The organism is Yersinia sp. J1 (genome assembly GCF_050586585.1).
GTDB classification, from domain to species: domain Bacteria; phylum Pseudomonadota; class Gammaproteobacteria; order Enterobacterales; family Enterobacteriaceae; genus Yersinia; species Yersinia entomophaga.
In genome coordinates this window covers 230,687-320,888 of the sequence record NZ_JBOBDP010000004.1, presented here as the reverse complement: position 1 = coordinate 320,888, position 90,202 = coordinate 230,687, and the positions used below count along the sequence as shown (strand labels likewise).

Genomic DNA, 90,202 nt, shown 5'->3' with positions numbered 1-90,202 from the left:
TGAAACGAAATGTCTCGCAAACTCAGATGTCGTGCAAAACCTTTATTACATCTGGGTATCGTTTCACTGCTTATTCTCTTAACCACTTCCCCACGGCATAGTCTAATAAAAAGAATCGCAGATAAACCATCGCCGATGCTGTCTGACTCCAAAATGAACTGCACTCGATAAAAAGACTATCGGGCTAATGAACATATTGAGGGAGAGTAGTGGAATGACTCAAATAGGAAAAATTTATGCTGGCAGGTTAAATTTATTCGTTACTTAGATATTGATAATAACTCTCTTTCAAGATCTTTTACGTCAATAAAAAATCAATATAACTAATACAGGATGCTTATCATTTATTTCTCAATCAAATTTATAACCCAATGAAAAACAGTACTAATTACATTATAAAAGCAGAGATTGAATGTATAAAAAACATAAGCCTATACTTCACAATAAATACAATAAGGGTGACATGCGTTTATTATCATACAAAATAAAAAAGCACCAGCAATACAACAAATTGTCAGAAAAACCTCAGCCATAAAAATCTGTAGGAATTTTCCCACATAAATTGGTTCGCTTATCCTATGTCCAGCCAGATATGTTTTCTATATCATTCTCTCATCAAGTAATAGACGCAGATAAATAATGACTGCCAAATTACTTTTAATAAAAGGCACGTGGAAACCTGACGAGTATAACCGAATAACATTCGCGAACATAGTCACTAGCCCACTTCACATATATAAAGTTAAACACTCATTCCTATCTAAATACGAATGAATGCTAACCGCACATTTAATTATTGTATTGGAGTTTTAAATGAATAAGATTACTTTGGCTATCGCGTTATTCTCTGCATCCACAACCGTAGCAATGGCGGCGAGCAATAATACAATTACATTCCAAGGGGAAGTCACAGCGCAAACCTGTTCAGTGACAGTCAACGGGCTTGACGCAAACCCAATGGTTTTGCTGCCAACGGTATCAAGTACAGATTTAGATGCTTCTGGTAAAACAGCAGGTAAGACAACCTTTACTCTGGGTGTTGCCGGCTGTGCTCCAGGGGTTGATGATATTGACATCAAAACTGTGTTTGTAGGTAGCCAGGTTACTACCGCCGGTAACCTAAAAAATACAGGCACCGCAACCAACGTTGAACTTCAATTACTGAAAGACTCAACCACAACAACCGGTATCGATCTGAATAGCGGTGTAGCACAAGATGGTATCGTGTTAAAAGCGGGTGATACATCAGCAGAACATGATTTTGCCGTTCAATACTATGCAACTGGGAAAACCACCCCAGGTTCAGTCATTGCCTCTGTCCAATATGCGGTTTCTTACCTGTAAAAAAATAAGCGTGGCCGTATAGGATATACTTTAATTAACTGGTGCGGCAGGTACGCTGCAAGTAAGTAAAATCACCCGAGGAACTTAGTAATAAGTTGCTCGGGTGAATGTATGCAGCATATCTCTGACCACACTCGGCAACCAGGGATATAGTTATTTCGCCCGCATTTAGAGGATATCCTCATGGCAATTAATATACTTGGTTACCGTTACCTGTTTATCACTCTTTTACTTTTCATAGGCATGTCTTTCGCTCAGGCTAGTGTAGTCATGAACGGTAGCCGGATTATTTATTCCGCAGGGGAAAAAGAGCACAGCGTACAATTAACCAATAATGATAGCTTTCCTAATGCCATTCAGGTTTGGCTAGACAGCGGCGATGCCCAGTCAACACCAGACACAGGCAAGGCTCCTTTTATCGTTACCCCACCGTTCTTTCGCATTGAAGCTAATGCAGGACAAACATTGCGCTTGAAATATACCGGCAGTGGTCTGCCGACGGACAGAGAGTCAGTGTTCTACCTGAATTTTTTACAGGTGCCCCCCGTCAATAAAGCAGAAAAAAATAACAAAATGTTAGTGCTGATGCGTAATCGCATTAAAGTATTTTATCGGCCAGAAAATATTGCAGGCCGCGTAGATCAGGTACCCAGCGCACTCACTTTTAGCCTTCACCAACGAGGCAAGGATGTCGTTGTCACAGGAAAGAACCCCACTGGTTTCTATGCCACTATTGCCAGCGCGGAAGTCGTTGGAAGTGGTAAAAAACTTAATATGAAATCAGAAATGATTGCGCCTATGTCTCAAGCTGAGTGGGTTATTCCGAATTCATCGGCCCCCTCAAATGCTACCGTAAAGTTCCTACTCGTGAATGATTTCGGTGGGCAAGATACCGGCAGTTATAAAATTCAGTAGCATCTTTCCGGCGAAGGAATATTTATGGGGTTTGTACGTGTCAGTCTAAAAAAGAAGTTCTCCGGCCGTAAAAAAGCATTAACTTTGTGTATTACTTTAATCTTATATGTTGATGCGCCTTTAGCTCAGGAAGAACCGCAAGACCTCGAATTTGATGAATCTCTTTTTCTAGGAACAAAATTCGCCTCAGGTTTGAATCAACTGAATAAAGAGAATGCCGTAACCGCCGGAAATTACGATGCCGTAGATGTTCTGATTAATAACAGGCTATTTAAACGTACCACTGTTAAATTTATTAAAAATGCTGATTCGTCAGAGGCCTACCCTTGCCTGAATGATGAATTCTTAACAGCCGCTGGCGTTGAACTCACGGCTAAAGGCGATTCCCTATCCCGACAACCCAACACACCTGAAATAGAGTCACGCCCTTCAGATTCTGCGATTCCGCTGATAGAACAATGTGTTCCACTGGCCGAGCGGGTCAAAGGCGCGTCTTTTCACTTTGATCAGGCAAAACTGCGATTAGAGCTATCAATTCCACAAGCCTTATTAAAAAAACGGCCTCGGGGATATATAGAGCGGAGCGAATGGGAAGAAGGTGAAAATCTCTTATTCGTTAATTACAGCTCCAACTTTTATCGCAGTGAGACAAAATCCCAACAGCAAAATAGCACCTCTGATTATGCTTTTATGGGATTAAAAAGCGGGCTTAATTTAGGATTATGGCAAATACGCCAGCAATCCAACCTGCGCTATTCCAATAACAGCAACGGTAGCGATAGCCAATGGAATAATATTCGTACTTATTTACAACGCCCTATTCCCCAATTAGATAGCCAATTAACGCTGGGCGAAACTTTCACCGACAGTACGTTATTTGGCACCCTGTCATTTCGTGGAGCAAAAATAGCCACCGATCAACGTATGTGGCCGGAATCAATGCGCGGCTTTGCTCCAGAAGTCCGTGGAGTTGCCAGTACCAATGCGCGAGTCATTATTCGCCAGAATGGCCGTGAAATTTATGAAACCAACGTCGCCCCCGGCCCGTTTGTTATTAATGACTTATATAGCACCACCAGCCAGGGTGATCTCAACGTTGAGATCATAGAAGCGAACGGTAGCCGTTCAACATTTACTGTGCCATTCAGCGCCGTACCTGATTCAATGCGCCCTGGCGTGAGCCGTTATAGCGCCGTTGCCGGGGCATCACGCGACTTTACCAACATTGATAACTATTTCACTGATTTTACCTATGAACGCGGCCTGACCAATCAGCTAACGGGTAACTCCGGTTTACGATTAGCGAAAGACTACACCGCGCTGCTGGCCGGAGGAGTCATTGGCACTTCAGTCGGCGCTTTCGGCCTCAATACCACTTTCTCTCACGCTAAGGTCGAAAATGACCAAACCCAGAATGGCTGGCGTATGCAGGCAACGTATAGCCAAACATTCAGCGAAACCGGAACGACCTTTTCGTTGGCGGGATATCGCTATTCAACCAAAGGTTATCGCGATTTAAACGATGTATTTGGCGTTCGTTCCGTGCAAAAGAACGGCGGAATATGGGATTCATCAACCTATAAACAACGCAGCCAATTTACCACCACAATCAATCAGAATCTGGGGAGTTTCGGCCAGCTTTATGCCTCTGCCTCAACCAGCGATTATTATAATGATACGCAGAGGGATACACAGTTACAGCTGGGTTATTCAAATAACTATAGGGATATCAGTTATAACCTGGCGATTAGCCGGCAGCGTAGCGTTTATACCTCGACGCTGTATGGTTGGGAAACCGAAGATAGTAATAATACGACGACGACACGCTATGGTAATACCGAAAACATCGCGACATTAACGCTGTCAATTCCGCTAAATATCGGCAGCAAAAGCCAATATCTGTCGATGTCTGCCAACCGTAATCCGAAAAGCGGCAATAGCTACCAGACATCGTTATCAGGCACTGCCGGTGAGCGGAATTCCTTTAACTATTCGGTTAATGCTGGCTATGACGATAATAAAATCGGCAATAACTCAAATAGTTGGGGAGCCAATGTGCAACAACAATTCCCTAATGCGACCGTCAACGGTAGTTATTCGCGCGGCAATAATTACACCCAATATGGTGCCGGTGCGCGCGGTGCCGCAGTTATTCACGGCAAAGGCGTAACATTTGGGCCTTATTTGGGTGAAACATTCGGTTTAATTGAAGCGGATGGCGCCCAAGGGGCAAGCGTTCGCAACGCACAGGGGGCCCGGATCGATAATAACGGCTTCGCTCTGGTGCCAGCCTTAACGCCTTATAATTACAATACGATAGGTTTAGATACCAAAGGCATTAATCGTAATACCGAACTGAAAGAAAATCAGGGTCGCGTGGTTCCTTACGCCGGTGCTGCAGTGAAAGTTAAATTCGAGACACTGACCGGCTATGCGATGTTAATTCAGACTCAAACCGCCGACGGTGAAGGGTTACCGCTGGGTGCCGACGTGTATAACAGTCAAGATGACATTGTCGGTATGGTGGGTCAGGGAAACCAGATCTATGTCCGTGTGAAAGACAAAAAAGGTTCGCTGCATGTCCGCTGGGGCGAAAACAGCGGTGATCAATGTGAGCTACCTTATACTTTCAATGATCAGGATACCGAGCAAGATATTATTCATATAACAGGCAGTTGCCACCGTTAACAATTATGAGAAAAATAATGTTAAGACCAACAAAGCAGTTAATACCTTGCGAAGTCTCACGGCCAACGTCCACTGCCTGTTATCGCCGCCCGCGTATTCTGGCTGGTTTAATAATACTGATCGGGCTAAGCAGTGGTTCTGCCTGGTCAGCCTGCTCTAAAATTACCGCGCAAAGTCAGCTAGGTGCCGGTGATGGAACGGCGGGTTCCTGGGCGGGTTCTCTGGATAACAATAATGGCTCGCTGGGTTTACCAGGCATTATCGACCTCAGTACCAATGCAAATTTCCAGCCGGATGGCACATTATTAGCAGCGGCGACATCAAACTTTACCACTTTTGCCCTGAATACTGGCTATGATCCCGAACGAGTGCTGTTCCGCTGTGATGCAGCCGACGTAGATCAGATCTTCGAAATGTATGCCACAAACGGTGATAATAATTATGCGGGTAAAAATGAGGACGGCACCATTGCTGGCAACGTTCCCTCTGGCTTCGCCACCTATGTACGTAACGTTGTTATCCGTATTACTAATTTATCAACTGGTGAGTATTACTCTAGATTATGGAAAGGCCGTCGCCTGACCGATCTTGATAAGGACAGCACCGGCCGTATTCTGGTTAAAGCGAAGAACTTCAGCAATATCTATACCGAACTGTTTCGCATTGATTATGCCCGAAGTGGTACCAATAACGCGGCTTCTTATACCTATGCCTACACTCAGCCCAACGCCTATATTGCCTTTAAAGGGCCGGGTATCAATGGGCCGATTGAAGGCACTGATGCGGTATCAAACTGGCCCGGCTGGTATGCAACCTGGCCTGCGTCAATCGGCCTGTACAATTATGTTACCTTCCGCCGGACGACGATTTGCGCCGTGACCAATTTTACACCAACGGTGATATTACCCAGAATTTCTGTAGCAGAGCTGAATAGCGGCAACACCAGTTCGGCGGAATTTCACGTGGATTTTCAATGCCAAACTGGCATCACATCTGGAGTGACTTCTGGCGCAGTTGCGATGGGCTTTTTGGTTCCCGCAGCAAACGCAGCAAAAGCTCAATCATTGGGATTAATGAATGGCAGTGGCGGTATCAGCCATTTGATATCAGATAATTATGGTGCATCCGGAACGGCCAGCGGTGTCGGTATCCGTATTTATCGCAACAATAACCCAATTAATCTGCTATCAAAAAACGTGACATTAACCGGTAATAGCGGTGGCTGGTATGGCATCTTCGACGGCGCGCAGCAAACCACCGGCAGTGTAACCGGCGGAAATAGCTACACTGAAAACTTTCGGGCTGAGTTAGGCAAGATCAGCGGGCAAACTGTTACGCCAGGAGCGGTGAATGCACATGCGCAAGTGGTTATCCGTGTTCAATAATATGCCATTCAAACGCCTGACTAGCGGCATCACCCGCTTACTTTTGCTACTAATAGTGGCTCATAGCACACCCGCCGTGGCCAGCGTGATAGCGGAAAGAACGCGCGTGATCTTTAGTGAAGGCCATACCGAAGAGTCACTGCAATTGGTTAACAGCAATAGCTATCCAGTGGCGGTGCAGGTCTGGGTAGATGATGGCGATTTAATGGCAACGCCGGAGAAAGCAATTTCTCCTGTATTAGTGCTTCCGCCGCTGTTTCGTCTACAACCTCAGGCGCAGCGCAGCCTGCGACTCATTTTATCCGGCGTCAGTAAGTTGCCGACAGATAGAGAGTCCGCATTTTGGCTCAATGTCTACGAAATTCCGCCAAAGACCGTCACTCAAGTCGATAACGAGTCTTTCGTGACATTGGCACTACGTATGCAATACAAAGTATTTTATCGCCCTAAGAATATAGCTGCGCCGGGAGACACGCTGAGTAAAGCATTAACCTTCACGTTAGAGCGCAACGGCGATACCGCAGTGGTCAAAGTTGATAATCCGACGCCTTATTATGCGTCGGTCGCCTCCCTGACATTAGACTCAGCGGAAAGTCTGCCGGATATGGTTTCCCCGTATTCAACGCTCAACTTTCCTCTCAACCGCTCTCCGGCAGCTGGCAGCACTAGCCTTACTTTTGCTTTGATTGATGATTCAGGAAACAGTAAGGGTTTTAGCGCCAATCTAAAATAAAGCGTGTTTCTGTAGCAAGCGCGCGGTCGGATGCTTTCCCTCCGCGATTTGCATCACTCCCCTCGCCGTAATGCCACACGGACTCATTCCGTAAAAACCCTGTAGATCAGAGCGACCTAATTGTTCTATTTATAGAACGTAATGAGCTATTTTCGCGTCTACTCCGCTTGTTGTTGTGAATATATAGTAATTAAGTGAAACAGCTTTGCTGAAACCTAACCGATTCGGTCGCACCTAAGTACAACAAAGGAGAATACGATGTCTATCCCAGCTAATTTCAATGGTCAACGCCCAGTTATTGATGTCAACGATTCCGTGATGCTGCTGATTGATCACCAAAGCGGCCTCTTCCAAACCGTGGCCGATATGCCAATGCCGGAGCTACGCGCTCGGGCTGCTGCGCTGGCAAAAATGGCGACCCTGTGCAACATGCCGGTAATCACCACGGCTTCCGTTCCACAAGGTCCGAATGGCCCGTTGATTCCAGAAATTCATGCAAATGCTCCGCACGCCCAATACGTTGCACGTAAAGGAGAAATCAACGCCTGGGACAACGAGGATTTCGTTAAAGCGGTAAAAGCAACCGGACGCAAAACCCTGATTATCGCAGGCACTATTACCAGCGTTTGTATGGCTTTCCCGTCCATTAGCGCCGTCGCCGAGGGATATAAAGTGTTCGCGGTCATCGATGCATCAGGCACTTACAGCAAGATGGCGCAGGAAATTACGCTTGCCCGCATCGTTCAGGCAGGGGTAGTACCAATGGATACCGCCGCCGTGGCCGCAGAACTTCAGAGCACCTGGAATCGCGCGGACGCCGAAGCATGGGCGGAGGTTTACACTCAGATATTCCCAGCCTATCAATTGCTGATTGAAAGCTATAGCAAAGCTCAGGAAGTATTGAAAAGTAACGAAAAACTGGATTCTCAGCGTTAATCCGCAGGTAATCCATAGTTAGCAAGCCTCGGTTGAACCTGTTTCGTACCAACGGACAACCGAGGCTTGAATCGAATAGACCAGTGCCCTATCGCCCTTCTTTTATCGTTCCGAATCGTTCAGCCAGAAAATCAATCAAGGCGCGAATAGATGGAAGCTGCCCTCGCCGAGAAGGGAATACCGCATGAATAATTTCCCGACATGTCGCCCAGTCAGGTAGCAGACGAACCAAACGGCCATGTTCAAGCTGAGATCGCACCATCATCGCCGGAAGCTGAACCACACCAACTCCGGCAATTGCCGCCTTGCATAAGGTTTCCATATCGGTAGAGACAAATTTAGGCACATGGTGCTGGGTGGTTTGCATCCCATCGGCTCCCATCAGCGTCCAACAATGTTTTTCCATAGAAGACCCGTAACCAAGCGTTGGCCACGACGCCAAATCAACCGGCGTCAACGGCATACCATATTTTTCCAGTAAAATCGGGCTAGCGACAAGGTACTGAGCGGCATAGCCCAACCCTCGCATAACTAAATCAGCCCCATCCACAGGCAAAGGCTTTACCCTGATGGCCAGATCTACACCTTCAGTCAGAATATCTACGGGGCGATTCATACCTAAGAGCTGAATACTGACATCGGGGTATTGTAAGGAGAAATCTACCAACATATCTCCCACATAGGCATGCAATATAGTTATCGGGCAAGCCAGTCGGACGGTTCCGCAAGGCACGGACTGTGCTGATTCGATAATGGCCTGCGCGGCTTCAGCCTCAACTAGCATAGATCGACACTGGGTGTAGTAAGCCTGCCCCAATTCAGTGACGGTAAAAATACGGGTTGAACGTAGGATAAGCCGCACTCCCAAACGTTCCTCCAGCATACCAATGCGCCTGCTAAGTTTTGATTTGGGCATATCCAGCGCGCGAGCAGCCTGAGAAAATCCACCGTGCTCCACTACCTGGACGTAGTAATACAGGTCATTAAGATCTTGACGCATAGAAAATTTGTTTAAAATACAGTGTATTAGAGAAAAAATAACGTATAGCACACATACTGATATTTGATTTACCGATACTGCTAAAGAATGCTGCACACCTGTTTTTCTACACTCCGACTTCCTATACCTCTATTCCTTATTTATTAAGAAAAGAATATAGGTGGAGCACAGCATTCTACTTAGATCATCAGGAAGATTGGGATTCCGATTTATCCTCTACTTCACCCGTATGCTTGCCTTCATCGGTTCCTTTCCAACCATGACGCTGAATGAGGGAAAGATGAGCGCGTTCTTCGGCAAGGCTTTCCGTCAGCATTTCGCTGGTTCGCTTATATGCCGCAGCGCGAGACTGGGTATCGCTCTCCCCTTCCGCCATTTCCTGTACCATCTGGAGATTAAATCTGCGGAACAGATCGGCGCGCTCCCGCGCTTCATAGCGGCCCAGACCGAGTTTCTCCAACGCCAGACGCCCGATTTTCAACGCCCCTTCAAAGGTTTCACGCTCCGGTTGAGCAACGCCCGCGTGTTTAAGCTGAATGTAATGCTCGACATCCCGCGCTCTAGCAATGATTTGCAGGTTTGGGAAATGCTCTTTCGCCATTTCCGTAAGCTGCATACTGGTTGCCGGATCGTCTATGGCATTGATCAACACTTCCGCCTTGACTGCCCCTGCGGATTCCAGCAAATCCATACGTGTCGCATCACCATAAAACACTTTCATTCCGAATTTCCGCAGGGTTTCGATATGCTCAGGATCGTGATCGAGTACCACTACCTTCACGCCGCTGGAAAGCAGCAAGCGGCCTGCTATCTGCCCGAAACGACCAAATCCGGCAATAATGACTCGCGTCTGTTCTTCATCAATTTCATCGGCTTCGCGCTCCGGTCCGTGGTCGGATTTCTCCATTCGCGCCAACAACACCAGTAAAATCGGCGTCATCGCCATTGAAAGCGCCACGGCCAAAGTCAAGGATTTCACCCAGTCTGGCTCTAACACATTCGCCATTTGCGCCGCGCCAAAAACAACAAAGGCGAATTCACTCCCCTGTCCCAAAAATACGGCAAACCAATAGCGCTGCTTGCGAGGAACATTAAGCGGACGCGCAATTAACCACAGGACTGTCGTTTTGATGATCAGGAAGCCCGCCAGCAAAACGATAATACGCAGCGGATTATCGATCAGCGTGCCAAAGTCGATCGACATCCCGACACCGATAAAAAATAACCCCAATAACAAACCCTTAAAGGGTTCAATATCACTCTCAAGCGCGTGTCGGTACTCAGAGCTCGCCAGCAACACCCCGGCGAGAAAAGCCCCCATCGCCATAGATAATCCGACTTCTTCCAGTAATAGACCAAAGCCAAATACCAGAAATAGCGCTACGGCACTGAAAACCTCGCGTAAACCAGAGCGAGCAACAAAACGCAGAGCCGGACGGGTGACATAACGCCCCAACAAAATGACCAACGTAAGCGTTCCGGCAACTTTCAGAGCTGAAAACGCAAAAGCAGCCAGAGTGGTGGATGATTCGCTGGCAGCTAAAAGTGGAATCATCGCAACCAGAGGAATCGCCGCTATATCCTGAAATAACAATACGGAAAAAGCGCTGCGCCCCATCTGCGAAGCCATTAAATTTCGTTCATTCATCGCCTGTATAGCAATTGCCGTTGAGGAGAGCGCCAATGTTAGCCCAATTAAACAGGCAATTTGCCAGCGCAGACCCAGCAACATACAGAACAACCCGATAAGTGCGCCGCAGGCCACCATCTGTAATGCTCCACCGCCAAAGACGGAGACGCGCAAATTCCACAGTCGCTGCGGATCGAGCTCAAGACCAATAATAAACAGCATCAATACCACGCCGATTTCGGCAAAATGGAGAATACTGTCAACATCGGTAACCAGCCGTAATCCCCACGGCCCAATAATACATCCGGCGATCAGATAGCCTAATACCGAACCTAATCCCAAACGCACCGCAATTGGTACGATCAACGCCGCTGCACCAAGATAAATCAGTGCCTGTATGAGCATATGGCTATCCATAAAACGCCTCCTTCCATTCCATCAGACGGTGTTTGTAATGACGAGCCTGGGCCTGAAGCGTTTCATCATCACAAATAAAAGTATTGTGCATGGAAAAAGGCGGTAACCATTTCAGACCGCAATAAAGTGCCGTGGCCTGAAACGGCTGAGCAAGCACCTCAAAGCCGGGATGACTCCCCATGCCAAAATGATTTTCGCCACCGCCGGTGGTGACCGCCCACATCAGATTTTTTCCACGTAACGCCGTACCACCGTGACCATAAGCCCAACCATGAGCCAAAACTTTGTCCATCCACAGCTTAAGCAGCGGCGGCATGCTGTACCACTGCATCGGATGCTGCCAGATAACGAGATCGGCACGAGACAACGCTGCCTGCTCAGCGGCGACATCAATATTGAAATCGGGATAAAGTTGGTAAAGAGAGCGAATTTCTACACCTTCGAGAGTCTCCGCCTGCTCTATCATGCGTTTGTTCGCATGAGAATGCTGCGGATAAGGATGAGCATATATAATTAGAATCATGTCTTTTCCAAAAAGTATTAACGCACTTAATTATTACTATTAAGATAACCTGTTTTACCAAAACGCTTTATTCGATATTAATATCTATTTATATCAATCAATTACATTATTGAGTTTACCCTTTATCAACAATGGCATAACTGCGAGACGCTTAGATTAAAAGCGCTCACATAATCAATTATAGGTATGCCTCACCCTGATTCTCTTCTTCCTGGCAATTGAATCTCTGCAATATGGCATTCTTTAGCGATATATCCTTAGTCTGTTGCACTTTTCCGGCGTTTTCTCAGGAGGCCAAAACTCCTTTCGTTTAGCGAGGCTAATCAGTTAATCTCCGCTCAACAGACCCAGTGCATTAATATGAAGCAGGAATGTTAATCACCCTATTTATTAACAGATAAATTAAAACAATACTAAACAGTAAAGCTAATTCTTACTCATAACAATCACAATAAAATTGAAAAAATGAGAAAAATCCGAGAAAAACAAATAGGAATGTCCAACGAAAATGCAAAGATGGATTGGGTAACCAACTAATTTAATGATGAAAATCAATTTTGAAAAAAAGAAAAATATAATACCCAAGACTACAATAACAAAAGATCAAAAAGTACTACCAGTCACACGTTTTGTTACTTCGTTCAAAAAATAAAACTCAAGTATAATTTAGCGTGTTAATTAATCACCTCATGAATTATCATTCTTATCTAATAAATGACTCACTCATATGGAGAATGATAATGAAGGTCTTGTTTATCGATGGAGCACAAAAGTCATTGCATTATGATAATAAGAAGATCGTGCTGACAGAAAAGGAATTTTTGATGCTACAGTTCCTGCTCAATCGCAGGAAAAATAATAGTATTCCTATAAACGAAATCGTCACTCACGTTTGGAAAGGTAGAGAGAGCATTATCGGTAAAGGTAACGTTTCGCAGCTGGCTTATCGTTTAAGGAGTAAATTATCAACCATAGGTGATGTCATTCAGATATCCATCTCAATGAACAACGGCGGAAATTGCAAAGTCCAGCGGAACATCATAACAATTATTGCAAGCAATAATGGGATCATGTGTTTTCTGGTCAAGTTCTTACTGAACATTAAGGAAAATAATTCATTATAATCAGGATTAACCTCAATATAAGTAGATCTGAAACTCTGACAGTATAACCAACAGGTATATAACCAAAGATAATCCAGCGTCTCAAACTGGATAAACTAAAAGAATCGTAAATAACTTGAATAGAACAGAAGCAATAATTTATTATTTATAAATAATCAAACCATTGAGTATCGAACGACAATGAGAAATAGCATTTAACTTATCCAAACGAATCGGGCAAAAACGGAAATTAATTACCACACCTCTCTATTGACTTAATTCTCATTTAGTTCATACGAGAGATGAAATTAACTACCATAGTTGCGAGTTAAAATGATTGATTACACTGATTTTCATGATAACACAGAGCGGATAGGTATTATCAGTTAGCCATTAACAGTGGCAAATAAATGGAGATAACCGCATGTCACTAAAGTCCCCGGCAGAAACACAGATTATTACATGGATAATTATCGGCATTTTTTCTGCTTGGGGAGGTTTAGTACGATACCTGATGGACAGACAAGGCACTCGCAGTAAATGGAGTTGGATGGGTGTGCTCAGCCAAATAACGATATCAAGCTTCACCGGTTTATTAGGTGGATTATTAAGTTTTGAGAGCGGCGCCAGCCATTACATGACATTCCTATTTTCTGGATTATTCGGCACAATGGGCAGCACAGCGTTGAGCTACTTATGGCACCGTTTATCTAATTCGTCAGGGAAGTAACATGGCTTATTTTATACAAAACCATGCCAACAGACAGAACTAACCAATAGTTAGTCCCCAATGGGTCCAAGTTGTTCACTCAGTATTTTAACTTTCACAAAGAGCTACTCATGACATTTTTACTCCCAACTATCTACAGCACCGGAATATTATTGTTCGCCTTGCTTCTTATCGTACTTTTGGTTCGTCATCAGCAGCGAACGTCTAACCAAGCTCAACGGGATAATCAACGGCTAAAAGCGCAGAATGACTTATTGAATGCCCGGTTATTACAGCTGAAAAGACAGGCTGAAGATTTAGCCTCGGCTATAACCAAACAAGCGCAGCATACAAAACAGCTGGAGAAGAAAAATGCATTGTTACGGGAACAACCGCATGTCATCCAGGCCGAAAAGGCCTAAGCTGCTCGAATTACCCCAACACAGCTATCCGACAAAATGCACTCCCACAGAGTCCAAATAACTCTCCGATAAAACTTATCCCACATAATCTTTGAGAGTTAGTCCACCCGTATGAGATTGAACGCAGCAAGATTATCCAGACTAAAATAGGCCTAATATTTACCCCCCCTATACTCCCCATTAATGAATAAGAAAACCTTTCAGAAATACGCCTCTCTCACTAACTTTATTCAACGTCACTGACCGCTTCTCTCCCGTCCTCAAGTTTTCCCTACCACAGCCTGAAAAGAGGCGCAAAAGAATGCAATAAATTTAGCGCATCAGATCAAGCCATTATTATTTAATCAATTAAATACGTTATAACTTATAATTTAATAAAAAAAACAAAATAAGTTTTGCATTAAAATATAAATATCGCTGTCATCACTCAACAAATCAAACACGAATAGCTTAGTTAAGATAAAAATAGAGCATTAACGATATCATCAATTATAACCCGATATTGATTTCTTAATCAGTGATTTATTGAATAGTCTTTTCGTACCAACAAATTGGTTGGTATAAAAAAGGATAAAGATATGAACAAGGTAACCATCACGATTAATACAGAATCAAATACAGTTGAAGTGGAAAAACCAACTGAAATTTATAAAGCTCAAGCAGCGGCTTTAATCTCCGCCCCCCTCAGAGCAAGAGTCGCAGCCGAAGTAGCGCCAAACTCCAGCACCGAGGTCTTCTATCAAAGCACTCCCATTATTCCAGAAAGCCGCCGAAACATAATGATCACTAATGATGGCGCGGCAAACCTCATTACTGCCGAGTATTATTGGTCGCACAGTTTCACTAGCCAATGGTTCCTTTATACGTCCATTGAGGTGAGTGTCGGTGAATCTAAGTTACTGCAGTCACCATCGAACTCTCTATATTACAGCAAAGTGGTATTGGTAAATAAAACCAGCCGAAAAGCGTACGTAACAGCAGAGGAGAAATAAAAGTAGCGATTAATTAACGGATTGTAAATCTTCTATCAGAGGAAAATAGAAACAGCCTGAAAAATCTCATCTTCATGCCAGTGAAGAGCCAGGACTTTACATAAAATTCTGAATTTCGGCTCAAGCCGGATTGAGACTTTTTATGGCCAAAAAAAAGTTTTAAATATTCAATCTGATTTGAATAAATCATGAAAATAAAAGGTAAGTTAAATGAATAAAATTACAGAGTATGACAATATCGCCAGTCTGACTCCTTACCCTGTCTATGCTAGCTCGGCTTACGAGTTTGACTGGAATTCTTCCGCTATCCTTAAGCAAGCGATAATTAAAGGTATATCCTTTATTCCTTACGTTGGAGATTATCTGTCCTCAATTATCGATTTCTTCTGGAAAGATCAAGAACGCGATATTTGGCAGGAAATGATGGGACAGCTGCACCAGCTTATTGAGGAAAGTGTCCTTAAAGCGATTCAGGGTATCTTATTAGGCGATATCGCCGAACTTAAAGGCAAGATTGCATCCGTAGTTTCCGCGCTACAGGATCATCCCGGTACGCCAGAAGCCAAAAGCTTATATATGAGTATCTCCGTAAATTTAGACAGCGTACAGCGCAAGTTCACTACCTTTGATCACAAAACCAATTACCATATTCTTTCCATGTATTCGACGACTGCTCTGATGCAAATCATGTACTGGACTATGGGTATTGAGCGTAAAGATGAAATTGGATTAAACAACAATGAGGTTGGGCAACTTCAGCGGAACATTGATCAACTGGTAAAGCATGTCGAAGATTATACACAGGGTATTTACGATACAGAGCTAGATATTCAGTACAACGAATCTTCACCCAATACAGTGGCAAATAATGTCATGTACGCCCACGGTTATTGCCGGGTACATGGTATGGAATATACAGAGATCATTCAAAACGTTCAAAAAAATGGCAGTAACACGAAAGGTCTGTATTTAAAAACGTTGTGTTATTTCACCTTCTTTGGCTGGCCAACCAGCCAGGCTCGGATTTTAGCGTTAAAAGATGAAATTAATATGCCTGAGCCATTCAAACCCAGTCTGGTTAATGGTCGCATCAACCAGATTAAATCGATTAAAGGCTATATCCAGCGTATTGGCGGAGCTTTGCGAGTAGGCGGGTTCGAAATTATCTTTGCAAACGGCAACAGATACCAACAGGGTACGGTTACCGGTGAATCCCGCTCAATAGAACTTAATGGAAGCCTGATTAATACGCTCGAAACCTGGGGAAATGGAGCTATCGATGAGGTTAAATTTACCTTAAGCGATGGCCGAACCTTGAGTGTCGGTCAGCGCTATTCAACTAACTATCGGAAATTCGCTCTCGAGGGTCACTATATTTCTGGCATTTTTGTTTCCAGCGATCGAAAAGAGCTGGCCGGTCAGGCCGCGAATATTTGTGTTTCTTACCACCAAAAACAATAGCTTTATTAATATAGAGATTATTTTCAATTCTATTTAAAACCAAAAACAAACAGGAAATAAAAAATGAATAAGATGCCTATGGCTTTATTGTTATCTATTTTTTGCATTTCATCTTATGCAGCTAATGATGTGAGTTCAATTTCAGAGACTAGTGTTCCACCTGAAAAGAACATGCAAAAATCACTCAATAAGAGTGAAACCTATACCTATATAAAGTGTGCTTACCGGAAAAACAAAGATAAATCGTTTGACGCTACGTCATCCTGGGAATGGGGCCGCGCAGGCAATTCAGCCAATGATTATGCCACCGTTAATGGCCATTGGTATTCCAGCGCTATTTTAGCCAATATGTTTTATACGAAATCAACTCATCAGGAAATCAAAGACGTTTGTATTAATACATTAAATAAGAAAAATATTAGTTTTACCGACCTTATCCCTTATGCGTCAGATTACACGTTGTCTTACTACTATTCGTTCTGGAATGAAGGAGACAAAATACCGACAATTGATATTGGTAAAACTAAACTGGACCGAATGGTTGTCTTTGGTGACAGTCTATCAGATACGATCAATGTCTATAATGGTTCCTACGGAACTGTGCCTAACAGTAATACCTGGTATTTAGGGCACTTCTCAAATGGATTGGTTTGGCATGAGTATCTGAGCCAAAAACACATTAAAGTGCCTAGCTACACTTGGGCAACAGGTAACGCGGAGAGCGGCAGCGGCCTTATCTTCTCCGGCTTTGGGCAGCAGCTGGACTCCTTTGAGTCCTATATAAAAAAATCTGATGGGTATTCTATCGGTAAAACTCTTTTTCTGGCTTTATTTGGTGGCAATGATTTCATTACGGGCAGCAAGTCACCTGATGACATCATTAATAACTATAAAAATGATTTAGTCCGACTAAAGAATCTAGGCGCGAAGCAGATTGCGGTATTTAGTCTACCCAACTTTTCTACTGTTCCTGCTGTTAAAGGTTGGAGTCAATCTGATAAAGACAAGTTAAAAAATAAATCTATCGAGTTTAACACTAAGCTAATCTCATTAATCAATTCACTGAAATCGACATATCCTGATGTTAAATGGATTATGCCAAATCTAAATACGGCGTTTGAGGATATCATCAAAAACCCTGAGAAATTTGGCTATGTTAACTCCAAAGACACCTGTTTGAATTTGCGAGATTCAAGTCTCGATTATATTACCGGTGCGTCACCACGAGACGAATGTAAGAATAGTAATGGCGCTTTTGTTTTCTGGGATAATATGCATCCAACCACGAAAACACACGAAAATATCAGTGACATTTTGGCGAATGAAATCAAATTGGCACTGTAATACCTTACGTTGTATCCGATAATCGTCATGCAAAGTGCGCGTATATCTACGGCTGTGGATATACGCTTTTTACGGCCATTAGTTCTCACCGCCGTTCTTTATCAACGTTACGGTTTCTCACTGCTATTTTTTTCTCTACTATTTTTCTCTGCTACTTTTTAACCGTCATTTGTTTTTATTAGTCTTGTTAACAATTCGTTCTCTCAGAGCAAAGACGCAGCCTAATCCGCCTTGTATTTTACTCAATCAGCAATCTATTAGATGAAAAGCGGGGCGTCATTTCACAATGCACATCGGTCGGCCAGAAATCGGTTCGCGATGAATTTGCGCGTCAATCTGAAAAGTTTCCGCCAAGAGCTCCGGCGTCATCACCTCCTCCGGCGTACCCTGAACAATAACTTTGCCCTGCCTCATCATCACCAAATTGTCGCAATAACGGCTAGCCTGATTCAGGTCGTGCAATACTGCGACCAGAGTTTTTCCCTGTTGATTTTGCCGACGGAGCAACGCCATTAGTTCAACCTGATGATTAATATCGAGATAAGTTGTTGGTTCATCGAGCAATAACAGCGGCGTCTGCTGCGCCAATACCATCGCCAGAAATGCTCGCTGACGCTGCCCTCCGGAAAGCTCGCTGACCAATTTATCTGCCAGATCCGCGATCTGAGTATCGCGCATCGCCTGCTCAACTTTGCGTTTGTCATCGGCGCTTAACCGCCCCCACAGATTTAACCACGGGCTGCGGCCATAGCCGACCAGTTCGCATACCCGAATACCTTCTGGTGCAACGTGCTGTTGCGGTAACAATGCGAGTTGACGAGCCAGTTCGCGGCTAGATAATGCGGAAATAGGATAGTTATCAAGCCATATGCTGCCAGATGATGGCGTCAGCAAACGCGAAAAACACTTCAACAAAGTTGATTTCCCACATCCATTCGGGCCAAGCAATGCGGTAATTTTGCCCGCTGGCAGAGTCAGCGATAAGTCGCTAAGAATGGTATTTTTACCGTAGCCAGCGCGCAGGTTCTCAATTGAGAGTTGCATCAGCGGTTTCTCATCAAAAGCCAGAAAAAATAAGGAGCGCCAATCACCGCGGTTAATACGCCGGCTGGCAGTTCAAGGGGAGGATGTAGCGTTCTGGCCAGTAGATCGGCCCATAGGAGGATAAGCGCCCCCACCAACATTGCCGCGGGAATCAGCAGCAAATGACGCCCACCGACTAGTTTTCGGGTCAAATGAGGGGCGACCAACCCGATAAATCCAATCGGGCCGCATACAGCCACGCTGATAGCCGCCAGCGCTACTGCCAATATTAATACCAGCGATTGTACGCGCCGTACCGAAATGCCCAGCGTTGACGCACTATTCTCTCCCAGCGCCATCACGTCCAGATCGCGACAAAACCACAGGCTAAGCGGCAACAGGATGACCAGCCAGGGAGCAATAACCAGAACAAATGACCAGCCTCTCCCCCACAAACTGCCGGTCAGCCATAACAGCGCGTTATTGATTTCCAGCGGATGTGACAGCATCAGATAATCGGTCAGACTGGCGTAAAAAGCGGTCAGAGCCACGCCAGTTAGCGCCAGTTTTAACGCGGCGGATTGACCCGCGCAGACGCGAAGTAGCATAAACGCCAATACGCCGCCCATGAAAGCAATCGGCGGCAACCACAGTACCGATAGAGCGGGAAATAGCATCAAGGCGCTAACCGACGCCAGCCCTGCGGCATGATTCACCCCTAAAATATCCGGTGACGCCAATGGATTGCGAATCACCCCCTGAACTAATACACCGGACAATGCCAGCGCCGCGCCAACCATCATTGCCAGCAGCGCACGAGGCAAACGGTATTCGACGAGCGGAAAATAGTTGTCGTCTGCCGGAAGAAAAGCCATGCGCATCTGGCTGAAACTCAAAGTGTGGGTGCCATAACGCAGTGACAGCAACAATGTCAGCAATACCAACGCCGGCAGCAGTATCAACGTGATGAATGGGCGCTTCATGTTCGGCTCCTGACCAACCAGATAAAGACCGGCGCACCAATCAAAGCCAACACTGCACCGGCGGGGATTTCGCCCGGCCACGCCAGCACTCGCGCCAGTAAATCCGCCAGTAACATCAGCGTAGCCCCCATGATCATGCTGACAGGCAGCATACGGCGTAGGTCATAACCGATCCAACCTCGCGCCATATGGGGTATCAACAAGCCAATAAAGGCCAGCGGCCCAGCTACGCTCACGCAGGCGCCCACCAGCAGCAATACCATCAGATTAATTAATAATCGCAAACGAGGAAGGTTCACTCCAAGTGAGTGAGCGCTTTCATCGCTGACCTGCAATACATTCAAGCGGCTAGCAAGCAGCAACGCCAGTGGAGCCACGATCAGCGTGAAGGGGAATAAATGCCAAAACTCCGGCCAGCGCGCATGAGCAACGCCACCGGCTAGCCAGTTGAGTATGCTGTAGGCCTGATCTTCAGACAAAATCAGCGTTGCTTTGGCCAGAGCAGCACATAGTGCCGATACCGCAACGCCCGCCAGAACCAGCCGGCTACGGTCACCTGCCTGCTGCCAGCCGCCGCCAAGTAGCATAACAACGCCCCAGCTGATACCTCCACCTAAGGCGGCAGCCAAAGCAATGCTAAAGCCAGAAAACAGCTGCGGGCTAAGAGCGCTAACCACTACCATCGCCAGCGAGGCTCCGGCATTAATCCCCAATAATGAGGGGGAAGCCAGCGGGTTGCGGGTCAGCGTTTGCAGCAGACTACCCGCCAGAGCCAGACTGGCACCCAACAGCATGGCGACCAGACTGCGCGGCAAGCGGAGATTCAGCACCAAAGCCTGCGCCAAGGTTGCCGGCGCACCCGGAAACAAAGCGCGCAGCGCCTCTAACGGCGCAATCGGCACCGCCGAGCGGCAAAACAACGTGAGCCAGAAACCAAGCGCTAATACCAACAGTGGCAATGCCCAGCGCCACCCGATAAAAAGGCGTTTTATTAGCATAATAACATTGCGATCATGGCGTTTCGTTTCTTGACCGATGATGCAAAATGGCCACGGCGTCACTGGCGATATGCTCTGCGGCAAAAACCCCGCGCATACGCGCCCAGGTATTGCTATCTACCGCAGCAACATGATTTTGCTGTGCCGCTTTCATCACCTGCCACAGCGGATCTTTCTGCCACTGTCTTACAATACTTTCCTGACGATAATGCGCGACGATCAGCCATTCTGGATCGATCGCTAATAGCTGTTCGAGACTAATATTGGCGAGCGCCTGCTTATTCACGGGTTCAGGCACGATCAGGCCCAAAGCGGTCAAAACGCTGCCAGTGTAAGATTCACGGCTGTGCAGATTGAACTGCTGTTCGCGGGAAGTACCGAATACCACTTTTTCACCTTCCGGCAACTGGCCGGCAAAAGCCTGCATACGTTGATGATGTTCGGCCAAGCGCGGCTGCATTAAGGCATTTTTCCCCAACACTTCACCGATTATCGCCGCTGATTCCAGATTTTCACTGTAGGTTTCATTGCGAGACTTAAGCATCAGCGTCGGCGCAATGCCTTTTAACGCAGCATAAATACCACCGTGGCGGCTGCTGTCCGCGATGATTAAATCCGGTTTTAAAGCCGCAATAGCTTCCAGACTCGGCTGTGAACGTGTTCCAACCGACTGCCACGGCTGAATGCGCTGGCGTACCTCCGGCAATATTCTTTCGGGATCGTTATCGTCCGCTACGCCTACCGGGCTAACTTCAACTAAGGCTAAAGCGTCCACAAATGACAATTCCAAAACCACAACCCGGGAAGCCATGCCATTGAAAGTAAAAGCGCCCTGCTGATCCTGCACCGTCACAGCTCCGGCGTTGCCTAGACATAAACACATCAGACACACGGGAATGGCCAATCGTGAGATAAAAGACATAGAACCTCTGGCAGAAAAAGTAAAAATTACCGGGCATCCTATAGAGACACCCGGCATAGCAGCGATGCTGAAATATTAGAATTTCACCGAACCTTGCAGATAAAGGGTACGCGGCTGGCCGACATACATTCCTTTGTTGTTATCGTCATAGGCGCGGGTGAAGTAATGGTGATCGAAGATATTCTTCACGCCCACCGCCAGATTCAGGTTGGCCATTTGCGGGCCAAAGTTGTAATTGGCGCGAGCGCCCCACAACATGAATCCAGGAATTCGCCCGTTACTGCCGTCCACGCTTTCTTTCACAGTATTGGCATTGTCCGCAAACTGGCTGGACTGGAACTCGCTATTTAGGTTAAACGTCCAACTACCCGGTGAATAATCCAGCCCCAGCGTGCCTTTGTTTTTAGGTGAGAACGGCACCTGATTACCGCGGTTAGCACCTTCTTCACGGATTATCGCATTCACATAGGCATAGCTGGCGTAGGCCGAAAGGTTATCCAATGCGGGAGATAAATCCGCCAGATCGTAGCGCACCTGACTTTCCAAACCGCTGTGGCGGGTTTTACCGCGAGCGGTCACGCTATCAGTCACCTGATTGGAATCATACTGATTATCAAAGTTAATCAGGAACAGTCCGACTTCCGCTTTCACGATGTCGTTATCGAAGCGCGTCCCCAATTCCCATGTGCGCGCTTTTTCCGGCTCAATTTTGCCGCTATCCACGGCTTTTCCGATTTGGCTGTACTGCACCGTACCGAAGGAACCTTCGGTATTAGCATAGATATTCCAGGCATCATTCAGGTGATAAACCACATTCAGAGCGGGCAGCGGCGCGTTGTAGCTGATGTCCTGCTTAGTATTCTTAATGTAGTTATTCTGATAAGACTGAATACGCTCATAGCGTATCCCCGGCGTAATCGTCCAATCACCAATATCAATACGGTCATCGATATACCAGGCGTGAGCCTGAGTTCCGGACTGAGTATCCCGGTCAAACGGGCTGCTGGTAGTCGGTAATTTTCCACTGCTGGCTAAACTGGTGTAGCGCAATTCATGGGTTGATTCGCTAACGAAACGATAGCCGATACCCACTTCATGGGCGGACGAGCCCAATGTGAAGCTTTGGCTATAACGCGGTTCAATACCGCGAACCCAATATTCGCGCGGTGACAGGGTGATATTTTTGCCCTGATTGAGATAGCCACTGCGTAAGGTGTAGGTATAGAAGCTCTGGATATTAAACTTATGCTGTTGATCCGGTTGATATTGGTAACCCAGACTCGCGAGCTGGCGACGGCCCCAGAATTCGTCGTAAGGACGCGTTGACTGGAAAGGGTCGGCGTTATAAGCCGCACGTGACAAACCGCCCGGCATTTCAGCCCGACCTTCATAATATTGCAGTAAGCTATTGAAAGTATGTACATCGTTTGGCGCATAGCGCGTTTTCAACATCACATCGTCGATTTTGGTGGAACTGTGTTCTCGCCAGTCGCTACCGCGAGTGCCAGAATACAGCAGCGCCGCTCCCAGACCGTTATCCGCCGTGCCGCCAATCATCAGATTTCCGGTGCCTTTGGGATCATTCTGGCTCGATGTCGGGCTCAGTGCGCCTTCCATGCCCGCTGAGAGGCCAAAATCCTGCGGAATAGCGCGAGTCACGAAGTTAACCACGCCGCCAACGCTTTGCGGCCCGTAACGCACGGCACCGCCGCCGCGCACCACATCGACCGCATCCAGATTACCCAGCGAAACCGGTGCAAGGGAAAGCTGAGGCTGGCCGTAAGGGGCAAAAGGAACGGGAATACCGTCCATCAGCACGGTAGAACGACTGGCTAAACGCGGATTAAGGCCACGAATACCGAAGTTCATCGCCATATCATGGCTGCCAGTGCCATTGTTTTCCGGCGCATTCACGCCCGGCATACGGTTTAAAACCTCACGAACGGTAGTCGCACCCGTTTTAGCAAACTCTGCGCGGCGCACGACATCACGCGCCCCGGCGTGTTCAAAAATGTCATTTTCACGCGCATCCCCTAACCAATCACCGACTACGGTCAGAGTATCTGCGTTAGCTGAGACCTCAGGCTCCAGCGTGAAAGCATTGCCGCCCAGCGCTTTACTCCGTAAACCACTACCCGATAACAAAGCGTGTAAACCGCTATTCACCGAATAATTGCCGTTTAGGCCTTCGCTACGTTTGCCGCGAGTCAGTGAGGAATCCACTGACAAAGTGATCTCAGACTGACTGGCAAACAGATTCAATGCGGTATCGAGATCACCCGGTGCAATGTGATAGCTCGCGGTGGCAGAAGCCGCCGTCGCCATTACCGGTGCCAGCATCGCCGCTGGAATTAACGTGCAATGAATGGCGATTGCCAATGGTGTTGCCTTGCTAAAAATGCCAAAAACGCCTGCGCGTGAAGAAATGGACATACCCTCTCCAGAATTTATGTTTTTTTACTGTGCTATGTAGGAGTCGAATGAAATCGCAAAAGGTATAATCGCGAATGCGACTTTTTATCATTTTTATTTAGAAATAAGCATTCAGGCAGGCACCACTTTCACCCAATATCGGGTAAGTGATTGAACTTTAACAGGAAGAGTTTGAGTCAGTATTTTTAGCAAACGATCGGTATCCTTGAGAGGAAAAGTGCCGCTAATACGCAGCTCGGCAACCGTCGGATCGCAGCTTAGGCGGCCATGTCGATAACGCGCAATGTCTTCAATGACATCACCCAGCCGCCCGTCACTGACGCTTAATCGCCCCTGAGTCCAACTTCCGGCACCGGCGATTAACGGAGTCAAGGCAGAGAAATCCCGATCGCTGAAACTCACCGACTGACCTTCATTCACGGTGATAATTTGATTTGGAGCGGCGCGTAGCTTCACTTCGACGGCGTGTTTAAGCACCGATAACTGTGTGATATCTCCGGTTTGTCGCACGATAAATTGTGTACCCAACGCCCGCATCCAGCCCTGCGATGTTTCCACAATAAAAGGTCGAGCCTGCAGATCTTTTGCAGTGGTAATGCCGATCTCTCCCTGATGTAGCCAGATCAGCCGCCGATCCGTCGTATAACGAATGTCTGCCGCACTGGCGGTATTGAGGAAAAGTTGGGAACCATCGCTCAAAGGCAGAGATTTAATTTCACCGGTCGAGGTGCGCGCATCTGCCCACAGCCCTTGCCCGGTAGGCGACTGCCAGGCTTTCCAGGAACCACCGACTCCCAGAAAAACCACCAATCCTTTCAATACCCGACGCCGAGTGATTTCCGCCTGCTGTCGTGCCTGATTGAGGGTTTGATAGCTGAATGTACCGGGCATGCTGTGAAACTGCCCCTGTAATGCCTCGACCCGCTGCCACGCCCAGCGATGATCCTCATGCTGCTGATACCAAAGTTGCCACTTTTGCTTTTGCTGCGACGTGACGTTTTCGTCACAAAGGGCAGCAAACCACTGCGCAGCCATTTTCAAGGCCCGTTGCTGAGATTCAGATAATGAGGAACTCATGGCGTTTGAGGATGTTCCAGTGCAAACAGCAGGCAATGTTCGGTCGCTTTTGCCATATATTTTTTGACTGAAATAACCGATATCTGTAAACGTTCGGCTATCACCGGATAAGTGAGCCCTTCCAACTGCGACATCAGAAATGCCTGGCGTACCTTATGCCCAAGCCCATCAAGCATGGTGTCGATCTGTTGCAGCGTTTCCAACAGGCACTGGCGCTGTTCAGGTGAGGTGACAGAAACTTCCGGCATTTGTGCCAGCATTTCAAGATAGGCACGTTCCAGCGCGTTACGGCGGAAATAGTCGATCATGACCCGGCGAGCAACGGTGCATAAGAAGGATTTGGGTTCACGAATTTCATGAGCTTTATTGCCGACGAGAATCCCCATAAAGGTATCCTGCGCCAGATCGTCTGCATCATATGCCGATCCCAGCTTCGATCGCAGCCAATTTCTTAACCAGTGATGGTGCGAGCTGTAGAGAGCTTCAAAGCTAGCAGAAGGTGACGCACCAGCGAGAGTGGACATAGACGGTTACAAAACCCTACCGAGAATTTATTCACGGATAATAATTGATAATAGTTATCATTACAATCGAGAATCAAATGCTATTTTATTTCCTCCTTTTTAATCAATTTGTTAGCGTTATACTCGCAGGTTCTGGCTAGAGATAAATTTAAACGCTTTATTGGCGTGAGTTTACATGAATATGATCAGCGTCAATCAGAGAATTCCGCGTCGGTATCGGGGCGTTCTTTAAAAGAGATCCGATATAACTCATGCCATTACATTAAATATAAGGATAAGGATAAGGATAAGGATAAAGATAAAGATAAAGATAAAGATAAAGATACAGATACAGATACAGATACAGATACAGATACAGATACAGATACAGATACAGATACAGATACAGATACAGATACAGATACAGATACAGATACAGAATTAAAGTTTTCGTCAGTCTATTTAAGAAAACCAGCCTTGCGGCTGGCTATTTTATCTCTGGAATGTATTTATCCCGCGACTTTAGCGACTCTAGCTTGATGTTTAAGAATATCCCGTGCTGAATCAGCCATAATCATAATCGCACCTGCCAGCATCAAAGTATCCTTTAATATCAATCGTCCTGCCCCTGATAAATAAGGGAAACCGTGGTGCATGTCTCCCAAATTCGGAACCCAGGCTTCTGGCGTTGTGATTAAAAATGAAAGGGTAACAAAAGGCGTCAGGAACGCTAGCAGGCCGCCAATCAGGCCTAGCCAACGGCTAAACGGATTGGCTAAGACCAAAAGAGCAATCAGCACTTCCACAACGCCCAGTCCATTAGAAAAATCGTAGGTGTTATTCATTTCTTGCCACTGTCTGGCGACAAGGTTTAACTCACCTTCGTGCGTCATATACTGTTTATATTCGGTGGGATTCTCATAGAAGAATGACATCAACGGGCTATTGGCGACAAAAGGGGTAATACTATCGGCTTCGTAAGGTACAAATTTCAACAAACCGATCCAGATAAAAACAATCGCAATGCTTAATCGGATCAGGGTAAGACCGACCTTATCACCCCGACTCAGTAACTCTAAATACTTGTTCATCGATAAACTCCTTTTTATTTATCTGACACAGCAGTAGAAAACCGGGTTAATTAGATAAGTACCCGTCTTTCCATTGATGAGATAATAGGTTTATCCGAGTGAGTTGCATTTTTCACAGGCTCTGAATTTTTTGTCGTATCGTCTGAAATAGCGTGACTACCCATAATCGATAAAACAACTCTCCGTCCGAAATAGAGCGTTGTAATAAAGCAGAATACTTTTATTGAACCAGACTGAATAAATCGTTTAAAGATTCACTCATCGAAGGATGAGTAAAAATCTGATCGCGTAGTATGGTATAAGGCAGCCCCGCATCCATTACCATTTTTACGGTATTGATCATTTCGTGAGAATCAGGGCAAAGCAACGATACACCGAGAATCTGCTGTGTCTTATTATCAATAATCGCTTTTAGCACGCCTCTCGTATCATTTAACACTCGAGCTTTCGGAATAGCAGCGACCGGCAGGGTAACAACCTGAATATCGGCACCGCTATTGCGCGCTTGCGTTTCGGTTAGCCCAACCCGAGACAGCGGCGGATTCATGAATACCGAATAAGGTACATGTTTACGATCGCCGGTATGGCGTTTACCACTCCCCAATAGCTGATCCCGAACAATGCGGAAATCATCCAGCGAAATATAGGTAAACTGCGGCCCACCTTTTACATCCCCCATCGCCCAGATATGACTCGCCGTGGTACGTAAATAAGGATCGACCATCACAGCACCGCGATCGTTAACCTCAACTCCCGCCTGATGCAATTGTAAATCTTGAGTATTCGGCGCTCGCCCGGACGCAACCAGTAAGGCATTTACGTTATAGTCACCTTGATCGGTATGCAGCTGAACTGCGCCATTATATTCAGATACGCAATCGACCTTGGCATTGAGCACCAGTTCAACGCCCTGATCTTTCAAAATACCCAGAATCGCCCCTGCTACATCCTGATCTTCATGAGGTAAAAAGCGCGATACCGTTTCGAAAATAGTCACTTTACTACCAAACTGAGCAAAGATTGAGGCAAACTCCACGCCAATATACCCGCCGCCAAGAATGCCCAAATGAACGGGCAAAGTTTCCAGATTCAGCAGGCCGGTACTGTCATAAACCCCCGGCGTTGATGCTAAACCTTCCACCGGTGGCATTACCGACTTCGCTCCGGTATTGATAAAGATCTTTTCACCGGTGAGCGTTAATTCCCCTTCCGGCGTTGTGACTCGTAGCGTATGGCTATCAATAAATTCCGCACGCCCATCAATAACATCAACATTCTCCAAATCCGCCAGATTGTGATAATTCTTATCCCGCAGGAAATTAACCAGATCGGATTTACGACGCATAGCCTGAGAAAAGTCATAATGGAGTTGCGCATCATGAACCAAAGCTTTAGTTGGGATACAGCCAATATTAATGCAGGTACCGCCATACATTTTCTTTGACTGCTCAATAATGGCAACTTGCCAGCCGGCTTTAGCCAGGGTTACAGCCAGAGTTTTCCCGCCTTTCCCAAACCCGACTATGACAGCTTGATAATGATTCATGATTCATCCTCGCCAAGAATTTCTAATCCAAACCTGAGAAAAATAACGCCCCTAAAAATCCCAGAACGATTTCGATAGGTCATAGTGTAGCTATAACGACTGTGCTAACGTATTTCCATCACGCTTGATAAATTGTTCTGGAGTCTAATTTGGATACCCTTAGCAGGCTGATCGCTCTTAATCCCCCGCGGGGCCGCCTTGACCGTAATTGTATTCTGGATGGTGACTGGCAATTACCTCACGCCGCAGGTGACTTATCCGTCATTCGCTGGCATGTGGTCATTACCGGTTCGGCTTGGCTTGATTTATCTTCCGGCGAGTCCCGCCTGCTGGAAAATACCACCATGCTGCTGTTACCCCAAAGCTCCGCCCATCGCCTGCGACAGCATACAAAAGAAAATACCCAGATTTTATGCGGTAGTATGAATATGCCCATTAGCGCTCGCCATTTTCTGACCGCGCTGCCAGAGGTATTGGTGCTGTCCCCTGAGAATGCCTCAGTAAGTCGGGAGTGGTTCCACTACGCTATCAAACTGATGCAGGAAGAGGTGAATCGCGGCCAGCCCGGTGCCGAAGCGATTTGCAGCCAAATGTGCGGGATGTTTTTAACCTTTGCGATACGTGGTTGGCTACAACATTCTCCACTGGATAAAGGGCTACTGCAGGCTTTGCTACATACCCGATTAGGTGAAGCGGTGGCTCAAATGCTGGAAGCTCCTCATTATCACTGGACGGTGGAAAGCCTGGCGCAAATCGCCCATATGTCTCGGGCTAGTTTTGCCGAAGTGTTTCGTCAGGTCTCAGGGACAACTCCGCTTTCATTGTTGACGACTCTGAGAATGCAGCTTGCCGCACAGCTTCTGGCTCGCGAAGCCGCGCCTTTGGTAGCTATCGCAGAACTGGTGGGCTATGCCAACGAATCATCTTTCCACAAAGCTTTTGTGCGCCATTTTGGCTGTACGCCGGGGCAATACCGTAACAAAGCTAAAGAATTGGCGACACATAGCGGAGACTAGAGGGTTGGCCATAAACTGCCTGTTTTAAACAGAAACGCAACTCATCGTTTATTCGCTGTGCGTTTATTGACGACGAACTGAGTAACCATTCGTTTATTCACCGCCAGTGTGGTGGCAACGCTCCGATCGCCAGCACATTATCATTCCCTTTTATCCTATTGCACCCGGCTTAATGGGTAACCCTCAATTTTAATCCCAATGTTATTTTTTGAATCAGATTCATATAAACTGAATGCCTTTCTCTATCAGTCGAACTGAAATGTGATTATCAAGCTGCAAAGACTTACAAAAACGCGGCGAATTATCGAAGCGAATGTACATTCTCTTTTTGATAAATACCATGTGTTCTATCTTCTATCTTCTATCTTCTATCTTCTATCTTCTATCTTCTATCTTCTATCTTCTATCTTCTATCTTATTATCGTCGACATTATATATCTTAGCTAATTCCTTATTGGTGCAGCGTTGTAGCATAAGAAAAAAATAATACCCCTGCACGTTTAACAAGTCATTTTATACCTCGCTAAGGCACCATCAGGGAAACCTCATTTACGTTAGAAAGCGCCTTTGGAAGAGCAAGATTAATTGCCATAGGGGAGCTAATAATACAAGTAGATATACCGACAGCCAGAACTTACTACTCTTAACCGGTTTTTACTTTCCAGTTGATTATTTATCGCCCGATTTAATCAGAACGACTAAATATAACCGCGCACCTGCTGATAATAAAATGCCTAAATCAGGAAATACAAAAGTCAGCCACTATATAGGCTGACTTTTTAACAGACTTTTTATGATTAATTTATATCGGGATGCTGGGCGATAAGATTCTTTCTTTTTTTCTCCAGCTCAGCAATTTCCTGATCGATATCCTCAATACTTTGCTCAATATTATCATGGTGTTCTTGCAGGATTTCCTTAGCTTCTGCCCGGTCGGAAGCTGCCGGCGTAGCGCCTTTCAGCGGTTTATTCGCCGTTTCCTTCATAAATATCCCTGTAACCAAACCTATAACCGCAACCACCATCAAATAATAGGCTGGCATGAAGAGATTCTGAGTGGATTCAACCAGCCATGCGGCAATGGTTGGAGTCAACCCGGCAATCATTACCGATATATTAAAAGCGATGGCCAATGCACTGTAACGAATATGCGTAGGGAACATGGCAGGTAAAGTTGAAGCCATTACGCCGATAAAGCAGTTCAACAATACGGCCAGAATCAACAATCCACAGAATATCAGGCCAATCACGCCGCTGTTAATCAGGATGAAGCATGGAATGGCCAAAACAAAAAGGCCAATACTTCCGCATACGATAAAAGGTTTGCGGCCAAATCTGTCGCTCATCAATCCCATAATTGGCTGGACAAACAACATACCCAACATGATGGCGATGATGATTAGTACACCGTGATCTTCCGAATAATGCAGGCTATGAGACAAGTAGCTCGGCATATAGGTCAACAGCATGTAGTAAGTGACGTTAGTAGCAATAACCATACCAACGCATATGATCAGATTTTTCCATTGCTTCGTTAGAATTTCGCGGAAAGAAACCTTTGGCGGTTGAGTAATATTATTGCGCGCATCGCTATCCATTTGCTCAACATGCTGTTGGAAGGTTGGCGTTTCTTCCAAAGCGTGGCGCAGATAAATACCAATCAATCCTAGCGGAGCTGCAATAAAGAAAGGAATACGCCATCCCCATTCAAGGAAATTAGCTTCACCGACAATGCTGGAAATCAGAACAACCACTCCGGCGCCTAAAATAAAACCGGCAATGGAACCAAAATCTAACCAACTCGCGAGGAAACCGCGCTTTCTATCCGGAGAATATTCAGCAACAAAAATAGCCGCTCCGGTATATTCACCACCGACGGAAAAGCCTTGGGCCAATTTAGCCAATAACAGTAGTATCGGTGCCCAAATCCCGATTGATGCATAGGACGGAATTAAGCCAATACAGAAGGTACTGACAGACATAATAATAATGGTGACGGACAAAACTTTTTGCCGTCCAAACTTATCGCCGAGGGCACCAAAGAATATGCCGCCAAGTGGGCGAACCAAAAAAGGTACGGAAAAGGTCGCCAATGCGGCGATCATTTGAATTCCGGGATCGGCCCCAGGGAAAAATACTTGCCCCAGTGCGAAGGCGACAAAACCGTAAACACCAAAATCAAACCATTCCATAGCATTGCCTAATGCAGCCGCGGTAATTGCTTTTTTCAGTTTGGTGTCATCAATGATAGTGATATCATTGATTTGCATAGGTTTTACCTTTCTTTTGCGTAATCCCATTATTTACTCCCTTGTATTCATCTTCATTCCACTGTGTAAAGCCAGAAAGAGTTAATTGCTTTAGCAGCCATCAAAAAAATTTATGTAACTATATAAGTAATAACCTATGTAATTACGTGATGCAATGAAGAATCAGGTGGAAATACGGGCTGAATGGCTATTTTTACTGACAAAAACTGACGAAATTATTATGAAAAAAAACCTTATTTTTCTCGATGTTACTGATATTTTTTCCTTTATAACTTACAGGGTTAGCGAAAATTGACAAAAAATGACGAAGACTTAAAGCTCACGAAGAAAAGGACGAAATCATCGACGCGTTCAAAAAAAATAATAAATTTCCTTTGACAGAGCAAATGACTGTTCTTGCGGATTAAATAACCTAACGAATTATTTTGATACATTCTCGTTAGCCGAAGCAACCATAGATAAATAGTGGCTAATAATTATCTGATTAGCCATAAATAAGGCAATGACGCTTTAGTAGAATGGCGAGGCCCTTTATTTATTGTTTCCCTTCCTTTTTTAGCAGCGCTCTCTTGCGCTCAACACCCCAACGATAGCCAGACAACCCGCCATCCTGACGAACGACCCGATGGCAAGGAATCGCCACAGCCAGCATATTGGCGGCACAGGCTCCGGCAACGGCGCGCATCGCCTTTGGTAAACCAATTTTATCGGCAATTTCGCTATAACTCACCGTGGCACCTAGCGGGATTTCTCGCAAAGCTTGCCAGACCCGCTGCTGAAAAGCTGTTCCGCGAATATCCAATGGTAAATCCAGGCCAATTTCTGGCGTTTCAATACACCCCACCACCTGAGCCACCAGGATGTCAAAAGTTTCATCCCCGCCGATTAAAACCGCCTGAGGAAACTTATCTTGCAGCTCTTGCACTAGCTGTTGCGCACTCTCTCCCATCCAAATCGCGCAAACCCCCCGTTCACTTTTCGCCACTAGAATATCGCCCAATGAACACTGGCCAACGGCAAAATAAATAGTTGTTCCGGTTCCACCGCGATGGAATGCCTTAGGCGTCATGCCTAACATGGCATTAGATTTATGGTAGAAACGTGCATTCGATTGATAGCCCGCTTCGAAAATAGCGTCGGTAACAAAACCCGTTTGCGCCAATTGCTGACGTATCCGCTGAGTACGCAAAGCTTCAGCGTAGCCTTTTGGCGTCAGGCCAATCGCCGCTTTAAATCGTCGGTGAAAATGATATGCGCTCTGGCCCACATAATCAGCCAGTTCATTTAGCGTTGGAATATGATCGGACTTTTCAATATAGCGGCAGGCTTTGGAAATTATTTCGTACTGCTGATCTCCCTGAACACCGCCGCAACGTTTACACGGGCGAAATCCTGCTACTTCAGCCGCTAACCTATTCGCGAAAAACACCACGTTTTCCTGCCGGGGCTGACGGGATGGGCAAGACGGTAAGCAATAAATACCGGTGGTTTTTACCCCATATATAAAAGCGCCATCGGCGTCTTTATTTCGCTGGACGATAGCCAGCCAACGCGCCCGATCGCTCTTGAAATTCTGTCTAGCATTCATAATCGTTAACCCTCGACGAATGGAATCGTTAAGGCGTTGCCGTTTAAAATTTCGGTCCCGCCAGTGCTAGCCAGATTAATTCAGAGAAAACGGTCAAACACTCCGCTTCTTGCTTTTTCATTCGAGCTTCGGGTGAAAAGACTTTAATATTTCCCCCCCGCGAGCGGAATTATTTTTCACTCATCTTTGGATAAAGCCCAAAGATACAAAGAAGCGGTGGTGCCATAGGGTGAATAACGTGTTCTATAACGTTTAAAGCGCTCTTTAGTCAGTTCTTTATGACGATATAAATTCATCATACCGCGCCGAATAGCCAAATCCCCCCAACTCACAACATCTGGACGCGCCAGCGAAGAAATTAGCAGCATTTCTGCGGTCCATACGCCAATACCATTTAATCTGGAAAGAGTGCGAATGATTTCGTCATCGCTTTGGCTATGAATATTTGTCAAATCCAGCTCTCCGACCCGCACCGACTCTGCTGCCCCTTTAATATATTGGGCTTTTTTCATTGTCATACCACAGCGCTGTATTTCTTCATCAGGCAATAACAGAATGCGTTCAGGCGTAATATTTCCGACTAATATCTGCAAGCGCGTATTAACGGTTTGCGCCGCTTTTACCGATATTTGTTGTTCAACAATATATTGCACTAACCCGGCAAACAGATCGGGATTGGTTGGACGTTGTAACATGCCAAAGCGTTCAATGGCTGCAGCCATCTTTTTATCGCGTTTTTTGAGATGCTGAATCTCAGTTTCGCCATAAACAAAAAACATGCCCGCCCCTCAGTGAATTGCCTTCGCTACGAATATCCTTCCTTGATACTGTATTTTTATCATGATGAATAGAGCCAATCTGGAAAATATTGACGCTAAACGAGGTAGGATTTTATTTATCGGCCCAATGAGGTTCACGCCAGCGTAGTTTTCGCTGCCAGTCTCGGCAAACGCTTTTCATCCAGCTTACCATTTGGCGTGAGCGGCATTTCACTGAGCAAATGTAGCTGACTGGGAATCAGATATTCCGGCAGCCTGTGCGCCAAATCACAGAGAATACGACAAGGCTCCGGCGCGCAGGCCGGATAACACTGACATAGGGTCGCAAATGCCAACAGTTTTTCCTCAGCACCCAATCGTTGAACGACCACTTTGACCTGCTTTAATAACGGGCACACGCGGATCAACTGCGATTCCACTTCGGCAATATCGATCAGATAACCGCCGATTCGTACCTCTTCCTCTATACGCCCTAGAAATTGATAATGCCCGCATGGCAGTTTTCTGAACTTATCGCCGGTACGGTATAAGCGTAACCTTTGGCCCGGTATTGGCTGCCACTCGATAAATCGCTGGGCAGTAAGCTGCGGTTGGTTGAGATACCCTCGCGCCAGCCCGAGGCCAGAGAGATAAAGCTCTCCGGCTTCCCCCGGCAGGCATTCGGCACCGTCACGGTCCAAAATCCAAGCCTGAATCCCAGTAACCGGTTGACCAACATGAACGCGCTGGCCGAGGAAAATCCGCCCATAAAGAGCGGTTACCGTACATTCCGCCGGGCCGTACAGATTATAAAGCGCTACGCGATCTGCCCAGCGATCCGCCAGATTTTGTGGGCAATCTTCGCCCCCGATGGCAATCAGCGACGGTAACCCTGCGGCCTGGATATCAAGACGAGCTAACAATGCGGTAGGTAGAAATAAGTGGCTGCTGCGGCTGTGGACAATAGCCGCTGTTTCCCCGCAGCCAAGAGCCAATTCTCCTCCGCAGATTAACGGCAACAAAGCGGCCATATTACCCGCGTCAAATGCCAGAGATAAGGCGTTATACACCCGGCTGTTGGCGGTGATTCCTAGCCCTTTAGCATGATCTTTCAATAAATTAGCCAAAGCGCCATGTTCGATCATTACCCCTTTCGGCACGCCTGTGGAACCGGAGGTATAGATAATTAAAGCCAACTGCTGGGGACGACGAACGACCTGCGGCGGTTGGCTGCCCGACCAACGTTGAATACCGCGAAGAAATCCGGAAGAGGTTATATCGAAATAGCGGGCGCAGGACCAAAGCGCCATTGAATCACCGCTGCCAACGCCAAGAATCACGCTCAGCCCAGCGTCGGCGACCATATGGCTAAGTCGTCCAAGCGGGTAATCCATATCCAGCGGCACGTAGCAGGCTCCTGCTTTCCACACCGCCAGCAGTGCCACCAGAAAATAGGGATCGCTACCGGTAAGTACGCCGATCCTTGAGTGCTCACCTATTCCCTGTTGATTCAGCCAGTTGGCAATACGATTAGCATCTCTTTCCAGCTGAAAATAGCTGATGATCCCCTGTTGCGCATTCCTTGCCGCAATGCGATCTGGCGTTAACCGACTCCAGACCTCGATCAGGTCAGTGACCGTTTCTTCCATCGGATAATCCATCAGGCCGCCAGAGTTGCGCCACCATCCACGACAATATCCTGCAACGTAATATGGCTAGCTAAATCTGAAGCCAAGAACGCGACCGTTTGAGCAATTTCCGCAGGCGTAGCGATTTTCCCCAGCGGGATTCCGAGCTTGTACTGCTGAGGAAAACCGGCGATGGTGCGTTGCTCGGCGTCTGGCGTTTGCCACATTCCGCGTTGCATTGGGGTATCGGTCGATCCCGGCGAAACCAGATTGCAGCGCACGCCATAGGGAGCTAACTCCAGCCCAACGCAATGGCTGAAACTGGTTAATGCGGCTTTAGAGGCACAGTAAGCGGCCATTTGCATACGCGGTACATGAGCCGCATTTGAGCCAATGCTGACTATCGCGCCGGACCGCTGCTGCTTGAACACCGGAATAAGCTGTTTTAACAGATAAAAAGCACCAGAAACGTTGACGTCAAAACACTGCTGCCAGTCATCCAAACTCAAGCTTTGGGCTTCTCCCATACGCAAAATACCCGCTGCGTTCACCAACACATCGATGCCGGACGCAACCTCAAGCAGTTGCTCGCAAACGTCCGCCACCTGCGCAGGCTGCCTAATATCCAGCACTGCCGTAGTGAAAGGATATTTTTCATTGGGAAAGTTTTTATCCAGGCCAAAGACTTGCGCGCCCAGCGCCGTGAATAATTTAGCCGTTTCAAAACCGATACCCTGACCCGCACCGGTCACCCACACACGCTTACCGGTGAAATCCATTTGTACCATTGTGCCAGCCATTATTTCGCCCCAGCCGCCAGTTGTTTCTCAAACAGTGCCCACCAGCCATTTAAGCTTGGGGATTTCGCCAGATCGACAAAACTCAGCTCAATACCTTGCTGACGCCATTCGGTCACCAGCGCCATGATATGAACGGAATTCAGGCCGTAATCGATCAGATTTTCATCTTCATCAAAGTCTTCGTCACTTTCGTCAATCAGCGTCAGGAGCTGTGCTTTCAAGCTTTCTTTGCTGAATCTGTTATCACTTTGGTTTGCTTCACCCAGCAGTGCCTCAGTGAAAATCACACTTCCGCTACGCGTCGCCACATATTTCAGCGCCATCAGATGCTCTTCCAGCGAGAAATCAGCCACCGCGTCCGCCACCATAAACGGCTTAATATCTTTCATGAAAGCGTCCGTTGCAGTAATCATGCAGCCAATGTGGCCGTAGATACCGCAAATCACCAACTGGTCACGCCCCATTTCCTTCATCATTTGTTCTAACGGCGAGCGATGGAATGCGCTATAGCGCCATTTCACCAAAATCTCGTCGTCTTCTTCCGGCGTTAACGCACTCACTACCCGCTGCTTGGCCGGATGATCGTTTAAACCTGCGCCCCACATGTCATTCAGCAGCGCCCGATCTTCCGGGCTTTGATTATTAGGTTGAGCGGTATAAATCACCGGCACACCCTGACTTTTACAGTAGCGGCGAATGGCGGCAATATTGTCGATCACCCGATTAATCATTGGGTTATTGTCACCGTAGAAGCTGACAAAGTAGTCCTGCATATCGTGAATCAGCAGCACGGCTTTGGTCGGATCGAACTGCCAGCCCACTTTATTTGCCGGAACATGTTCTGCCTGCGGCAGTTGATAAGCAGAAAGAGTTGGAATCGCCATGAAAAAATCCTTATTCACTGATGCTGATTTGGGTCTGAATGGTTTGTCGCAGTAGTCGCTTGTCTATCTTCCCGACCGGCGTAACCGGTAGGCTATCGACCATTTCAAATCGATCCGGCAGCTTGAATTCCGCCACCCCGATACCACGCAGATATTTGCGTAAGTGGAGCGGTTTGAGACTGGCATCGCGAGTTACCACAAAGGCACAGCTTTTTTCACCCAGCATTTCATCAGGCATCGACACCAGCGCCGCGTGAATGATGCTTTCGTGGGTTAACAGCAGATTTTCTACCTCTTCGGCGGCAATTTTTTCGCCCCCGCGATTGATTTGATCCTTCTCACGCCCAACAACGCACAGGTAGCCGTCTTCGGTCATCTGTACTACATCGCCAGAGTGGTAAAATCCTTCATCATCAAAAGCTTTCGCATTATGTTCTGGGCTACGGTAATAGCCGCGGAAAGTATAAGGCCCGCGCGTGACTAACTCTCCCGCTTCTCCCGGCGCAACCGGCTGACCGGCACTGTCCAGCACCCTAACTTCATCATCGGCGCTGATAGGGCAACCCTGCGTGGTGAAAATACGCTCGTCGCTATCGTCCAAACGGGTGTAATTCACCAAGCCTTCGGCCATTCCCAGCACTTGTTGCAACTGACAGCCCAGCATCTGCGGAATGCGCCGTGCCAGCGATTCACTCAGTTTGGAGCCGCCGACCTGCAACAGTTTCAAGCTAGCGAGATCCTCTGTGCCAAAATGCTCGGCGGCCTGCAGCCACAGAGATACAGCTGGCGGAACTAATGAGGTCATGGTGATTTGATGACGTTTAATCAGTGGGAAACAGCTCATAGCGCTAGGCTCAGGAGCCAAAACTACGCAGCCACCGCCATAGAAAATACCCAATGCGCCGGGCGAGCTGAGCGGATAGTTATGAGCCGCAGGCAGCGCGCACAGATAGCGGGTATTTTCATCGTTTTGACAAATATCTACGCTGCCTCTGACGCTGTAGTAATAATCATTGTGAGTTCGCGGAATCAGTTTCGGCGTCCCGGTACTGCCACCGGAAAGCTGGAAAAAGGCGACTTCGTCCGCCGCAGTCGGCGAAAAATCAGGCAACTCGCCGTCTAATTCCTCATACAGCATGGTCTGTAACAATGGCGCATAATCATTCTCACCATCAATAATCACAAATTCAAGAGAAGGCACTGACTGCTGCAACTGCTGCGTAAAGGCCGCGTCACTAAACAAAGCGTGGCTGGCGGAGGCAATCAACAGGCGCGGCTGAATTTGTTTAGCGTAAGCATTCAGCTCCAACCGATTGTGGCTAAATAAGGCATTTACCGGTACCACGCCAATTTTCAACAGCGCGAAATACACTAAATAAAACTCGGCGACATTGGGTAATTGCACCAAAGCCGTATCGCCATGTCCCAGTCCCTGACCGGTTAATCTGGCGGCCAGTCGATCCGAAGCGCGATTCATTTCGGCATAGCTGAACTGGCGTTCGCCGCAAATCACCGCCGTTGCCTGTGGACGCAGTTGGCACTGTCTGGACAGCACGTCCGTCAGCGGTAAATCAATCCAATAACCTTTTTCGCGATATTGACGTGCAAACTCCGCAGGCCAACGGGTAAATTCAATACTCATGGCAAACGTCCCTGTGATTGAATTCCCAACGCATTCAACATGGTGCCTAGCTTGGCTTCGGTTTCGGCCCATTCAAGTGCAGGCTGCGATGCCATCACGATTCCGGCCCCAGCAAACAGGCGCGCCTGAGTGTCATGCAGCGTTGCGCAGCGAATCGCTACCGCCCACTCCCCGTTGCCGTCTTCATCACACCAGCCGACGATACCGCTGAATAAGCCTCGTTCGAAAGGCTCTAACTGATTGATTAACCGACGAGCTGATTCCGTTGGGAACCCGCAGAGCGCTGGCGTTGGATGTAATAGGCAAGCCAGTTCCAGCACCGAGGTTTGGGCACTTTCCAGCTCGCCGCTAATAGCTGTAGAAAGATGCCACAGTGCAGCGGTGCTAATCAGTGAAGGCTGCGTCGGGATATTTAACGAGCGGCAATACGGCGTCAGTAAGCGGCGAATTTCGTCGATAACCAAACGATGCTCATACTGATCCTTTCCAGAATTCATTAAGGCTTGAGAAACCACATGATCGCCTTCTACCGTTGCCTGACGTTTTGCCGAACCGGCTAAGGGGTTGGTGTAAACTCGATCTCCGTCCTTACGTACCAGCAGTTCCGGGCTGGCTCCCAGCAAAACGCCGCCTTCACTCAGAGGAATATGGAAATGAAACGCGCCTGGATTTTGGCGTAATAAGTGATTGATAACCCGGTTAGGATTGATCGGTGTCTCGGTTTCAATCTCTAAAATTCGCGACAATACCACCTTATGCATTGCGCCCCGACGGAAGGTTTCAACCGCCTGAGCAACCGCCTGTTTAAAGTCGTCTTCATTAGGCAGGCTGCGCCACTGAGCGACAGAAACCGGGTCTTCTGATGTATCTGATGCAGCAGAAACCAATTCCTGACGGTCGAGAAATTGATAGGATTGAGGAATGAATAGCTGGGTAGGCTGGCTAATATCAAAGGGAATGGCTCCGACAACGATAGGACGTTGCAGGCCATCGGCGCGCGCTTTGATAAATGCCTTCTGGATCGATTCTTGCAGCGTACCGGGGTATTCCGCACCGCCTTGTGCTCGTTGAGTAATTCGTTCCGCCACCCCCTGTGTTTTTATACTCCGATGTGCTGAAGTGAATAAAAACGCTGAGGAAGTCGCTGAAAAAAGTGAGTTATCCAAACGCCCTGCAGTGCCACTGTGTGCCACAAAAACCTCCACCACGATGTAAATAGTAATGTTAATAATAATTACTATCATTCCTCTTTAGGCGTGATAAATTACGACGAAGCAGTGACATTGTCAATGTATGTAAATATTCCATTAATTATTTTTTCTTATATGGACAAGTCAGGAAAATAGGAGATTCAACTAAGCCATGTCCCTTTTTTTTCGTAGCATTACGCAGAAAACCCGCCGCGTAGCCTTTCCGGCCTTTTTATGCCTGCTGGCTCTTTTGGGCTTGAGTGGATGTAAACCGGCGGATGAAACGCCCAGGATTTCCCCTACGCCCCCAGCCAGCGAAACCAATGGTCAATGGCCCCGCACGGTTCATACCGCCAGAGGCGATGTGCAGCTTGAGAAAGCACCGCGACGCATTGTTTCTACAAGCATTACGATTACTGGTACTTTGCTGGCAATCAAAGCGCCGGTGATTGGTACTGGCGCAACCGTTCCTAACACCACGGTTGCTGACGATCTCGGCTTCTTTACGCAATGGTCAAAAGAGGCCAAAGCGCGCAATCTGGTACCTATGTACCAAACAGAGCCGAATGCAGAAGCGGTGGCCGGTATGAATCCGGATTTGATTATCATTTCAGCTACCGGCGGCGATTCGGCCTTGAAGTTGTACGAGCAGCTTTCAGCCATTGCTCCAACTCTGGTAATGAATTACGACGATAAAAGCTGGCAGGAACTGGCGCTAACGCTGGGTCAGGCAACCGGCCACGAAGCCGATGCAGAGCAAGTAATTAGCGACTTTGCCAAACGTCTGGATCAGGTAAAAAACAGTATTACGCTACCGCCGCAACCGGTTTCAGCCTTTGTGTATCAGGCTGGAGGGCAGACCGCCAACCTGTGGACGGCAAACTCGGCGCAGGGAAAATTATTATTGGAGCTGGGCTTTACGCTAGCCACTGTTCCTGAATCCGTACTGGGTAATACCAGTATGGGACATCGTAAAGATATCATTCAGTTAGGCGGAGAAAAGCTAGCGGAAGGGCTGACCGGCAACACCTTCCTGCTATTTTCTGGCGACAGGCCTGCGATTGAGGCGTTGGAAGCGAATAAGTTTCTCTCCCACCTAGCGCCACTCCAGCAGAACCGCGTTTATGCGATGGGCAACGATACTTTCCGCCTGGATTATTACAGCGCCAGCAATATGTTGCAGCGAATTGAGGGGCTGTTTAAGAAGGATTAGGTTTGATTTTGATCTTAAGAGCGTATTTAAGCTACTGAAGGTTGGAATTGGGTTCAGTTTCGTAAGCCCAGCAGTTCACTGTCTCCTCACTTGCCGTGGAGGCTTCCGAGCAGGGTTGGCGCGAAAGTGGGGTTCTGCGAACGTCCCTCGGGCGCGCTTGTCAGGCAAGCCAGCGCTAGATTCGCCTGCGGGCGTTATCAGGATGCCATCCCATCCTGGCCCTGTGGCTCAAGGCGCGCTTTCAACAGCTGACGGCTGTTCACTCTTGGCCTCATCCCTGCTCGGCCCGCTTCCTGATTGCGCCTGTTGAGTGCAAAACCAGTGTTCTTACGAATCACAATTTGCCTTTCGTTTTTGATAGGGCTTTTGACATTGAGTTTGATTTTTCAGAGCACATTTGAGCGGCTGAGACGATGAGTGAGGGAACCCACTTAGTGGGCAGGCGATACGTGCGGAGGCGCGGATTGTTAAGGCTCGCGCTTACGAGCCTTAACTCGATTGAGGCTGTTGAGGTGAGATATTCACCAATCGAATACCAACCCCTTGCCCCCGCCCCGCGGCCGCTATCACAAGGTAAGCAAACAAAAATTAATTCTCTTTCGTTTCCTCTACACTCATCTTCACGTCCTCTTGCTCAGCACTCCCCATCGAAGCCTGACGCAAAGGCTGGACGCAAACCGCAATAACCGCCCCTAAACCCGCAGCAGCGACCCCATAGGACAACGCAGCTAAAGCCGGTGTCATCAAACGCGCCAGCAAACCTAATCCCAATGCGCCCAAAGACTCACCGGTAACAAACTGCACATTCCACAGACTATTAACTCGCCCCAGTAATGCGTCCGGTGTATGACTTTGAACCAAAGTATATTGCAGCAATCCGCTGATCGAACCCAGATAGCCATACAACAGCAGCCCCGGTAATGCCAGATAGAAATTATTAGTCAAACCCAGCGTTGCGATAGATAAAAATGCCGCTATAGACGCATACATCAACACCAAACCGGGACGGCGAACCTCCGCGACCCAACCGCTAGTAAAGGCTCCGATAGTCGCCCCTAACGGCACTACCGAATACATAATCCCAATCTGCGAGGCACCAACGTGATAAGTATTTTCAGCCAGCGCAGGGAACAGCACGCGAATCGCTCCGACCATGCTTACCAATGTCCCCAACAACACGACCGAGCCAACCACTTTATTGCTCAATACGAAGGAAATACCGCTGGCCAAAGCACGCAGCGGGTGTTCATGCTGCGTCACCGTCGGTTTCATCTGCGGTAAACGCAACAACGGCAGCAGCGTCAGCATCGTACCCGCAGCCGCAATACCGTAGTTCCAACCCACTCCGCCGTAAACAATAATCAGACCGCCAATAGCCGGTGAAAGAATTGACCCCAAACGCACGGTCAGCATACTCAAACCGCCCGCCGCCGCCAGATTTTCACGTCCAACCAGCGATGGCGTAGCCGCCATTAACGCCGTCATGCCCAAAGCGCCGAAAAAACCGTCCCAAGTTGCCAGCACGTACAGCACCCACAGTGAAGGCGTGGCGGCAAAAGCGTTTATACTCAGACCAACAAAACCCAAACCGCAGGTAAAACGAGCGAATAAAATCAAACGACGTCGATCGAGACGATCGGCCAATACACCGCCCAACAGCAGACCAATAAACATGCCCAAGCCATCTAACGTGACGGCTAACCCTACCTGCAGGGTGGAGCCGGTCATCGCCTGGATTTGTACCGGCACCGCAACGGTAAGCATCCCCAAGCCTAATACTGAGATCAGGCGAGCAATAAATACCGCCCGAAAATTTGCATTGTTCTTTAACAGGCTGAAATCCAAAAGAATGGGTGACTTTGCCATGATTATCTAATCCATTAATGTCGACAGAAATGCTGCCGGACATGGCCCTATTGACCGAAAAAAGTGTATTGTCACGCGGATACTCGCAGAATTTTGCTGATGTAATCCAATAATGACTCGTGCTAACATAGCGCAAACAAATAATAATGATAATCAAAACGATAACAATAATCATTTTATTAAAGAAGAATCGTTATGTCCCTTGATAAGACACTCAACATACCCGTTGCGGCTAGCCAATCGGGCCGCTTCTCTAACGACCGTCGTCGTGTATTCGGTTTATTTCTTTGCCTCACTCTACTGCTGATTATCATGGCCTGTAGCCTGATGTTCGGTGCCAAAGCCATTCCTCTAGACGTGGTATGGCGCAGCTTGCTGGGGGAACACAGTGGGCAAGACAGTACCCTGATTTTGGAATCCCGTTTACCTCGCACGCTGATTGGCGTATTGGCCGGAGCGGCTTTGGGGCTTTCGGGCGCAATTATTCAGGCACTGACTCGCAACCCGCTGGCCGATCCTGGTATTCTCGGCGTCAATGCCGGAGCCAGTTTTGCCGTTATTATCGGCATTACCGTTTTTGGGGCTAACGCCATCAGCGGCTATATGATTTTTGCGTTTGTCGGTGCAATGCTTACCACGCTATTGGTTTATTGGGTCGGAACCTTGGGAGCCGGCGGTGTGAATCCGTTGCGCCTGACTTTATCTGGCGTCGCTATTGGCGCGGTTCTCACCGGAATTTCCTCCGGCATCTCTCTGACTCACCCCACGGTTTACGACAGCGTCCGATTCTGGCAAGCAGGCTCGCTGGATATTCGCAATATGTCAGTGGTTACCGCAGTCACGTTGCCGATCGTAGTCGGCACCTTAATCAGTCTATTGCTGGCGCGTCCGTTGAACGCCATGCATATGGGAGAAGATCTGGCGGCAGCTTTAGGTGCGCATATTGGCCGTACTCAATTCTGGTCAGTCGTTGCCGTAACTCTGCTGTGCGGCGCAGCTACCGCAGCCGTCGGCCCTATCGCCTTTGTTGGCCTGATGGTGCCGCATATCGCCCGTTGGTTGGTCGGCCCCAATCAATGCTGGATTCTGCCTTTTACGCTGGTGATGACGCCTATCTTGCTGCTGTTCTCCGATATTGTCGGCCGTTTTCTGGTTCCTGGTGAGCTGCGAGTTTCCATCGTTACCGCCTTTATCGGCGCGCCGCTGTTAATAGGATTAGTACGCCGTAACGCAAGGATGACCGCCCTGTGAAATCAATCACTCAACCTTGGATTATTGGCCACAGTGACGGCCGGATAAATCTGCGCGTGCGTCCACGCAGTTTGTTGACCTGCGCCCTGTTGCTGCTGGCCTGCCTGATATTGGGCGCGCTAGCGTTAACTTTCGGCACGCTAAAACTCTCGACCAATCAGGTGGTTAGCGCTCTGTTTGGTCAGGCCAACGGTTATATCAATACCATCGTCATTCAGTGGCGGCTACCGCGAGCGGTTATGGCGCTAATTTTCGGAGCAGCGCTAGGCATCAGCGGCGCTTTGTTCCAATCGATGATCCGCAACCCTTTGGGTAGCCCTGATATTATTGGTTTTAACTCCGGTGCTTATACTGGCGCACTGGTGGCTATTATTCTGTTCAATGGCAGCTATTTTGAGATTGCCAGCAGCGCCTTAGGCGGCGGTTTGCTTGCCGCTGCGGCAGTGTATTTACTGGCTTACCGTCAGGGAATACAAGGATTCAGGCTAATTATCGTCGGGATTGCGGTCGGTGCAATGCTGACGGCATTTAATACCTGGCTAACCATTACCGCCTCGCTGGAAGCGGCTCTCAGCGCAGCAGCCTGGGGAGCCGGTTCGCTGAACGGCATCACCTGGGCCAAAGCCGCACCTTCGAGCCTATTCATTTTATTGGCTACGATGCTGGTGGCGTTGCTTAGCCGCCGTATTCCGCTGCTAGAAATGGGTGACGATGCCGCCGGCGCCTTGGGCATTCCCGTTGAAAAAACCCGGCTCGGGCTAATGGCAATTGGGGTTATTTTGATGGCAGCGGTCACCGCCGCCGCCGGGCCAATTTCATTTATTGCCCTGGCCGCCCCACAGATTGCCCGCCGCCTGACCGGTACGCCTTCGGTCACGCTCATTCCTTCTGCTTTGATGGGAGCGTTGCTGTTGGCTGCCGCCGATTTGTGCGCCCAGCATCTGTTTTCACCTAATCAGCTACCGGTGGGCGTGGTGACCATCAGCATCGGCGGGCTGTACCTTATTTGGCTTCTAATTCGCGAGTCCCGCCGATCATGAGTAATCTGTATGCTAACCCTGTAAACAACGCCGAAAACCGCCTGCGAGCCAAAGCCGTAACCTTAGGTTACGAAGGGAAGATCATCAGTGAAAACCTGAACGTTTCTATCCCCGACGGCGAATTCACCGTCATTGTCGGTCCAAACGCCTGCGGCAAATCTACCCTACTGCGGGCGCTAAGCCGCTTACTAAAACCTCAGGCTGGCGAGGTAATTCTCGACGGGAAAAATATCGCCCGCTATGACACTAAACATGTGGCTCGCCACCTCGGGCTACTGCCGCAAACCTCACTGGCGCCGGACGGTATCACGGTCATGGATCTGGTCGCCCGAGGTCGTTATCCGCACCAAAAACTGCTCCAGCAGTGGACACAGGCGGACAAACTCGCGGTACTCAAAGCAATGCAGGCCACCGGCGTTAGCGAGCTAGCCGATCGCACGGTTGATGCACTGTCCGGCGGACAGCGTCAGCGGGTCTGGATCGCTATGGTTTTGGCGCAGCAAACACCGCTGTTGCTCTTGGATGAGCCAACCACCTATCTGGATATTGCTCATCAGATTGAATTACTGGAGTTATTCAGCGATCTGAACCGCGAACGCCAGCACACGCTGGTGGCCGTATTGCACGATCTGAACCACGCCTGCCGCTACGCCACCCATATTATTGCCATGCGCGATGGTCAGGTGGTGACAGAAGGCGCACCGCGCGAGGTCATTACCGCTGAGCTGGTGGAAAAAGTATTCGGGATGCCTTGTCTGATTATTGAAGATCCGGTTTCCCATACCCCACTGGTTATTCCCAAGGGGCGAGTGAAGAATAAAGGATAAATAGGTTCATTTGGCGCTGAAATGGCAAAGTTGGGGGCAAAATGGATTCCTATGGGAAATATATTTTTTCCCATAGGCTATTTATACAAATTTTGAGCGTATGTCGCGCATATCATTGATGGAATCCATTTAATTCATGGTAATTATCAATCAGGAAGAACCTATGCCACAGATAACATCAAGCGCCTTCAGTAGCCGACTTGCATTTTTTAACCAACTGAATAATAAACCCGAGACAGAAAGCCGCTCCAGCGGAATGGGAAAACTCTCTCAGAGTTTTACCGGCGTGCGGAATAGCGCCTCGTCTCAATTTTTTCCCCGCCCAAAAACTACCGCTGATCAAACTGACGGCTCTTTCCGTTCCAACCTAAATGTGCGCCAATCCGCTAACGGCGAAGCCCCGGCAGCCCCCATGTCCAAAAGAGTCTCTATTCTGGATGTCATGAAGCTCAAAATGGAAGCAGAAGGGCAACCATTTGACAGTTTTATCAACAAACTTAAGTCGGTAAAAGTGACAGATGCTCCGCCTCCGATTAAACGTCAGGAACTTGCACCTGCGGCTCCGATAGCGGCACCTATTGCTCCAGTGAATGTTAGCTTTCAAAACGGTGTGATTCCTCCGCCTCCGCCGCCTCCGATGTTCTCCGCGCCAGTGAAGGCCAAATATGTCCCAACAGAGATAAAGCCGGCCAGTAAGGAGGATATTGCCAATCTGGCGGCTGCGCAGTTGGCTAAAGTGGCGAAGAAATCAGAACCTAAACACCAGATGCCAGCAGATTTTATGGCAGCATTGCTCGCAAAATTGCCGAAGAAGATTGAATAACCAGTGGCTGAGAAACAACAGAAAAAAGCAGTGACTCACTGATAAATCCTCTGGTTAAAATAGTCGTTAGCTAAAGATAGAAAATATTCAGGCCAGCATATTCGCTGGCCTGATGTTTATGAGTTACGGCAGTCTGTTACGGTTAGCAGTCACGCTTATTTTCCCAAACTGCCGATGTCACTCAGCAATTGGTTTAGCAAGGGACCCAGCACTTTGAGCGTTTCCGGCGACATCATGGTGATATGGGAACAATCAAGCTCAAAAGTACGCAGATTCTTCACATACGGAGCCCAGATCTCTGCCGGTGTTTCACCTTCAGGCTGGGTTTGCGTCGCCACAAACAGCGTGGTTTCGCCGTGATAAACCGCCGTGGTAGCCGCAGATAACAGGCCAACCGAATCGTCATAGTTAGCCTGAATCTGATCGAACATTTTACGCTTTTCTTCCAGCTCATCGCCGGTAGCCGCCATAAATAGCTCACGCTCACGTTCCACTTCAGCCAATGCTTCGGCTTCAATTGGCGCATTCCAGTCCTGAGTTTCAGGCGGGTAAGTATCGAGTAAACCGAGGAATGCCACTTCCTCGCCCTGTTCCTGCAATTTTACCGCCATACCCTGAGCAATGGTGCCGCCCAATGAATAACCCATTAAATGATAAGGCCCCGTAGGCTGAATGCGGCGTAGCGTTGCCAGATGCTGTTCGCACATTTCATCCATGTTGGCGCATTCGGCGATAGCGCCGCCGGGACGCGGCGATTGCAGCCCCAGAACCGGCCATTTACCTGACAGATAACGCGGTAACTGGCTGAACTGCCAAGCAAAACCTGAAGCCGGATGCACACAGAACAATGACGCACCGGAGCCTTGTCGCAATGTCATCACTTCGCCAAAACCGATTTCATTCTGGTTTTGTGACTGTGGCTGGCTCAGCGCCGCTGCCAGACCAGCAACCGTAGAAGCAACCATTACCTGACCCACGGCTACTGGCTGTTTCAATTCACGGCGCAAATCTGCCGCTAAACGCATGGCTAACAGAGAATGGCCACCGGCAGCAAAGAAGTCGGTATCCGCGCCCACGGAATCTACCCCAAGCAGGCTGGCAAACATTTCCGCAATTCGGGTTTCCAATCCTTCAGCCGGAGCTCGCCCGCCGTTATCTGACTGGCTAGCCGGTGCTGGCAAGGCTTTGCGATCCAGCTTTCCGTTGGCGCTGAGTGGGAAGGCCTCCAGACTCACGATAACCACCGGCACCATATGAGCAGGTAAACGCTCAGTTAACGCATTACGCAGGACTTCGGTATCGACTTCCATCTGTCCGGCAGTCGGTACGATATAGCCCACCAGTTGACGGCTGTCGGCACCGGCCAGAACGCCTTCAGACCCGACCAGCGTGCGAGCTACCACCACCGCTTGCTGCACCTGCGGTAATTCCAACAGCGCAGATTCGATCTCACCCAGTTCGATGCGTTGACCGCGAATTTTCAACTGATCGTCGCTACGTCCCAGATATTCCACCTCGCCGTTAGCCAACCAACGGGCAATATCGCCAGTGCGATACATTCGCTGACCGCAATCGAAAGGATCGGCAACGAAGCGGCTGGCGGTCAGATCCGGACGCGCATAGTATCCCTGCGCCAACTGCACGCCGCACAGATAAAGATCGCCCGCCACACCCCCAGGAACCGGTCGCAATAGATGATCGAGAATACGCAGCTCAGTGTTCCATACCGGTTTACCGATCGGCACACTATTGCCAGTGATCCGCGCCAGATCCGCGCCGTAAGCCGGTTGATAAGTGACGTCCACCGCGGCTTCCGTAGGCCCGTACAGATTATGTAACGGCGCAGAGAAACTTTGTTGATACAACTCTGACAGTTCGCGGGAAAGCGCTTCACCACTGCAGAATACCCGACGCAGGCTGGTGCAGGTTCGTCCCTGCCCGCTCATGGCGCTGACAAAAGCAGCCAGCATGGAAGGCACAAAATGAGCGGTTGTCACGTCGTAATCTTCCACGATCGCCCGCAGCGCTTCCGGATCGCGATGAGCCTCCGGCGGAGCCATAACCAATCTGGCTCCAGTAATCATCGGCCAGAAGAACTCCCACACCGATACGTCGAAGCTACAAGGGGTTTTCTGCAATACCACGTCATCACTGCCTAATGGATACTCATTTTGCATCCACAACAGTCGGTTAACGATGGCACCGTGAGAAACCACTACGCCTTTTGGCCGACCGGTCGATCCCGAGGTATAAATCAGATAGGCCGGATGATCGGGGGTGATAGAAGGCGCGACAAAATCCTGCGCCGCAGGCCAAGGCTGAGCTAACCGATCCAGTAATAACAACCCCCCCTGACCGGCGAAGCGCTCCGCCAGATCGCTGAGAGTTATGATTAAGCGTGGCCGGGCGTCCTGGATCATGTAAGCCAAACGATCGTCCGGATAACCGGTATCCAATGGCAAGTAAGCCGCACCAGCTTCCAGTATCGCCATCAGCGATAGACTGAGATCCACCGAGCGTGGTAAGGCGACCGCCACTCGATCGCCGGCGCGCACGCCCTGCCGCTGTAGATGAGCGGCCAACGCGGTCACTTTTTCACGAACCTGTTGATAATTTAGCTGCTGATGGATATCCAATAGCGCCAGATACAGCGGCGTTTCCTGCGCCTGCTGAACCATCAGGTCACACAGCGTCACCGCCGGTAGCGCTACGCCGGTATTATTGATTTCGGCTAGCAGGGCTTTCTCATCCGGCGTTTGCAGATCCAGCGCTGACACCGGTAATTCCGGCTGATAAACCAGATATTCCAGCAACATAACCAAACGTTGTGCCACCCGCTGTGGATCTTGTACCACATCGCGATATTCCAACTGCAACTGCAGTTTTTCCCCCGGTAGCGCCAGCAGCGCCAACGGATAGTGTGTATAGCCACGGTTATTTAGACCGGCGCAACGCAGGCCGTGGAATGCCTGTTGATGTAACTTACTGTTTTCAGGATAGTTCTCTACGACTAACAGCGTATCAAACAGCGTGTTAGCACCGGCCAGGCGCTGAATTTCCCCCAACCCGAGCCCATCATGCTCCAACAGCTGAATTTGCTGCTGTTGCAACGCGTTTAGTTGCGCGAGTAATGGCAGATTTGGCTGTAATTTAACTCTGACCGGAATGGTATTACTGAACAAACCTATATGTTGCTCAATACCTTCCACTTCCGCATAGCGGCCGGATACCGGCGAACCGAATACCACATCGTTGCGGCCACTCAGTGCGCCCAGTAAAGTCCCCCAAACCCCTTGTAACAGGGTGTTCAGCGTCAAACCTTCCCGACGCAGCAAAGCGACCAATCCCGCCGTCAGCTCGCAGCCTAACTCCACAGCCAACTCCCGAACCGGACCTGATGAGTTAGCTTCAGGGTAAAGAATCGAGGGCGTTGCGCCCAGCATCGCCTGTTGCCAGATCTGACGATCCTGCTGAAGATCTCGCTGCGTCATTTGATTGATTAGCGAACCGTAGCTAACTTTCAGTGGTGCCAACGGCAGATTGCCGTAAGCATGCAGTAGATCATGCAGCATGATCGAAGATGACCAGCCGTCACCGATCAGGTGATGAGCAACCAGGATCAATGCGTGACGATCGGCGGTATAGCGCACCAGTACCGCTTCCAATAACGGACACGGGCTGGCGGCGATCAAATCTTTCGCGAGCAAGCTACGTTCCAGATTATGGAACTCCACGGCCTGCCGATCCGCCGTCATTTCTGACAGATCCAGCACTCGCCACGGCACATTCATTTGAGTTGTATCGATCGTCGGCAGAATTTGCAGCGGCTCACTGTGCAATTCAGTGTCAAAGATCGCCGCCAACTGTGGATAGCGAACCAGCAACAGCTCCAACGCGCCGCGCAGGCGGTCAGCATCCAACGGCCCTTCCAGCTCAAAACGGCTCATTGCGTTGTAGTTATTCGCCTCACGACCTAGCTGGGCGTGGAACAGCAAACCTTGTTGCAGCGGCAATACTGGCAGCACCGCGCTGACAGCACCGTATTTCTCCGTGACCGCGGCCATTACCGTGTCTGGCAGTTTACCTTCTGCCGTCGGTTTACCCGGTGCCCTCTCGCCCATAGGCTGCAACGCCTGCGCCATTCGCGCCGGAGTGCGTTGAGAGAAAATATCTCGCGGACGCAATTGATAACCTTGCCGGCGCAGTGCCGTACCCAACGCCATAGCGGAAATACTATCGCCGCCCAGTGCGAAGAAATCATCATCCGCGCCAACCTGTTCCAACCCCAGCAGATCGGCCGTGGCCTGACAAATCAGAGTTTCTTCTGGCGTTTGCGGTGCACGGCTAATTTGCTGCACCGCGCGTTCCGGTGCAGGCAGCGCCTGACGATCGATTTTACCGTTTACCGTTAGCGGCAACTCATTTAACACCACCAACACCGCTGGCACCATATAGTCTGGCAGGGTCGCGGCAAGCTGTTCCAGTAACTGGCTGGAAAGCTGCGGATTAGCATTCAGATCCGCATCTGGTACCGAGCAATAGCCGATTAAACGGTGGGTAGCTCCAATAGCTTCGGCAATCACCACCGCCGTGCTGACCTGCGGCAATGCCACCAGCGCATTTTCCACTTCTCCTAATTCGACGCGGAAGCCACGCACTTTAATCTGGTGGTCAATACGGCCAACGAAATCAAGCTGTCCCTCCGGCGTCCAGCGCATTAAGTCGCCGCTGCGGTACATCACCTCTCCCTCACGGAAAGGATTCGCCACAAAGCGCGCCGCCGTCAGATCCGGGCGGCGCAGGTAGCCGCGCGCCAAACCGGCACCGGCGATATACAACTCACCCATCACGCCAACCGGCACTCTCTCTAACTTGTTGTTCAGCAGATACACTTCGGTATTAGCGACTGGTCGGCCAATAACTGGCTGATCGGAAACTCGCGTACTGGTTCCCAAGGTGTCAATGGTGTATTCCGATGGCCCATAATAGTTATGAACGTTTAATTCCGGATGTTGCTTAAGCAGATTCCACAGGCGCGGCGTGGCCGCTTCTCCACCGATCATAATGAAGGCCGGACGATGACGCCCGTTTTCCAGCAGACCACTGTCGATCATTTGAGAGAAGAATGACGGCGTGATATCCATTGTATCTATGGGTATCTCATCCATCATTTGCACCAATGAATAAGCGTCGCGGCGCATTTCTTCGTCGAAGATATACAGCTCACAGCCGATCATCATCCAGAACAAGGGTTCCCAGGAGGAATCGAAGGAAAACGACGCAGTGTGTCCGGCACGCATCCGGCGGCGATGCTGCCGAGCAAATTCCGCCATTGCCGGGCCGTATAAATTATCGGCATGCGCCACCAGCAGATTGAGCAGGCCGCCATGGGTGCTCATCACCCCTTTTGGTCGTCCCGTGGAGCCAGAAGTGTAAATAATATAAGCCAGATGCGCACCACTGAGCGCTTCACGCCGTTCGGCGTCAACGACAGGTTGAGTCGGTAATGCCGCACATTCGCTGCGGAAAACCTCGTCATCCAGGCTTAACGTCACAGCGAGTTGCGGCAATTGCTCACGGATGCTGTTATGAGTTAATAACAGGCAAGGACGCGCGTCATCGCACATCAATTCCAGTCGATCCAGCGGATAGTCCAGATCAAGCGGCATATAGGCCGCGCCGCTCGCCAACACCCCTAAAATAGCCACCAGAGAATCGACCGAACGTGGCAAACCTATCGCAACCACATCGTCAGCACCGACGCCGCGAGCAATCAGCGCCCGCGCCAATTGCGCTACTCTAACCGAAAGTTGCTGATAACTAAGACGATGCTCGCCGCAGGCTACCGCGCAATCCTCCGGCTGCTGGGTAACGCGAGAATGGAAAATATCCAGTACCGAAACCGCACGGGCAGGCATGGAAATCGCCGGTCCGTTGGCCCATTGAACGATAGCCGCCAGTTCCTGCGGATCGATCAATGACAGTTGCCCGATCGCCACATTTGGCTGGCGAGCGATCTGTTGGATCAAATATTGAATACGCTGAGCGTGTAAACGCAGGCTGGCCATATCGTAGCGCGCCGGATTAGCGGTTAACTCAACGCTAAGCTGACCTTCATCCAGATACAGGTTGAACTCCAAATCCTCCACCGGCCCAGAAGCCATTTGATGAGTGATCCCATCAATACCGGCAAAATTCAGCTGATATTCAAACAGTTTGAAATTAATGGTTGGGCCATACAAATCCTGCCCTGCACCAACCATTCCGAGATCGCGCCGCAGTTGATCGGCTTCGTAACGCTGGTGGCGTCGCAGCGTTTTCAGCTCTAGAGCCAGATTACGCGCGACTTCGGCCAGAGTGAGATCGTCGCGCATTTTCGCCTGTAGCGGCAGCACGTTGACCACCGGCCCCAGCGCGCCAATAGCCACAGAACCCATTCGGCGCATAAATGGAAAACCGACGGAAAGATGCTGTTGCCCGCTCATACGATACAAATAGCTCATCACCAAGGCAATCGCCATATCCGCCGCAGATAGACGCTGCGATTTTACCGCTTCAGTAATGGCCGAAAATTGGGGGATATCAGTGGAGAAGTGGTAGCGCAGCGGCAAAGGAGAGAGATTCTGTTCGCCGCTGTTTTTCCCAGAGGAAGACAGACAAACCGGCACCGGCAGCTCCGCCGCGTGCTGTAACCAGAACTCACGATCCTTAGCTTCCGCTTCCGACCCTTGATAGGCCAGATATTCGGCCACCACTTCGCTAAAAGCGGTAAACGGATTTTCACCTGCGGGCAATCCAGACACCAGCGCAGTATAGATCTCAGCTATACGTCGCGTTAATGCGGTAAAACTAAAGCCATCCACCATTAAATGATGATAACGCTGATACCACAACCAGCGCTCTTCGCCTTCAGGCCGATCTTTCGCCGGACTCACTCGGAATAACAGATGGCGATAACCCGGAACATTCGCAGATTCAGGACGATCCGCTCCCAAAAGATCCGCTTCCATCAAAACCTGAGCGGCGAGGGCGGCATCGTCTCTATCTCGCCAATCCAATATTTCCGCAGGCGCGATCTGCTTAGGATCGATGGCCTGAGGAATCCACTGTACCGGCCCGTTATCACCCGTGCCAAAGCGGGCGTGGACAATATCGGCCTCGGCCAGTCCCTGACGGAGCGCGGCTTGAAAATGTGCCACATCGAGATGACCACGGAGTTCGATATAATGCGCGACAGCGTAAGCGTTATTTTGGACCGCGATCTGATCGGCAAACCAGATACCCGGTTGAGCTGCGACCAGCGGTAATTCGCTTTCGTTCGCGGCCGAAAAAGTTAGGGTTAAAGCCTCTGACACGGCAACAATTCCTTATTTGGCAAGTATCAAGAATCCGGTTACTCCGGCGTCTGTCCATCGGTCATGCTGGGCTATCTCATTCGGCGCAGCCTGTCAGCGGTTACGCATCTACAGCGCGAAAAAACCGCCTGACAAAGCATTTTTAAGGGTTTTAGGCGCTGCTAGATGCAACATGACAAGAGATAGGTTTTTATTCCGGTTGAGCATTCATCAGGCGCTGAGGGCGCATATCCGTCCAGTTCATTTCCAGATAGCGTACGCAGGCTTCCCTTACCGCCGGACCAAATACCGGTTCCCAACCGGCGGGAATCGCAGTGATTTCAGGCCACAGGCTGTACTGGCGCTGAGCGTTGATCAGCACAAAAAAGGGAATGCTTTCATCATCAAAAGGGTTCACTTGGGCTTCATTCATCATATTAATTACTGTCATTTTTAAGATTGAGTAAATAATGCAGACCATCGATTAATCCGCCCCGCCAGCACACGGCATCATGCCCGCCAGAATAAAAGCGGCAGTTTACGCGGTGAGGGGATTGCTCTAATGCATGCTGCATTTCCTGATTAACCTGATAAATCACGTCTTCCCTGCGCCCTGCCTCCATAAAGATATCCAGTTGATGATCGGCTCCCACGCCTTGCTGAACTTGCTGAGTAAGCCAACCGGCAACTTCAGCGTTGCCGTCGGGCATCAGCGCGGAATCATCCATACACGGCCACCAAAATGAACCTGACTGACTGAGTACGCAGCCAAAGCGCTGCGGCCAATGTAGCCCAGCATACAGCGCGGCTAAGCCGCCATAACTTTGCCCTGCAACCACAGTGCGTGAGGCCAGGCCACTAAAAGGCTGATACTGCGCCACCAGCGGCAGAAGTTCGGCCTGAATCGCCAACCAGAACTCCCGATTACAAGGCAACTCTTCCCCGCGATGCTGCTGATCGATAACGTCAATCAGCACATAAACGGTGGGAGGGAGCTGGCCGCTCTCGGTTTGTCGATCCAACACGCCAAATACCGGCTGCCCCTGCGCCCAATATTGCCCATCCAGCAAAATAGCCAACGGACGATCCTGCGGTTGATCGGTTTCCCCAGTGGAATAGATCCAAATATTGCGACTATTACCGAGCAACTTACTGTTCCAGAGGATCTTATGCAGACGCGCCGGATCGACTGGCGGCGGATTGCCAGCATCGACGTCTTTCCAAGCAGGCTGCGGAAGTGAAGCGGGAAGATGTACTGCAGAGAGAGGTGTGCCACGGTTGCTGTAATGTGGTCGAATTCGATTTAGCGGGTCGCTTTCTGCCAGATCCAGTAAAGAAATCCACCAGTTACGCTGCGCCATGCGCCGCTGCTCATGGCTACCTTCCGGCAGTTGCAAACACTGGCTGGCGCTGACCGGAATCACGCTATAGCTACCGCGAAAATCAGGCTCAACCTCAGTCTGCCAATACCACACATCGGAATCACCGAGGCGCTTTAGGCATTCAGGCGTAAAACTGTGGTGGTCAGTGACACCGTTAACATCAATATAAACTCGGTTGAGGGAAGACTGCTGAGCGTTTCCCTGTGGGTCTCGCCATAAAAACGTCAGTTTTACCCGATCTGTCTCTCTAGGTTCAACCAGAGGAGTGCCCCACTGCGCAACCTGTTGCCACCATGCCTCACTGCCAGCCTGAGGATCGCTTAATAAGCTTTGGCTGTCCGGATAACTGTTCACTGCATTCACAACCTTCCCTCGCTGTTTCAACTTTCTGTATCAGTCCTGAAAACCATTAGGCAGGCTAAAGATTGATTCATATATATTTAGGGATACAAGCAAACACAAATAATATTGAGAACTATTTGTGTTTGCAATAACATAGTTGGCATTCGCTCTAATACATCAACTTAAGTTTGCTCACCCCATAGGCAAACTGGCGGCGCTTAGCACAAAAATAAAGCGGTAATACCGTCGATGTACTGATTTTGGCTGGATTGGATGGCCTTAGAGACACTGCGTTAAGGTTTGGCAGGAATGCGCGAACATACCCAGCCGAGCCTGACAATACGTAATACCGGGTGACCTTAAGCCCTGATTGCGCAAACACGCTTTTTATTTTTATTAATTGTGTTCTAGGTAAGGGATAAATCATGTTCGATCTTTCTGGCAAATTGATGCCAAGGAAACTACCGCTTCGCGTCAGCTCTACCTCTAAGACTTTACTATTTACCTCTGCACTTATTCTTATTCCGTCTCTCGGCGCTCAGGCCGAGACGAATAAAACTGCCAATGCGCCGAAAGAAGATAAATTAGTGGTGGTTGCACAGGCGGGCAGTGGGGAGGAAGATTCAGGTTTTGTAGCGACCAATAGCTCCACGGGGACGAAAACCGATACTCCACTGATTAAAACACCTCAGGCCATCTCCGTTGTTACCCGTGAGCAAATGGCGGCGCAAGATGCGACCTCAGTCGCTCAGGCATTGCGTTATACCGCTGGCGTTATCTCTGAATATCGCGGCGCTTCCAACCTGAATGACGAAGTGACTATTCGCGGTTTCGGCTCCGTTCCTCGTTTCCTCGATGGTTTGAGCTATAGCTCCATCGGCGGCGTGCGTCGCGCTGGCCAAATCGATCCCTGGATGCTGGAACGGGTTGAAGTCGTCCGTGGCCCGGCGTCGGTTTTATATGGTCAGGTTAACCCAGGCGGCCTGATTAATATGGTCAGCAAGCGCCCTACCGCTGAAAGTATCCATAAAGTACAGGCTCGCGTCGGAAATAATAAACTGGCCGAAGCGGCATTTGATTTTGGTGGCGCCCTTGATGACGAGGGGAAAGTCCTTTATCGCCTGAACGGTATCGGCCGCACTCAAGATGATGCGGTGCAATCATTTAAGCAGGAACGTTTTGCCATTGCTCCGGCAATAACTTTCTTACCAAATGAAGATACCAGCTTCACCTTATTAACCAGCTATCAAAGAGAGCCTGAAGCCGGTTCACGTAACTTCCTTCCGGCCAGAGGATTACTGACCGCGACTCAGTATGGTTATATTCCGCGTGATTTTAACGTCAGCGATCCCGCATTTGATCAATCATGGCGTGAACAAACTTCCGTCGGTTATGCTTTCGAGCATTATATTAATGACACCTTTAAATTCCGTCAGAATCTGCGTTATACCCAAATAAAGCAGCATTATAATTATCTGGTATTTTTGGATATGCAGCCTGACAACCGCACCATGAATCGCCGTGCGCAAATCGAAAGACAGCAATATGGCGAATTCTCGCTTGATAACCAATTGCAGGCAGATTTCTGGACCGGTGAATTAAACCACACGGTATTAACTGGGCTGGATTACAAACGTACCCGAATTGATAGCCAGTTCCTGATGGATCGCGGCAGCAAATACGATTTGGACTGGGTATCTCCGGTTTATGGTCTGAATATTCAGGAAAGCGCGCTGGGAGTCAGCGATGACGATCTGAATAAACTGGATCAGGTTGGCGTTTATCTGCAAGACCAAATCGAATATGGCAACTGGAATCTATTGCTGTCCGGTCGCTATGACTGGTCGCAAATGAAAGCATTAAGCCGCGTCACCAGCAAACAGACGCAGCAGGATGATAACGCCTTCACCGGTCGCGCAGCGGTGCTGTACGCCTTTGATTCCGGTATTTCACCTTACGTCAGCTATAGCACCTCCTTCGAGCCGAATACGGGTAAAGGCGCACCGGGTCACGAAGCGCTGAAACCTATTACCGCTCGTCAGGTGGAAGCCGGTATCAAATATCAACCGCCGGGTTCGCAAACCTTGCTGACTGCGGCTCTATATGATTTACGTCAGAAAAACATCAGCCAGCGCGATCAGGTGCTGAACTACGACATTCCTATCGGGGAAACTCAATCTCAAGGCTTGGAAACCGAATTAAAAAGCGCGCTAAGCGATAATATTGATGTCATCGCGTCTTATACCTACACCACGGCTAAAGTGCGCGAAACAACCCGCGTTGGCGAGCAAGGTAAAATGCCACCCACTATTCCACACCACGCTGCGGCGCTGTGGGGGATGTATACCTTTAACGAAGGCGTGCTGAGTGGTTTATCTACCGGTGCTGGCGTACGTTATATGGGCACCAGTTGGGGTGATAGAAAGAACACATTCAAAGTACCGGCGTCTACCGTGTACGACTGGATGATGCGTTACGAATTAGGTAATGCAGTTCCGACGCTGAAAGGGACCTCACTACAGGTTAACCTGAATAACATCACCGATAAGAAGTACGTGGCAACCTGTTCAACCGATTCCGCCTGCTTCTATGCTCCGGGTCGTACTGCTACCGCAACCGTCAGTTATTCCTGGTAATCGCTGCGTATACACCGCGCCTGTCTGCTGGCAGGCGCCGATTTCCTACTGCCTTCCTCTTATCTTCCATACAAACCTTAAAGAAAGGTAAATATTTCCCCACGCGTTCACTCTCCCTTCATCGCCACGACAATATAACTTTATAAAATATAATAAGTTAACCTAATAATAACTTTCCCTCTCATGTCATTTAACCTTTCTAAAATTAGGGTTTTATCTTTATACTCGCCCCATCACCCATTGAGGCAAAACTATGTCAGCGTCCGTAGGAATACCCCAGTTAATGCACCGCATACGCACCAGTACCCAGCGTATGTGCGGGCTGCTGTTGGTATTTTTCTGGCTGATACTTAATGCTCAAGTTGCGGTAGCTGGCCATCATTGCGATTTGATGCTGTCCGACAAACCGGCGGTTATTCAGCATCAGGAACATACTCGGCAGACGATGGATATGTCCCACGGTCAGGCGCAAAATGCGCTGTGTGACAAACACTGCGTGCCGGATTCGATGCAGCCAGACGGCAGCGTTATCGCGCTAGCCGCTTTACTTCCACAAACCGAACTGCGGCTCGCAGCGGTTCAAACCCATGAAGTGATACAAAAAAGCGATTGGTATTCCCCTCCCATCGCCGGACCTCCGACGGAGATCGTTTTCTGTCGTTTCAGAGAATAACTCCAGACCTTGATATCCCCTGTATGCCGTCATTCAGCGGCACCTTGCGTTTATTTATTGTCTGGAGTTAATCATGAAAATCCTTATTGCTACCCTTTTCCTCGTGTTACCTACCGCCGTTTTCTCAGCCGATCCGCATTCCCATCAGCATATGTATCAACCGGATGCATCGAGTACATCCGTAGAAACCATTTATCAGTCCCAAGGTAAAATTAAGACCTGGAGCGCCGCAGGGGTATTCATCAGTCATCAGGCCATTCCAGCTCTTAACTGGCCGCCGATGACCATGAGCTTTAGCTTACCCACAGCAGATAATCTGCAACCTTTAACGGTCGGAACAGAAGCCGATTTCAGCTTCCGCCAGACCGCGCAGGGTTACGAACTGGTTTCCATCGCTCCGCACCAATCTTAAGCAGGGTTAACATGATCAGATTCCTCTCTCATCGTTCTCCGGTGCGGCCAGCCCTTGCCTGCTCGCTCACCTTGCTGACGCTGTGCCTGCCGTTGGCGGCTCAGGCCGTCGAGATCACGCTGAATCAGGCTATCAGTTCGGCTGAACGTTATTCCGCCGAACTGTCCGCCAATCAACATCAGGTGAATGCGTTGGAAAATATGGCCAGTTCCGCCACTCAACTGCCCGATCCCAAACTCAAATTCGGAATAGAAAATCTGCCGGTCGGCGGCAATAACGGTCACCGCTTTACTCGGGAAGGCATGACCATGCAGCGTATTGGCATCATGCAAGACTATGTAAGCGGCGATAAACGCCAGCGCAAAGCCGATACCTTCAACGCGGAGGCACGCAAAACCGCGGCGGCCAGCGAAACTATTCGCGCTCGTTTGCAGAAAGATGCGGCCCAATCGTGGCTGGATTTGGCGCTCGCCGAACAAGCCGTCAGAGATGCTCAAAAACTGGTGCTGGAAAGTGAAAAACAGATTGGCGTAAAACGGGCTGGCGTTATCGGCGGAGCCAGCCCTGCCAGTAGCGTAGTGGATTCCCGGTTGACGCTGGTTGCCATGCAGGATCGCCTAACCAACGCCGAGCGAGACGTGCGTCTGGCGCAAACGCGTTTGACCCAGCTAACCGGTTTGGAAGTGACCAAAGCCAGCGGTTCACTGCCCGCTTTCACCCGCCTGCCTGCTGATGTTGCGGTTTTGCAGGCGGCGGTGCTCCAGCATCCCGAAGTATTACAGGCCAGCCGCGAAGCGGAAGTGGCAAAGGCTCGTTCGGCTCAGTCTGCCATTGCGGCAATTCCTGATATTGGCGTCGAGGTTTATTACGCCAAACGTTCTGAGGGCTATGACGATATGGCCGGGGTGATGGTTAGCGTGGATTTACCGCTGTTTCGCTCCCAAAGACAGGATAAAGACTATGCCGCCGACGTTTCCCGCACCATGGAAGCCAACGATCAGCTCACTTTACTGACGCGAGATCATCGGGCGCAGCTCGACACGCTATTGGCACAATATCAGGCCGCCCAGCAACGTTGGCAGCGTCAGAGTCAGGAAGTGCTGCCGCTGCAAAAAAAGCGGCTAGATCTGATCATTGCGCAGTATCAGGGCAATAAAAGCGATCTGTCCTCGGTGATGGATGCCCGTCGGGCGCTATTGGAAAGCGAGCTAAACACTCGCGATGCCGCTCGTGAACTGGCCGCCCTGTGGGTTGCTATTCGCTATTTAATCCCGCAGGAGACAACACGATGAAAAAGCACTTCACTTTGAGTCTGGTCGCCGTCGCTATGCTGGGCGGATTGACCGGTTACTGGTTGGGAAAACCGGCGCAACATAGCGAAATAACTTCGCCTGACACCGCAGAATCTGGCCGTAAAGTCTTATATTGGTACGATCCGATGACTCCTGGACAACGTTTTAATCAGCCAGGTAAATCTCCGTTTATGGATATGGAGCTGGTGCCCCGTTACGCCGATCAACAGGCCGATGACGGAGGCGTGATTATCAGTGCCAGACAGCAGCAAAATCTGGGCATACGCACGGAAAAGTCCCAGATGCGTAGCCTGAATTTGCGCTTAACCGCTTACGGCACGGTAGCTACCGATGAGCGCAGCGTTTCAGTTATACCGGCTCGTGCCAACGGGATCGTCGAACAGCTTTGGGTGCGAGCCAACCAGCAGCAGGTCAGCAAAAATCAGCCGTTAGCGTCTCTGTGGATACCGGAATGGAACGCCGCTCAGCAGGAATATCTGGCGATCCGCAAGTTGGGAGATAACCCGCTAACCTCCGCCGCTCGCCAGCGTTTGCAGCTGCAATTTATGCCTGATGAAATTATTCGTCAGGTAGAAAAAAGCGGTCAGCCGCAAACCCGCTATACCTTACGCGCTCCCTCCGCAGGTTACGTTAACAAGCTGGATATTCGCGCTGGGGCGCAGGTTAGCGCCACGCAATCTCTATTTGAACTGGCCAGTCTGGATCCGGTTTGGGTCGTCATTGATTACCCACAGGCTCAGGCGAGCCAGTTGCAGCTCGGTAGCGCTATTCAGGCGACCTCTGCCAGTTGGCCAGGAGAAATTTTCCATGGGAAAGTCAGTGAACTGCTGCCTAACATGGATTTAACTACTCGCACACTGAAAGCCCGTATCGTGCTGGATAACCCGCAGCAAAAATTAAAACCGGGCATGTACCTGAATCTGCAAGCAACCTCGCGGGAAGCGCTGCCACCGGTGTTGGCAATCCCGCAGGAAGCGCTGTTACTGACTGGCAGTCGCAGTCGGGTGCTGGTCAGTGAAGGAGACGGTCACTTTAAACCCGTCAACGTCACCGCCGGTCACTCTCAGGACGGGTGGGTAGAAATTAAACAGGGACTGAGTCTCGGCGAGCAAGTGGTTACCTCCGGTCAGTTCCTGATCGACTCCGAAGCCAGCTTGCAAAGCGTACTTCCGCAAATGGAGGAGCCTAAATCCATCGATGGTAGCAATCCAACTAGCGCCGTCGCGCCGGATACCTATAGCGCTTCAGGCCGCGTCAATGCTATTGACGGGCAAACTATCACTTTGAGCCACGGAGCGATTCCTGCGTTGAAATGGGGGCCAATGACGATGGATTTCACTCTTCCAGAAAGCGATTTTCCTGCGAATATCCACGTCGGTGCTCAGGTGGATTTTCAATTCACGTTGGACGATAACGGCGCGCATATTCAGCACATTAACCCATCAAAATTGGCAGATAAGCAGCAAATTCATGGAGGCCACCTATGATTGCCGCCGTGATTCGTTGGTCATTACGCAACCGCTTATTGGTGCTATTGGGTGCCGTCATGATGGCCGGCTGGGGAATCTGGTCGCTACAGCAAACGCCGCTGGATGCCCTGCCGGATCTATCTGATACCCAAGTGATTATTCGCGTCAGTTATCCGGGTAAAGCGCCGCAGGTGGTGGAAGATCAGGTGACTTACCCGTTGACCACCACCATGCTATCGGTGCCGGGCGCAGAAACCGTACGTGGTTTTTCTATGTTCGGTGATTCCTACGTGTATGTGCTGTTTGCCGAAGGCACCGATCCTTACTGGGCGCGTTCTCGCGTGCTGGAATATCTCAGCCAGGTGCAATCCAGTCTGCCCGCCGAAGCCAAGGCCGCGCTGGGGCCAGATGCCACCGGCGTTGGCTGGATCTATGAATATGCGTTGATAGATAAAACCGGTAAACACAGTCTGGCGGATTTGCGAGCGTTACAGGATTGGACACTAAAATTTGAGCTGAAAACCGTTCCCAACGTCTCCGAAGTCGCCAGCGTAGGCGGTATGGTGCGCCAATATCAGGTGGTGCTCGATCCTGAACGGATGCGCGCACTGAATCTTTCCCATCAGCAAATCGCCAGCGCCATTCAGGATAGTAATCAAGAAGGCGGCGGTTCGGTATTGGAAATGGGCTCGGCGGAATACATGGTCCGCACCTCCGGCTACCTGAAAAATCTGGATGATTTTAACAACATCGTGATTACCGCCCGCGACGGCATTCCAATCCTGTTATCGGATGTCGCCAGCGTGCGAATGGGCCCTGAAATACGCCGCGGCGTGGCCGAATTAAACGGTGAAGGCGAAGTGGCTGGCGGCATTATTGTGATGCGCTACGGCAAAAATGCGTTGGAAACCATCAACGGCGTCAAAGCCAAACTGCAACAAATTCAGCAAACGCTGCCCGCAGGCGTGGAAATCGTACCGGTTTACGATCGCTCTCAGTTAATCACCCACGCCATCGATAGTCTGTCTTTCAAACTGCTGGAAGAGTTTCTGGTGGTTGCCGTGATTTGCTCGCTATTTCTCTTCCATTTCCGTTCGGCGCTGGTGGCTATTATTACCCTGCCACTGGGAATTCTCGGCGCGTTTATCGTGATGCATTATCAAGGAGTTAACGCCAACATTATGTCACTGGGAGGTATCGCTATCGCCATTGGCGCTATGGTGGATGCCGCGATCGTGATGATAGAGAACATGCACAAAGTGCTGGAACAATGGCGAAAAGATCATCCGGGGCAAAAACCCGTCGGACAGGATTACTGGCACATTTCCGAGCGGGCGGCGATTGAAGTCGGCCCGGCGCTATTTTGCAGCTTGCTCATTATCACGCTGTCATTTATTCCGGTGTTTTCATTACAGGCGCAGGAAGGCCGAATGTTCTCGCCGCTGGCCTTTACCAAAACCTACGCCATGGCGGTTTCTGCCGGTTTAGCCATCACTTTAGTACCCGTGCTGATGGGCTATTTTATTCGCGGTAACATTCCCGATGAGAATGCCAACCCAATAAATCGCTGGCTAATCGCATTATATCAGCCGGTGCTTAGCGCGGTGCTGGCTCGCCCTAAAACTACTCTGACGCTAGCCGCTGTGGCTTTGGTCGCCACGTTGTACCCGCTCAGCCGTTTAGGCAGCGAATTTATGCCTGCGCTGGATGAAGGCGACCTGTTGTATATGCCATCGACTTTACCGGGTATTTCAGTGCAGGAAGCCACGCGGCTGCTACAACAAACTGACCGTCTGATCAAAACTATTCCCGAGGTCGATACGGTATTTGGCAAGGCGGGACGGGCTGAAACCGCGACCGATCCTGCGCCGTTAACCATGATCGAAACCACCATTCGTTTTAAGCCCAAAGATCAATGGCGGGCAGGTATGACGATGGACAAATTGATCGAAGAATTGGACGCCACGGTAAAAGTACCGGGGATCGCGAATTTGTGGGTGCCACCGATCCGCAATCGGCTGGATATGCTTTCCACCGGCATTAAAAGTCCCGTTGGGATCAAGGTAAACGGTAAGAATATTCAGCAAATCGAACAGGTTGCCTTACAGATCGAGCAAGTTGTGCGGCAAGTGCCTGGTGTCACTTCAGCACTTTCTGAACGTTTAGCTGGAGGCCGCTACGTAGATATCGATATCGATCGCCAGAGAGCGGCGCGCTATGGAGTTTCGGTCAAAGAGCTGCAATCTCTGGTTGCCAGCGTGATAGGCGGACAGAATATCGGTGAAACCATTGAAGGGCGGGAACGTTTCCCGATCAATCTTCGTTATCCGCGTGAGCTGCGCGATTCGCTGCAAAAACTGCGCGACCTGCCGGTATTGACCGCTGCGGGCGGGCAAATTGCTCTGTCGGAACTGGCGGATATTCGTATTAGCGAAGGCCCACCTATGCTGAAAAGTGAGAACGCCCGCCTCTCCGATTGGATCTATGTGGATCTACGTGGACGAGACCTTAAATCTGCGGTGTTGGATATGCAAAAAGCGGTGGATCAGCAGGTTAAACTACCGGAAGGACTCTCTCTCAGTTGGTCAGGTCAATTTGAATATCTGGAACGAGCCACCGCCAAGCTGCAAATTGTTCTCCCCGTCACGCTGATGATCATTTTTGTTTTGCTGTTTGTGACCTTCGGCAAAGTCAGGGATGCCGCACTGATCATGGCGACACTACCTTTCGCTCTGATCGGCGGTATTTGGCTGCTGTATGGATTGGGCTACAACTTCTCGGTTGCCGCTGCGGTGGGCTTTATTGCTCTGGCTGGCGTGGCCGCTGAATTTGGCGTCATTATGGTGCTGTATCTCAATCAGGCGGTGAAAAAGCATCAATTACCGGGGCAACCGCTGACCGCGGAACAAATGTGCGCCGCCATCCACGAAGGGGCGGTCCTGCGAGTAAGGCCAAAAGCCATGACCGTCGCCACCATTATGGCCGGATTACTGCCGATCATGTGGGGAGGCGGTGCCGGATCCGAGGTGATGCAGCGCATTGCCGCTCCGATGATCGGCGGCATGATCAGCGCGCCGTTATTATCGATGTTAGTCATTCCGGCGGTGTATTTACTGATGCATCGACGTAAAGGGTAATCTTTTTCGCGCGGGATAAAGGGGTATCCCGCGCGCGAAAGATCGCTGTTTTAACGGGTAAAGCCGACGCGGCAAAGATGGCTGTCTCCATTCAGCGTGATAGAATTAACGCCAGAAGAAATCCATAACAATCTGTATTCACTTATCTCTCCCAGAGGATTCATCATGAGCCGTGAGATTAACAAAGACACCCGTTTGTGCATGTCACTGGCCGGACGGCCGGGTAACTTCGGCACCCGATTCCATAATTTCCTGTATCAAGAACTGGACCTCAACTACATCTACAAAGCGTTTACTACCACCGATATTCAGGCGGCGGTCGGCGGTATCAGAGCCCTAGGCATTCGCGGCTGCGCAATTTCCATGCCGTTCAAAGAAGCCTGTATTCCCTTCCTGGATGAATTAGACGCTTCCGCCACTGCTATTGAGTCTGTGAATACTATCGTGAATGACGATGGCTTCCTGCGGGCGTACAACACCGACTATATCGCTATCGCCAAGCTATTGAACCAATATCAGGTGCCAACTGAAAGCACCTTCATGCTGCGAGGCAACGGCGGAATGGCCAAAGCGGTCGTTGCCGCGCTACGCGATGCCGGTTTCAAACACGGTCATATCATTGCCCGTAATGAGACCGCCGGAAAAGCGCTAGCAGAAAACTACGGCTATCAATGGCAGGCCGACGTTGGTGATTTGACCGCCGATATGGTAATCAACGTGACGCCAATTGGTATGGCCGGAGGCGCAGAAGCCGAGACGCTAGCCTTTGAACCGGCAACCATTGAACAGGCTAAGATTGTGTTTGACGTGGTGGCTCTGCCAGCAGAAACACCATTGATTCGCTACGCTCGAGAGCAGGGCAAGCAGGTGATTACCGGCGCAGAAGTGATTGCGATTCAGGCCGTTGAGCAGTTTGTTCTCTACACCGGAGTGCGTCCAACCGATGAACAGGTAGAACGTGCCGCTGCTCACGCACGCGGTTAATATGGATTTCTGACCAGAACGTTTACCTGATTTCAGACATAAAAAAGCGCAGTATCAAACCGCGCTTTTTATTTGCAACCTGTCGCTTTCGCCTACTGGGCGTTAGCCGCTTCCATTCCGACCAATCCCACTTTGAGATAACCGGCTTTCCGCAGCGAATCCATCACGCTCATCAATGTTTCGTAATCCACACTCTTATCCGCCTGGAAGAAGATTGTGGTTTCCTTATTGGACTGCGTTCGCTTATCCAGCGCCACGGCCAGCGTTTCGCGGTCAACCTGCTGCTCGCCCACGAACAGTTGGTTATCGGCTTTCACCGACAGGAACACCGGTTTCTCAGGACGCGGTTGCGGCGCGGCGGAGGACGCAGGCAGATCCACTTTGATGTCTACGGTAGCCAAAGGCGCTGCCACCATAAAGATAATCAATAGCACCAGCATGACATCAATGAAAGGCGTTACGTTGATATCGTGTAATTCGCCGCTTTCATCAGGATTTTCATTCATGTGCATTGCCATAAATCACCCCGCACGCAGTTGTTGAGCATGGCTTGATGATTTATTTTCTGCGGTGCTGCTAGCCAGATCCAGATCGCGGCTCAATAACAGCAAGGCTTGCGCGGCAACATCACCCACGTGAGCGCGGTAAGTTCCGATCAGGCGAGCAAAGATGTTATAGATAACTACCGCAGGAATCGCCGCCACCAGACCTAATGCCGTTGCCAGCAAGGCTTCGGCAATACCTGGAGCCACCACCGCCAAATTGGTGGTTTGCGAATGAGCGATGCCAATAAAGCTGTTCATGATGCCCCAAACGGTGCCGAACAAACCGACGAACGGAGAGATAGCCCCGATAGTCGCCAGGAAGCCGGTTCCTTTGCCCATCTGACGGCTCACGGCAGCCACACGACGCTCCAGGCGGAAAGAGGCGCGCTCTTTGATACCGCCATTATCAGTGGATTCTGCCGATAGCTGACGCTCGTTTTCCGCTTCGCGCAGCAACATGCCACTGATGCTTTCCGGCGCAAAATCTTCGGCCTGCGCCAAAGCGTCGCTCAGATTAGTCGCCGAGCCGAGCACAATGTGCTCATGACGCAGGCGACGACGGGCGCGGTACAATTCCATACCTTTAGAGAATAAAATAGTCCAGGTAACAACCGACGCCAGCACCAGACCAATCATCACGGCTTTCACCACTACGTCTGCATGCTGGTACATACCCCAAACGGACAAATCCATCGCCAGACCTTGTGGAGCAGCAGGCGCCGCCGGAGTCACAGATTGTAGCGCAGGAGCAGGAGCGGCATCCGGCGTTGCGACAGAGGTTAACTCCGGCTGCGGCAGCGGAGTTGAAACCGCGGCGGTGTGCTGCGTTGACGCGGGCGCCACGCCAGCGGCAACTGCACTGCTATTACCTGGGGCTGCTAATGCCGGGCCAGATAAACCTGCGATTAACAAGAGCGCCATAACGCCGCGCCCTAACTTCACTCCCCGACCCTGGTTTGCGGCGAATGATTTATGTTCCATAACTTTGCCAGCTGTTTTCACGCTGCGCCTCCACCCAATATGCATATCAATTTAAGGACGAAATCAGTGGCGGATCATATCAAACAAATGACGGATTGATAGTAATTATCATTATTATTTGAGCCAATTTTTCTATCTAAAAGATAATTAAGGCAAACTCGCCGCCCAGACCGCTGTTTTTCATCGCCAGCCTGCTTCAAACGCTGATAACACTTGGGCTAAACAAGTAACAACCATAGGGTTTTATTCACATAAAACTCACTCGCCGTCGATTTTCTTTACCAATAAACCATTACTTTCTGTGCGTTTTGCAGCATTTTTTTGTGCGTAAACCGCCTTAAACAGCGGCTCCCCCTCTTTAAACGCCATCCGGCTAAAAGCGCACTACATCAAATGTTCATCATGCTAATTTAAATAAATAACCAATCAGATAATGGCTGGCAATCAATCCAGACCGACACTAACCAAGCAAGGTGAGCGCCCGTATGTCTTCAAAAAAATTAGAAACCACGTTGATCAGCGCAGGGCGCAGTAAAAAATTCACCCTGGGATCGGTTAATCCTGTGATTCAACGCGCATCGTCGTTGGTTTTTGACAGTGTAAAAGCCAAAAAGCACGCCACGATTAACCGTGGTAAAGGCGAACTATTTTACGGTCGCCGCGGCACATTGACTCACTTCGCCTTGCAGGAAGCCATGACAGAACTGGAAGGTGGCGCGGGCTGTGTGTTATACCCTTGCGGCGCAGCGGCGATCAGCAATGCCATTCTGGCCTTCGTATCCGCGGGCGATCATGTATTGATGACCGGATCGGCCTACGAACCAGCGCAGAGTTTTTGCGATAAAATCCTGTCGCGGATGCAGGTCAGTACCAGCTATTTCGATCCACTGATCGGCAGCGCCGTGGGTAAGTTGGTTCAGCCTAATACCAAAGTGGTGTTTTTAGAGTCGCCCGGCTCTATCACTATGGAAATACAGGATATTCCCGCGATGGTGCGCGCCATTCGCGCCGTTTCACCAAAAGTGATTATCATGATGGATAACACCTGGGCGGCGGGCGTGTTATTCAAACCTCTTGATTTTGATATCGATATTTCCATTCAGTCCGGCACCAAATACCTGATCGGCCATTCTGACGCCATGCTGGGCATCGCCGTAGCCAACGCGCGCTGCTGGGAACAACTGCGGGAAGACTCATATCTCATGGGGCAAATGGTGGATGCCGACAGTGCCTATCTGGCTAGCCGCGGCCTGCGGACGTTAAGTGTGCGCCTGAAACAGCACGAAGCTAACGGTATAGACGTTGCCAACTGGCTGGCGCAGCGCCCTGAAGTGGCTCACGTTTATCATCCGGCGCTGCCAGACTGTCAAGGCCATGAATTTTATAAACGAGATTTTTCTGGCTGCAACGGGCTGTTCTCTTTTGAACTCAAGCACCGCCTGAACCAGCAACAATTTGAAAACTATCTGGACAACTTTCACCACTTCAGTATGGCATTCTCTTGGGGCGGCTTTGAGTCACTGATTCTGGCTTACCAGCCGGAAGATATTAAAGCGATACGTAAATATGAAGCTATCGCGCATCAGGGCACTTTAGTTCGTGTTCATATTGGTTTGGAGAATACTCAAGATTTAATTGAGGATCTGGCCGCCGGCTTCGCTCGTATCGCCTCAGCGCAATAAGGCCTCTACCAGTGGGAACTGCGCTAATTTGTGCGGTTTTCACCGAAGTTAGTCTCTAAACCATCAACAGAATGAATATACCCCGCTAATTTTTGGTTAATGAGGATAAGATCAATGTGGCCTGAGTCTAATACCGATACACTGTAAGGATTCACGGATTATCTTCCCCACCAATAGGCAAACAGGAAAAGAAATGGATGTGTTACGCGAAATCCTTCATGCCTTATGGCAACAGGATTTTAGTAAACTTGCCGACCCCAATGTCATTTGGGTTATCTACGGCATACTTTTTACCACTTTATTTTTAGAAAACGGCCTGCTGCCCGCTTCCTTCCTCCCCGGAGATAGCCTACTGCTGCTTGCCGGTGCCTTAATTGCCAAAGGCGTTATGGCTTTTATTCCGACGCTGATTATTCTTACCATCGCGGCCAGTTTGGGCTGCTGGCTTAGCTATGTTCAAGGTCGATGGCTCGGAGATACCAAGGTCGTCAAAAGCTGGCTACTACAATTACCAATACATTATCGCCAGCGGGCGCACCAACTGTTTGTACGCCACGGTCTGGCAGCCCTGCTCATTGGCCGTTTTCTGGCTTTCGTTCGCACCTTACTGCCTACACTAGCGGGTATTTCTGGCCTGAATAGTACCCGTTTCCAACTATTTAACTGGCTGAGCGGATTGCTCTGGGTCGGTGCAGTGGTGGGTTTGGGCTTCGCCCTGAGCCAAATCCCGTTAGTGAAACACTACGAAAATCAGGTTATGACCGCACTGATGATTCTGCCGGTAGCCTTGCTGCTGATTGGGTTGGTCGGCTCACTGATTGTGGTGTGGTGTAAGCGTAAAAGCGCCACCGAATAACGCGTTCAGACACGCTGGCTATCCGCGATTCATCGAGCCAGCGTGCCCTTGGTTTTACTAGTGACTGCGCAGTTTTGCCCGCTCGTCGCTAGGCGTATGACCAAAGTAACGTTTAAATTCTCGGCTAAACTGCGACGCACTCTCATACCCCACCCGAATAGCCGCCGTACTGGCCTTCAATCCATCGTGAATCATCAATATTCTGGCTCGGTGTAAACGATAGGTTTTCAAATATTGCAGTGGAGAAGTATTGGTTACCGCTTTGAAATTATGGTGGAAAGCCGAAATGCTCATATTCACTTCTGCCGCCAACTGCTCCACATTAAGATTTTCTGCAAATTGATTCTCAATGCGCCGTAGCGCCTTAGCTATCTGATTAAAATGACTGTGACGATTCACCAACTCCTGCAACGGAGCACCACAAGGGCCGAATAGCACATAAAACAGAATCTCGCGCACGATTTGCGGCCCTAACACTCTGGCATCCAGCGGTTTGGCCATAACGTCCAACAGGCGCTCGGTGGCACACAGCATCTCTTCCGTAAGCAATGCAGCGTTGACGCCGTTGGTATTACCTCGGGGTTTATCCAGCTCATCGTCACCAATATCCACCAGCAGATCCTGTAGCATTGGGTGATCAACCTGAATGGATAATCCGGCAAGCGGTTCTTGCGGGCTGGCAAATGTTTCACATTCAAACGGCAGCGTCACCGTCAGTAACAGATAGTTTTTCGGATCATACTGAAAGATTTTACTCCCCAGATAGCCTACTTTTTTACCTTGAAAGATGATCACAATACTGGGGGTATACATCACCGGCGTACGTGGTTGATGGGCATTGGAAAACAGCAGCTTAACCTTGGGAACCGCGGACGTCGTCAACCCGTTTCCCTGTGCCAGTTGCGCGACTTTTTGCGCCAGTTCCCGCTGAATATCGTCAATGCTCACCATACCAACCTCATATTTCATAAAAAATATATCGACACGAATTTTGCTTTATTTATCACATTTCCTACAGTGGTTTGTAGAAATAGGCAAGAAGCTGGCAGAAATGAGCATTGAGCTATATGACTAAGTTACCCACAATAGCCCTCAGAGAAATTTGCCCAATAGGTTTTTTCCGTCGCAAGGACGCAGCCTAAGGGTGGGAAGCCCACTGGCTAATTTACTGGCCATTCAAGGTTGATACTGACTATTAGCCTATTAATCAACTACAGGTTGGATTATAAAATCATGCAAAACTTTACTCTTCATACCCCGACTAAAGTCCTGTTCGGTAAAGGCCAGATTGCTGAATTGGCGAACCAAATTCCTGCCGATGCCCGCGTATTGATTACCTACGGCGGCGGTAGCGTGAAAAGCACCGGCGTGATGGATCAAGTCTATCAAGCATTGAAAAACCATCAATTCGAAGAGTTTGGTGGTATCGAGCCTAACCCAACTTATGAAACCTTGATGAAAGCCGTTGAACTGATTCGCGCCGGTGATTTCGACTTCCTGCTGGCGGTCGGCGGCGGTTCCGTTTTGGACGGCACCAAGTTCATCGCTGCGGCCGTGGCTTACCCTGAAGATCCGTGGCAGATTCTAGAAACTGCCGGTAGCAACATCACCGAAGCTATTCCTATGGGTTCTGTACTGACCCTGCCAGCTACTGGCTCTGAAGCCAATAATGGCGCGGTAGTCAGCCGCCGTAGCACCGGTGACAAACGTCATTTCTTCTCACCGCACGTTCAGCCGCTTTTTGCCATTCTGGACCCAGTGGTGACCTATACGTTGCCTAAGCGTCAGGTCGCGAATGGCGTGGTAGATGCTTTCGTACACACCATTGAGCAATATCTGACTTACCCGGTAAATGCCAAGGTACAAGACCGTTTTGCAGAAGGTTTACTGCTAACCCTGATTGAAGAAGGCCCGAAAGCGCTTGAAAATCCGAAAGATTACGACGTTCGCGCTAATATCATGTGGAGTGCCACTATGGCGCTGAACGGTCTGATCGGTGCTGGCGTACCGCAGGATTGGGCGACTCATATGCTGGGCCACGAGCTGACAGCTCTGCATGGGTTAGACCACGCACAGACTCTGGCAGTGGTGTTGCCATCTCTGCTGGAAGCGAAAAAAGAGCAGAAACGCGCCAAATTGCTGCAATACGCAGAACGCGTTTGGAATTTGCATGAAGGGACCGAAGAACAGCGTATTGATGGCGCGATTGCCGCAACCCGTCATTTCTTCGAGGCAATGGGTGTACCAACCCGTTTGTCTGAATACGGTCTGGATGGCAGCACTATTCCAAGCCTGATCAAAAAGTTGGACGAACACGGCTACCGCAGCCTGGGGGAACACGGCGATATTACGCTGGCAGATAGCCAACGTATCTACGAAGCCGCAATCTGATTTAATCATTATCGATACTATAAAGGGTAAGGAAACGTCCTTGCCCTTCTCCTTTCAAATTTACGATGGCCATAGCCTCGATTTTTTCTTCCAGCATCGATACTTACTGCTAGGCTTAAATACCATATCCGCGGTTTTCATTTAGCTGTAGTTCCTGCCCAAGGGATAGCAACAGCCCCCTTTCTGGTACTGCAACACCTTTCGCCCTATTGCATCTCGTTTATCCATGGGAGAGTCATATGTCGAACCAATCAGTTACACCCTCGACTGAATCTGATAATCACATCCAGGCTTGGGCCGCTCCTGCTGCGGGCCAGCCGTTAGAATCCTTCGTATTTGATGCCGGGCCACTGGCTGATGATGATATTGAGGTCAGCATTGATTATTGCGGGGTTTGCCACTCAGATTTATCCATGATCAACAATGACTGGGGCATCACCGCCTACCCCTTTGTCCCCGGCCATGAAGTGGTGGGAAAAATCTCTCGTATTGGCCAACATGCCAAAAACAAAGGATTAAAAATCGGTCAAGTGGTGGGCGTTGGCTGGAATCGCGGCAGTTGTATGCATTGCCATCCCTGTGTTTCCGGCGATCAGCATTTGTGCCATGAAGTTCAGCCCACGATTATTGGCCGCCACGGCGGTTTTGCCGATCGGATTCGCAGTCATTGGGCATGGGCAATTCCGCTGCCGGAAGGTGTGGATATTACCAGCGCGGGGCCGCTATTTTGCGGTGGAATCACCGTCTTCAATCCTCTGCTGCAATACGATGTTCGCCCCACACAGCGAGTGGGCGTGGTCGGTATCGGCGGGCTAGGCCATATGGCGATTCGCTTTATGAAAGCCTGGGGCTGCGAAGTGACCGCTTTTACCTCGTCTAATACCAAACGTGACGAAGCGCTTTCTCTCGGCGCTCATCGCGTGGTTGCCAGCAATGACAGCAAAGCGCTGGCAAAAATTGCGAACCAGCTCGATTTTATCTTAGTGACTGCAAATGCCTCCTTGGATTGGGATGCCTATGTCAGTACGCTGGCACCTAAAGGTCGGTTGCATTTTGTCGGGGCGATCCCGGAGCCGGTTCCAGTGCATATTTTTGCTTTTATCGGGAAACAGGCTGAGCTATCGGCATCACCGACCGGCGCACCGGCTCGCTTGGCAGAAATGCTGGCGTTCTGTGCACGTCACGAAATTAAACCTCAGGTTGAGCATTTTCCCCTGAGCAAGATAAACGACGCCATTGAGCATTTACACGCGGGAAAAGCACGTTATCGCGTCGTGTTGGATATGCACGCTTAATGCATAAAATGATTAGCCTGATAATTAATAAATAATTTCGACTACGATAAATAAGAGATCGATTACTGAGTGTGCGGCTGGCTGCTTCGGCAAAACTGCCCGCAACCTTGAGGAGAAATTCATGACAAATCAACCGATTATTAAACTGCATGATGGCAGCATAATGCCCCAGCTTGGGCTAGGCGTATGGAAAGCTAGCCACGAGGACGTTCAGGCTGCGGTCACCAAAGCGCTGGAAATTGGCTATCGTTCAGTTGATACAGCGGCAATTTACAAAAATGAAGAAGGCGTAGGTTTAGCGTTGAAATCCGCCGCGATTCCTCGCGAAAAGCTGTTCATCACCACCAAACTCTGGAATGAAGATCAGGCTCATCCACAACAGGCGTTAGAAACCAGCCTGGAAAAACTCCAGTTGGATTATGTGGATCTGTATTTAATTCACTGGCCAGATCCAAAACAGAATCGCTTTGTCGCAGCTTGGCGGGAACTGATTAAGCTCAGAGAACAGGGGCTAACTCGCAGTATTGGCGTTTGTAACTTCCATATTCCACACCTGCAACGGCTGCTGGATGAAACCGGCGTCGCTCCGGTGATTAACCAGATTGAACTGCATCCTTTGCTGCAACAGCGTCAGCTTCACGCCTGGAATGCCACTCATCACATTGCCACCGAGTCCTGGAGCCCGCTGGCACAGGGCGGAGAAGGCGTATTTGAACAACCGCTGATTCATCGACTGGCGGAGAAATACAGCAAAACTCCGGCGCAAATTGTCATTCGCTGGCATCTGGATAGCGGGTTAATCGTCATTCCTAAATCCGTCACGCCGTCTCGTATCAGAGAAAACTTTGAAGTTTTTGATTTCAAACTGGAAAAAGACGAACTCAGCGAGATCGCCAAATTGGACATTGGCAATCGTCTGGGGCCAGATCCCGATAGTTTTTAAATAATGGCAGCCAAATACCGCGACAAAATTACGCGATTTTTGGTCAATCGACGAACGGTAAACTGGCATCTTGAATCGGCTTTTTAATCGGCTTTTTAATTTAGCTTTAAAAGCACGCGTGAACCTTCGAGTCAGGGATGTCACTCATCAATCCGCCAGGGATGGCGGATTGATGCATCGCATGTAAAGGTTCTGGCGCAGGTTAACGAACTTTCTGCTTAACCCGGCCCGCGTTTGTCGACTTTCCCCCAGGACGAGAGCCTGTTGAGGATGATTTGCCCTGGATATTGGCTGGCGCAGTTTTACCTGAACCTGATGACGTTTTACCTGATGATCCTTGACCCGATGGCGGGTTGCCTGATGGTTCTTTACCCGATGCTGATGGCACTTTACCCGATGTCATTTTACCTGACGTCGCTTTGCGAGACGTAACTTCGCCCGATATTGCTTTGCCTGAGTGGGCATGACCCGGCGTAACTTTAGGTGAACCACTCGGCTGACGCTGGCGTGCGATAGCGGTGTGTTTAGTCAGCGCTGGCGTATGGTGACGCAAAGATCGTCGAGCTTCCCGCTGTTCTTCTATCGTCGGCGCAGGCACCAGACACTCCCGACGCCCACCGATCAAATGTGCCATGCCCATATCTTCCAAAGCGGTACGAATCAGCGGCCAGTTGGCAGGATCGTGGTAACGCAGCAGCGCCTTATGCAAGCGACGCTGGCGATCTCCTTTTGGCACCACCACGTCTTCACTTTTGTAATCGACCTTAGACAACGGGTTTTTACCGCTGTAATACATGGTGGTCGAGTTGGCCAATGGCGACGGATAGAAGTTCTGTACCTGATCCAGACGGAATCGGTTTTTCTTCAGCCATAGCGCCAAATTAACCATATCCTCATCCCGAGTGCCGGGGTGAGCCGAGATAAAGTAAGGAATCAAATACTGCTCTTTACCCGCCTGTTTGGAATAGGTATCAAACAGTTCTTTAAAACGCTGGTAGCTGCCCATGCCCGGTTTCAGCATTTTTGACAGCGGCCCTTCTTCCGTATGCTCTGGCGCGATCTTCAGATATCCCCCCACATGATGAGAAGCCAGCTCTTTGATATAACGCGGATCTTCTACCGCCAAATCGTAACGCACTCCGGAAGCAATCAGGATCTTCTTCACCCCTTTTAGATCGCGCGCCCGACGGTACAGCGAAATAGTGGGCTGATGATTGGTATCCATATGGGTACAAATCTCAGGATAGACACAGGAAGCGCGGCGGCAAGTTTGTTCCGCACGCGGAGACTGGCAGCGCAGCATATACATATTGGCCGTTGGGCCACCAAGATCGGAGATAATACCGGTAAACCCTGGGACTTTATCGCGAATTTCTTCGATTTCGCGAATTATAGAATCTTCCGAACGACTTTGAATAATTCGGCCTTCGTGCTCGGTAATCGAGCAGAAGGAACAACCGCCGTAGCAGCCACGCATAATATTGATCGAAAAACGGATCATGTCATAAGCCGGTATTTTTGCGTCACCGTAAGACGGATGAGGAACCCGTTGATAAGGTAGAGCAAATACGCTGTCCATTTCCTCGGTGCTCAACGGAATCGCTGGCGGATTAATCCAGATATAGCGATCTCCGTGTTTTTGCATCAACGCTCGTGCGCAGCCTGGGTTGGTTTCATGGTGCAGAATCCGCGAGGTATGTGCATATAACACTTTGTCTGCTTTAACTTTTTCATAAGAAGGCAGCAAAACATAGGTTTTTTCCCACGGTTTAGGCTTGGCAGCTCGCACCGTCACCGGTTTAGCTTCCTCGGCATCTGCTTTCCCCTCCGGCGCGCAGGCTAAGTCATCACCGTAAGGATTCGGAATCGGCTCAATACGCCCCGGTTTATCCAAACGGCTAGAATCCACGCCGCTCCAGCCAGGCAAAGGCGTTTTACGAATCACTACGGTATTACGCACATCCTGAATATCAGCAATTTTCTCGCCAGCCGCCAGCCGGTGCGCCACTTCAACCAATGGCCGTTCGCCGTTGCCGTACACCAGCATGTCTGCTTTAGCATCAATAATCACCGAACGCCGCACCGTATCTGACCAGTAATCATAATGAGCGATTCGGCGCAAACTGGCCTCGATTCCGCCTAATATCACTGGCACATGCTTATAGGCTTCCTTACAGCGCTGGCTGTAAACCAAAGTGGCGCGATCCGGCCGTTTTCCACTTTCATTATTCGGCGTATAGGCATCATCGTGACGCAATTTACGATCGGCAGTATAACGGTTGATCATCGAATCCATATTGCCCGCAGTGACGCCAAAGAACAGATTTGGCTCACCCAACCGCATAAAGTCTTCTTTATTGGTCCAGTCCGGTTGAGCAATAATTCCCACGCGAAATCCCTGCGCTTCAAGCATTCTGCCCACAATCGCCATACCAAAGCTCGGATGGTCAACGTAGGCATCGCCGGTCACCACGATAATGTCGCAGCTGTCCCAGCCCAGCACGTCCATCTCCTCCCGCGACATGGGTAAAAAAGGCGCGGTGCCATAGCACTCGGCCCAATAAGGCGTGTAGGAAAATAGATCGCGTTCTGGCTGAATCAGGCTGGTACTCATGGCAATACTCTTTAATCAGGAGATGGAGAGGAGGATGCGGGTCAGGAAATCATCACAGGGCGGCGATTATACGCATTTATCCATGTAAAGAGGAAGGTTATCGGTGGTTTCTTTGATCCCCCACCGACTCGTGGAGATCGCCCAAGAAATTATCGAATAGACAAACAAATAGTTGCGGGCAATGACGTAGACCAGGCGGCGATTAACCGCCCTGTCTTGAAGAAGAAAGGATTAAATCGGAGCAGGCTGTGTCACCAATTGACCGGTAGAGCCGCGATCGGCCATTTCCAGCGTCTGGCTGTAGAACAGGAATGGGAAATGCTCGGAAGAGACCTGATTGAAATACACCAGCAGCTCTACATCGCCATCGACCCAAACCGTATCTTTCCAACCACGGTCTTCCGCCATTGCCGGAGCGCCGTTCACATTTTTCACTAGGAAAGATACGCCCTGAATATGGAAAGCCTGCGGCATATCGGCGTGCAGCGTCCAGCGTTCCCAGGTTCCCTGCTGCGCCTGTGCGTCAACCCGATTCATATCCCAAATCGCGCCGTTAATGCCCGGTAAGTTATCGCCCAAACGAAATTCACGAGAGCGTACAACGTTGCCGTCAAGAATTTGGTCGGCCAATAGTCGCATTGGCAGATTATCAGTTACCAGCGGCAGTAAACCCGTCGGCTTTAAGGTCAAAACCAGCGTGGAGATCAAGATACTGGAGGGTTCAAACAGCCCGCGCAGACGATCCATAATACCCGCAGACTCACCGGCAGTAATGGAAACCTCGCTGCCCTGCGACATATCAATCAACACTTCGCGTCGCTCACCCGGTGCCAGCGATAGCTGTTGTACAGCAACGGGCGCGGGCAGGAAACCCTGATCGCTAGCCACAACGTGGAAAGGTCGGCCATCGCTGATTTGCAGAGTATAGCGGCGGGAGTTCGAGGCGTTCAGCAAACGCAAACGCACCCATCCACGAGAAACTTCGACAAACGGACTTTGCACCCCGTTAACCAGCAAAGTATCACCGATAAAGCCGCCCTTGGCCGGCGGGTTATATTCCGGAACGCCAAAGCTGTCCAGTCGTTTGTCCTGAATAATAATCGGGAAATCATCAACGCCGTAGTGGCTAGGCAGCGGCAGTGCTTTACTCACCTCATCTTCCACCAACCACATTCCCGCCAGCCCGTTATAGACATGGGGAGCCATACGATTAGGCGTATTGGCGTGATACCAACAGGTGGCAGCGCTTTGACGGATCGGCAGCACTGGAGACCAATCTACGCCCGGTGACATCATGCGCGGCGCTCCGCCCATTAAAGTGCCGGGAACCTGTAAACCGCTGATAGTCATAGAAACCGGCTCAGACAGTCGGTTGCTGTAAATCAACTTGACATCATCGCCGCTGTACACTCTGACCGTTGGCCCCAGATAGGAGCCATTGATGCCCCACACTTCCGCCTTTTTACGGCCAGACATGAATGCCCAGTGCGCGCGCTGTAACGTTAAAAACAGCGGTTGGCCACGGCGGGATTCCAGCAATGGGGGAACCGGTAAGGGAGGTTGCTGCGTACCGCTAGCCTGTGCCCTCAATGGCAGTGAACCTGCGCATAGCGCTAAGCCCGAAGCCTGAATGAACTGGCGACGACTAAGTGACATATCTTCTCCGTGAAAAGCACTAACAAACCGTATGCAAAAGTTTTGCCCGCCGACGCCGCACGGGTATCAGCGGGCAAAACACTAACGATCAAAGTCGTTTAAAATAAAGGCATTTTTATTTTAGCGTATCCAGTAACATACTGGAGTCGCGTTATTTTTTTTCTGCTGCGTACTTAGCAACTTCAGCATCAAGCTGCTCAATTTTGGTCGCCATCAGATTACGGCAATGCTCGGCGAGTTCGCGCACTCGCTCTTTGCTGTAGCCGCTGGTATCAATAGGTGGCAGCATTTCTACTATCACCAATCCATTATTCCAACGGTTCAAATTAATATTACCATTGGTATTGGAAACACAAATCGGCACGATAGGTACGCCAGCGGCGATAGCAGCATGGAAAGCGCCAGTTTTAAACGGCAACAGACCACGACCGCGGCTACGGGTTCCTTCCGGGAACATCCAGATAGAAATATTACGTTTCTTAACTTGCTCAACCACTTGCGCAATAGTTCCGTGGGCTTTAGCGCGATTCTCGCGGTCAATCAGCAGGTTACCGGTCAGCCAATACAGTGGCCCAAACAGTGGAATCCACAGCAGGCTTTTTTTACCAACGGTTACCGTACCAGGCTGAACCACATTCGACATAGTAACCATATCGTAATTATTCTGGTGGTTAGCGATATAGATACAGTTGCCATACTCTGCAGCTTCCGCTGGAATACGTTGTTCAACGGTGATACCGAATAGTCGGGACATTCGGCCAAACAAATGTCCGAAGGTCGCAACGTGGCGGGGATTTCGTGGACTGAAAAGACAGTAAATCGAACCAAACACACACACCAATAAGCAATACAAAACCGCCAGTACTGAGCGCAAAATTAATAACATAACAACCTCTTGAAAACCTAATCGACGCTAGTATAGCGGCTGCGATAAAAAACACCGCGTAGATTCACCGCCATAATAAATTGCCATTACAGAAGGTTCAAATAATCTGGGGGAAAAGGCCAACGGCCATGGCTGATCGATCAAAGCGGTCAACCGTTTAAATCGATGCCGATGCGGATTGCCAGCCTGAATACGACTGGCAATCCGCTCAGGGACAATAGCTACTGGTTATTTTCAGGCTGTTCAGGGCGCGCAGGCGCGTCCACTTCAACCCGGTCTATCTTCTGCAATCCACGAGGCAACGGCGAGCCTTTGCGTCCACGTTCCGCACGGAATTTCTGTAAATCTTCTGGACGCAGCGTCAGCTTGCGTTTGCCGAAGTACAGCGTCACCGAAGTCTGCGGAGGCAAGACAAACAGCCAGGCTAGCCCGTCTTCCCCTGCCGCCGCCTGCGCCGCCGGAATAGAGACGATCTTATTCCCTTTCCCTTTCGACAACTCCGGCAAATCGGCCACCGGGAACATCAGCATACGTCCAGCCATGGTGATGGAAAGCAACATATCATCCGGGCCATGAATTTCCAGCGGCGGCAACGCTTTCGCGTTTTCCGGTAGAGTAATCATGGCTTTACCCGCGCGGTTCTTAGCCACCAGATCGTTGAAAGTACAGACAAAACCGTAACCGGCGTTAGAAGCCATCAACAGTTTTTGATCGTCCGGAGCCATCAACACCTGCTCAATGGTCGCCCCCGGAGGCGGCGTTAGCTTACCGGTTAGCGGCTCACCTTGCCCACGAGCAGACGGTAGCGTCAGCGGATCCAGCGCATAGCTGCGTCCGGTGGAGTCAATAAACACCACCGGCTGATTACTCTTGCCGCGAGCAGCGGAGCGGAAGCTATCTCCCGCTTTGTAACTTAAACCGCTTGGATCGATATCATGGCCTTTGGCGCTTCGCACCCAGCCCATCTCAGACAGCACAATAGTTACCGGCTCGGAAGGCACAATATCGTGCTCGCTCATCGCCTTGGCTTCACTACGTTCGGTCAGCGGCGAACGGCGATCATCACCATAAGCGGCCGCGTCTGCCTGAATTTCTTTTTTGATCAGCGTATTCAGCTTGCGTTCAGAAGCCAGCAGCGCCTGCAATTGATCGCGCTCTTTCGCCAGTTCATCCTGCTCACCGCGAATCTTCACCTCTTCCAGCTTGGCCAGATGACGAAGTTTCAGCTCCAGAATAGCTTCGGCCTGCGTTTCGGAAATCCCGAAATGCTGCATTAGCAATGGCTTAGGCTCATCTTCGGTACGAATAATATGAATCACTTCGTCGATATTCAGGAAGGCGACTAATAAACCCTCTAAAATATGCAGACGCTTCAATACCTTATCCAGACGATAGTTCAAACGCTTACGCACGGTGTCGCGGCGGAATTCCAGCCATTCGGTCAGAATTTCCAGCAAGCCTTTCACCGACGGACGATGATCTAGACCGATCATATTCATATTGATACGGTAGCTGCGTTCCAGATCGGTTGTCGCGAAGAGGTGGTTCATTACCTGTTCGAGATCGACGCGATTGGTTCGTGGCACGATCACCAGGCGAGTCGGATTTTCATGATCCGATTCATCGCGCAAATCCTCTACCATCGGCAGCTTTTTCGCTCGCATTTGGTTGGCGATTTGTTCCAGAACCTTGGCACCGGAAACCTGATGAGGCAACGCTGTAATCACCGCGCTGCCGTCTTCTTTTTTCCATACCGCGCGCATTCGCACAGAGCCACGGCCATTCTGATAAATCTTACGGATTTCGTCTCTTGGTGTAATGATTTCCGCTTCGGTTGGGAAATCAGGGCCTTGTACGAACTCTAGCAATTCTTCCAGCGAGGTATGGGGCTTATCAATCAACGCCACTACCGCCTGAGCAATCTCCCGCACGTTATGCGGCGGAATATCCGTCGCCATACCAACGGCAATGCCGGTAGTACCGTTCAGCAGTATGTTTGGCAGGCGCGCAGGCAGCATTTTCGGCTCCTGCATGGTGCCGTCAAAGTTTGGCACCCAATCCACCGTCCCCTGCCCCAATTCACCCAGTAGCACTTCGGCATATTTGGATAAACGAGATTCGGTATAACGCATCGCTGCGAACGATTTAGGATCGTCCGGTGCCCCCCAGTTACCCTGCCCGTCCACCAGCGGATAACGGTAAGAGAACGGCTGCGCCATCAACACCATAGCTTCATAGCAGGCGCTATCGCCGTGAGGATGGTATTTACCCAGCACATCACCCACGGTACGCGCTGATTTCTTAAATTTGGCACTGTTGCTCAGACCCAGTTCGGACATGGCATACACAATGCGGCGTTGTACCGGCTTTAAACCATCGCCGATAAACGGCAACGCCCGATCCATGATGACGTACATGGAATAGTTCAAATAGGCGTTTTCAGTAAATGTGTGCAGCGGTAAGCGCTCTGCACCGTCATGAGTCAAATCACTCATTACTTAATTATCCTCAGACTCGGGCGAGAAGATCGTGGCTTACAGCCAATCATCACCGGAAGTTCATTATAGATTTCTGCTCGCGATAGTAACTCATCTGCGGGGTAACTGTCACAAATCCAAAGCAATCTACGCGGGCAAATCTGCCTATTTTCGCCGCAGGCCACGAATTTTGCTGTCTGGCGCTTTTGTCGCTAAAAGCGACAGTTAGGATGAATATCCCCGCTTTGTTGCTTCGCAGTCAAAACTGTTCTGCCTAAAAGCCTATTTTTCTATGCGAATGCAATCATTAGCATACGCTGCAATCGAGATAGGCCAGAAATAATAGTCACGCTGTATACAGCATGTTGTTTTCACTGGTTGTCTTCACGCTACCCGGAGTATGCCATGAGTAACATACTGATTATTAATGCAAAGAAAGAATTTGCCCACTCAAAAGGGGCATTGAACGATACGCTGACCAAGGTTGCGACCGAGTGTCTGCAAGAAATCGGTCATCAGGTTAAGGTCACGGTTGTTGATCAAGGCTATGATATTGAATCTGAAATTCAGAATTTCCTCTGGGCCGATACGGTTATCTATCAGATGCCGGGTTGGTGGATGGGGCCGCCTTGGATTCTGAAAAAGTATATCGACGAAATCTTTACCGAAGGTCATGGCCGTTTGTATCAAAGCGATGGTCGTAGCCGTTCGGAAAACAGCAAGAAATACGGATCTGGCGGCCTGCTTCAAGGTAAAACTTACATGCTTTCCGTGACCTGGAATGCACCGGCAGAAGCCTTTACCGATCCAAATCAGTTCTTCCACGGCGTTGGCGTGGACGGCGTTTACCTGCCCGTTCATAAAGCGAATCAATTCCTTGGCATGGAACCTCTGCCAACCTTTATGTGCAACGACGTGATTAAACAGCCGGACATCGCAGGTGATATTGCACGTTATCGCCAGCATTTATCAACGCTGTTCGCCTAAAATCCAGCCCGATTTGGAGTGGTTATGATTAGCGTTTTCGCAGAAATTCAGGTTAAACCGGGCCGCCGTCAGGCGGTACTGGATTCCTTCGCCCAACTGCTGCCGGACGTACTGGCAGAGCAAGGCTGCGGCGGGTATGTCCCCATGGTTGATGTGCCAACTCAGTTAGCCTGGCAGCGCCAAGCGCCTGATTTCATTTTTATGTGGGAACAGTGGGCCAGCGTGCAACATCTGGAACAACATCTCGTCATGCCGCATATGAAGCGGCATCAGGAACGAGTGAAAGACGATGTATTGGACGTAGTTATCAATATTATTGATCACGCCCTGCCAGCCAAAGCCTGATGTATTTATATCGATAGCTTTTATGTCAGTCGCTTGAAAGTCAATAACACCCAATAGATTACATATTGATAGATTGCATAGTGGAGCAATAAGACAAACGAACGAATCTTTAGGCACTTATTCCACTCTGTGACTGAAGTCAGTAAAAGCGATCAACATCCCAGCAGAATGAAAGCGAAAAAGTCTAATGTGTCTACCGGCTATCCGCCCTCATCGGGTAGCCGGATTTCCCAATCTACGACTATTTTTCCGCTTTGAGCCAATGGCTACCCTGCAAACGAATCTGCTCGCTCACGTAATCCAGAAAGCAGGTGATCCGCGCAGCCAACTGCGTATTACGATAATAAACCGCATTGATCGGTTGCCAGGCTTCCAGCGTTTGCTCCGCCAGCACCTGCACCAAGCGTCCTTCCAACTGATCTTCCCGCGTCATAAAATCGGATAACTCGACGATTCCTTGTCCATTCAGTGCCAAATGGCGCAAAGTTTCCCCACTGGATGCCGCCAAGCAAGGCGTAATCGATGAGCGACCGCCGGGCAAATAAGGTAACGCCCACTGATTCAGAAATTCCGGTTGAGTAAATCCTAATAAGCTGTGCTCAGCCAGTGCTTCTATCGTTTCTGGCGCACCGTGGCGCTGAATATATTCCGGGCTAGCCAGAATCCGCAGACGGCTGGAACCCAATAAGCGGGCATGAATCGTCGAGTCGCGCAGAGCGCCAATACGAATGGCAACATCCGTCCGCTGCTCCAGCAGATCGATATTCAGATCGTCGGTATTCAACTCCAGATCGATCTGCGGATATAACTCGCGAAAACCGCCAATCATCGGCACGATCACATGCTGCATAAAAGGCACCGCGGCGTTGACTCGCAGTCTCCCGGCTGGTTTCAGCCGTCGCAGTGCGATTTGTTCTTCGGCATCATCCACCGCGCCAATAATCTGCCGAGCGTGAGCCAAAAACAGCTCTCCTTCCTCGGTTAACTCCAGCCGACGCGTGGTACGCCGCAGCAAGGTGGTTTCCAGTTTTTGCTCCAGACGGCTCAGCGCCCGGCTAATACCCGATGTGGTTTGATTGCGTTGTTCCGCCGCCGCCGTGATCGAACCGCTGTCCACCACCGAGATAAAAGCTTGAAGTTCTTCTAAGGTGATTTTCATTATTGACATCCAGGCAAAGATTTAAGCTATTTAACCGCAAAAACTTGTAGAAATGAAGCTGCGGTTAGCGGTCATAAACGACCACGCCCGGATCTGCATGAATGCAGCCGGGCGCGGTTTAACGCAAAGATCCGCAAAAAAAGAATTACACTTCGATCTCGGCGGTATCTCCCTTCTCTTGTAGCCAATTACGGCGATCTTCGGAACGCTTCTTCGCCAGCAGCATATCCATCACCGCCATCGTCTTATCGATATCGGTATCGTCAACGGTCAGCTGCACCAAACGGCGAGTATTAGGATCGAGCGTCGTTTCACGCAGCTGTAGCGGGTTCATTTCACCCAATCCTTTAAAGCGCTGAACGTTAGGTTTACCACGTTTACGCTTCAACTGCTCCAATACGCCAGTTTTTTCTTCTTCATCAAGCGCATAGAACACTTCTTTACCCAAATCGATACGGTACAGCGGCGGCATGGCCACATAGACATGGCCACCGCGCACCAGCGAGCTGAAGTGGCGTACAAACAGCGCGCACAGCAAAGTGGCGATATGTAGACCATCGGAGTCCGCATCCGCCAGAATGCAGATCTTGCCGTAACGTAGTTGGCTCAGATCTTCGCTATCAGGATCGATACCGATCGCGACTGAAATATCATGCACTTCCTGTGAAGCCAGTACCTCATCCGAGGACACTTCCCAAGTATTCAGGATCTTACCTTTGAGCGGCATGATGGCCTGATATTCACGATCTCGCGCCTGTTTCGCCGATCCGCCTGCGGAATCACCTTCTACGAGAAACAGTTCGGTCATGCTGAGATCCTGCGAGGTACAGTCTGCCAGTTTGCCGGGTAAAGCCGGGCCGCTGGTCAGCTTTTTACGTACCACTTTTTTCGCCGCGCGCATCCGGCGCTGCGCGCTGGAAATAGCCAGCTCGGCCAGTTGCTCAGCCGCCTGAACGTTCTGGTTTAGCCACAGGCTGAAGGCATCTTTCACCACGCCAGATACATAGGCCGCGCACTGACGAGAGGACAGGCGCTCTTTGGTCTGACCGGCAAACTGCGGATCCTGCATTTTGACAGAAAGCACGTAGGCGCAGCGTTCCCAGATATCGTCGGCGGACAGCTTCACGCCGCGCGGCAAAATATTGCGGTATTCGCAGAACTCACGCATGGCGTCCAGCAAGCCTTGGCGCAGGCCATTGACGTGAGTACCGCCTTGCATGGTAGGAATCAGGTTAACGTAGCTTTCTGTCAGCAGATCGCCACCTTCCGGTAGCCATAACAGCGCCCAGTCAATAGCTTCGGTATCCCCAGCGGAAGAACCGACAAACGGCACTTCCGGCAAAGTAATCAGGCCGTTGACCGCTTCCATCAGATAATCGGTCAGGCCATCGGCATAACACCAGCGTTGTTCGGTGTTATTCACCATGTCTTTAAAGACGATTTCCACGCCCGGACACAGTACCGCTTTTGCTTTCAGCAAATGTGACAAACGGGAAACGGAGAAACGCGGGCTATCGAAAAACGATTCATCAGGCCAGAAATGCACGCTGGTGCCGGTGTTTCGCTTACCGCAAGTACCAATCACCTGCAAATCCTGCACTTTATCCCCGTTTTCAAACGCCATGCTGTAAATCTGGCCGTCCCGGCGAACCGTCACTTCCACTCGACGAGACAAGGCGTTAACCACTGAAATCCCCACGCCGTGCAAACCGCCGGAGAATTGGTAGCTCTTATTAGAGAATTTCCCCCCGGCGTGCAGACGACAGAGAATCAGCTCAATGGCCGGTACGCCTTCTTCCGGGTGAATATCCACTGGCATCCCGCGGCCATCATCAATCACTTCCAGAGACTGATCGGCGTGCAGAATCACATCAATACGGCGAGCGTGTCCGGCTAGCGCTTCATCAACACTGTTATCTATCACCTCTTGGCCGAGGTGGTTTGGGCGCGTAGTGTCGGTATACATACCTGGACGACGACGTACTGGTTCTAGACCGCTGAGTACTTCAATGGCATCAGCGTTATAGCTGGATTGAGTCATGGTTTGATTAATGTTCGGCTAAGGGTTGGAGGGCTAGCGGTGACAGCCGGGTGAGTGATTACACTCACCGCATCTGGCGGCGATAACGTCACGCTGTATCAGGCAGTCGTTAGCCCTAAAAAATTCACAATCGGTGAGAAATAGTGTTCAAAGCCTACAAAGGCATGATTTCCACCTGATTCTACCGTTTGTCGACAAGAGGTGTAATAAGCAACCGCCTGTCGATAATCGAGGATTTCGTCCCCGGTTTGTTGCAATAGCCAGAGTAAATCAGGCGATTCCAACGGATCTATTTGCATGACTTTCAGGTCATAAACGTGACGAGACTCTAACACATATTGCTGACCCGTGTAGGGGTTCTGATTTTGCCCCAGATAATCAATCAACAGCTCGAAAGGACGTACCGCCGGGTTGACTACCACCGCCGGAATGCTGAAACACTGGGAAAGCCAGGTGGCAAAATATCCACCCAGCGAGGAGCCGACAATGCCCAGATTCTGCCCGGCCTTGCTCATAATGATATCTTCCAGCATTTCCGCCGCCTCTGCCGGAAACGGCGGCAACTGCGGTACCAACATGTCAATGTGCGGATGATTTTCCTGCAGCCAGCTTTTGAACGCGGTGGCTTTCGCCGACTGCGGAGAGCTGTTGAAACCATGCAGATAAAGAAGAGTATTCATCAATAGCCGTCCGCATCCATATTGGGGTTGAACTCGTCACTGTCCAGGCGGCGTACTTCCGTTTCCAGCGTACCGCCCGGCAATAAATCGAGGTAACGCCATCCCGGCGCTACGGTATCCAGAGTAAAGTTAGTACAGTGCGGTTTGAATTGCACGCAGGTTGACGGGCTGGCCAGCAGCCGCTTGCCATACCAATCAAGATCCAATTCCTGATGAATATGTCCGCACAGCAGCGTAGTGACGCGCGGATAGCGAATCAATACATCGGCCAGCATATGAGCGTTGCGCAGACTGTGTTGATCCAACCAGGTACAACCTGACGGCATCGGATGGTGATGTAGCAAAATCAAAGTGTAGCGTTCTGGATGAGCCTGTAAGCAGCGTTCCATCCACTCTAGCTGATGTTCGCTTAATTCACCGTAAGGCACACCAAAAACCTGGCTGTCCAATAAGAGAATCTGCCAGTTATCGCCTACAAACGCCTGTTTTGATGGCGCAATATTTGCCGCGGCCAGCACATCTACCATTGCCGGCTGGAAATCATGATTTCCCGGCAACCAAAGGCATGGCGCAGACAAACGGGCAATACCCTGCGCAAAATGCTGATAAGCCGCTATAGACTGATCCTGCGCCAGATCGCCGGTCGCAACGATCAGATCGTAGGAGTACTTTTCGGCAATAATTGCATCCAATACCGCCCGATAGCTGCGTCCGGTATTGACACCCAGCAAGGTTTCATCCTCACCGGCAAAAAGGTGGGTATCTGTTATTTGTAATATTCTGACCCTGGCCCCACTCGCCATAGGCAGTTCAAACAGGCTTTCCAATTGGTATCCTTGTTTTAAGTCTGTCTAACAAACCGGAACCGCCACAGCTCCATGCGCCAAGCAATAGCGCAACCAGTCAGCAAGAAACTGGTTAATTTGATGCTTTTCGTCCCGTTGATGCAACTTTTTATTCGGATAATCATAACTTGCTTTGAACCGGGAGATCTGCTGACTGGCACACACTTCCGCTACCCTGGCATCATGGTAAAGGCGTACCGACATCGAAGGCAGCCCCCAATGGCCGACGACTGGCGCAGTCTGCACAATCTCAACCACCGTAGTGTAGCGAGTCGATTCCAAGATAGTTAATCGATAACAGATGCTATTGACCTGATAAGCCATGCTTTCATTCACTTCGTCAGTGCGCGGCGTTAAACGACGCAATTGTGCGTAATTAGTTTCGCACACCCGCATCATTTCAGGAAAATCAGGCGTATAGCGTTTAGACATTATTTTTCCCACTCTTTTCTCAGCAACTGATGGTGCAACGCCAGCCATTGTAATGCAATGACCGAAGCGGCGTTATCGATAACGCCTTCTTCCACCCAGCGGTAGGCCTGCTCGCGGCTAACCACGTGGACGCGAATATCTTCATTCTCTTCTTCCAGACCGTGAATACCGGAGGCCGTGGTGGCATCCACTTCACCGACCATAATCGATAAACGCTCGCTGGTACCACCGGGGCTGGCCAGATAACTCAATACCGGTTTACAGCGCCCAACGATGATACCTGCCTCTTCCTGCGCTTCGCGGCGGGCGACCTCTTCCACACTCTCCCCCGGCTCGATCATGCCAGCGACCATCTCCAGTAGCCAAGGAGACTCACTGGAATCAATAGCTGCGATACGCAGTTGCTCCACCAGCACCACTTCGTCCCGGATCGGATCATAAGGAAGCAAAACCGCCGCATGGCCGCGCTCAAAAATCTCCCTTTTTACCTCACCACTCATTTCACCGTTGAATAGGCGATGACGGAAGCGATACAGATTCAATGAAAAAAAACCGCTGTAAAGTGACTCACGTGCAATAATTTCCACATCATTCTTATTCAAAGTTACCGGTGACTCTTGGGGCAATGACATATACTTTTCTCCTACCTGAGTATTGTGCCGATATACTAATTTTTTATGACACTCGTTTTACTGATATAAAAAGTAAAAGTCTTCGCGAATAAAAAATGA

The 90,202-nt window shown here is 49.7% G+C and carries 69 protein-coding genes and 1 pseudogene; 33 read left to right on the top strand and 37 right to left on the bottom strand.

The genetic code is table 11. The features are described 5' to 3' along the window. Positions 1–813 precede the first annotated feature (813 nt). From ACQ4OC_RS09855 to ACQ4OC_RS09830, 6 genes are all read left to right on the top strand, one after another. Positions 814–1,344 carry a fimbrial protein gene (locus ACQ4OC_RS09855; RefSeq protein ID WP_064515059.1) on the top strand — a complete coding sequence of 177 codons (531 nt, stop codon included), beginning with the start codon at positions 814–816 and terminating at the stop codon, positions 1,342–1,344. 183 nt (positions 1,345–1,527) lie between these two features. Continuing rightward, the gene (locus tag ACQ4OC_RS09850) at positions 1,528–2,259 is read left to right on the top strand and encodes a fimbrial biogenesis chaperone (protein ID WP_064515061.1); all 732 of its coding nucleotides are present in this window, start codon (positions 1,528–1,530) and stop codon (positions 2,257–2,259) included. Between the two features lie 24 nt (positions 2,260–2,283). Beyond that, on the top strand, positions 2,284–4,947 hold the full coding sequence (locus ACQ4OC_RS09845; protein WP_064515063.1) for a fimbria/pilus outer membrane usher protein: 2,664 nt from the start codon (positions 2,284–2,286) through the stop codon (positions 4,945–4,947). 17 nt (positions 4,948–4,964) lie between these two features. Further along, positions 4,965–6,332 (top strand): fimbrial usher protein StbD, encoded by a 1,368-nt coding sequence (gene stbD, locus ACQ4OC_RS09840; protein ID WP_120806583.1) that lies wholly within the window; start codon positions 4,965–4,967, stop codon positions 6,330–6,332. After that, on the top strand, positions 6,298–7,065 hold the full coding sequence (locus ACQ4OC_RS09835; RefSeq protein ID WP_120806582.1) for a fimbrial biogenesis chaperone: 768 nt from the start codon (positions 6,298–6,300) through the stop codon (positions 7,063–7,065). The genes stbD and ACQ4OC_RS09835 overlap by 35 nt, the downstream gene beginning before the upstream one ends. A gap of 258 nt (positions 7,066–7,323) precedes the next feature. Next, entirely contained in the window at positions 7,324–8,001 is a 678-nt protein-coding gene (locus ACQ4OC_RS09830; protein WP_064515067.1) for an isochorismatase family protein, read from the top strand. Positions 8,002–8,089: 88 nt separating this feature from the next. Here the strand turns inward: ACQ4OC_RS09830 and ACQ4OC_RS09825 are convergent, their stop codons facing one another. The 3 genes from ACQ4OC_RS09825 to kefF form a co-directional block, all read right to left on the bottom strand. Beyond that, positions 8,090–9,001 (bottom strand): LysR family transcriptional regulator, encoded by a 912-nt coding sequence (locus tag ACQ4OC_RS09825; protein ID WP_120806581.1) that lies wholly within the window; start codon positions 8,999–9,001, stop codon positions 8,090–8,092. 187 nt (positions 9,002–9,188) lie between these two features. Next, complete coding sequence (gene kefC, locus ACQ4OC_RS09820; RefSeq protein ID WP_064515070.1) at positions 9,189–11,048, bottom strand: glutathione-regulated potassium-efflux system protein KefC; 1,860 nt, start codon at positions 11,046–11,048, stop codon at positions 9,189–9,191. Beyond that, positions 11,041–11,571 carry a glutathione-regulated potassium-efflux system oxidoreductase KefF gene (gene kefF / locus ACQ4OC_RS09815; RefSeq protein WP_064515071.1) on the bottom strand — a complete coding sequence of 177 codons (531 nt, stop codon included), beginning with the start codon at positions 11,569–11,571 and terminating at the stop codon, positions 11,041–11,043. The genes kefC and kefF overlap by 8 nt, the downstream gene beginning before the upstream one ends. Positions 11,572–12,311: 740 nt before the next feature. Between kefF and ACQ4OC_RS09810 the strand changes: the two genes are divergently transcribed. The 6 genes from ACQ4OC_RS09810 (at position 12,312) to ACQ4OC_RS09785 (ending at position 17,602) form a co-directional block, all read left to right on the top strand. Then, a complete protein-coding gene (locus ACQ4OC_RS09810; RefSeq protein ID WP_064515072.1) occupies positions 12,312–12,695 on the top strand; it encodes a helix-turn-helix domain-containing protein in 384 nt (127 codons plus the stop codon). Between the two features lie 403 nt (positions 12,696–13,098). Then, on the top strand, positions 13,099–13,404 hold the full coding sequence (locus tag ACQ4OC_RS09805; RefSeq protein ID WP_071925577.1) for a phage holin family protein: 306 nt from the start codon (positions 13,099–13,101) through the stop codon (positions 13,402–13,404). Positions 13,405–13,514: 110 nt separating this feature from the next. Beyond that, positions 13,515–13,805 (top strand): hypothetical protein, encoded by a 291-nt coding sequence (locus ACQ4OC_RS09800; protein ID WP_064515074.1) that lies wholly within the window; start codon positions 13,515–13,517, stop codon positions 13,803–13,805. Positions 13,806–14,383: 578 nt separating this feature from the next. Then, on the top strand, positions 14,384–14,797 hold the full coding sequence (locus ACQ4OC_RS09795) for a hypothetical protein (protein ID WP_064515076.1): 414 nt from the start codon (positions 14,384–14,386) through the stop codon (positions 14,795–14,797). A 210-nt stretch (positions 14,798–15,007) separates the two neighbouring features. Beyond that, on the top strand, positions 15,008–16,258 hold the full coding sequence (locus tag ACQ4OC_RS09790; protein ID WP_430971135.1) for an insecticidal delta-endotoxin Cry8Ea1 family protein: 1,251 nt from the start codon (positions 15,008–15,010) through the stop codon (positions 16,256–16,258). 63 nt (positions 16,259–16,321) lie between these two features. Beyond that, positions 16,322–17,602, top strand: a complete 1,281-nt coding sequence (locus ACQ4OC_RS09785; protein ID WP_064515080.1) for an SGNH/GDSL hydrolase family protein — start codon at positions 16,322–16,324, stop codon at positions 17,600–17,602. Positions 17,603–17,878: 276 nt separating this feature from the next. On the opposite strand, the gene fecE is transcribed toward ACQ4OC_RS09785, so the two are convergent. The 7 genes from fecE to fecI form a co-directional block, all read right to left on the bottom strand. Beyond that, on the bottom strand, positions 17,879–18,646 hold the full coding sequence (gene fecE, locus ACQ4OC_RS09780; RefSeq protein ID WP_120806580.1) for a Fe(3+) dicitrate ABC transporter ATP-binding protein FecE: 768 nt from the start codon (positions 18,644–18,646) through the stop codon (positions 17,879–17,881). Continuing rightward, positions 18,646–19,608, bottom strand: a complete 963-nt coding sequence (gene fecD, locus ACQ4OC_RS09775) for a Fe(3+) dicitrate ABC transporter permease subunit FecD (protein WP_064515084.1) — start codon at positions 19,606–19,608, stop codon at positions 18,646–18,648. Before fecD ends, fecE begins: the two co-directional genes overlap by 1 nt. Next, positions 19,605–20,606: an iron-dicitrate ABC transporter permease FecC gene (gene fecC / locus ACQ4OC_RS09770; RefSeq protein ID WP_064515086.1), complete on the bottom strand. Its 1,002-nt coding sequence runs from the start codon at positions 20,604–20,606 to the stop codon at positions 19,605–19,607. The genes fecD and fecC overlap by 4 nt, the downstream gene beginning before the upstream one ends. Before the next feature lie 13 nt (positions 20,607–20,619). Beyond that, positions 20,620–21,528 (bottom strand): Fe(3+) dicitrate ABC transporter substrate-binding protein FecB, encoded by a 909-nt coding sequence (locus ACQ4OC_RS09765; protein WP_064515088.1) that lies wholly within the window; start codon positions 21,526–21,528, stop codon positions 20,620–20,622. Positions 21,529–21,603: 75 nt separating this feature from the next. Then, the gene (gene fecA / locus ACQ4OC_RS09760) at positions 21,604–23,961 is read right to left on the bottom strand and encodes a TonB-dependent Fe(3+) dicitrate receptor FecA (protein WP_120806579.1); all 2,358 of its coding nucleotides are present in this window, start codon (positions 23,959–23,961) and stop codon (positions 21,604–21,606) included. Between the two features lie 111 nt (positions 23,962–24,072). Beyond that, complete coding sequence (gene fecR, locus ACQ4OC_RS09755) at positions 24,073–25,038, bottom strand: ferric citrate uptake sigma factor regulator FecR (protein WP_064515092.1); 966 nt, start codon at positions 25,036–25,038, stop codon at positions 24,073–24,075. Then, positions 25,035–25,562 (bottom strand): ferric citrate uptake sigma factor FecI, encoded by a 528-nt coding sequence (gene fecI / locus ACQ4OC_RS09750; RefSeq protein ID WP_430971134.1) that lies wholly within the window; start codon positions 25,560–25,562, stop codon positions 25,035–25,037. Before fecI ends, fecR begins: the two co-directional genes overlap by 4 nt. A 165-nt stretch (positions 25,563–25,727) precedes the next feature. Here fecI and ACQ4OC_RS09745 point away from each other — a divergent pair, with 165 nt between their 5' ends. Then, positions 25,728–26,081 (top strand): hypothetical protein, encoded by a 354-nt coding sequence (locus ACQ4OC_RS09745; protein WP_430971133.1) that lies wholly within the window; start codon positions 25,728–25,730, stop codon positions 26,079–26,081. On the opposite strand, the gene rclC is transcribed toward ACQ4OC_RS09745, so the two are convergent. Together rclC and rclA are read right to left on the bottom strand one after the other, a co-directional pair. Beyond that, entirely contained in the window at positions 26,051–26,632 is a 582-nt protein-coding gene (gene rclC / locus ACQ4OC_RS09740) for a reactive chlorine resistance membrane protein RclC (RefSeq protein ID WP_064515095.1), read from the bottom strand. The genes ACQ4OC_RS09745 and rclC overlap by 31 nt on opposite strands. 220 nt (positions 26,633–26,852) lie before the next feature. Further along, positions 26,853–28,178 carry a reactive chlorine resistance oxidoreductase RclA gene (gene rclA, locus ACQ4OC_RS09735; protein WP_430971132.1) on the bottom strand — a complete coding sequence of 442 codons (1,326 nt, stop codon included), beginning with the start codon at positions 28,176–28,178 and terminating at the stop codon, positions 26,853–26,855. A 149-nt stretch (positions 28,179–28,327) separates the two neighbouring features. On the opposite strand from rclA, the gene rclR reads away from it, so the two are divergent. After that, positions 28,328–29,194, top strand: coding sequence for a reactive chlorine-specific transcriptional regulator RclR (gene rclR / locus ACQ4OC_RS09730; protein WP_430971131.1), 867 nt, complete (start codon positions 28,328–28,330; stop codon positions 29,192–29,194). A 797-nt stretch (positions 29,195–29,991) separates the two neighbouring features. Here rclR and proP read toward each other — a convergent pair. From proP to ACQ4OC_RS09690, 8 genes are all read right to left on the bottom strand, one after another. Further along, positions 29,992–31,494 (bottom strand): glycine betaine/L-proline transporter ProP, encoded by a 1,503-nt coding sequence (proP, locus tag ACQ4OC_RS09725; protein WP_049597746.1) that lies wholly within the window; start codon positions 31,492–31,494, stop codon positions 29,992–29,994. Positions 31,495–31,999: 505 nt separating this feature from the next. Further along, positions 32,000–33,052: a bifunctional DNA-binding transcriptional regulator/O6-methylguanine-DNA methyltransferase Ada gene (gene ada, locus ACQ4OC_RS09720; protein WP_120806575.1), complete on the bottom strand. Its 1,053-nt coding sequence runs from the start codon at positions 33,050–33,052 to the stop codon at positions 32,000–32,002. A 176-nt stretch (positions 33,053–33,228) separates the two neighbouring features. Next, positions 33,229–33,831 (bottom strand): DNA-3-methyladenine glycosylase family protein, encoded by a 603-nt coding sequence (locus ACQ4OC_RS09715; protein WP_064515101.1) that lies wholly within the window; start codon positions 33,829–33,831, stop codon positions 33,229–33,231. A gap of 134 nt (positions 33,832–33,965) precedes the next feature. Next, a complete protein-coding gene (locus tag ACQ4OC_RS09710) occupies positions 33,966–35,471 on the bottom strand; it encodes an amino acid adenylation domain-containing protein (RefSeq protein WP_064515103.1) in 1,506 nt (501 codons plus the stop codon). After that, positions 35,471–36,238, bottom strand: a complete 768-nt coding sequence (dhbA, locus tag ACQ4OC_RS09705; RefSeq protein WP_430971130.1) for a 2,3-dihydro-2,3-dihydroxybenzoate dehydrogenase — start codon at positions 36,236–36,238, stop codon at positions 35,471–35,473. The genes ACQ4OC_RS09710 and dhbA overlap by 1 nt, the downstream gene beginning before the upstream one ends. Next, positions 36,238–37,122, bottom strand: coding sequence for an isochorismatase family protein (locus ACQ4OC_RS09700; RefSeq protein WP_064515105.1), 885 nt, complete (start codon positions 37,120–37,122; stop codon positions 36,238–36,240). The genes dhbA and ACQ4OC_RS09700 overlap by 1 nt, the downstream gene beginning before the upstream one ends. A gap of 10 nt (positions 37,123–37,132) precedes the next feature. Next, entirely contained in the window at positions 37,133–38,764 is a 1,632-nt protein-coding gene (locus ACQ4OC_RS09695; protein ID WP_064515106.1) for a (2,3-dihydroxybenzoyl)adenylate synthase, read from the bottom strand. Next, complete coding sequence (locus ACQ4OC_RS09690) at positions 38,761–40,008, bottom strand: isochorismate synthase (RefSeq protein ID WP_084414319.1); 1,248 nt, start codon at positions 40,006–40,008, stop codon at positions 38,761–38,763. Before ACQ4OC_RS09690 ends, ACQ4OC_RS09695 begins: the two co-directional genes overlap by 4 nt. Positions 40,009–40,126: 118 nt before the next feature. Here ACQ4OC_RS09690 and fepB point away from each other — a divergent pair, with 118 nt between their 5' ends. Next, on the top strand, positions 40,127–41,167 hold the full coding sequence (gene fepB / locus ACQ4OC_RS09685; RefSeq protein WP_064515108.1) for a Fe2+-enterobactin ABC transporter substrate-binding protein: 1,041 nt from the start codon (positions 40,127–40,129) through the stop codon (positions 41,165–41,167). Between the two features lie 588 nt (positions 41,168–41,755). On the opposite strand, the gene entS is transcribed toward fepB, so the two are convergent. Further along, positions 41,756–43,033 (bottom strand): enterobactin transporter EntS, encoded by a 1,278-nt coding sequence (entS, locus tag ACQ4OC_RS09680; RefSeq protein ID WP_120805782.1) that lies wholly within the window; start codon positions 43,031–43,033, stop codon positions 41,756–41,758. A gap of 195 nt (positions 43,034–43,228) precedes the next feature. On the opposite strand from entS, the gene fepD reads away from it, so the two are divergent. The 4 genes from fepD to ACQ4OC_RS09660 all read left to right on the top strand — a co-directional run bounded on the left by fepD (position 43,229) and on the right by ACQ4OC_RS09660 (position 46,974). Continuing rightward, entirely contained in the window at positions 43,229–44,284 is a 1,056-nt protein-coding gene (gene fepD / locus ACQ4OC_RS09675) for a Fe(3+)-siderophore ABC transporter permease (RefSeq protein ID WP_084414320.1), read from the top strand. Continuing rightward, a complete protein-coding gene (gene fepG / locus ACQ4OC_RS09670) occupies positions 44,281–45,324 on the top strand; it encodes an iron-enterobactin ABC transporter permease (RefSeq protein WP_064515113.1) in 1,044 nt (347 codons plus the stop codon). The genes fepD and fepG overlap by 4 nt, the downstream gene beginning before the upstream one ends. Next, a complete protein-coding gene (locus ACQ4OC_RS09665; protein ID WP_430971129.1) occupies positions 45,321–46,151 on the top strand; it encodes an ABC transporter ATP-binding protein in 831 nt (276 codons plus the stop codon). The genes fepG and ACQ4OC_RS09665 overlap by 4 nt, the downstream gene beginning before the upstream one ends. Positions 46,152–46,314: 163 nt before the next feature. Continuing rightward, on the top strand, positions 46,315–46,974 hold the full coding sequence (locus ACQ4OC_RS09660) for a hypothetical protein (RefSeq protein ID WP_064515117.1): 660 nt from the start codon (positions 46,315–46,317) through the stop codon (positions 46,972–46,974). A 155-nt stretch (positions 46,975–47,129) separates the two neighbouring features. Here ACQ4OC_RS09660 and ACQ4OC_RS09655 read toward each other — a convergent pair whose 3' ends face one another. The 3 genes from ACQ4OC_RS09655 to fes form a co-directional block, all read right to left on the bottom strand. Next, positions 47,130–54,329 carry an amino acid adenylation domain-containing protein gene (locus ACQ4OC_RS09655; RefSeq protein WP_430971128.1) on the bottom strand — a complete coding sequence of 2,400 codons (7,200 nt, stop codon included), beginning with the start codon at positions 54,327–54,329 and terminating at the stop codon, positions 47,130–47,132. Positions 54,330–54,519: 190 nt separating this feature from the next. Then, a complete protein-coding gene (locus tag ACQ4OC_RS09650; protein WP_064518374.1) occupies positions 54,520–54,741 on the bottom strand; it encodes an MbtH family protein in 222 nt (73 codons plus the stop codon). 4 nt (positions 54,742–54,745) lie between these two features. After that, complete coding sequence (gene fes / locus ACQ4OC_RS09645; RefSeq protein ID WP_064515121.1) at positions 54,746–56,053, bottom strand: enterochelin esterase; 1,308 nt, start codon at positions 56,051–56,053, stop codon at positions 54,746–54,748. Between the two features lie 404 nt (positions 56,054–56,457). Between fes and ACQ4OC_RS09640 the strand changes: the two genes are divergently transcribed. From ACQ4OC_RS09640 to ACQ4OC_RS09610, 7 genes are all read left to right on the top strand, one after another. Beyond that, a complete protein-coding gene (locus ACQ4OC_RS09640; protein WP_120805776.1) occupies positions 56,458–58,668 on the top strand; it encodes a TonB-dependent siderophore receptor in 2,211 nt (736 codons plus the stop codon). A 283-nt stretch (positions 58,669–58,951) separates the two neighbouring features. Then, a complete protein-coding gene (locus tag ACQ4OC_RS09635; protein ID WP_179207945.1) occupies positions 58,952–59,341 on the top strand; it encodes a hypothetical protein in 390 nt (129 codons plus the stop codon). Between the two features lie 73 nt (positions 59,342–59,414). Next, positions 59,415–59,753: a copper-binding protein gene (locus ACQ4OC_RS09630; RefSeq protein ID WP_064515126.1), complete on the top strand. Its 339-nt coding sequence runs from the start codon at positions 59,415–59,417 to the stop codon at positions 59,751–59,753. Positions 59,754–59,764: 11 nt separating this feature from the next. Continuing rightward, positions 59,765–61,045: a TolC family protein gene (locus tag ACQ4OC_RS09625; protein WP_120805774.1), complete on the top strand. Its 1,281-nt coding sequence runs from the start codon at positions 59,765–59,767 to the stop codon at positions 61,043–61,045. Next, positions 61,042–62,553 carry an efflux RND transporter periplasmic adaptor subunit gene (locus ACQ4OC_RS09620; protein ID WP_064515130.1) on the top strand — a complete coding sequence of 504 codons (1,512 nt, stop codon included), beginning with the start codon at positions 61,042–61,044 and terminating at the stop codon, positions 62,551–62,553. The genes ACQ4OC_RS09625 and ACQ4OC_RS09620 overlap by 4 nt, the downstream gene beginning before the upstream one ends. Next, positions 62,550–65,672 carry an efflux RND transporter permease subunit gene (locus ACQ4OC_RS09615; protein ID WP_430971127.1) on the top strand — a complete coding sequence of 1,041 codons (3,123 nt, stop codon included), beginning with the start codon at positions 62,550–62,552 and terminating at the stop codon, positions 65,670–65,672. Before ACQ4OC_RS09620 ends, ACQ4OC_RS09615 begins: the two co-directional genes overlap by 4 nt. A 165-nt stretch (positions 65,673–65,837) precedes the next feature. After that, entirely contained in the window at positions 65,838–66,656 is an 819-nt protein-coding gene (locus tag ACQ4OC_RS09610) for a shikimate 5-dehydrogenase (RefSeq protein ID WP_064515133.1), read from the top strand. Positions 66,657–66,748: 92 nt separating this feature from the next. Here ACQ4OC_RS09610 and exbD read toward each other — a convergent pair whose 3' ends face one another. Both exbD and exbB read right to left on the bottom strand, forming a co-directional pair. Then, a complete protein-coding gene (gene exbD, locus ACQ4OC_RS09605; protein WP_064515135.1) occupies positions 66,749–67,174 on the bottom strand; it encodes a TonB system transport protein ExbD in 426 nt (141 codons plus the stop codon). Positions 67,175–67,177: 3 nt separating this feature from the next. After that, positions 67,178–68,203 carry a tonB-system energizer ExbB gene (gene exbB, locus ACQ4OC_RS09600; protein ID WP_084414321.1) on the bottom strand — a complete coding sequence of 342 codons (1,026 nt, stop codon included), beginning with the start codon at positions 68,201–68,203 and terminating at the stop codon, positions 67,178–67,180. Between the two features lie 464 nt (positions 68,204–68,667). Here exbB and metC point away from each other — a divergent pair, with 464 nt between their 5' ends. Both metC and ACQ4OC_RS09590 read left to right on the top strand, forming a co-directional pair. Then, positions 68,668–69,864: a cystathionine beta-lyase gene (gene metC / locus ACQ4OC_RS09595; RefSeq protein WP_120805765.1), complete on the top strand. Its 1,197-nt coding sequence runs from the start codon at positions 68,668–68,670 to the stop codon at positions 69,862–69,864. Between the two features lie 193 nt (positions 69,865–70,057). Next, on the top strand, positions 70,058–70,720 hold the full coding sequence (locus ACQ4OC_RS09590; protein ID WP_064515139.1) for a DedA family protein: 663 nt from the start codon (positions 70,058–70,060) through the stop codon (positions 70,718–70,720). Positions 70,721–70,777: 57 nt separating this feature from the next. On the opposite strand, the gene ACQ4OC_RS09585 is transcribed toward ACQ4OC_RS09590, so the two are convergent. Next, positions 70,778–71,671 carry an AraC family transcriptional regulator gene (locus ACQ4OC_RS09585; RefSeq protein ID WP_430971126.1) on the bottom strand — a complete coding sequence of 298 codons (894 nt, stop codon included), beginning with the start codon at positions 71,669–71,671 and terminating at the stop codon, positions 70,778–70,780. 282 nt (positions 71,672–71,953) lie between these two features. Here ACQ4OC_RS09585 and yqhD point away from each other — a divergent pair, with 282 nt between their 5' ends. The 3 genes from yqhD to dkgA all read left to right on the top strand — a co-directional run bounded on the left by yqhD (position 71,954) and on the right by dkgA (position 75,349). Continuing rightward, positions 71,954–73,111 (top strand): alcohol dehydrogenase, encoded by a 1,158-nt coding sequence (gene yqhD, locus ACQ4OC_RS09580; RefSeq protein WP_064515143.1) that lies wholly within the window; start codon positions 71,954–71,956, stop codon positions 73,109–73,111. 239 nt (positions 73,112–73,350) lie between these two features. Continuing rightward, positions 73,351–74,406: an NADPH-dependent aldehyde reductase Ahr gene (gene ahr, locus ACQ4OC_RS09575; RefSeq protein ID WP_064515145.1), complete on the top strand. Its 1,056-nt coding sequence runs from the start codon at positions 73,351–73,353 to the stop codon at positions 74,404–74,406. A 121-nt stretch (positions 74,407–74,527) separates the two neighbouring features. Beyond that, positions 74,528–75,349 (top strand): 2,5-didehydrogluconate reductase DkgA, encoded by an 822-nt coding sequence (dkgA, locus tag ACQ4OC_RS09570; RefSeq protein WP_064515148.1) that lies wholly within the window; start codon positions 74,528–74,530, stop codon positions 75,347–75,349. A 403-nt stretch (positions 75,350–75,752) separates the two neighbouring features. Here the strand turns inward: dkgA and ACQ4OC_RS09565 are convergent. The 4 genes and pseudogenes from ACQ4OC_RS09565 to parC all read right to left on the bottom strand — a co-directional run. Then, positions 75,753–77,963 (bottom strand): annotated as a pseudogene (locus ACQ4OC_RS09565) (YgiQ family radical SAM protein); the annotation flags it as partial. 231 nt (positions 77,964–78,194) lie between these two features. Then, complete coding sequence (ftsP, locus tag ACQ4OC_RS09560; RefSeq protein WP_064515150.1) at positions 78,195–79,619, bottom strand: cell division protein FtsP; 1,425 nt, start codon at positions 79,617–79,619, stop codon at positions 78,195–78,197. A 151-nt stretch (positions 79,620–79,770) separates the two neighbouring features. Continuing rightward, positions 79,771–80,505 (bottom strand): 1-acylglycerol-3-phosphate O-acyltransferase, encoded by a 735-nt coding sequence (locus ACQ4OC_RS09555; protein ID WP_064515152.1) that lies wholly within the window; start codon positions 80,503–80,505, stop codon positions 79,771–79,773. A 221-nt stretch (positions 80,506–80,726) separates the two neighbouring features. Then, complete coding sequence (gene parC / locus ACQ4OC_RS09550; RefSeq protein WP_064515154.1) at positions 80,727–83,000, bottom strand: DNA topoisomerase IV subunit A; 2,274 nt, start codon at positions 82,998–83,000, stop codon at positions 80,727–80,729. A gap of 387 nt (positions 83,001–83,387) precedes the next feature. Here parC and ACQ4OC_RS09545 point away from each other — a divergent pair, with 387 nt between their 5' ends. Both ACQ4OC_RS09545 and ACQ4OC_RS09540 read left to right on the top strand, forming a co-directional pair. After that, positions 83,388–83,969 carry an NAD(P)H-dependent oxidoreductase gene (locus ACQ4OC_RS09545; protein ID WP_064515156.1) on the top strand — a complete coding sequence of 194 codons (582 nt, stop codon included), beginning with the start codon at positions 83,388–83,390 and terminating at the stop codon, positions 83,967–83,969. A 24-nt stretch (positions 83,970–83,993) separates the two neighbouring features. Then, positions 83,994–84,314 (top strand): putative quinol monooxygenase, encoded by a 321-nt coding sequence (locus ACQ4OC_RS09540; RefSeq protein WP_430971125.1) that lies wholly within the window; start codon positions 83,994–83,996, stop codon positions 84,312–84,314. 241 nt (positions 84,315–84,555) lie between these two features. On the opposite strand, the gene ACQ4OC_RS09535 is transcribed toward ACQ4OC_RS09540, so the two are convergent. From ACQ4OC_RS09535 to nudF, 6 genes are all read right to left on the bottom strand, one after another. Then, positions 84,556–85,473, bottom strand: coding sequence for a LysR substrate-binding domain-containing protein (locus ACQ4OC_RS09535; RefSeq protein WP_064515160.1), 918 nt, complete (start codon positions 85,471–85,473; stop codon positions 84,556–84,558). Between the two features lie 145 nt (positions 85,474–85,618). Continuing rightward, a complete protein-coding gene (gene parE, locus ACQ4OC_RS09530) occupies positions 85,619–87,514 on the bottom strand; it encodes a DNA topoisomerase IV subunit B (protein WP_064515162.1) in 1,896 nt (631 codons plus the stop codon). Between the two features lie 98 nt (positions 87,515–87,612). Beyond that, positions 87,613–88,194 (bottom strand): esterase YqiA, encoded by a 582-nt coding sequence (yqiA, locus tag ACQ4OC_RS09525; RefSeq protein ID WP_064515163.1) that lies wholly within the window; start codon positions 88,192–88,194, stop codon positions 87,613–87,615. Continuing rightward, on the bottom strand, positions 88,194–89,021 hold the full coding sequence (gene cpdA / locus ACQ4OC_RS09520) for a 3',5'-cyclic-AMP phosphodiesterase (RefSeq protein ID WP_064515165.1): 828 nt from the start codon (positions 89,019–89,021) through the stop codon (positions 88,194–88,196). Before cpdA ends, yqiA begins: the two co-directional genes overlap by 1 nt. A 24-nt stretch (positions 89,022–89,045) precedes the next feature. Continuing rightward, positions 89,046–89,471: a DUF1249 family protein gene (locus ACQ4OC_RS09515; protein WP_064515167.1), complete on the bottom strand. Its 426-nt coding sequence runs from the start codon at positions 89,469–89,471 to the stop codon at positions 89,046–89,048. Next, complete coding sequence (gene nudF / locus ACQ4OC_RS09510; RefSeq protein ID WP_064515168.1) at positions 89,471–90,103, bottom strand: ADP-ribose diphosphatase; 633 nt, start codon at positions 90,101–90,103, stop codon at positions 89,471–89,473. The genes ACQ4OC_RS09515 and nudF overlap by 1 nt, the downstream gene beginning before the upstream one ends. Between the last annotated feature and the right edge of the window lie 99 nt (positions 90,104–90,202).

What these genes read in the sequence shown, in the direction of transcription:
- dkgA (WP_064515148.1), top strand. Translation starts at nt 74,528, where the DNA reads ATGACAAATCAACCGATTATTAAACTGCATGATGGCAGCATAATGCCC.
- ACQ4OC_RS09845 (WP_064515063.1), top strand. Translation starts at nt 2,284, where the DNA reads ATGGGGTTTGTACGTGTCAGTCTAAAAAAGAAGTTCTCCGGCCGTAAA.
- fepB (WP_064515108.1), top strand. Translation starts at nt 40,127, where the DNA reads ATGTCCCTTTTTTTTCGTAGCATTACGCAGAAAACCCGCCGCGTAGCC.
- nudF (WP_064515168.1), bottom strand. Translation starts at nt 90,103, where the DNA reads ATGTCATTGCCCCAAGAGTCACCGGTAACTTTGAATAAGAATGATGTG.
- ACQ4OC_RS09590 (WP_064515139.1), top strand. Translation starts at nt 70,058, where the DNA reads ATGGATGTGTTACGCGAAATCCTTCATGCCTTATGGCAACAGGATTTT.
- metC (WP_120805765.1), top strand. Translation starts at nt 68,668, where the DNA reads ATGTCTTCAAAAAAATTAGAAACCACGTTGATCAGCGCAGGGCGCAGT.
- kefC (WP_064515070.1), bottom strand. Translation starts at nt 11,048, where the DNA reads ATGGATAGCCATATGCTCATACAGGCACTGATTTATCTTGGTGCAGCG.
- ACQ4OC_RS09620 (WP_064515130.1), top strand. Translation starts at nt 61,042, where the DNA reads ATGAAAAAGCACTTCACTTTGAGTCTGGTCGCCGTCGCTATGCTGGGC.
- ACQ4OC_RS09765 (WP_064515088.1), bottom strand. Translation starts at nt 21,528, where the DNA reads ATGTCTTTTATCTCACGATTGGCCATTCCCGTGTGTCTGATGTGTTTA.
- ACQ4OC_RS09805 (WP_071925577.1), top strand. Translation starts at nt 13,099, where the DNA reads ATGTCACTAAAGTCCCCGGCAGAAACACAGATTATTACATGGATAATT.
- ACQ4OC_RS09615 (WP_430971127.1), top strand. Translation starts at nt 62,550, where the DNA reads ATGATTGCCGCCGTGATTCGTTGGTCATTACGCAACCGCTTATTGGTG.
- ACQ4OC_RS09790 (WP_430971135.1), top strand. Translation starts at nt 15,008, where the DNA reads ATGAATAAAATTACAGAGTATGACAATATCGCCAGTCTGACTCCTTAC.
- ftsP (WP_064515150.1), bottom strand. Translation starts at nt 79,619, where the DNA reads ATGTCACTTAGTCGTCGCCAGTTCATTCAGGCTTCGGGCTTAGCGCTA.
- fecD (WP_064515084.1), bottom strand. Translation starts at nt 19,608, where the DNA reads ATGAAGCGCCCATTCATCACGTTGATACTGCTGCCGGCGTTGGTATTG.
- ACQ4OC_RS09785 (WP_064515080.1), top strand. Translation starts at nt 16,322, where the DNA reads ATGAATAAGATGCCTATGGCTTTATTGTTATCTATTTTTTGCATTTCA.
- dhbA (WP_430971130.1), bottom strand. Translation starts at nt 36,238, where the DNA reads ATGGCTGGCACAATGGTACAAATGGATTTCACCGGTAAGCGTGTGTGG.
- fecR (WP_064515092.1), bottom strand. Translation starts at nt 25,038, where the DNA reads ATGAGTTCCTCATTATCTGAATCTCAGCAACGGGCCTTGAAAATGGCT.
- ACQ4OC_RS09610 (WP_064515133.1), top strand. Translation starts at nt 65,838, where the DNA reads ATGAGCCGTGAGATTAACAAAGACACCCGTTTGTGCATGTCACTGGCC.
- ACQ4OC_RS09855 (WP_064515059.1), top strand. Translation starts at nt 814, where the DNA reads ATGAATAAGATTACTTTGGCTATCGCGTTATTCTCTGCATCCACAACC.
- ACQ4OC_RS09795 (WP_064515076.1), top strand. Translation starts at nt 14,384, where the DNA reads ATGAACAAGGTAACCATCACGATTAATACAGAATCAAATACAGTTGAA.
- ACQ4OC_RS09540 (WP_430971125.1), top strand. Translation starts at nt 83,994, where the DNA reads ATGATTAGCGTTTTCGCAGAAATTCAGGTTAAACCGGGCCGCCGTCAG.
- ACQ4OC_RS09660 (WP_064515117.1), top strand. Translation starts at nt 46,315, where the DNA reads ATGCCACAGATAACATCAAGCGCCTTCAGTAGCCGACTTGCATTTTTT.
- entS (WP_120805782.1), bottom strand. Translation starts at nt 43,033, where the DNA reads ATGGCAAAGTCACCCATTCTTTTGGATTTCAGCCTGTTAAAGAACAAT.
- ACQ4OC_RS09715 (WP_064515101.1), bottom strand. Translation starts at nt 33,831, where the DNA reads ATGTTTTTTGTTTATGGCGAAACTGAGATTCAGCATCTCAAAAAACGC.
- ACQ4OC_RS09625 (WP_120805774.1), top strand. Translation starts at nt 59,765, where the DNA reads ATGATCAGATTCCTCTCTCATCGTTCTCCGGTGCGGCCAGCCCTTGCC.
- ACQ4OC_RS09700 (WP_064515105.1), bottom strand. Translation starts at nt 37,122, where the DNA reads ATGGCGATTCCAACTCTTTCTGCTTATCAACTGCCGCAGGCAGAACAT.
- ACQ4OC_RS09545 (WP_064515156.1), top strand. Translation starts at nt 83,388, where the DNA reads ATGAGTAACATACTGATTATTAATGCAAAGAAAGAATTTGCCCACTCA.
- proP (WP_049597746.1), bottom strand. Translation starts at nt 31,494, where the DNA reads ATGGGATTACGCAAAAGAAAGGTAAAACCTATGCAAATCAATGATATC.
- ACQ4OC_RS09515 (WP_064515167.1), bottom strand. Translation starts at nt 89,471, where the DNA reads ATGTCTAAACGCTATACGCCTGATTTTCCTGAAATGATGCGGGTGTGC.
- fecE (WP_120806580.1), bottom strand. Translation starts at nt 18,646, where the DNA reads ATGCAACTCTCAATTGAGAACCTGCGCGCTGGCTACGGTAAAAATACC.
- ACQ4OC_RS09690 (WP_084414319.1), bottom strand. Translation starts at nt 40,008, where the DNA reads ATGATAGTAATTATTATTAACATTACTATTTACATCGTGGTGGAGGTT.
- fecC (WP_064515086.1), bottom strand. Translation starts at nt 20,606, where the DNA reads ATGCTAATAAAACGCCTTTTTATCGGGTGGCGCTGGGCATTGCCACTG.
- ACQ4OC_RS09665 (WP_430971129.1), top strand. Translation starts at nt 45,321, where the DNA reads ATGAGTAATCTGTATGCTAACCCTGTAAACAACGCCGAAAACCGCCTG.
- parC (WP_064515154.1), bottom strand. Translation starts at nt 83,000, where the DNA reads ATGAGTGATTTGACTCATGACGGTGCAGAGCGCTTACCGCTGCACACA.
- rclA (WP_430971132.1), bottom strand. Translation starts at nt 28,178, where the DNA reads ATGAATCATTATCAAGCTGTCATAGTCGGGTTTGGGAAAGGCGGGAAA.
- exbD (WP_064515135.1), bottom strand. Translation starts at nt 67,174, where the DNA reads ATGGCAATGCACATGAATGAAAATCCTGATGAAAGCGGCGAATTACAC.
- ahr (WP_064515145.1), top strand. Translation starts at nt 73,351, where the DNA reads ATGTCGAACCAATCAGTTACACCCTCGACTGAATCTGATAATCACATC.
- ACQ4OC_RS09710 (WP_064515103.1), bottom strand. Translation starts at nt 35,471, where the DNA reads ATGGATTATCCGATGGAAGAAACGGTCACTGACCTGATCGAGGTCTGG.
- ACQ4OC_RS09830 (WP_064515067.1), top strand. Translation starts at nt 7,324, where the DNA reads ATGTCTATCCCAGCTAATTTCAATGGTCAACGCCCAGTTATTGATGTC.
- ACQ4OC_RS09800 (WP_064515074.1), top strand. Translation starts at nt 13,515, where the DNA reads ATGACATTTTTACTCCCAACTATCTACAGCACCGGAATATTATTGTTC.
- parE (WP_064515162.1), bottom strand. Translation starts at nt 87,514, where the DNA reads ATGACTCAATCCAGCTATAACGCTGATGCCATTGAAGTACTCAGCGGT.
- ACQ4OC_RS09555 (WP_064515152.1), bottom strand. Translation starts at nt 80,505, where the DNA reads ATGTTATTAATTTTGCGCTCAGTACTGGCGGTTTTGTATTGCTTATTG.
- ACQ4OC_RS09825 (WP_120806581.1), bottom strand. Translation starts at nt 9,001, where the DNA reads ATGCGTCAAGATCTTAATGACCTGTATTACTACGTCCAGGTAGTGGAG.
- rclC (WP_064515095.1), bottom strand. Translation starts at nt 26,632, where the DNA reads ATGAACAAGTATTTAGAGTTACTGAGTCGGGGTGATAAGGTCGGTCTT.
- ACQ4OC_RS09585 (WP_430971126.1), bottom strand. Translation starts at nt 71,671, where the DNA reads ATGGTGAGCATTGACGATATTCAGCGGGAACTGGCGCAAAAAGTCGCG.
- stbD (WP_120806583.1), top strand. Translation starts at nt 4,965, where the DNA reads ATGTTAAGACCAACAAAGCAGTTAATACCTTGCGAAGTCTCACGGCCA.
- ACQ4OC_RS09695 (WP_064515106.1), bottom strand. Translation starts at nt 38,764, where the DNA reads ATGAGTATTGAATTTACCCGTTGGCCTGCGGAGTTTGCACGTCAATAT.
- ACQ4OC_RS09810 (WP_064515072.1), top strand. Translation starts at nt 12,312, where the DNA reads ATGAAGGTCTTGTTTATCGATGGAGCACAAAAGTCATTGCATTATGAT.
- ACQ4OC_RS09850 (WP_064515061.1), top strand. Translation starts at nt 1,528, where the DNA reads ATGGCAATTAATATACTTGGTTACCGTTACCTGTTTATCACTCTTTTA.
- fecA (WP_120806579.1), bottom strand. Translation starts at nt 23,961, where the DNA reads ATGTCCATTTCTTCACGCGCAGGCGTTTTTGGCATTTTTAGCAAGGCA.
- yqiA (WP_064515163.1), bottom strand. Translation starts at nt 88,194, where the DNA reads ATGAATACTCTTCTTTATCTGCATGGTTTCAACAGCTCTCCGCAGTCG.
- ACQ4OC_RS09630 (WP_064515126.1), top strand. Translation starts at nt 59,415, where the DNA reads ATGAAAATCCTTATTGCTACCCTTTTCCTCGTGTTACCTACCGCCGTT.
- fepD (WP_084414320.1), top strand. Translation starts at nt 43,229, where the DNA reads ATGTCCCTTGATAAGACACTCAACATACCCGTTGCGGCTAGCCAATCG.
- ACQ4OC_RS09650 (WP_064518374.1), bottom strand. Translation starts at nt 54,741, where the DNA reads ATGAATGAAGCCCAAGTGAACCCTTTTGATGATGAAAGCATTCCCTTT.
- ACQ4OC_RS09635 (WP_179207945.1), top strand. Translation starts at nt 58,952, where the DNA reads ATGCACCGCATACGCACCAGTACCCAGCGTATGTGCGGGCTGCTGTTG.
- ada (WP_120806575.1), bottom strand. Translation starts at nt 33,052, where the DNA reads ATGAATGCTAGACAGAATTTCAAGAGCGATCGGGCGCGTTGGCTGGCT.
- ACQ4OC_RS09835 (WP_120806582.1), top strand. Translation starts at nt 6,298, where the DNA reads ATGCACATGCGCAAGTGGTTATCCGTGTTCAATAATATGCCATTCAAA.
- fecI (WP_430971134.1), bottom strand. Translation starts at nt 25,562, where the DNA reads ATGTCCACTCTCGCTGGTGCGTCACCTTCTGCTAGCTTTGAAGCTCTC.
- ACQ4OC_RS09640 (WP_120805776.1), top strand. Translation starts at nt 56,458, where the DNA reads ATGTTCGATCTTTCTGGCAAATTGATGCCAAGGAAACTACCGCTTCGC.
- yqhD (WP_064515143.1), top strand. Translation starts at nt 71,954, where the DNA reads ATGCAAAACTTTACTCTTCATACCCCGACTAAAGTCCTGTTCGGTAAA.
- kefF (WP_064515071.1), bottom strand. Translation starts at nt 11,571, where the DNA reads ATGATTCTAATTATATATGCTCATCCTTATCCGCAGCATTCTCATGCG.
- ACQ4OC_RS09535 (WP_064515160.1), bottom strand. Translation starts at nt 85,473, where the DNA reads ATGAAAATCACCTTAGAAGAACTTCAAGCTTTTATCTCGGTGGTGGAC.